At 64.6% G+C, this 114277-nt stretch carries 106 protein-coding genes, 1 tRNA gene and 3 rRNA genes (2 of these 110 cut by a window edge); 68 read left to right on the top strand and 42 right to left on the bottom strand.

The window, feature by feature from the left end:
- From fadD1 to MKK62_RS00945, 16 genes are all read left to right on the top strand, one after another.
- Nucleotides 1-531 carry the 3' end of a fatty-acid--CoA ligase FadD1 gene (gene fadD1, locus MKK62_RS01020; RefSeq protein ID WP_240262817.1) on the top strand. 1077 nt of this gene lie to the left of the window's left edge, so only the last 531 of its 1608 coding nucleotides appear in the window; its start codon lies off the left edge, out of view; it ends in the stop codon at nt 529-531.
- A 154-nt stretch (nt 532-685) separates the two neighbouring features.
- Entirely contained in the window at nt 686-928 is a 243-nt protein-coding gene (rpmE, locus tag MKK62_RS01015; protein WP_240262818.1) for a 50S ribosomal protein L31, read from the top strand.
- An 84-nt stretch (nt 929-1012) separates the two neighbouring features.
- Complete coding sequence (gene prfA, locus MKK62_RS01010) at nt 1013-2086, top strand: peptide chain release factor 1 (protein ID WP_240262819.1); 1074 nt, start codon at nt 1013-1015, stop codon at nt 2084-2086.
- Nucleotides 2083-2934 carry a peptide chain release factor N(5)-glutamine methyltransferase gene (prmC, locus tag MKK62_RS01005; RefSeq protein ID WP_240262820.1) on the top strand — a complete coding sequence of 284 codons (852 nt, stop codon included), beginning with the start codon at nt 2083-2085 and terminating at the stop codon, nt 2932-2934. Before prfA ends, prmC begins: the two co-directional genes overlap by 4 nt.
- The gene (locus MKK62_RS01000) at nt 2931-3584 is read left to right on the top strand and encodes an L-threonylcarbamoyladenylate synthase (protein WP_240262821.1); all 654 of its coding nucleotides are present in this window, start codon (nt 2931-2933) and stop codon (nt 3582-3584) included. The genes prmC and MKK62_RS01000 overlap by 4 nt, the downstream gene beginning before the upstream one ends.
- 51 nt (nt 3585-3635) lie before the next feature.
- A complete protein-coding gene (locus tag MKK62_RS00995) occupies nt 3636-4826 on the top strand; it encodes a glycosyltransferase family 4 protein (RefSeq protein ID WP_240262822.1) in 1191 nt (396 codons plus the stop codon).
- Between the two features lie 223 nt (nt 4827-5049).
- On the top strand, nt 5050-5499 hold the full coding sequence (locus tag MKK62_RS00990; protein WP_240262823.1) for an ATP synthase subunit I: 450 nt from the start codon (nt 5050-5052) through the stop codon (nt 5497-5499).
- Nucleotides 5492-6277, top strand: a complete 786-nt coding sequence (gene atpB, locus MKK62_RS00985) for a F0F1 ATP synthase subunit A (protein ID WP_240262824.1) — start codon at nt 5492-5494, stop codon at nt 6275-6277. Before MKK62_RS00990 ends, atpB begins: the two co-directional genes overlap by 8 nt.
- A gap of 66 nt (nt 6278-6343) precedes the next feature.
- Nucleotides 6344-6589: a F0F1 ATP synthase subunit C gene (locus tag MKK62_RS00980; RefSeq protein WP_067329468.1), complete on the top strand. Its 246-nt coding sequence runs from the start codon at nt 6344-6346 to the stop codon at nt 6587-6589.
- A gap of 12 nt (nt 6590-6601) precedes the next feature.
- Nucleotides 6602-7120, top strand: a complete 519-nt coding sequence (locus MKK62_RS00975; protein WP_240262825.1) for a F0F1 ATP synthase subunit B — start codon at nt 6602-6604, stop codon at nt 7118-7120.
- A 7-nt stretch (nt 7121-7127) separates the two neighbouring features.
- Complete coding sequence (locus tag MKK62_RS00970) at nt 7128-8468, top strand: F0F1 ATP synthase subunit B/delta (protein ID WP_240262826.1); 1341 nt, start codon at nt 7128-7130, stop codon at nt 8466-8468.
- A gap of 39 nt (nt 8469-8507) precedes the next feature.
- Nucleotides 8508-10160, top strand: coding sequence for a F0F1 ATP synthase subunit alpha (gene atpA / locus MKK62_RS00965; RefSeq protein ID WP_240262827.1), 1653 nt, complete (start codon nt 8508-8510; stop codon nt 10158-10160).
- A 6-nt stretch (nt 10161-10166) separates the two neighbouring features.
- Nucleotides 10167-11078, top strand: coding sequence for a F0F1 ATP synthase subunit gamma (locus MKK62_RS00960; RefSeq protein ID WP_240262828.1), 912 nt, complete (start codon nt 10167-10169; stop codon nt 11076-11078).
- A 24-nt stretch (nt 11079-11102) separates the two neighbouring features.
- A complete protein-coding gene (atpD, locus tag MKK62_RS00955) occupies nt 11103-12563 on the top strand; it encodes a F0F1 ATP synthase subunit beta (RefSeq protein ID WP_240262829.1) in 1461 nt (486 codons plus the stop codon).
- Between the two features lie 48 nt (nt 12564-12611).
- Nucleotides 12612-12977: a F0F1 ATP synthase subunit epsilon gene (locus tag MKK62_RS00950; protein WP_240262830.1), complete on the top strand. Its 366-nt coding sequence runs from the start codon at nt 12612-12614 to the stop codon at nt 12975-12977.
- Between the two features lie 12 nt (nt 12978-12989).
- Nucleotides 12990-13433, top strand: coding sequence for a DUF2550 domain-containing protein (locus MKK62_RS00945; RefSeq protein ID WP_240262831.1), 444 nt, complete (start codon nt 12990-12992; stop codon nt 13431-13433).
- A 6-nt stretch (nt 13434-13439) separates the two neighbouring features.
- Here MKK62_RS00945 and MKK62_RS00940 read toward each other — a convergent pair whose 3' ends face one another.
- Nucleotides 13440-14018, bottom strand: a complete 579-nt coding sequence (locus tag MKK62_RS00940; RefSeq protein ID WP_240262832.1) for a cob(I)yrinic acid a,c-diamide adenosyltransferase — start codon at nt 14016-14018, stop codon at nt 13440-13442.
- Between the two features lie 58 nt (nt 14019-14076).
- Here MKK62_RS00940 and murA point away from each other — a divergent pair, with 58 nt between their 5' ends.
- From murA to MKK62_RS00915, 5 genes are all read left to right on the top strand, one after another.
- Complete coding sequence (gene murA, locus MKK62_RS00935; RefSeq protein ID WP_240262833.1) at nt 14077-15330, top strand: UDP-N-acetylglucosamine 1-carboxyvinyltransferase; 1254 nt, start codon at nt 14077-14079, stop codon at nt 15328-15330.
- Nucleotides 15331-15616: 286 nt separating this feature from the next.
- Nucleotides 15617-17149, top strand: a 16S ribosomal RNA gene (locus tag MKK62_RS00930).
- 310 nt (nt 17150-17459) lie between these two features.
- Nucleotides 17460-20574: ribosomal RNA gene (locus MKK62_RS00925) — 23S ribosomal RNA — on the top strand.
- A gap of 88 nt (nt 20575-20662) precedes the next feature.
- Nucleotides 20663-20775: ribosomal RNA gene (gene rrf, locus MKK62_RS00920) — 5S ribosomal RNA — on the top strand.
- The 16S, 23S and 5S rRNA genes sit together here, the layout of an rRNA operon.
- Nucleotides 20776-21241: 466 nt before the next feature.
- Nucleotides 21242-21784, top strand: a complete 543-nt coding sequence (locus MKK62_RS00915) for a hypothetical protein (protein ID WP_240262834.1) — start codon at nt 21242-21244, stop codon at nt 21782-21784.
- Between the two features lie 2 nt (nt 21785-21786).
- Here MKK62_RS00915 and MKK62_RS00910 read toward each other — a convergent pair whose 3' ends face one another.
- From MKK62_RS00910 to MKK62_RS00895, 4 genes are all read right to left on the bottom strand, one after another.
- Nucleotides 21787-22284: a methylated-DNA--[protein]-cysteine S-methyltransferase gene (locus MKK62_RS00910; RefSeq protein WP_240262835.1), complete on the bottom strand. Its 498-nt coding sequence runs from the start codon at nt 22282-22284 to the stop codon at nt 21787-21789.
- On the bottom strand, nt 22281-23777 hold the full coding sequence (locus tag MKK62_RS00905) for a DNA-3-methyladenine glycosylase 2 family protein (protein WP_240262836.1): 1497 nt from the start codon (nt 23775-23777) through the stop codon (nt 22281-22283). The genes MKK62_RS00910 and MKK62_RS00905 overlap by 4 nt, the downstream gene beginning before the upstream one ends.
- A gap of 104 nt (nt 23778-23881) precedes the next feature.
- Nucleotides 23882-24658, bottom strand: coding sequence for an SDR family NAD(P)-dependent oxidoreductase (locus MKK62_RS00900; RefSeq protein ID WP_240262837.1), 777 nt, complete (start codon nt 24656-24658; stop codon nt 23882-23884).
- 135 nt (nt 24659-24793) lie between these two features.
- Nucleotides 24794-25246: a PAS domain S-box protein gene (locus MKK62_RS00895; protein ID WP_240262838.1), complete on the bottom strand. Its 453-nt coding sequence runs from the start codon at nt 25244-25246 to the stop codon at nt 24794-24796.
- 90 nt (nt 25247-25336) lie between these two features.
- Between MKK62_RS00895 and MKK62_RS00890 the strand changes: the two genes are divergently transcribed.
- Nucleotides 25337-25957, top strand: a complete 621-nt coding sequence (locus MKK62_RS00890) for a TetR/AcrR family transcriptional regulator (RefSeq protein WP_240262839.1) — start codon at nt 25337-25339, stop codon at nt 25955-25957.
- Here the strand turns inward: MKK62_RS00890 and MKK62_RS00885 are convergent.
- A complete protein-coding gene (locus MKK62_RS00885; protein WP_240262840.1) occupies nt 25954-27561 on the bottom strand; it encodes an adenylate/guanylate cyclase domain-containing protein in 1608 nt (535 codons plus the stop codon). The genes MKK62_RS00890 and MKK62_RS00885 overlap by 4 nt on opposite strands.
- A 49-nt stretch (nt 27562-27610) precedes the next feature.
- On the opposite strand from MKK62_RS00885, the gene nucS reads away from it, so the two are divergent.
- Both nucS and MKK62_RS00875 read left to right on the top strand, forming a co-directional pair.
- Nucleotides 27611-28291: an endonuclease NucS gene (gene nucS / locus MKK62_RS00880; protein WP_240262841.1), complete on the top strand. Its 681-nt coding sequence runs from the start codon at nt 27611-27613 to the stop codon at nt 28289-28291.
- A 22-nt stretch (nt 28292-28313) separates the two neighbouring features.
- On the top strand, nt 28314-28610 hold the full coding sequence (locus MKK62_RS00875; RefSeq protein ID WP_240262842.1) for an Rv1322 family protein: 297 nt from the start codon (nt 28314-28316) through the stop codon (nt 28608-28610).
- A gap of 3 nt (nt 28611-28613) precedes the next feature.
- Here the strand turns inward: MKK62_RS00875 and mce are convergent, their stop codons facing one another.
- A complete protein-coding gene (gene mce / locus MKK62_RS00870; RefSeq protein WP_240262843.1) occupies nt 28614-29090 on the bottom strand; it encodes a methylmalonyl-CoA epimerase in 477 nt (158 codons plus the stop codon).
- Nucleotides 29091-29169: 79 nt separating this feature from the next.
- On the opposite strand from mce, the gene MKK62_RS00865 reads away from it, so the two are divergent.
- The gene (locus tag MKK62_RS00865) at nt 29170-30351 is read left to right on the top strand and encodes an acetyl-CoA C-acetyltransferase (protein WP_240262844.1); all 1182 of its coding nucleotides are present in this window, start codon (nt 29170-29172) and stop codon (nt 30349-30351) included.
- Nucleotides 30352-30513: 162 nt separating this feature from the next.
- On the top strand, nt 30514-31422 hold the full coding sequence (locus MKK62_RS00860) for a thioredoxin family protein (RefSeq protein ID WP_240262845.1): 909 nt from the start codon (nt 30514-30516) through the stop codon (nt 31420-31422).
- A 4-nt stretch (nt 31423-31426) separates the two neighbouring features.
- Here the strand turns inward: MKK62_RS00860 and glgB are convergent, their stop codons facing one another.
- On the bottom strand, nt 31427-33622 hold the full coding sequence (gene glgB / locus MKK62_RS00855; RefSeq protein WP_240262846.1) for a 1,4-alpha-glucan branching protein GlgB: 2196 nt from the start codon (nt 33620-33622) through the stop codon (nt 31427-31429).
- A 4-nt stretch (nt 33623-33626) separates the two neighbouring features.
- Nucleotides 33627-35720, bottom strand: coding sequence for an alpha-1,4-glucan--maltose-1-phosphate maltosyltransferase (locus tag MKK62_RS00850; protein ID WP_286670880.1), 2094 nt, complete (start codon nt 35718-35720; stop codon nt 33627-33629).
- A 187-nt stretch (nt 35721-35907) separates the two neighbouring features.
- On the opposite strand from MKK62_RS00850, the gene MKK62_RS00845 reads away from it, so the two are divergent.
- The gene (locus tag MKK62_RS00845; protein ID WP_240262848.1) at nt 35908-38520 is read left to right on the top strand and encodes a glycosyltransferase family 1 protein; all 2613 of its coding nucleotides are present in this window, start codon (nt 35908-35910) and stop codon (nt 38518-38520) included.
- Nucleotides 38521-38571: 51 nt separating this feature from the next.
- On the opposite strand, the gene MKK62_RS00840 is transcribed toward MKK62_RS00845, so the two are convergent.
- Nucleotides 38572-40533: an ATP-dependent DNA helicase gene (locus MKK62_RS00840; protein WP_240262849.1), complete on the bottom strand. Its 1962-nt coding sequence runs from the start codon at nt 40531-40533 to the stop codon at nt 38572-38574.
- 20 nt (nt 40534-40553) lie between these two features.
- The gene (locus MKK62_RS00835) at nt 40554-41828 is read right to left on the bottom strand and encodes a nicotinate phosphoribosyltransferase (protein ID WP_240263887.1); all 1275 of its coding nucleotides are present in this window, start codon (nt 41826-41828) and stop codon (nt 40554-40556) included.
- 99 nt (nt 41829-41927) lie between these two features.
- Between MKK62_RS00835 and clpS the strand changes: the two genes are divergently transcribed.
- The 8 genes from clpS (at nt 41928) to rdgB (ending at nt 47768) form a co-directional block, all read left to right on the top strand.
- Nucleotides 41928-42230: an ATP-dependent Clp protease adapter ClpS gene (gene clpS, locus MKK62_RS00830; protein WP_240262850.1), complete on the top strand. Its 303-nt coding sequence runs from the start codon at nt 41928-41930 to the stop codon at nt 42228-42230.
- Nucleotides 42231-42236: 6 nt separating this feature from the next.
- The gene (gene aosR / locus MKK62_RS00825) at nt 42237-42809 is read left to right on the top strand and encodes an oxidative stress transcriptional regulator AosR (protein WP_240262851.1); all 573 of its coding nucleotides are present in this window, start codon (nt 42237-42239) and stop codon (nt 42807-42809) included.
- The gene (locus MKK62_RS00820) at nt 42806-43834 is read left to right on the top strand and encodes a P1 family peptidase (RefSeq protein WP_240262852.1); all 1029 of its coding nucleotides are present in this window, start codon (nt 42806-42808) and stop codon (nt 43832-43834) included. Before aosR ends, MKK62_RS00820 begins: the two co-directional genes overlap by 4 nt.
- Before the next feature lie 89 nt (nt 43835-43923).
- Nucleotides 43924-44577 carry a rhomboid family intramembrane serine protease gene (locus MKK62_RS00815; protein ID WP_240262853.1) on the top strand — a complete coding sequence of 218 codons (654 nt, stop codon included), beginning with the start codon at nt 43924-43926 and terminating at the stop codon, nt 44575-44577.
- Between the two features lie 10 nt (nt 44578-44587).
- Nucleotides 44588-45421 carry a glutamate racemase gene (gene murI / locus MKK62_RS00810; RefSeq protein WP_240262854.1) on the top strand — a complete coding sequence of 278 codons (834 nt, stop codon included), beginning with the start codon at nt 44588-44590 and terminating at the stop codon, nt 45419-45421.
- Nucleotides 45422-45480: 59 nt separating this feature from the next.
- Entirely contained in the window at nt 45481-46254 is a 774-nt protein-coding gene (locus MKK62_RS00805; RefSeq protein WP_240262855.1) for a cyclic nucleotide-degrading phosphodiesterase, read from the top strand.
- A gap of 78 nt (nt 46255-46332) precedes the next feature.
- Nucleotides 46333-47112, top strand: a complete 780-nt coding sequence (gene rph / locus MKK62_RS00800; RefSeq protein WP_240262856.1) for a ribonuclease PH — start codon at nt 46333-46335, stop codon at nt 47110-47112.
- Nucleotides 47113-47162: 50 nt separating this feature from the next.
- Nucleotides 47163-47768, top strand: coding sequence for an RdgB/HAM1 family non-canonical purine NTP pyrophosphatase (rdgB, locus tag MKK62_RS00795; protein ID WP_240262857.1), 606 nt, complete (start codon nt 47163-47165; stop codon nt 47766-47768).
- A gap of 5 nt (nt 47769-47773) precedes the next feature.
- On the opposite strand, the gene MKK62_RS00790 is transcribed toward rdgB, so the two are convergent.
- Nucleotides 47774-48100 (bottom strand): DUF3817 domain-containing protein, encoded by a 327-nt coding sequence (locus MKK62_RS00790; protein WP_240262858.1) that lies wholly within the window; start codon nt 48098-48100, stop codon nt 47774-47776.
- Entirely contained in the window at nt 48097-48480 is a 384-nt protein-coding gene (locus MKK62_RS00785) for a hypothetical protein (RefSeq protein WP_240262859.1), read from the bottom strand. The genes MKK62_RS00790 and MKK62_RS00785 overlap by 4 nt, the downstream gene beginning before the upstream one ends.
- 83 nt (nt 48481-48563) lie before the next feature.
- Between MKK62_RS00785 and MKK62_RS00780 the strand changes: the two genes are divergently transcribed.
- Nucleotides 48564-48646, top strand: a tRNA-Leu gene (locus MKK62_RS00780).
- 47 nt (nt 48647-48693) lie between these two features.
- On the opposite strand, the gene MKK62_RS00775 is transcribed toward MKK62_RS00780, so the two are convergent.
- Complete coding sequence (locus tag MKK62_RS00775; RefSeq protein ID WP_240258629.1) at nt 48694-49872, bottom strand: IS481 family transposase; 1179 nt, start codon at nt 49870-49872, stop codon at nt 48694-48696.
- Between the two features lie 194 nt (nt 49873-50066).
- Here MKK62_RS00775 and MKK62_RS00770 point away from each other — a divergent pair, with 194 nt between their 5' ends.
- Nucleotides 50067-50819 (top strand): thioesterase family protein, encoded by a 753-nt coding sequence (locus MKK62_RS00770; RefSeq protein WP_240263888.1) that lies wholly within the window; start codon nt 50067-50069, stop codon nt 50817-50819.
- A 48-nt stretch (nt 50820-50867) separates the two neighbouring features.
- On the opposite strand, the gene MKK62_RS00765 is transcribed toward MKK62_RS00770, so the two are convergent.
- On the bottom strand, nt 50868-51455 hold the full coding sequence (locus MKK62_RS00765) for an MPT63 family protein (RefSeq protein WP_350355770.1): 588 nt from the start codon (nt 51453-51455) through the stop codon (nt 50868-50870).
- A 282-nt stretch (nt 51456-51737) separates the two neighbouring features.
- On the opposite strand from MKK62_RS00765, the gene MKK62_RS00760 reads away from it, so the two are divergent.
- Entirely contained in the window at nt 51738-51881 is a 144-nt protein-coding gene (locus MKK62_RS00760; RefSeq protein ID WP_240262860.1) for a hypothetical protein, read from the top strand.
- Between the two features lie 6 nt (nt 51882-51887).
- On the opposite strand, the gene MKK62_RS00755 is transcribed toward MKK62_RS00760, so the two are convergent.
- The 5 genes from MKK62_RS00755 to MKK62_RS00735 all read right to left on the bottom strand — a co-directional run bounded on the left by MKK62_RS00755 (nt 51888) and on the right by MKK62_RS00735 (nt 57204).
- Complete coding sequence (locus MKK62_RS00755) at nt 51888-52310, bottom strand: lipoprotein LpqH (protein ID WP_240262861.1); 423 nt, start codon at nt 52308-52310, stop codon at nt 51888-51890.
- Between the two features lie 84 nt (nt 52311-52394).
- On the bottom strand, nt 52395-53237 hold the full coding sequence (locus MKK62_RS00750; protein ID WP_240262862.1) for an SDR family oxidoreductase: 843 nt from the start codon (nt 53235-53237) through the stop codon (nt 52395-52397).
- A gap of 177 nt (nt 53238-53414) precedes the next feature.
- Nucleotides 53415-54737 (bottom strand): TetR/AcrR family transcriptional regulator, encoded by a 1323-nt coding sequence (locus tag MKK62_RS00745; protein WP_434085007.1) that lies wholly within the window; start codon nt 54735-54737, stop codon nt 53415-53417.
- A gap of 224 nt (nt 54738-54961) precedes the next feature.
- Complete coding sequence (locus MKK62_RS00740) at nt 54962-56050, bottom strand: acyl-CoA dehydrogenase family protein (protein WP_240262863.1); 1089 nt, start codon at nt 56048-56050, stop codon at nt 54962-54964.
- Nucleotides 56047-57204: an acyl-CoA dehydrogenase family protein gene (locus tag MKK62_RS00735; RefSeq protein ID WP_240262864.1), complete on the bottom strand. Its 1158-nt coding sequence runs from the start codon at nt 57202-57204 to the stop codon at nt 56047-56049. Before MKK62_RS00735 ends, MKK62_RS00740 begins: the two co-directional genes overlap by 4 nt.
- A gap of 194 nt (nt 57205-57398) precedes the next feature.
- Here MKK62_RS00735 and MKK62_RS00730 point away from each other — a divergent pair, with 194 nt between their 5' ends.
- The 3 genes from MKK62_RS00730 to MKK62_RS00720 all read left to right on the top strand — a co-directional run bounded on the left by MKK62_RS00730 (nt 57399) and on the right by MKK62_RS00720 (nt 61141).
- A complete protein-coding gene (locus tag MKK62_RS00730) occupies nt 57399-58883 on the top strand; it encodes an aldehyde dehydrogenase family protein (RefSeq protein WP_240262865.1) in 1485 nt (494 codons plus the stop codon).
- A 142-nt stretch (nt 58884-59025) separates the two neighbouring features.
- Nucleotides 59026-60501, top strand: coding sequence for an adenylate/guanylate cyclase domain-containing protein (locus MKK62_RS00725; protein WP_240263891.1), 1476 nt, complete (start codon nt 59026-59028; stop codon nt 60499-60501).
- The gene (locus MKK62_RS00720; RefSeq protein WP_240262866.1) at nt 60494-61141 is read left to right on the top strand and encodes a maleylpyruvate isomerase family mycothiol-dependent enzyme; all 648 of its coding nucleotides are present in this window, start codon (nt 60494-60496) and stop codon (nt 61139-61141) included. The genes MKK62_RS00725 and MKK62_RS00720 overlap by 8 nt, the downstream gene beginning before the upstream one ends.
- Here MKK62_RS00720 and MKK62_RS00715 read toward each other — a convergent pair.
- A complete protein-coding gene (locus tag MKK62_RS00715; RefSeq protein ID WP_240263892.1) occupies nt 61135-62247 on the bottom strand; it encodes an NDMA-dependent alcohol dehydrogenase in 1113 nt (370 codons plus the stop codon). The genes MKK62_RS00720 and MKK62_RS00715 overlap by 7 nt on opposite strands.
- A 134-nt stretch (nt 62248-62381) precedes the next feature.
- Between MKK62_RS00715 and MKK62_RS00710 the strand changes: the two genes are divergently transcribed.
- Nucleotides 62382-63458: a phosphotransferase family protein gene (locus tag MKK62_RS00710; RefSeq protein ID WP_240262867.1), complete on the top strand. Its 1077-nt coding sequence runs from the start codon at nt 62382-62384 to the stop codon at nt 63456-63458.
- Nucleotides 63459-63464: 6 nt separating this feature from the next.
- Here the strand turns inward: MKK62_RS00710 and MKK62_RS00705 are convergent, their stop codons facing one another.
- The gene (locus MKK62_RS00705; RefSeq protein WP_240262868.1) at nt 63465-64286 is read right to left on the bottom strand and encodes a mycofactocin-coupled SDR family oxidoreductase; all 822 of its coding nucleotides are present in this window, start codon (nt 64284-64286) and stop codon (nt 63465-63467) included.
- Nucleotides 64287-64480: 194 nt separating this feature from the next.
- Between MKK62_RS00705 and MKK62_RS00700 the strand changes: the two genes are divergently transcribed.
- Nucleotides 64481-65329, top strand: a complete 849-nt coding sequence (locus tag MKK62_RS00700) for a DUF4436 domain-containing protein (protein WP_240262869.1) — start codon at nt 64481-64483, stop codon at nt 65327-65329.
- Here the strand turns inward: MKK62_RS00700 and MKK62_RS00695 are convergent, their stop codons facing one another.
- Nucleotides 65330-66496, bottom strand: a complete 1167-nt coding sequence (locus tag MKK62_RS00695; protein WP_240262870.1) for an acyl-CoA dehydrogenase family protein — start codon at nt 66494-66496, stop codon at nt 65330-65332.
- A gap of 148 nt (nt 66497-66644) precedes the next feature.
- On the opposite strand from MKK62_RS00695, the gene fabG reads away from it, so the two are divergent.
- The 5 genes from fabG (at nt 66645) to MKK62_RS00670 (ending at nt 71676) form a co-directional block, all read left to right on the top strand.
- On the top strand, nt 66645-67385 hold the full coding sequence (gene fabG / locus MKK62_RS00690; protein WP_240262871.1) for a 3-oxoacyl-ACP reductase FabG: 741 nt from the start codon (nt 66645-66647) through the stop codon (nt 67383-67385).
- A gap of 56 nt (nt 67386-67441) precedes the next feature.
- A complete protein-coding gene (locus MKK62_RS00685; protein ID WP_240263893.1) occupies nt 67442-68596 on the top strand; it encodes an acetyl-CoA C-acetyltransferase in 1155 nt (384 codons plus the stop codon).
- A gap of 68 nt (nt 68597-68664) precedes the next feature.
- On the top strand, nt 68665-69789 hold the full coding sequence (locus MKK62_RS00680) for a CoA transferase (protein ID WP_240263894.1): 1125 nt from the start codon (nt 68665-68667) through the stop codon (nt 69787-69789).
- A gap of 17 nt (nt 69790-69806) precedes the next feature.
- Nucleotides 69807-71000 carry an acyl-CoA dehydrogenase family protein gene (locus MKK62_RS00675; RefSeq protein ID WP_240262872.1) on the top strand — a complete coding sequence of 398 codons (1194 nt, stop codon included), beginning with the start codon at nt 69807-69809 and terminating at the stop codon, nt 70998-71000.
- 1 nt (nt 71001) lies between these two features.
- On the top strand, nt 71002-71676 hold the full coding sequence (locus MKK62_RS00670) for a GntR family transcriptional regulator (RefSeq protein ID WP_240262873.1): 675 nt from the start codon (nt 71002-71004) through the stop codon (nt 71674-71676).
- Here MKK62_RS00670 and MKK62_RS00665 read toward each other — a convergent pair.
- The 6 genes from MKK62_RS00665 to MKK62_RS00640 are packed head-to-tail and all read right to left on the bottom strand — an operon-like array spanning nt 71673 to nt 78664.
- A complete protein-coding gene (locus MKK62_RS00665) occupies nt 71673-73220 on the bottom strand; it encodes a class I adenylate-forming enzyme family protein (protein WP_240262874.1) in 1548 nt (515 codons plus the stop codon). The genes MKK62_RS00670 and MKK62_RS00665 overlap by 4 nt on opposite strands.
- The gene (locus MKK62_RS00660; RefSeq protein WP_240262875.1) at nt 73213-74781 is read right to left on the bottom strand and encodes a class I adenylate-forming enzyme family protein; all 1569 of its coding nucleotides are present in this window, start codon (nt 74779-74781) and stop codon (nt 73213-73215) included. Before MKK62_RS00660 ends, MKK62_RS00665 begins: the two co-directional genes overlap by 8 nt.
- Nucleotides 74771-76240 (bottom strand): class I adenylate-forming enzyme family protein, encoded by a 1470-nt coding sequence (locus MKK62_RS00655; protein ID WP_240262876.1) that lies wholly within the window; start codon nt 76238-76240, stop codon nt 74771-74773. The genes MKK62_RS00660 and MKK62_RS00655 overlap by 11 nt, the downstream gene beginning before the upstream one ends.
- Nucleotides 76237-77019: an enoyl-CoA hydratase/isomerase family protein gene (locus tag MKK62_RS00650; protein ID WP_240262877.1), complete on the bottom strand. Its 783-nt coding sequence runs from the start codon at nt 77017-77019 to the stop codon at nt 76237-76239. The genes MKK62_RS00655 and MKK62_RS00650 overlap by 4 nt, the downstream gene beginning before the upstream one ends.
- The gene (locus MKK62_RS00645) at nt 77016-77828 is read right to left on the bottom strand and encodes an enoyl-CoA hydratase/isomerase family protein (RefSeq protein WP_240262878.1); all 813 of its coding nucleotides are present in this window, start codon (nt 77826-77828) and stop codon (nt 77016-77018) included. The genes MKK62_RS00650 and MKK62_RS00645 overlap by 4 nt, the downstream gene beginning before the upstream one ends.
- A 14-nt stretch (nt 77829-77842) precedes the next feature.
- Nucleotides 77843-78664 carry an enoyl-CoA hydratase/isomerase family protein gene (locus MKK62_RS00640; RefSeq protein WP_240262879.1) on the bottom strand — a complete coding sequence of 274 codons (822 nt, stop codon included), beginning with the start codon at nt 78662-78664 and terminating at the stop codon, nt 77843-77845.
- A 119-nt stretch (nt 78665-78783) separates the two neighbouring features.
- On the opposite strand from MKK62_RS00640, the gene MKK62_RS00635 reads away from it, so the two are divergent.
- The 3 genes from MKK62_RS00635 to MKK62_RS00625 are packed head-to-tail and all read left to right on the top strand — an operon-like array spanning nt 78784 to nt 81162.
- Nucleotides 78784-79470 carry a hotdog family protein gene (locus tag MKK62_RS00635; protein ID WP_240262880.1) on the top strand — a complete coding sequence of 229 codons (687 nt, stop codon included), beginning with the start codon at nt 78784-78786 and terminating at the stop codon, nt 79468-79470.
- 1 nt (nt 79471) lies between these two features.
- Entirely contained in the window at nt 79472-80275 is an 804-nt protein-coding gene (locus MKK62_RS00630) for a FadR/GntR family transcriptional regulator (protein WP_240263895.1), read from the top strand.
- A complete protein-coding gene (locus MKK62_RS00625) occupies nt 80272-81162 on the top strand; it encodes an enoyl-CoA hydratase/isomerase family protein (protein WP_240262881.1) in 891 nt (296 codons plus the stop codon). The genes MKK62_RS00630 and MKK62_RS00625 overlap by 4 nt, the downstream gene beginning before the upstream one ends.
- A 4-nt stretch (nt 81163-81166) precedes the next feature.
- On the opposite strand, the gene MKK62_RS00620 is transcribed toward MKK62_RS00625, so the two are convergent.
- Nucleotides 81167-81964, bottom strand: a complete 798-nt coding sequence (locus MKK62_RS00620; protein ID WP_240262882.1) for a TetR/AcrR family transcriptional regulator — start codon at nt 81962-81964, stop codon at nt 81167-81169.
- Between the two features lie 355 nt (nt 81965-82319).
- Here MKK62_RS00620 and MKK62_RS00615 point away from each other — a divergent pair, with 355 nt between their 5' ends.
- Genes MKK62_RS00615 through MKK62_RS00590 form a run of 6 tightly spaced genes read left to right on the top strand, consistent with a single transcriptional unit; the run spans nt 82320 to nt 89117 of the window.
- Complete coding sequence (locus MKK62_RS00615; RefSeq protein ID WP_240262883.1) at nt 82320-83189, top strand: enoyl-CoA hydratase; 870 nt, start codon at nt 82320-82322, stop codon at nt 83187-83189.
- 2 nt (nt 83190-83191) lie between these two features.
- Nucleotides 83192-84394: an amidohydrolase family protein gene (locus tag MKK62_RS00610; RefSeq protein WP_240262884.1), complete on the top strand. Its 1203-nt coding sequence runs from the start codon at nt 83192-83194 to the stop codon at nt 84392-84394.
- A 22-nt stretch (nt 84395-84416) separates the two neighbouring features.
- Nucleotides 84417-86036 carry an acyl-CoA synthetase gene (locus MKK62_RS00605; protein ID WP_240263896.1) on the top strand — a complete coding sequence of 540 codons (1620 nt, stop codon included), beginning with the start codon at nt 84417-84419 and terminating at the stop codon, nt 86034-86036.
- Entirely contained in the window at nt 86033-86872 is an 840-nt protein-coding gene (locus MKK62_RS00600; RefSeq protein ID WP_240262885.1) for an amidohydrolase family protein, read from the top strand. Before MKK62_RS00605 ends, MKK62_RS00600 begins: the two co-directional genes overlap by 4 nt.
- Nucleotides 86873-86874: 2 nt before the next feature.
- Nucleotides 86875-87912 carry an acyl-CoA dehydrogenase family protein gene (locus MKK62_RS00595; protein WP_240262886.1) on the top strand — a complete coding sequence of 346 codons (1038 nt, stop codon included), beginning with the start codon at nt 86875-86877 and terminating at the stop codon, nt 87910-87912.
- 14 nt (nt 87913-87926) lie between these two features.
- Nucleotides 87927-89117, top strand: a complete 1191-nt coding sequence (locus tag MKK62_RS00590) for an acyl-CoA dehydrogenase family protein (protein WP_240262887.1) — start codon at nt 87927-87929, stop codon at nt 89115-89117.
- Between the two features lie 62 nt (nt 89118-89179).
- Here MKK62_RS00590 and MKK62_RS00585 read toward each other — a convergent pair whose 3' ends face one another.
- Together MKK62_RS00585 and MKK62_RS00580 are read right to left on the bottom strand one after the other, a co-directional pair.
- Complete coding sequence (locus tag MKK62_RS00585; RefSeq protein ID WP_240262888.1) at nt 89180-90394, bottom strand: cytochrome P450; 1215 nt, start codon at nt 90392-90394, stop codon at nt 89180-89182.
- A 95-nt stretch (nt 90395-90489) separates the two neighbouring features.
- Nucleotides 90490-90975, bottom strand: coding sequence for a winged helix-turn-helix transcriptional regulator (locus MKK62_RS00580; RefSeq protein ID WP_240262889.1), 486 nt, complete (start codon nt 90973-90975; stop codon nt 90490-90492).
- 91 nt (nt 90976-91066) lie between these two features.
- Between MKK62_RS00580 and MKK62_RS00575 the strand changes: the two genes are divergently transcribed.
- On the top strand, nt 91067-92251 hold the full coding sequence (locus MKK62_RS00575; protein ID WP_240262890.1) for a thiolase family protein: 1185 nt from the start codon (nt 91067-91069) through the stop codon (nt 92249-92251).
- Nucleotides 92252-92549: 298 nt separating this feature from the next.
- Nucleotides 92550-92915, top strand: coding sequence for an STAS domain-containing protein (locus MKK62_RS00570; RefSeq protein WP_240262891.1), 366 nt, complete (start codon nt 92550-92552; stop codon nt 92913-92915).
- Nucleotides 92916-92940: 25 nt separating this feature from the next.
- On the opposite strand, the gene MKK62_RS00565 is transcribed toward MKK62_RS00570, so the two are convergent.
- The 4 genes from MKK62_RS00565 to MKK62_RS00550 form a co-directional block, all read right to left on the bottom strand.
- The gene (locus tag MKK62_RS00565) at nt 92941-93477 is read right to left on the bottom strand and encodes a hypothetical protein (protein WP_240262892.1); all 537 of its coding nucleotides are present in this window, start codon (nt 93475-93477) and stop codon (nt 92941-92943) included.
- Nucleotides 93478-93544: 67 nt separating this feature from the next.
- Nucleotides 93545-95269 (bottom strand): GMC oxidoreductase, encoded by a 1725-nt coding sequence (locus tag MKK62_RS00560; RefSeq protein WP_240262893.1) that lies wholly within the window; start codon nt 95267-95269, stop codon nt 93545-93547.
- Nucleotides 95266-96762, bottom strand: coding sequence for a flavin-containing monooxygenase (locus tag MKK62_RS00555; protein ID WP_240262894.1), 1497 nt, complete (start codon nt 96760-96762; stop codon nt 95266-95268). Before MKK62_RS00555 ends, MKK62_RS00560 begins: the two co-directional genes overlap by 4 nt.
- 87 nt (nt 96763-96849) lie before the next feature.
- On the bottom strand, nt 96850-97920 hold the full coding sequence (locus MKK62_RS00550) for an AraC family transcriptional regulator (protein WP_240262895.1): 1071 nt from the start codon (nt 97918-97920) through the stop codon (nt 96850-96852).
- A gap of 53 nt (nt 97921-97973) precedes the next feature.
- Here MKK62_RS00550 and MKK62_RS00545 point away from each other — a divergent pair, with 53 nt between their 5' ends.
- The gene (locus tag MKK62_RS00545) at nt 97974-99299 is read left to right on the top strand and encodes a cytochrome P450 (RefSeq protein ID WP_240262896.1); all 1326 of its coding nucleotides are present in this window, start codon (nt 97974-97976) and stop codon (nt 99297-99299) included.
- Here MKK62_RS00545 and MKK62_RS00540 read toward each other — a convergent pair.
- Nucleotides 99296-100960 (bottom strand): acyl-CoA synthetase, encoded by a 1665-nt coding sequence (locus tag MKK62_RS00540; protein ID WP_240262897.1) that lies wholly within the window; start codon nt 100958-100960, stop codon nt 99296-99298. The genes MKK62_RS00545 and MKK62_RS00540 overlap by 4 nt on opposite strands.
- Nucleotides 100961-100967: 7 nt before the next feature.
- Complete coding sequence (locus tag MKK62_RS00535; RefSeq protein ID WP_240262898.1) at nt 100968-101588, bottom strand: PaaI family thioesterase; 621 nt, start codon at nt 101586-101588, stop codon at nt 100968-100970.
- Nucleotides 101589-101697: 109 nt separating this feature from the next.
- Between MKK62_RS00535 and MKK62_RS00530 the strand changes: the two genes are divergently transcribed.
- From MKK62_RS00530 to MKK62_RS00515, 4 genes are read left to right on the top strand one after another with little or no spacing between them, the layout of a single operon-like run.
- Nucleotides 101698-102141, top strand: a complete 444-nt coding sequence (locus MKK62_RS00530) for a nuclear transport factor 2 family protein (protein ID WP_240262899.1) — start codon at nt 101698-101700, stop codon at nt 102139-102141.
- A gap of 9 nt (nt 102142-102150) precedes the next feature.
- Entirely contained in the window at nt 102151-103257 is a 1107-nt protein-coding gene (locus tag MKK62_RS00525) for a PHB depolymerase family esterase (RefSeq protein WP_240262900.1), read from the top strand.
- Nucleotides 103254-104291, top strand: coding sequence for a TIGR03857 family LLM class F420-dependent oxidoreductase (locus MKK62_RS00520; RefSeq protein WP_434085006.1), 1038 nt, complete (start codon nt 103254-103256; stop codon nt 104289-104291). The genes MKK62_RS00525 and MKK62_RS00520 overlap by 4 nt, the downstream gene beginning before the upstream one ends.
- A 9-nt stretch (nt 104292-104300) precedes the next feature.
- Entirely contained in the window at nt 104301-105137 is an 837-nt protein-coding gene (locus MKK62_RS00515; protein ID WP_240262901.1) for an SDR family oxidoreductase, read from the top strand.
- Between the two features lie 7 nt (nt 105138-105144).
- Here the strand turns inward: MKK62_RS00515 and MKK62_RS00510 are convergent, their stop codons facing one another.
- Nucleotides 105145-106641 carry an acyl-CoA carboxylase subunit beta gene (locus MKK62_RS00510; protein ID WP_240262902.1) on the bottom strand — a complete coding sequence of 499 codons (1497 nt, stop codon included), beginning with the start codon at nt 106639-106641 and terminating at the stop codon, nt 105145-105147.
- Between the two features lie 186 nt (nt 106642-106827).
- On the opposite strand from MKK62_RS00510, the gene MKK62_RS00505 reads away from it, so the two are divergent.
- Nucleotides 106828-107859, top strand: a complete 1032-nt coding sequence (locus MKK62_RS00505; protein ID WP_240262903.1) for an LLM class F420-dependent oxidoreductase — start codon at nt 106828-106830, stop codon at nt 107857-107859.
- 25 nt (nt 107860-107884) lie between these two features.
- Complete coding sequence (locus MKK62_RS00500; protein WP_240263898.1) at nt 107885-109105, top strand: cytochrome P450; 1221 nt, start codon at nt 107885-107887, stop codon at nt 109103-109105.
- Here the strand turns inward: MKK62_RS00500 and MKK62_RS00495 are convergent.
- The 3 genes from MKK62_RS00495 to MKK62_RS00485 form a co-directional block, all read right to left on the bottom strand.
- Complete coding sequence (locus tag MKK62_RS00495) at nt 109102-110460, bottom strand: HNH endonuclease signature motif containing protein (protein WP_240262904.1); 1359 nt, start codon at nt 110458-110460, stop codon at nt 109102-109104. The two genes, MKK62_RS00500 and MKK62_RS00495, sit on opposite strands and share 4 nt — an antisense overlap.
- A gap of 332 nt (nt 110461-110792) precedes the next feature.
- Complete coding sequence (locus MKK62_RS00490) at nt 110793-111950, bottom strand: Zn-dependent alcohol dehydrogenase (RefSeq protein WP_240262905.1); 1158 nt, start codon at nt 111948-111950, stop codon at nt 110793-110795.
- Nucleotides 111947-113170, bottom strand: a complete 1224-nt coding sequence (locus MKK62_RS00485; protein ID WP_240262906.1) for a cytochrome P450 — start codon at nt 113168-113170, stop codon at nt 111947-111949. The genes MKK62_RS00490 and MKK62_RS00485 overlap by 4 nt, the downstream gene beginning before the upstream one ends.
- A 98-nt stretch (nt 113171-113268) precedes the next feature.
- Between MKK62_RS00485 and MKK62_RS00480 the strand changes: the two genes are divergently transcribed.
- Together MKK62_RS00480 and MKK62_RS00475 are read left to right on the top strand one after the other, a co-directional pair.
- On the top strand, nt 113269-113628 hold the full coding sequence (locus tag MKK62_RS00480; protein WP_240262907.1) for a Rieske (2Fe-2S) protein: 360 nt from the start codon (nt 113269-113271) through the stop codon (nt 113626-113628).
- Nucleotides 113625-114277: the 5' portion of an amidohydrolase family protein gene (locus MKK62_RS00475; protein WP_240262908.1), read on the top strand. It continues 400 nt past the right edge of the window; only the first 653 of its 1053 coding nucleotides appear in the window; the start codon lies at nt 113625-113627; its stop codon lies beyond the right edge, outside the window. The genes MKK62_RS00480 and MKK62_RS00475 overlap by 4 nt, the downstream gene beginning before the upstream one ends.

Below are 114277 nucleotides of genomic sequence, written 5' to 3'. Positions count from 1 at the left end.
GGGTTGTTCGCCGGCTACTACAACGACCAAGCCGCCACCGACGCCCGGCTGCGCAATGGGATGTTCTGGTCCGGCGACCTGGCCTACCGCGACGCCGACGGCTGGATCTACTTCGCCGGGCGCAGCGGCGACTGGCTGCGGGTGGACGGCGAGAACATGACCACCGCGCCCATCGAACGGATCCTGCAGAGGCTGCCGGCGATCAGCCAGGTCGCGGTCTACGCGGTACCCGACCAGCAGGTCGGCGACCAAGTAATGGCCGCCCTGGTCCTGGTCGACGGCGCAACGCTGGCGCCGGGAGAGTTCGCCGAGTTTCTGGCTTCCCAGCCGGACCTGTCGCCGAAAGCCTGGCCCCGGCACGTCTGGATCACCGACACGCTGCCCACCACCGCCACCAACAAGGTGCTCAAACGACAGCTCACCGCGCTTGGCAGCGCCCCGCCCGGGGGCTTGCTGTGGACTCGGCCCGGCCGCGAGACCAGCTACACGGTCATCGACCGCTCCGTTAAAGCCCAGGTCAGCGCCGGTTAGTTCGGTTGTCGGCGGGGGAATGTCCGGGCCTGCTCGCGCGTTTAGTCCCGTAGCGGCTGAACTGGCATAATGGTCAGCCGACGTTCGGGTTCCGGTTCACGTCAGATCTTCAGCGGGTCTGGCGACCCGGCGGCCCATTAATGAAAAGGACACCATGAAGGCTGATATCCACCCCGCGTACGGCGAGACCACCGTGGTCTGCGGTTGCGGCAATACTTTCCAGACGCGTAGCACCAAGGAGAGCGGCCACATCGTGGTCGAGGTCTGCTCGCAGTGCCACCCGTTCTACACCGGTAAGCAGAAGATTTTGGACAGCGGCGGCCGTGTTGCCCGCTTCGAGAAGCGGTACGGCAAGCGCAAGGCAGGCGCCGACCAGGAAGCTTCGGCCGACAAGTAGCTCGATCGACGCCCGGACTGTCGCGACTATCGCGCAGGCCGGGCGTCGCTTTATGTGTGGAAGAGCTTTAGCAAGGAGGTGAGCATGACCCAAGGCGGACAAGCGATTGATGCGCTGGTTGCCGAACATGCCGACCTCGAGAAGAAGCTGTCGGACCCCGAACTGCACAGCGATGCGGCCAACGCCCGCAAGGTCGGTCGGCGGTTCGCGCAGCTGGCCCCGATCGTGACGACTTACCGCCAACTCACCTCGGCGCGCGACGATCTCGAGACCGCGCGCGAACTCGCGCTCGATGATGCATCGTTCGCCGACGAGGTCACCGAACTCGAAAAGCGGGTCGACGAGTTGGAGACCAAGCTCAGTGACATGCTCGCGCCACGCGACCCGCACGACGCCGACGATGTGGTGCTCGAGGTCAAATCCGGTGAAGGCGGCGAAGAATCGGCACTATTCGCCGCGGACCTGGCCCGGATGTACATCCGCTACGCCGAACGGCACGGCTGGACCGTGACGGTGCTGGACGAGACCCACTCCGACCTAGGCGGTTACAAGGACGCGACGCTCACGATCGCGAGCAAGGGCGATTCGATGGATGGCGTCTGGTCGAAGCTGAAATTCGAGGGCGGCGTACACCGCGTGCAGCGCGTGCCGGTCACCGAATCTCAAGGACGCGTGCACACGTCGGCCGCCGGGGTGCTGGTGTACCCCGAGCCCGAAGAGGTGGGCGAAGTGCAGATCGACGACTCGGATCTGCGGATCGACGTCTACCGGTCGTCCGGTAAGGGCGGCCAGGGCGTCAACACGACCGACTCGGCGGTGCGAATTACCCACCTGCCCACCGGGATTGTGGTGACCTGCCAAAACGAGCGGTCGCAGCTGCAGAACAAGGCCCGCGCCATGTTGGTGCTCGCGGCCCGCCTGCAGGCACTGGCCGAGGAGCAGGCGCAGGCCGACGCGTCGGCCGACCGGGCGAGTCAGATCCGCACCGTGGACCGTAGCGAGCGGATCCGCACCTACAACTTCCCGGAGAACCGGATCGCCGATCACCGCATCAATTTCAAGGCGCACAATCTCGACCAGGTGCTGGACGGCGACCTGGACGCTCTGTTCGACGCCCTCGGGGCGGCCGACAAGCAAGCGCGGCTGCAGCAGGCATGATTACCCGGCTGCGTGGCGCGATCGACTCGGCGACAGCGTTGCTCACGCAAGCCGGCATCGACTCCGCCCGCTACGACGCCGAGGAGCTGGCGGCGCATCTGGCCGGCACTCAGCGTGGCCGGCTGTCGATGCTCGCCCCGCCCGATGACGCATTCTTCGACCGCTACCGCGCGACCATCGCCGAACGGTCCCGGCGAATTCCGCTGCAGCACCTCACCGGAACGGCCGCCTTCGGCCCCGTGACATTGGCGGTCGGGCCCGGTGTGTTCATTCCCCGACCGGAAACCGAGGCGATGCTGGAATGGGCCATGGCGCAACGTATTCCGAAGCCGTCGACGATCGTAGACCTGTGCACGGGTTCGGGCGCGCTGGCGCTCGGGCTGGCGCGACATTGGCCCGCGGCGCGGGTGGTCGGCGTCGACGACTCCGAGGTCGCCCTCGAGTATGCGCGGAAAAACGCCGTGGGTACCACGGTCGAATTGCTGCACGCCGATGTCACCGGATCGGGCGTGCTGAGCGACCTCGACGGTCAGGTCGACCTGCTGGTCTCCAACCCGCCCTACGTTCCGGAGGGTGCCGACCTCGAACCCGAAGTGCTCGACCATGATCCGGCACATGCCGTGTTCGGCGGCCCGGACGGAATGGCGGTGATCACAGCCATCGTCGCGCTGGCCGCACGGCTGCTTCGCCCCGGCGGTCTTTTCGCCGTCGAACATGACGACACCACGTCGTCGTCCACCGTCGAATTGCTGCGCGCGACAGCACGTTACGAAGACATCGTCGCACGCAAGGATCTGACCGGACGGCCGCGGTTCGTCACGGCGCGCCGAAGCGGTGGCAGCTCATGAGCCAGACATTCGACTGCACCGACCACGAACAGCGTTCGCGTGCAATCATTTCCGCGGCAGCCGCGGTGAAGAACGGTGGCTTGGTCGTTCTGCCTACTGACACGGTATACGGGTTGGGCGCCGATGCGTTCAATAGCACGGCGGTGGCCGCACTGCTGGCCGCCAAAGGACGCGGTCGCGACATGCCGGTGCCAGTGCTGGTCGGTTCCTGGTACACCATCGACGGCCTGGCGATGACGGTGACGACCTCCATGCGCAACCTCGTCCGCGCTTTCTGGCCCGGCGCACTGAGCCTGGTGGTCCGTCAAGCGCCCTCGGTGCAATGGGACCTGGGTGACGCCCGCGGCACCGTCATGCTGCGGATGCCCCTGCACCCGGTCGCGATCGAACTGCTGCGCGAGGTCGGGCCGATGGCCGTCTCCAGCGCGAATATCTCCGGACGTCCGCCCGCGGTCGACGTCGGGCAAGCGCGCCAGCAGCTAGGCGACCTCGTCGACGTCTATCTCGATGGCGGGCCCGCGGCCGAGCAGTCCGCCTCGACCATCCTGGATCTGACCAGTCCTGAACCCCGCATCCTGCGAGCGGGTCCGGTCAGCGCCGAACGCATCGCCGAAGTACTCGGCGTCGACGCCGAAAGCCTTGCCGGCTGACCGGTCGGGTAGCTCATTTCGATCTCAGGGCCGTGCACTACGGTTTTTCGGATGGTCAGCGGTGCCGACAACCTCGCCGGCGGTTTGCTCGCTCTGGCTGATCGCGGCGCCGGCGTCCCGTTGCGCGAACTCGCACTCGTCGGACTGACCGCCGCGATCATCACCTACTTCGCCACTGGGCCCGTGCGCAAGCTGGCAACCCGGTTCGGCGCCGTCGCCTATCCACGCGAACGCGACGTCCACGTCACGCCGACACCGCGAATGGGCGGGCTGGCGATGTACATCGGCGTGGTCGCGGCGGTGTTCCTGGCATCGCAGCTTCCCGCGCTCACCCGCGGGTTCGTCTACTCGACCGGGATGCCCGCGGTGGTGCTGGCGGGCGGGCTGATCATGGGTATCGGCTTGATCGACGACCGGTGGGGTCTGGACGCACTCACCAAATTCGCCGGCCAGATCACCGCGGCCAGCGTGCTGGTGACGATGGGCGTCGCATGGAGCGTCCTCTATATCCCGCTGGGCGGGGTGGGCACGATCGTGCTCGACCAGGTGTCCTCGATCCTGCTGACACTGGCGCTGACCGTGTCGATCGTCAACGCGATGAACTTCGTCGACGGACTCGACGGGCTGGCCGCCGGGCTCGGGCTCATCACCGCGTTGGCGATCTGCATGTTTTCGGTCGGGCTGCTTCGCGACCACGGTGGAGACGTGCTCTTTTACCCGCCCGCGGTGATCTCGGTGGTGCTGGCCGGTGCCTGCCTCGGTTTCCTGCCGCACAACTTCCATCCAGCCAAGATCTTCATGGGCGACTCCGGCTCGATGCTGATCGGCCTGATGCTGGCCGCGGCGTCGACAACGGCCGCGGGGCCTATTTCGCAGAACGCCTACGGGGCCCGCGATGTGTTTGCTCTGCTCTCGCCGTTCCTGTTGGTCGTCGCGGTGATGTTCGTGCCCATGCTCGACTTGTTGCTGGCCATCGTGCGCCGCACCCGGGCCGGGCGAAGCGCGTTCAGCCCCGACAAGATGCACTTGCACCACCGACTGCTGCAGATCGGCCATTCCCATCGACGGGTCGTGCTGATCATTTATCTATGGGTCGGCATCGTCGCGTTCGGCACGGCAAGCACCATTTTCTTCAACCCCCGGGACACCGCCGCGGTCATGCTAGGCGCGATCGCGATCGCGGTATTCGCGACGTTGATTCCCCTGCTCCGACGTCGTGACGATGTCTACGACGAGGAGTAGTAGAGTGCTTGCCGATGTGGTACGGTGCAGGTAGAACCCGAATTAACCTCGCGGGTTGCCGGCCATCGGCAGTCGGAGCCAGCTCTGATCCTGTCGACCAACGACCGACAATGGGGAGTAGTCCCTTGGGTGATGCGAGTGCGGCAAAAGCGCTCCGATACGCTCAACGGGCCACGTAATGAGCAACACACAACTCCCCCCGAACGAGGACTGAGGTGCTGCAGTGACTACACCAGCGCAGGACGCGCCGTTGGTGTTCCCCTCCGTCGCGTTCCGGCCCCTTCGCCTGTTGGCCATCGCGGTCGTGCTGACGGCCGTCGCGGTCGCCATCGCGGCGTCGCTGGGCAGTCCGATGGTCGGTGTTTTCTTCGGCGTGGGGCTGTTGCTGGGTTTGCTCAACGCGCTCGGCGTACAGCGCTCGGTAGCGGCTATCACCGCTGAGGAGCACCCGCTGAAGAAGAAAATGGCGGCGAACTCGGCGACGCGACTGCTGATGATCACCACGATCGGATTGGCGATCGCGTTCGTGTTCCGGCCCGCCGGCCTTGGCGTGGTATTTGGTCTGGCGCTCTTCCAGGTGCTATTGGTGCTCACGACTGCGTTGCCGGTATGGAAGAAGCTGCGTAGCGGGGCGGCCGACGGTAGTGAAGGGATTGGATACAGCAATGACTGAGATGCTGCTGGCTGAGGGCGCCATCGAGGTCGGCCATCACGAGACGGCCGAGCTTTTTGGCCTCACGATCAACCTCGACACCGTGGCCTCTGCGGGGCTCGCCGCCATCATCGTCATCGCGCTGGCGTTCTTCCTGCGTGCCAAGGTCACCTCGAGCGGGGTGCCCGGCGGCGTGCAGTTGTTCTTCGAGGCGATCACCATCCAGATGCGCAACCAGATCGAGAGCGCGATCGGCATGCGCATCGCGCCGTTTGTATTGCCGCTGGCCGTAACGCTTTTCGTCTACATCCTGATCTCGAACTGGCTGTCGGTGTTGCCGGTGCAGTACACCAGTGGGGAGGGCGGTTCACCCAAGGAGCTGTTCGCCCCACCGGCCTCGGACATCAACTACGTCCTGGCGCTCGCGCTGTTCGTGTTCATCTGCTACCACCTCGCAGGTATCTGGCGCGCCGGCCCGGTGGGGTACCCCGCCAAGGTGCTCAAGGGACACGTCTGGGACTCGCTGCCCAAGGTGGTCGGGGTGATCTTCATGCCGATCAACGTGGTCGAGGAGCTCGCCAAGCCGATCTCGTTGTCGCTCCGACTCTTTGGCAACATCTTCGCCGGCGGCATCCTGGTCGCGCTGATCGCGCTGTTCCCGCCGTACGTGCTGTGGGCGCCGAATGCGATCTGGAAGGCTTTCGACCTGTTCGTCGGCGCAATCCAGGCGTTCATCTTCGCGCTGCTGACGATCTTGTACTTCAGCCAGTCGATGGAGCTGGAGGAAGACCACCACTAAGACGTTCTGGCTCGACGACCACCACACACTTGGTAGACCGCTACCAAATATCAAGGAGGATAAGCAATGAACCCCACAATCGCTGCCGGCGCTCTCATCGGCGGTGGACTGATCATGGCCGGTGGCGCCATCGGCGCCGGTATCGGTGACGGTGTCGCCGGTAACGCCCTGATTGCCGGCATCGCCCGCCAGCCCGAGGCGCAGGGACGGCTGTTCGTGCCGTTCTTCATCACGGTCGGTCTGGTTGAGGCCGCCTACTTCATCAACCTGGCCTTCATGGCGCTGTTCGTCTTCGCCACCCCGGTCAAGTAAAAAACAGTCGAGATGGGTGACATGAGCGCTAGCGCTGTGGTTTTGGCGGATGCCAGCCAGGCTGAGGGCAACTTCCTCATCCCTAACGGCACCTTCTTCGTCGTGCTGATCATCTTCTTGATCGTGCTCGGCGTGATCGGCACCTTCGTGGTTCCGCCGATTGCGAAGGTGCTCAAAGAGCGCGAAAACATGGTCACCAAAACGGCTGCAGACAACAAGAAATCGGCCGAGCAATTCGCCGCTGCGCAAGAGGACTACGAGAAGGCGCTATCCGCCGCTCGACTCAACGCATCGGCGGCTCGCGACGAAGCTCGGGCAGAGGGCCGCAAGGTCGTCGATCAGAAGCGCGGGGAGGCCGAGGAGCAGGTTTCCTCGACGCTGCAAGACGCTGCCGAGCAACTGAAGCGGGAGGGTGACGCCGTGGCTGCGGATCTTCGCACACGCGTGGAAAGCATTTCCACCACGCTGGCGAGCCGCATCCTCGGCGTCGAGATCAGCACCTCGGTCTCGGCCACAGGTTCGGAGCGGTAAGCACGAAATGTCAACATTCATCGGGCAGCTCTTCGGGTTTGCCGTCATCATCCTGCTGGTCTGGCGCTATGTCGTCCCGCCGGTGAAAAAGATGATGGCAGATCAGCAAAACACTGTGCGCCAGCAGTTGGCGGACTCCTCGGCCGCCGCCGACCGGTTGGCCGAGGCCAGCCGTGCTCACGCCAAGGCCAAAGAAGACGCCAACGCCGAGGCGCAGCGGATGGTCGAAGAGGCTCAAGACGACGCGAAACGCATTGGCGAGCAGCTTCGCGCGCAAGCCGACAGCGACGCCGAGCGGATCAAGCAGCAGGGCGCCAAGCAGGTCGAGCTGATGCGTGCGCAGTTGATCCGCCAGCTGCGTCAGGACATCGGCGCCGAGTCAGTGCATCGGGCAAGTGAATTGGTGCGCGGATACGTCGCCGACCCGGCCCAGCAGGCGGCGACCGTGGACCGTTTCCTCGACGACCTCGACGAGATGGCGTCCTCAACGGCTGACATCCAGTCTCCGGTCGCCAGCAAGATGCGCTCGGCCAGCCGCCTCGCGCTGACCAGCTTGCTGGACAAGTTCGATGAACTTGCCGACGGGCTCGACGACGACGGGTTGTCAACTCTCGCCGATGATCTGACATCGATCGCGGTACTGCTGAACCGGGAGACCGTTGTCACCCGCTATCTCACGCAGCCCAGCGAGGATGCCACGCCGCGCGTCCGGCTGATCGAACGCCTGGTGTCGGACAAGGTGAGCCAACCGGCGCTGGATGTGACCAAAACGGCGGTCTCGCAACGGTGGTCGGCCGAGGGCGATCTCGTCGACGCCATCGAGATGGCCGGACGGCAAGCACTGCTGATCCGTGCGGACAAGGCCGGCCAGCTCGACGAGGTGGAAGAGCAGCTGTTCCGGTTCTCGCGCATCCTCGACACCCAGCCACGCCTGGCGATCTTGCTGGGTGACTACGAGACACCGGCGGATGCCCGGGTTCAGTTGCTGCGCAACGTCCTTGGCACCGCGGGCGCCGGAGTCAACGAGATCACGACCGACCTGCTGGCCAAGACAGTCCAGTTGCTCCGGGGACGGCCGGCCGAAGAGGCCGTGCAAGAACTGGCCAAGGTCGCGGTGGCCCGACGTGGCGAAATCGTCGCGCAGGTGAGCGCAGCCGCCGAGCTCAGCGACGCACAGCACACCCGCCTCACCGAGGTGCTCAGCCGGATCTACGGCCACCCAGTCACAGCGCAGATCTCCACCGACCCAGAGCTGCTCGGCGGGCTCGCAATTTCCGTTGGCGACGAGATCATCGACGGCACGCTGTCGTCGCGTCTCGCCGCGGCCCAGACCCAGTTGCCCGACTGACCCAGTAACACCATCGACAAGCAGGAAGAACGAAAAGCCATGGCAGAGTTGACTATCTCGGCTGACGACATTCAGGGTGCGATCGAGGAATACGTAAGCTCCTTCACCTCCGACACCACCAAAGAAGAGGTGGGCACCGTCGTGGACGCCGGTGACGGCATCGCGCACGTCGAGGGCCTGCCGTCGGTGATGACCCAGGAGCTCCTCGAGTTCCCAGGCGGCGTTCTCGGGGTGGCGCTCAACCTCGACGAGCACAGCGTCGGCGCGGTGATCTTGGGTGACTTCGAGAAGCTCGAAGAAGGCCAGCAGGTCAAGCGGACCGGAGAGGTTCTCTCGGTTCCGGTCGGCGACGAATTCCTGGGTCGCGTGATCAACCCCCTCGGCGAGCCGATCGACGGCCAGGGCGACATCAAGGCGGAAACCCGCCGCGCCTTGGAGATCCAGGCCCCGTCGGTGGTGCAGCGCCAGAGCGTTTCCGAGCCGCTGCAGACCGGCATCAAGGCCATCGACGCCATGACGCCGATCGGGCGCGGCCAGCGTCAGTTGATCATCGGCGACCGCAAGACTGGCAAGACCGCGGTGTGCGTCGACACCATCCTGAACCAGCGGCAAAACTGGGAGACCGGCGACGAGAAGAAGCAGGTTCGCTGCGTTTACGTCGCCATCGGCCAGAAGGGCACCACGATCGCTTCGGTGCGGCGCGCGCTCGACGAGGGCGGTGCGATGGAGTACACCACGATCGTCGCGGCGCCGGCATCCGACGCGGCCGGGTTCAAATGGCTTGCGCCCTACACCGGTTCGGCGATCGCTCAGCACTGGATGTACAACGGCAAGCACGTGCTGATCGTCTTCGACGACCTGAGCAAGCAGGCCGAGGCCTACCGTGCGATTTCGCTGCTGCTACGTCGCCCACCGGGTCGTGAGGCCTACCCCGGTGACGTGTTTTACCTGCACTCGCGGCTGCTGGAGCGCTGCGCCAAATTGTCCGACGAGCTCGGCGGCGGATCGATGACCGGGTTGCCGGTGATCGAGACCAAGGCCAACGACATTTCGGCCTACATCCCGACCAACGTCATCTCGATCACCGACGGCCAGGTCTTCCTGGAGTCCGACTTGTTCAACCAGGGTGTGCGACCGGCGATCAACGTGGGTGTGTCGGTGTCGCGTGTCGGTGGTGCGGCACAGATCAAGGCCATGAAAGAGGTGGCCGGCTCGCTGCGACTGGACCTGTCGCAGTTCCGCGAGCTGGAGTCGTTTGCCGCCTTCGCCTCGGACCTGGACGCCACCTCGAAGGCGCAGCTGGATCGCGGTGAACGGCTGGTCGAGCTGCTCAAGCAGCCGCAGTACCACCCGGCGCCGGTCGAGGAGCAGGTGGTGTCGATCTACCTCGGCACCGGTGGCCACCTCGACTCGGTTCCCACCGAGGACGTGCACCGCTTCGAGGGCGAGTTCCTCGACCACCTCCGCGGCGGCAAAGACGGCATCCTGTCCGACATCAAGGAGTCGCAGAAGCTCAGCGAAGAGACCGAGAAGAAGCTGGAAGACGCGATCAAGGACTTCAAGAAGGGCTTCGCGGCGACCGGCGGCGGCTCGGTGGTGCCGGACGAGCACGTCGAGCCGCTCGACGAAGAGCAGGTGGAGAAAGAAGCGGTGCAGGTTCACAAGCCTGCGCCGCCGGAGCAGAAGAAGTAATCGAGGATGGCTGCCACACTTCGCGAACTGCGGGGTCGCATTCGTTCCGCTGGGGCGATCAAAAAGATCACCAAGGCCCAGGAGATGATCGCGACCTCGCGCATCGGTAAGGCACAGGCCCGTCTGAACGAGGCCCGGCCCTACACCGAGGAAATCACTCGCGTGCTCACCACGCTTGCATCGGAGGCGGCTCTCGACCACCCGCTGCTGGTCGAAAAGCCATCGCCGAAGCGGGTGGCCGTGCTCGTTGTCTCGTCAGATCGAGGCCTGTGCGGTGCGTACAACTCGAGCGCCTTCCGCAAAGCTGAGGAGCTGTTTTCACGGCTGCGGCAGGATGGCAAGACGCCGGTGATCTACACCGTGGGACGTAAGGCGTTGGGCTACTTCAAGTTCCGCAATTGGGATATCCGCGAGTCGTGGACCGGCTTCTCGGAGCGGCCTAGTTACGAGGACGCGTTGAACATCGCCGAGACGCTGGTGAGCGCATTCATGGCTGGTGCCGGCGACAACGAAGAGTCCGACGACCAAACCGCGGTCGACGAATTGCACATCGTCTACACGGAATTCAAGTCGATGATGTCGCAACAGGTCGGGGCGCACCGGATGGCTCCCATGGTCGTCGAGTACGTCGAGGACAACGACGAGCCGAAGACGTTGTACTCGTTCGAGCCGGACGCGACCACACTGTTCGACGCCCTGCTGCCGCGCTACGTGGCAACCCGCGTGTTCTCGGCGCTGCTCGAATCGGCCGCGTCGGAACTGGCCTCGCGTCAGCGGGCGATGAAGTCGGCCAGCGACAACGCCGACGACCTGATCAAGTCGCTCACGCTCGAGGCGAACCGCGAGCGGCAGGCTCAGATCACCCAGGAAATCAGCGAAATCGTCGGTGGCGCCAACGCGCTCGCCGACGCGAAATAAGCCCGATCAGGAAGCGAAGAGGATATGGCTGCTACCACTCAACAGGCTGAAAAGTCGACGAATTCGAATGGCGGCGACACCAACGGCCGCGTGGTGCGGATCACCGGGCCCGTCGTCGACGTCGAGTTCCCGCGCGGCTCGGTACCCGACTTGTTCAACGCGCTGCACGCCGAAATCACCTACAAAGAGCTGAAGAAGACGCTGACGTTGGAGGTCGCACAGCACCTCGGCGACAACCTGGTTCGCGCGATCTCGATGCAGCCGACGGACGGCCTGGTCCGCGGTGTCGAGGTAACCGACACCGGAAACGCGATCTCAGTTCCCGTCGGTGACGGCGTCAAGGGCCACGTGTTCAACGCCCTGGGCGACTGCCTGGACGAGCCGGGCTACGGAAAAGACTTCGACCACTGGGAGATTCACCGCAAGCCCCCGCCCTTCGACGAGCTCGAGCCGCGCACCGAGATGCTCGAGACCGGCCTGAAGGTCGTCGACCTGCTGACGCCCTACGTGCGTGGTGGAAAGATCGCGCTGTTCGGCGGTGCTGGTGTGGGTAAGACGGTGCTGATCCAGGAGATGATCAACCGTATCGCCCGAAACTTCGGTGGTACGTCAGTTTTCGCCGGCGTCGGGGAGCGCACCCGTGAGGGTAACGACCTGTGGGTCGAGCTCGCGGATGCCGACGTGCTGAAGGACACCGCGCTGGTGTTCGGTCAGATGGATGAGCCGCCCGGCACCCGTATGCGAGTCGCGTTGTCGGCGTTGACAATGGCCGAGTTCTTCCGCGACGAGCAGGGCCAGGACGTGCTGTTGTTCATCGACAACATCTTCCGGTTCACCCAGGCCGGCTCCGAGGTGTCGACGCTGCTCGGCCGCATGCCGTCAGCCGTGGGTTACCAGCCCACGCTGGCCGACGAGATGGGTGAGCTGCAGGAGCGGATCACCTCGACCCGAGGCAAATCCATCACCTCGATGCAGGCCGTGTATGTGCCCGCCGACGACTACACCGACCCGGCGCCGGCGACGACATTCGCCCACCTGGACGCCACCACCGAGTTGTCGCGAAACGTGTTCTCCAAGGGCATTTTCCCGGCGGTGGACCCGCTGGCGTCCAGCTCGACCATCCTGGACCCGGCGATCGTCGGCGACGAGCACTACCGGGTAGCCCAGGAAGTCATTCGAATCCTGCAGCGCTACAAGGACCTTCAGGACATCATCGCGATTCTCGGTATCGACGAGCTGTCCGAGGAAGACAAGCAGCAGGTCAACCGGGCACGTCGCATCGAGCGGTTCTTGTCGCAGAACATGATGGCGGCCGAGCAGTTCACCGGCCAGCCGGGTTCGACCGTACCGCTGAAGGAGACCATCGAAGCATTCGACAAGCTGGCCAAGGGCGACTTCGACCACATCCCGGAGCAGGCGTTCTTCCTCATCGGTGGCCTGGACGACTTGGCCAAGAAGGCCGAAAGCTTCGGCGCCAAGCTGTGATCGGTGCGTGTCGTCGGTCAGCGCTGAGCGTGGAAGGGCAGGTGTGAAATGGCCGTGCTGAACGTAGAGGTCGTTGCCGTCGACCGGAAGATCTGGTCGGGCGAGGCGACGTTCCTCTTCACGCGCACCACGGTGGGGGAGATCGGGATCATGCCCAATCACATCCCGCTGGTTGCGCAACTCGTCGACGACGCCATGGTTCGTGTCGAACGCGAGGGTGAGGACGACCTCCGGGTCGCGATCGAAGGCGGCTTCTTGTCGGTCACCGAGGAGAGCGTCAGCATCCTTGCGGAGTCCGCGCAATTCGAGTCGGAGATCGACGAGTCTGCGGCCAGAGAAGATTCGGAGTCAGACGACCCTCGCATTGCTGCGCGGGGACGCGGCAGACTGCGTGCCGTCGGCGCACTCGACTGACGGATCGCGGCGATGAGCACGCTCATGATCCTCATGATCGTTCTCGTCGCCGTGCTGGGACTGGCGGTCGTCGCGCTGAGCTACCGGCTGTGGAAGCTACGCCAAGGCGGGACCGCGGCGATCATGCGGGATATCCCTGCGGTCGGTGGTCACGGTTGGCGCCATGGCGTAATCCGTTATCGCGGAGCGGATGCCGCGTTCTATCGACTCTCCAGTGTGCGATTGTGGCCGGATCGTCAGCTCAACCGGCGTGGGGTTGAGGTGGTATCGCGCCGTCCACCGCGCGGCGACGAGTTCGACATCATGACCGAAGAGATCATCGTGCTGGAGTTGCGCGATACCTCGCAGGACCGGAAAGCGGACTACGAAATCGCTTTGGACCGAGGCGCTTTGACCGCTTTCCAGTCGTGGCTGGAGTCGCGGCCCTCGCCACGGGCACGTCGGCGCAGCATTTGACAGCTATTAGCCGACACGTCCTCCGCCGGGCCGCCACAGCACATCGCCGTCCGCGTTGACCACCCGGCACAAGATAAACAGCAAGTCGGACAGCCGATTCAGGTACTTCGCCGGCAGCGTGCTGACATCGGACGGGTGCTCTTCGATGGCGCTCCAGGCCGAACGCTCGGCACGTCGTGCCACCGTCCGGGCGACATGCAGCAGGGCTGAAAGTGCCGAACCGCCGGGTAGCACAAAGGAAGTGAGCGGTGGCAGGTCTGCGTTGAAGTCATCGCACCAGCGCTCGAGTCGGTCGATGTATTCCTGCGTGATCCGCAACGGTGGATGCTCGGGATTCTCGACGACCGGTGTCGAGAGGTCCGCGCCGGCGTCGAACAGGTCGTTCTGGATCTGTCGCAGCACGTCCGCGATCCGCTCCTCCGGTGCGCCCAGAGCTATGGCTGTGCCGATCGCCGCATTGGCCTCGTCGCAGTCGGCGTATGCCACCAAGCGCGTGTCGTTCTTCGATACGCGCGAGAAATCGCTCAACCCTGTTGTCCCGTCGTCGCCGGTGCGGGTGTAGATGCGAGTCAGATGCACAGCCATGACCACGAACGTACCTAGCTGACTGACAGGGCGATACCGCTTCACTAAACTAGCGCCCGTGACCGAGCGATTCGTGGTGACCGGTGGGAGTCGGTTGTCGGGCGAAGTCGCTGTTGGGGGAGCCAAAAATAGCGTTCTGAAGCTGATGGCGGCGGCGCTGCTGGCCGAAGGAACCAGCACAATCACCAATTGCCCGGACATCCTCGATGTGCCCTTGATGGCGGAGGTCTTGCGCGGGCTCGGCGCCAACGTCGAGCTCGACGGCGCGACGGTACGCATCACCTCGCCCGACGAACCCAAATACGACGCCGACTTCGCTGCGGTGCGCCAGTTCCGGGCCTCGGTCTGCGTGCTCGGTCCGCTGGTGGGTCGATGCAAGCGGGCCAAAGTCGCCCTTCCCGGCGGTGACGCCATCGGGTCGCGCCCGCTCGACATGCATCAAGCCGGCCTCCGACAGCTCGGTGCCGTATGCAACATCGAGCACGGGTGCGTGGTCGCGCACGCAGATGCGTTGCACGGGGCAGAGATTCAGCTTGAATTCCCGTCGGTAGGAGCGACCGAGAACATCTTGATGGCGGCGGTTCTGGCCGACGGCGTCACCACGATCCACAATGCGGCTCGTGAGCCGGATGTCGTCGACCTGTGCACGATGCTGAACCAGATGGGTGCGAACGTCGAAGGCGCCGGCTCGCCGACGATGACGATCACCGGGGTCCCGCGGTTGTACCCGACCGAGCATCGCGTGATCGGCGACAGAATCGTGGCAGCCACCTGGGGGATCGCCGCGGCCATGACGCGCGGCGACGTCACGGTGACGGGGATCGATCCAGCGCATCTGCAGGTCGTGCTGCACAAGCTGCACGACGCCGGCGCGACCGTGACTCAGACCGACGACAGTTTCCGAATCACCCAGTACGAGCGGCCGAAGGCCATCAACGTGGCGACGTTGCCATTCCCCGGTTTCCCGACGGATCTGCAGCCCATGGCCATTGCGCTGGCATCCATCGCCGACGGCACGTCGATGATCACCGAAAACGTCTTCGAGGCGCGCTTCCGTTTCGTCGAGGAGATGATCCGGTTGGGGGCCGACGCCCGCACCGATGGACACCACGCCGTGGTTCGAGGTCTGCCGCAGCTGTCGAGCGCTCCGGTGTGGTCGTCCGACATTCGGGCCGGTGCCGGACTGGTCCTTGCGGGCCTGGTCGCCGACGGTGACACCGAGGTTCACGACGTTTTCCACATCGATCGCGGCTACCCGCTGTTCGTCGAGAACCTGGCGAGTCTCGGCGCCGAAATCGAACGGGTACAGTAGAGGCTTAAGTACGACGCACAGCCTGCCTCAGGCTCTCTGGGGCGGCACATCGTGCAGTTTGACGGCGCTTTTGCGATGGAGTACAGTAGCAGGGTTGCCCGAAAACGGGTGTTGTTTGAGAACTCAATAGTGTGTTTGGTGGTTTTGTTTTGTTGTTGTTTTTGTCATGCCTCCGTGTTTTCCCGTTTGTGGGGGTGTGATGTTTTTTGATGCCGGTTTTGGTGTCTTTTTTGTTGGGATTGGATTGTTCTGATTCGAAATTCTGCCGGGTTGTTCCCGGGGTTTTTGTTTGGAGAGTTTGATCCTGGCTCAGGACGAACGCTGGCGGCGTGCTTAACACATGCAAGTCGAACGGAAAGGCCCTTTCGGGGGTACTCGAGTGGCGAACGGGTGAGTAACACGTGGGTGATCTGCCCTGCACTTTGGGATAAGCCTGGGAAACTGGGTCTAATACCGGATAGGACTACGGCCTGCATGGGTTGTGGTGGAAAGCTTTTGCGGTGTGGGATGGGCCCGCGGCCTATCAGCTTGTTGGTGGGGTGATGGCCTACCAAGGCGACGACGGGTAGCCGGCCTGAGAGGGTGTCCGGCCACACTGGGACTGAGATACGGCCCAGACTCCTACGGGAGGCAGCAGTGGGGAATATTGCACAATGGGCGCAAGCCTGATGCAGCGACGCCGCGTGGGGGATGACGGCCTTCGGGTTGTAAACCTCTTTCACCATCGGCGAAGCCGGTAGCTTTTGTTGCCGGTGACGGTAGGTGGAGAAGAAGCACCGGCCAACTACGTGCCAGCAGCCGCGGTAATACGTAGGGTGCGAGCGTTGTCCGGAATTACTGGGCGTAAAGAGCTCGTAGGTGGTTTGTCGCGTTGTCCGTGAAATTCCCTGGCTTAACTGGGGGCGTGCGGGCGATACGGGCAGACTGGAGTACTGCAGGGGAGACTGGAATTCCTGGTGTAGCGGTGGAATGCGCAGATATCAGGAGGAACACCGGTGGCGAAGGCGGGTCTCTGGGCAGTAACTGACGCTGAGGAGCGAAAGCGTGGGGAGCGAACAGGATTAGATACCCTGGTAGTCCACGCCGTAAACGGTGGGTACTAGGTGTGGGTTTCCTTCCTTGGGATCCGTGCCGTAGCTAACGCATTAAGTACCCCGCCTGGGGAGTACGGCCGCAAGGCTAAAACTCAAAGGAATTGACGGGGGCCCGCACAAGCGGCGGAGCATGTGGATTAATTCGATGCAACGCGAAGAACCTTACCTGGGTTTGACATGCACAGGACGCCGGTAGAGATATCGGTTCCCTTGTGGTCTGTGTGCAGGTGGTGCATGGCTGTCGTCAGCTCGTGTCGTGAGATGTTGGGTTAAGTCCCGCAACGAGCGCAACCCTTGTCTCATGTTGCCAGCGCGTTATGGCGGGGACTCGTGAGAGACTGCCGGGGTCAACTCGGAGGAAGGTGGGGATGACGTCAAGTCATCATGCCCCTTATGTCCAGGGCTTCACACATGCTACAATGGCCGGTACAAAGGGCTGCGATGCCGTGAGGCTTAGCGAATCCTTGAAAGCCGGTCTCAGTTCGGATCGGGGTCTGCAACTCGACCCCGTGAAGTCGGAGTCGCTAGTAATCGCAGATCAGCAACGCTGCGGTGAATACGTTCCCGGGCCTTGTACACACCGCCCGTCACGTCATGAAAGTCGGTAACACCCGAAGCCAGTGGCCTAACCCTTGTGGGGGGAGCTGTCGAAGGTGGGATCGGCGATTGGGACGAAGTCGTAACAAGGTAGCCGTACCGGAAGGTGCGGCTGGATCACCTCCTTTCTAAGGAGCACCACGAAAAGAGTGCTGGCAGTGGGCTGGCCTCGAGCCGTGAGGAATTCGTGCGCTGTAGTGGCGCCGGGTTTGGTGCACAACAACATTCGCGTTCTTTTCGGAGGCGGCTTTACTGCCAGACACACTGTTGGGTCCTGAGGCAACACCTGCTGTTGTCCTGTGGTCGTTGGATCGCAGGGGTGGGGTTGTCGCCCTGACTTGGTGGTGGGGTGTGGTGTTTGATTTGTGGATAGTGGTTGCGAGCATCTTTAGCAATTGACTGTTTTTTTCAGTTTTTTGTCGAGAGTGTTTTTTGTGTTTGTAAGTGTTTAAGGGCACATGGTGGATGCCTTGGCATCAGGAGCCGATGAAGGACGTGGGAGGCTGCGATATGCCTCGGGGAGCTGTCAACCGAGCGTGGATCCGAGGATGTCCGAATGGGGAAACCCGGCACGAGTGATGTCGTGTCACCTGTATCTGAATACATAGGGTGCAGGGGGGAACGCGGGGAAGTGAAACATCTCAGTACCCGTAGGAAAAGAAAACAATAGTGATTCCGTGAGTAGTGGCGAGCGAAAGCGGAGGATGGCTAAACCGTGCGCATGTGATACCCGGCGGGGGTTGTGTGTGTGGTGTTGTGGGGTTTGTGTTCTGTGGTCCGCCGATCGCAGCATCAGTAGTGGCGTGTTAGTCGAAGTGGCCTGGGATGGTCTGCCGTAGACGGTGAGAGCCCGGTAGGTGAAAACATGTTGCCTGGTGTCGCAAATACCCGAGTAGCAGCGGGCCCGTGGAATCTGCTGTGAATCTGCCGAGACCACTCGGTAAGCCTGAATACTTCCTGATGACCGATAGCGGATGAGTACCGTGAGGGAATGGTGAAAAGTACCCCGGGAGGGGAGTGAAAGAGTACCTGAAACCGTGTGCCTACAAGCCGTCAGAGCCTTCCCTTTTGGGTGGGGTGATGGCGTGCCTTTTGAAGAATGAGCCTGCGAGTCAGGGACATGTCGCGAGGTTAACCCGGGTGGGGTAGCCGCAGCGAAAGCGAGTCTGAATAGGGCGTATCCACCGTTGTGGTGGTGTAGTGGTGTGTTCTGGACCCGAAGCGGAGTGATCTACCCATGGCCAGGGTGAAGCGCGAGTAAGACCGCGTGGAGGCCCGAACCCACTTAGGTTGAAGACTGAGGGGATGAGTTGTGGGTAGGGGTGAAAGGCCAATCAAACTCCGTGATAGCTGGTTCTCCCCGAAATGCATTTAGGTGCAGCGTTGCGTGTTTCTTGCCGGAGGTAGAGCTACTGGATGGCCGATGGGCCCTACTAGGTTACTGACGTCAGCCAAACTCCGAATGCCGGTAAGTCAAAGCGTGGCAGTGAGACGGCGGGGGATAAGCTCCGTGCGTCGAGAGGGAAACAGCCCAGATCGCCGGCTAAGGCCCCTAAGCGTGTGCTAAGTGGAAAAGGATGTGCAGTCGCATAGACAACCAGGAGGTTGGCTTAGAAGCAGCCACCCTTGAAAGAGTGCGTAATAGCTCACTGGTCAAGTGATTGTGCGCCGATAATGTAGCGGGGCTCAAGCACACCGCCGAAGCCGCGGCAACGTATTTATACGTTGGGTAGGGGAGCGTCCTGCATCCAGTGAAGCCACCGAGTGATCGAGTGGTGGAGGGTGTGGGAGTGAGAATGCAGGCATGAGTAGCGATAAGGCAAGTGAGAACCTTGCCCGCCGAAAGACCAAGGGTTCCTGGGCCAGGCCAGTCCGCCCAGGGTGAGTCGGGACCTAAGGCGAGGCCGACAGGCGTAGTCGATGGACAACGGGTTGATATTCCCGTACCCGTGTGTGCGCGCCCATGACGAATCAGCGGTACTAACCACCCAAATCCCGGATCATCGGCGACCTTCGGGTCAACGAGTTCTGGGGGCTGCGTGGGATCTTCGCTGGTAGTAGTCAAGCGATGGGGTGACGCAGGAAGGTAGCCGTACCAGTCAGTGGTAATACTGGGGCAAGCCGGTAGGAAGACATTCAGGTAAATCCGGGTGTCACATATTCCGAGAGGTGATGCATAACCGGATGAGGTGAATTCGGTGATCCTATGCTGCCGAGAAAAGCCTCTAGCGAGCTCACACACGGCCCGTACCCCAAACCAACACAGGTGGTCAGGTAGAGAATACCAAGGCGTACGAGAGAACTATGGTTAAGGAACTCGGCAAAATACCCCCGTAACTTCGGGAGAAGGGGGGCCCACACACCGTCATGGCCCGTGCGGCCGGCAGCGGGAGTGGGTCGCAGAAACCAGTGAGAAGCGACTGTTTACTAAAAACACAGGTCCGTGCGAAGTCGCAAGACGATGTATACGGACTGACGCCTGCCCGGTGCTGGAAGGTTAAGAGGACCCGTTAACCCCTTTGGAGGTGAAGCGGAGAATTTAAGCCCCAGTAAACGGCGGTGGTAACTATAACCATCCTAAGGTAGCGAAATTCCTTGTCGGGTAAGTTCCGACCTGCACGAATGGCGTAACGACTTCTCAACTGTCTCAACCATAGACTCGGCGAAATTGCACTACGAGTAAAGATGCTCGTTACGCGCGGCAGGACGAAAAGACCCCGGGACCTTCACTATAGCTTGGTATTGATGTTCGGTACGGTTTGTGTAGGATAGGTGGGAGACTGAGAAACAATTACGCCAGTAATTGCGGAGTCGTTGTTGAAATACCACTCTGATCGTATTGGACCTCTAACCTCGAACCGTATATCCGGTTCAGGAACAGTGCCTGGTGGGTAGTTTAACTGGGGCGGTTGCCTCCCAAAATGTAACGGAGGCGCCCAAAGGTTCCCTCAACCTGGACGGCAATCAGGTGTTGAGTGCAAGTGCACAAGGGAGCTTGACTGCAAGACCTACACGTCAAGCAGGGACGAAAGTCGGGACTAGTGATCCGGCACCCCCGAGTGGAAGGGGTGTCGCTCAACGGATAAAAGGTACCCCGGGGATAACAGGCTGATCTTCCCCAAGAGTCCATATCGACGGGATGGTTTGGCACCTCGATGTCGGCTCGTCGCATCCTGGGGCTGGAGCAGGTCCCAAGGGTTGGGCTGTTCGCCCATTAAAGCGGCACGCGAGCTGGGTTTAGAACGTCGTGAGACAGTTCGGTCTCTATCCGCCGCGCGCGTCAGAAGCTTGAGGAAACCTGTCCCTAGTACGAGAGGACCGGGACGGACGAACCTCTGGTCCACCAGTTGTCCCACCAGGGGCACCGCTGGATAGCCACGTTCGGACAGGATAACCGCTGAAAGCATCTAAGCGGGAAACCCCCTCCAAGACCAGGCTTCTCACCCATTAAGTGGGATAAGGCCCCCCGCAGACCACGGGATCAATAGACCAGACCTACAAGCCCAGCAATGAGCTCAGGGAACTGGCACTAACCGGCCGAAAACTTACACACACGCAACCACTAACCCACAACAAACCAAACTGCTGCACCCCACCACCAAAAACACCAAGAACCACACCCAAAAACGGGTGAATAAAGTTACGGCGGTCATAGCGACAGGGAAACGCCCGGACCCATCCCGAACCCGGAAGCTAAGCCTGCCAGCGCCGATGATACTACCCACCCGGGTGGAAAAGTAGGACACCGCCGAACACAACCTAACGAAATGCCCCCCGACCACAATCGGGGGGCATTTCCATTACCAACGTAAATCGATTACAGCGCATTTCGCGTTTCGCTAATTCGGCCGCGTCAACTGCCAGGTAATTGTTCCATCAGGCTGGTTTGTCGTCATATTTAAGCGATTTTGTATCAATCGTTTCTTTCACTGCTCCATGCAAGCCGACCCACGTAGCGCCGGCCGGCGAGACCAATTGCCGCGTCCGCCGAATTCCGTCCTGAACGGGAAGTGCTCCGGCTTGACCGGACGGTCAGGTGGTCGACACCCTCGAAGAGGGTCAAAGAGTGTTTCATTCGGATCTCGGAGGTCGCGGTAGCGCAACGCCGAGGTCGCAAAGAGTTATCCAACCGTGTTGTAAATGTGACAAAACTACCCTACCGTTATCAAAGTGAAACCTGTGCTCCATGTGCATGGAGCGATGACGGAGGGGAGTTCCACATGACCGCGAACAAATCGGCCACGGGCCTGCGCGGATCGCACACGGGGCGGACCAGGTGGGACACCGCGGAACTCGTCGTGACGTCGATCGTGCGGCCCGTCATCGTCACTGCCGCGGTTTTCGGCGCTGTCTTGGGAGCTATTCCGGCTGCCCACGCCGACCCTGCCGGCGGCGCGCCGGGGCCGGTCCTCAATGGCGTCGGCATCGGTAACAATGGCTCGGTGAGTGGGGCCATTTCGCAGATGGGGCAATCGATCTGTCCCATGCTGGTCAAGCCTGGTGGCAGTCTGGCGAGTGGCGCGGCTCAGATGAGTGGTCACGGCGGTCTGGAAGCACCCATGGCGGGCTTCCTGGCCCAGATGGCAATCCAGTCGCAGTGTCCAGGGTGGATAAATTCGATGGCCAACGGCAACATGCCATTCCCGCTTCCCGGTGCCGGCGGACCTGGACTGCCGCTTGGTCTTGGGGCTCCCGCTGCGCAGCCGCTGCTGCCGGGTGTCAATCCCATTGGCCCGCAACCGCGGCCGTTCCCCGGATTCTAGGCTCAGTCGAACAGCGGCAACGTCGGCGAACTACGCCTGGTTTCCAGGGCAAGCAGTGACCGTTTCCTGTCCAGGCCGCCACCGTAGCCGGTGAGGCCGCCGCTGGCGCCGATCACCCGGTGGCACGGGACGATGATGGCAATTGGATTGTGGCCGTTGGCAAGTCCGACGGCACGAGCCGCGCCGGGTGCGCCGATCTGGTTCGCGATGTGACCATACGACCTGGTTTCGCCGAATGGGATGGTCAGCAGTGCTTGCCACACCCGTCGCTGAAATTCCGTGCCTCGCAGATCTAGCTCGAGCTCGAATTCGGTGAGGTCGCCGGCGAAGTATGCGTTGAGCTGTTCGACTGCATCCCCAAATGCGCTGGGTCTTTCCGACCAGCCGACCCGGCTCGGTTCATAGGTCTGGTCGACCATCCGCAAATTGGTCAGCACGTTGTCATGCCCGGCCAGCGTCAGTAACCCGACAGGGCTGTCGATTGTGCGGTAGTCAGTCATGCGCTCTCCTTGACCGGCCAGTGGTTGACCGAGTGGTCCAACGTCGTCCACAAATGCTGTGTCGCGTATGACCGCCACGGGCGCCACGATGTGCTCCGCGCCGTCAACTGGCGATGGTCGGTGGGCAGGCCCAAATGCCCTGCAGCCATACGCAACCCGAGGTCACTGGCGGGGAAAGCGTCGGGGTCGCCGAGCCCGCGCATCGCGATGACTTCGGCCGTCCACGGCCCAATTCCCGGCAGCGCCAACAGTTGGCTGCGCGCCGCGTCCCAGTCGCATCCGGGGTTTAGCACCACTCGTCCGTCGGCGATCGCGGCAATGAGACCGGTGAGGGTCCGTCGTCGGCTACCCGGCACCGCGAGGTGAGCCGGAGCAATGTCGGTGAGCTGCTCGATTGATGGAAACGTATGCGTCAGTGCACCGTTCGCGTCCTCAATCCGTTGGCCGTAGGCCGTGACCAGTCTGCTCGCATGGGTTCGTGCGGCCTTCATCGACACCTGCTGGCCCAGCACCGTCCGAACGGCAAGCTCCGCCTCGTCGACTGTGCGCGGAATGCGCTGCCCGGGTGCCTTGGCAATCACCGGCGCGAGCAGCGGGTCGGAACTCAACGCGTCGATCACGGCGTCCGGGTCGGCGTCGAGGTCGAGCAGTCGTCGACAGCGAGAGATCGCTGACGTCAGGTCGCGGAAGTCGTCGAGGACCAACACGCATCGGACATGGTCGGGCGCCGGTGTCAGGCTGGCGATTCCGTTGCCGAACGGCAGCCGAAGGGTACGGCGGTATGCCCCGTCGCGAATTTCTTCGCATCCGGGTACCACGCTGGCGGCGAGATGGCCGAACACTCCCTCGTAGGCGAAGGGCTTCCGCACCGGTAAACGGAGCGTCACCGTGCCCGGCGAAGGCGCACCGCTGACGTCGCGTCCGCGGAGCCCGGCAGCGCGGCTGCGCAACTGAGTGGGCGTCCCATCGAAGACCGACCGCACGGTGTCGTTGAACTGGCGAATACTGGAAAAGCCTGCGGCAAAAGCAATGTCGCCGAAGGAGAGATCGGTGGTCTCGATGAGTATGCGTGCGGTCTGGGTGCGCTGCGCGCGGGCCAACGCGAGCGGGCCGGCGCCGGTCTCTTCCTGCAGCAGTCGCTGGAGCTGCCGAGTGGTGTAGCCGAGCCGCGCGGCCAGACCGGTGACTCCCTCGCGGTCGACCGTACCGTCGGCGATCAGACGCATCGCGCGGGCAACCAGGTCGTCGCGCATGTTCCATTCCGGCGAACCAGGGGAGGCGTCAGGTCGACACCGTTTACACGCGCGGAACCCGGCACGTTGCGCCGCCGCCGCGGTCGGATAGAAGGAGACGTTGCGGGCGAACGGCGGATGGACCGGGCAGCTCGGGCGGCAGTAGATCCCGGTGGTCCGCACGGCGGTGACAAACCAGCCGTCGAACCGAGCGTCCTTGGATTTGACGGCCCGGTAGCAGCGGTCGAAGTCTTCGTGCACGACTCGACTTTTACACCCGGGCACCGACATTTCTAGCGGAAATGCGACATGGTCGTCGCCCGCAGAAGGGCCCCGATGTTGCGGGACCCTTCTGGGTTGCGGGTCTACTTCGGTGGCATCCGAATGCCGCCGTCCACGCGGACGACCTCGGCGTTCATGTACGAGTTGGTGAGCAACTCGACCACCATCGACGCCAACTCGTCCGGCTTGCCCAAGCGGTGCGGAAACAGCACGGACTCGCCGAGCTTGGCCTTGAACGCTTCGGAGGCTTCGCCCTCACCGTAGATCGGGGTGTCGATCAACCCGGGAGCCACGGTGTTGACGCGGACACCGACGGCTGACAGGTCGCGGGCGACCGGCAGCGTCAGGCCCACGACACCGCCCTTGGACGACGAGTAGGCCGCCTGGCCGATCTGGCCGTCGAATGCGGCGACGCTGGTCATGTTCACGATCGCGCCGCGCTCGCCGGTGTCGGTGAACTCGTTCTTGCTCATCTGAGTAGCCGCGATGCGAATGCAGTCGAAGGTGCCGACGAGGTTGATCTCGAGGACCTTCTTGTAAGCGCCGAGGTCATGGGCCGACGAGAACTCACCGTCCTTGCCAATGGTGCGCTGGGCCCAGCCGATGCCGGCCGAGTTGACCAGTGCCCGCAGCGGACCGAGATCAGCAGCGGTCTTGACCGCGTCGATGATCTGGTCGGTCTTGGTGACGTCGACGGTGACGAAGACGCCGCCGATCTCGTTGGCGAGTGCTTCGCCTTTGTCGGCCTGAAGGTCGGCGACAACGACCCGGGCACCCTTAGCCGCCAACTGACGGGCGGTCGCCGCACCGATTCCTGACGCGCCGCCGGTGACGACCGCGCTAGCTCCATTGATATCCACGTCGACATCCTAAGCAGTGGGCGTATCGGCGCGACCAGGTGCTCGGGTTAGTCGATCGTCACGGTCCAGATTCATTGCGGCTCAACAGCTCTGAAGACGCCTGTGGGCAATCTGTGAGGTCCCCCGGGGTGGAAGCTAGCCGGGCAGCAGTCCGTCGTCCGGCGATGTGTGCCAAGCAATCTCGGTCAAGTCGGTCATCACGACGACCGCCAGGTTCTCGTTGACGCGGATCAGCACCGAATCACTGAGCAATGCCGGCATTGTCCATCCGTCTGCATGCCGGAGTCGGATGACCGTATTCGCGTGCTCACGCAACATCGCGACAATGCCGTAATCGAGCGGCTCGAAACAGTCGATCAGAGACTGCGCGGTCATCGTGAGTAGGTCCTGACGGCGATACCCGACCATCGCGGCAAACGCCTCGTTGACGAACTCGATGGCGCCTCCATCGTCGACGGCCAGGATCGGCACCGGCAGACGACTCAGGGCCAGCAGGGCGGGGAAGTCTCGAAGGAACTCGATCGCGGACTCGCCACGAGGGCGACGTTGCCGCTGGTCGATCAGCACAGACGCGGCGCGCGGGCTCATGGTCGAGTTCCTTCCAACTACCCCCATGACCCCTTGCGGTGAGAGAGTACTTACTTACAGCTCGGGTCGCAATCGAGTAGCGTCAGATTCGTGCATTCGGCGGACGCCTCCAGTCGGGACCGGCTACTCGACGTGGCGCTGGGGCTGTTCGCCACTCGCGGCTACGCAGCGACGTCGACCGCGGAGATCCAGAAAGCCTCCGGCATGTCCCCCGGTTCCGGTGCGTTGTACCGGCACTTCCGAAGCAAAAACGACGTCCTGCGGGCAGCGCTTCGGCGCGGTTTGGACCGGATGCGAGATTCCCAGTCGTGGCGGGAGGCCAACACCCCCGCCGACCGCGTGGACGCCCTGAGCCGGGTCGCCGACGCTGCACATCGCACGATCACCGAGAACGCCGACCTGGTGCGGCTGATGTTGCACGAGCCCGATGCCGCGCGCGACCTGGTCGATGAGTTGTGGATCCGCAACCTGGCCTTCGCCACCGAGACGATGGGGAATGCGTTGCACGTCAACGCAATCGAGACAGGCTCGGACATAGAGGACCCCGAGGCCATCGCTGCGGTGTTACTCGCCGCATTGAGCTATCCGCCGGTGATGCAGGTGATGCTCGGCCGGCCACCCGGCGACGTAGATCCCGAGCGTTTCCGAGATGCCTGGCTTCGGCTCAGCCGCGCCGTCTTCACCCATGGGGTGCCGACCGAGCAACGCTAGGCGAGCGTCGCCAACTGGGTGGGGTGATCGTGACCGCGCAGCGTGACGGTGTCTCCCAGCGTCCAGCAGTTCCGTTCCTCGTCGCCGGCGGCTTCGACGGTGTCCGAGGAGGCCAACAGTCGGCGAGGCGCGTTCTTGGCCAGCTCGCATAGCCGCGCGGCCTCGTTGACCGGCTCGCCGATCACCGTGTATTCGAATCTCTCCTTTGCGCCGACGTTCCCGGCGACTGCGGTGCCCGCCGTGACGCCGATGCCGGCTTTGATCTCAGGGACCTCGTTCTCGAGGCGACGGGCGATCGCCCGGGCGGCAGCCAACGCCTGGTCTTCAGGCCGCTCGAGGTGGTTCGGTGCACCGAACACCGCAAGCACCGCATCGCCCTCGAACTTGTTGACCAGCCCGCAGTGCCGGTCGACCTCTTCGACGATCACTGCGAAGAACCGGTTGAGCAGTTGGACGACTTCGGCGGCCGGCCGGCTCGTCACCAGCTGTGTGGAGCCGACGATGTCGACGAAAACCACCCCGACGTAGCGTTCCTCGCCGCCGAGCTCTGGCTTGTCCCGCTCGGCGGCCGCGGCGACCTCGCGACCGACGTGCCGACCGAACAGGTCGCGCACCCGCTCACGTTCGCGCAGCCCGTCCACCATGGCGTTGAACCCGCGCTGCAACTCGCCGAGCTCGGTGCCGTCGAACACCACCAGATCGCCGCGCAGATCGCCGTCTTCGACACGCTTGAGCGCCGCCCGCACGACCCGGACCGGCGTCGCCGTCAGCCAGGCCAGGATCCACATCAGCACGAAGCCGAAAATCAAAGCGGCGGTGGAGATCACAAGTATGGCCACCGCCAGCTGGTCCTTGCTGAGGTTATCGAGCAGCAGACCGCCCAACAACGCGGTGAGGGCGATGCCGAACACCGGGACGCCCGAACCCAACAACCAGACGGTCAGCGTGCGACCCATGATTCCCGGGGCCAATCGTCGTGGCGCCCGCCCCGCCTCGAGGGCCTGAGCGGCCACCGGTCGCAGCGCGAACTCGGTGAACAGATAACACGCAGTCGACACCAGGATGCCGGGGAAGGTGACGCAAAACCCGATGACCGGAATGAAGGTACTGTCCGCCAGCCCGTAGAGCGTGGTCAGCAGCCCGGCGCCGATGACCCAGAGCATCAATACACCGAAGGCCAGCCAGAACGGCGCGATGAAGGTCGCCCGCTCGTCGGCCGGAGTCGGTTCGTTCTCTTCGATCGCCCAGCGAAGTCTGGAGATGGTGCGATGGGTGATCGAGAAGGTACCCACCCCCAGCGCGACGACGCAGTAAGCCGGCGCGACGCCGAAGGTGATCCACAGCGGGGCGTCACCGAACACGCTCGGCTTGGGGAATGCGACGGTCAACAGCAGCGTCGATACCGCGATCCCGATGACGTTGGCGGCCACGATGAAGGTGGTGAGGATGATTTGGATGCGGACCCGGCGACGGGCCTGGCTCTCCGATACGCGCCCCAGCAACCAGGAACCGTAGGCCGGGGTTTCGGGCAACCGACCGCTCTGCCGGGTCAGCCGCTCGAGCACACGTCCCAGCCGCTGCGCGGTCGTTCGCTTGGCCATCATGGTGGCGTCAGCCTAATTGCTGCGGGGCCCCGCGCTTAAGGTGTGTTGCGTGCGCCTCGTCATCGCCCGTTGCACCGTGGACTACGTCGGACGCCTCACCGCTCACCTGCCTTCGGCGCGTCGGCTGCTGCTGTTCAAAGCCGACGGCTCGGTGAGTGTGCACGCCGACGACCGTGCCTATAAGCCGCTGAACTGGATGAGCCCGCCGTGCTGGTTGTCCGAAGAGCCCGCGGCCGCAGAAGGTGGTGCGCCCGTGTGGGTGGTGCAGAACAAGGCCGGCGAACAGCTGCGCATCACGGTCGAGGATGTCGAACATGACTCCACTCATGAGCTGGGAGTCGATCCGGGTCTGGTCAAGGACGGTGTCGAGGCTCACCTACAGGTGCTGCTGGCCGAACATGTCGAGCTGCTCGGCGCGGGTTACACATTGGTGCGCCGGGAATATATGACGCCGATCGGCCCGGTGGACCTGCTGTGCCGCGACGATCAGGGCCGCTCGGTCGCAGTCGAGATCAAGCGGCGCGGCGAGATCGACGGGGTAGAGCAACTGACTCGCTACCTGGAATTGCTCAACCGGGACAGTCTGCTGGCGCCGGTGACGGGCGTCTTTGCGGCGCAGCAGATCAAGCCGCAGGCGAAGACCTTGGCGACCGATCGTGGAATCCGTTGCCTGACATTGGATTACGACAAGATGCGGGGTATGGACTCCGACGAGTTCCGGCTGTTCTGAGCCGTCTCACTACACTGCGAACATGGCTCGACGCCGCAGCTCACCGCGCCGGCGACAGCCGTTAGCGCCGCTGCCCGGGCCACGCCGAGTGGAGGCCGGGCCGGACGGGCACGACTATGAGGTGCGACCGGTGGCCGCGACACGAGCGCTCAAGACCTATCGCTGCCCGGGCTGCGATCATGAGATACGCGTTCGCACGGCGCATGTCGTGGTGTGGCCGGCAGACCACGGCGAAGCGGCCGTCGACGACCGACGGCATTGGCACACACCGTGTTGGGCCAACCGCGCAACCCGCGGGCCGACGCGGAAGTGGTCGTGAAAGTCAGTGGGCGTCGTCGGCGGGTTCGACCAACTCGATCAGCACGCCGCCGGCGTCCTTGGGGTGGATGAAATTGATCCGGGAATTTGCCGTCCCACGCCGTGGTACGTCGTACAGCAGCCGGACGTCTTGGTCGAGCAGGCGTTCGGTCAGAGCGTCGAGGTCACTGACCCGGTACGCGATCTGCTGGATGCCCGGGCCGCGCTTGTCGAGGAATTTTGCGATCGCCGACGAGTCGTCGATCGGAGCCATCAGCTGAACCTGGGCGCTGCCGACGGCTGCGCCGCGCACGGACAGCATCGCCTCGCGAATGCCTTGATCGTTGTTGACCTCTTCATGCAGGACGATCATGCCGAGGTGGTCGTGGTACCACGCGATCGCGTCGTCGAGGTCGGGAACCGCGATGCCGACGTGATCGACCGCCGTCACCAGAGCGGTGCCGAGTACTCGACGGGTGTCAACTTGATCGGTGGTCATCACGTAACGGTAACCTGGCTGCTGAGAATCCGCTTCTCCCGATCGCTTCGATCGGCCCCTGAATCGCGCTGTGGAGGTAGTCATGACGACATCGGTGATCGTTGCTGGAGCACGGACGCCGGTCGGCAAACTGATGGGCTCGCTGAAGGACTTCAGCGCGAGCGATCTGGGTGCCATCGCGATCAAAGCGGCGCTGGAGAAGGCCAATGTGCCCGCGTCGCTGGTCGAGTACGTGATCATGGGCCAGGTGCTCACCGCGGGCGCCGGGCAGATGCCGGCGCGGCAGTCGGCCGTCGGTGCCGGTATCGGCTGGGACGTGCCGGCCTTGACGATCAACAAGATGTGCCTGTCCGGAATCGACGCCATTGCCCTGGCTGACCAGCTCATTCGTGCCGGCGAGTTCGACGTGGTGGTTGCCGGCGGACAGGAGTCGATGACCAAGGCCCCGCACCTTCTGATCGACAGCCGCTCGGGCTACAAGTACGGCGACGTCACGGTGCGCGACCACATGGCCTACGACGGCCTGCACGACGTATTCACCGACCAGCCGATGGGTGCGCTCACCGAGCAGCGCAACGACGTCGACAAGTTCACCCGCGCCCAGCAGGACGAGTTCGCGGCCCGGTCGCACCAGAAGGCCGCCGCGGCCTGGAAAGACGGCGTCTTCACCGACGAAGTGGTGCCGGTGAGCATCCCGCAGCGCAAGGGTGATCCACTGCAGTTCACCGAGGACGAGGGCATTCGTGCGAACACCACCGCCGAGTCGTTGGCCGGGCTCAAGCCCGCATTCCGCAAGGACGGCACCATCACCGCCGGGTCGGCCTCCCAGATCTCCGATGGTGCTGCCGCGGTCGTGGTGATGAACAAGGACAAAGCCATCGAATTGGGTCTGACCTGGCTGGTCGAGATCGGCGCCCACGGCGTCGTGGCCGGCCCGGACTCGACTCTGCAGTCACAACCGGCGAACGCCATCAAGAAGGCGATCGCGCGCGAAGGCATCACCGTCGAGCAGCTCGACGTCATCGAGATCAACGAAGCGTTCTCCGCCGTGGCGCTGGCGTCGATGCAGGAGCTGGGAGTGGACCCCGAGATCGTCAACGTCAACGGCGGCGCCATCGCGATCGGCCACCCGATCGGCATGTCCGGCGCCCGGATTGCGCTGCACGTGGCGCTCGAACTGGCCCGCCGCGGCTCCGGCTATGGCGTTGCTGCGCTGTGTGGTGCGGGCGGTCAGGGTGACGCTTTGATCTTCCGCGCCGGGTAGTTACCGGCCAGTACCGTTTGTGGCCCATGTGGCTGGACAGGCGTCCAGAAGTTTGCTGTGACGCCCGCTCGGCGGACATCTACACGCCTGATGTGATGTTGCTCATACGGGTGCCCGAACCGGGTGGAACGCGGTTGTCGTCGCCGTGCCAGACTTGATCATGTGAGCCGTCCACGCCCCCCGATCGGGCCCGCGTTGTCCGGCGCGGTCGATCTCTCCGCCCTCAAGCAACCTCCTCCCACGAGCGGCGACAGCCGCGGAGAGGGGTCGGCCCCGACGTCGGCCGGCATCGAGGTCAACGAGACCAACTTCGAACGCGAAATACTGCTGCGCTCCAACCAGGTGCCGGTGGTCGTGCTGCTGTGGTCGCCGCGCAGCGAGGTCTGCCTGCAACTGGCCGACATTCTGTCGGGGCTGGCCGCCGCGGATAACGGCAAGTGGGCGCTGGCCAGCGTCAACGTCGACGTGTCGCCGCGGGTGGCGCAGATCTTCGGCGTCGAAGTGGTTCCGACCGTGGTGGCATTGGCGGCCGGGCAGCCGCTGTCCAGCTTCCAGGGCGCCCAGCCGCCGGAACAGCTACGCCGCTGGATCGACTCGCTGTTGTCGGCGACCGCCGGCAAGCTCAGCGGCGCACCCGATTCCGACGACGAGGCCGACGAAGTGGATCCCGCGCTGGCCCAGGCCCGCCAACAGCTCGAGGACAACGACCTCGGCGCAGCGCTCGACTCCTACCAGGCGATTCTCGACGAGGATCCCAACCACGCCGAGGCCAAAGGGGCAGTGCGTCAGATCGGATTCCTGATGCGCGCGACCGCGCACGGGCCGGAGGCGATCGCCGCTGCCGACGCCAATCCCGACGACATCGAGGCAGCCTTCGCCGCAGCCGACGTACAGCTCCTCCGCCAGGACGCCAGCGGCGCCTTCGACCGGCTGGTCGCGCTGGTGCGGCGGACGTCCGGCGACCAGCGGACCTCAGTCCGGACCCGGCTGATCGAGCTGTTCGAGCTGTTCGATCCGGCCGACCCGGACGTCATCGCCGGGCGGCGCAACCTCGCCAACGCCCTGTACTGAACGGCTACTCCGGCGCCAGCCACAACGCCGACATCGGCGGCAACGCCAACACCGCCGAGGCCGGGCGTCCGTGCCACGGCTCCTCGGTCGCATCGACGCCGCCCAGGTTGCCGATCCCGGTGCCGTTGTAGACGGTGGCATCGGTGTTGAGAACCTCGCGCCACCGGCCGGCGCTCGGCAGCCCGAGGCGGTAATTGCTGTGCTCGGCGCCGGCGAAATTGAACACGCACGCCATCACCGACCCGTCGCTGCCGTACCGCAGGAAACTCAACACGTTGTTGGCGGCATCGTTGGCGTCGATCCAGGAATAGCCCTCGGGCTTGATGTCCTGGCTCCACAGTGCCGACGATTGGCGGTAGATCTCGTTGAGATCGCGCACCAGCCGGGCGATCCCCTCGGAGAAGCTGTGCTCGTCGAGCTGGAACCAATCCAGGCCGCGCTCCTCGGACCACTCCGCGCGCTGACCGAATTCCTGTCCCATGAACAGCAATTGCTTGCCGGGGTGGGCCCACTGGTAGGCCAGCAGACTGCGCAGTCCGGCCGCCTTCGTGTGGTCGTCGCCCGGCATCCGTCCCCACAGCGTGCCCTTACCGTGCACCACCTCGTCGTGGCTGATCGGCAGCACGAAGTTCTCGCTATAGGCATAGATCATCGAGAACGTGATCGCGTGGTGGTGATAGGTCCGGTAGATCGGGTCACGACCGAAGTAGTCGAGCGTGTCGTGCATCCAGCCCATGTTCCACTTCATCGAAAAGCCAAGGCCACCAACGCTTGTCGGCCGGGTCACGCCGGGCCACGACGTCGATTCCTCGGCAATCGTGACGATGCCGGGCGCCGCCTTGTGGGCAGTGGCGTTCATCTCCTGCAGGAACTGCACGGCTTCGAGGTTTTCCCGGCCGCCGTAGATGTTGGGTGTCCAACCGCCTTCGGGTCGCGAGTAGTCCAGGTAGAGCATCGATGCGACGGCGTCCACCCGCAACCCGTCGACGTGATACTGCTCGAGCCAGTACAGCGCGTTGGCGACCAGGAAGTTGCGCACCTCGGCACGACCGAAATCGAAGACGTAGGTGCCCCAGTCGAGTTGCTCACCGCGGCGCGGGTCGGAGTGCTCGTAGAGCGGTGTGCCGTCGAATCGACCCAACGCCCACGCGTCCTTAGGGAAGTGCGCGGGCACCCAGTCCACGATCACGCCGATGCCGGCCTGGTGCAGCGCGTCGACCAGTTCGCGAAACTCGTCGGGCGAGCCGAACCGGGACGAGGGCGCGTAGTACGAGGTGACTTGGTACCCCCAGGAGCCACCGAACGGATGCTCGGCCACCGGTAACAGTTCGACGTGGGTGAATCCCTGCGCCACAACGTATTCGGTGAGTTCGCGGGCGAGGTCGCGATAGGACAGTCCTGGCCGCCATGAGCCCAGATGGACCTCGTAGGTGCTCATCGGCTCGAACACGGCGTTGCGCTTGGCGCGGGCCGTCATCCACTCCTCGTCGGCCCAGCGGTGGTTGCTGACGTTCACCCGTGAGGCGGTGTGCGGCGGCACTTCGGTCGCGAACGCCATCGGGTCGGCGCGGTCGGTGACCGAGCCGTCGGTACCGTGCACGCGGAACTTGTACAACCCGTCGTGGGGAAAGCCGGGCCAGAACAATTCCCACACGCCCGAGGACCCGAGCATCCGCATCGGCGCCTCGTTGCCGTTCCACGCGTTGAAGTCAGCGATCAGGCTTACGCCCTTGGCGTTGGGAGCCCACACCGCGAACGACACCCCGTCGACGACGCCGTCCGCGGTCTTGAACGAACGGGGATGGGCGCCAAGCACTTCCCAGAGTCGTTCGTGGCGACCCTCGTTGAACAAATGCAGGTCGACCTCGCCCAGCGTCGGCAGAAAGCGGTAGGCATCGGCAACGACGTTCGGCTCACCGCCGTCGTAGCGCACCTCCAGCCGGTAGTCGATCAGGTTGACGAATGGCAGCGCAACCGCGAACAGGCCGGAGTCGATGTGTTGCAACGGGACTCGATCGTCGCCGACCAGAGCGACCACCTCGGCGGCGTGCGGGCGGAAGGCGCGAATGACGGTGTGGTCGCCGTATTCGTGGGCGCCCAGGATGCCATGCGGGTTATGGTGCTCGCCGGCGACCAGCCGGGCCAGGTCACTTGGCTCAGGCGCCAATCGGGCCTTCGAGAGTTGGTTGCTGGACTTCAAAGCGTCACCTCCGGCTCAACAGTTTGAATCGTGATTCGGACGGTATGAGCGGCATGTTGATGACGTGAGCGACGGCGTGACCGGGGTCGATGCGGATGTAATTCGCTGCCCCCCATTGGTATTCCTCGCCGGTGATCTCGTCACGCACCCAGAACCGCTCGTGGTGCTCCATGCCCAGCGCGTCCATGTCCAACCAGAGCGTGGCTTCCTCGGGACCAAACGCGTTGAGCGTCACGACCACCAGCACGCAGTCCCCGGTGAGAGGATCGAACTTGCTGTAGGCCAGCAGCGCATCGTTGTCGATGGCATGGAATGTGATATTGCGCAGTTGATGAAGCGCCGGATGAAGCCGGCGAATGTTGTTCAGCCGTGCGATGAACGGCTCAAGCGACCGCCCGGCCGCCAGCGCGCCCTCGAAATCGCGGGGCCGTAGCTCGTATTTCTCGGAGTCGAGATACTCCTCGCTGCCTTCGGCGACGGCGCGCCCCTCGAACAGCTCGTATCCGGAGTAGACCCCCCAGGTGGGACTCATCGTCGACGCGAGCACCGCTCGGATCGCGAACATCCCTGGCCCGTTGTGTTGCAGGCTTGCGTGCAGGATGTCTGGGGTGTTGACGAACAGGTTGGGCCGGCGGAAGTCGGCGATGGCCGGTATCTGCTGGGCGAATTCAGTCAGCTCCCACTTCGAAGTACGCCAGGTGAAGTAGGTGTAGGACTGGGTGAAACCCAGCTTCGCCAAACCGAATTGGCGGGCCGGGGGAGTGAACGCCTCGGCCAGGAACAGCACGTCCGGGTCGGCCGCCTTGGCCTGAGCGATCAGCCACGCCCAGAAGTTGGGTGGCTTGGTGTGTGGGTTGTCGACGCGAAACACCTTGACGCCGTGATCCATCCAAAACCGCACCACACGCAGCACCTCGTCGTAGATACCGGCGGGGTCGTTGTCGAAGTTGATGGGATAGATGTCTTGGTATTTCTTCGGCGGATTCTCGGCGTAGGCGATGGTGCCGTCGGGCAGCTCGGTGAACCATTCGCGGTGGTCTTTGGCCCACGGATGATCCGGCGCGCACTGCAGCGCTAGGTCCAGTGCCACCTCCATGCCGAGGTCCTGCGCCGCGGCCACGAATCGATCGAAGTCGGCGATCGTGCCAAGCCGCGGATGCACAGCGTCGTGACCACCCTCGTCGCTGCCGATCGCCCACGGTGACCCGACGTCGCCGGGCGCGGCCGTCGCGGTGTTGTTGCGGCCCTTACGGTGCACCTTGCCGATCGGGTGAATCGGTGGCAGGTAGACGACGTCGAAACCCATCTGCGCGATCCGGGGCAGGGCTGCGGCGGCGGTTTCGAAAGTGCCGTGCACCGGGTTGCCATCAGCGTCCCATCCGCCGGTGGAGCGCGGGAACATCTCATACCAGGACCCGAAGCGGGCCAGGGGACGGTCCACCCAGACGCCGTACTGCTCGCCGCGGGTAACCAGTTCGCGCAGCGGAAATTCGGCGAGCAGCTGTTCGATCTCGTCGCTGAGCGCGAGCGCGGCCCGGGTCACAGGGTCGCCGGGAGTGCGCAGGGCTTCGGCCGCTTTGATCAGCGGTTCGCGCTGGGCGCGGGGGACTCCGGCGGCGGCGCGTTCCATCAGTTGCGCACCTACCAGCAGGTCGTTGGACATCTCGCTTTCGCCCTGGCCGGCGTCCAGTTTGGCCTCCACGCCGTGCCGCCAGGTGTGGATCGGGTCACCCCAGCCGTCGACCCGGTAAGTCCACAGGCCCACCCGGTCGGGTGTGAACGCGCCGTGAAAGATGTACGGCTCGAGGCCGTCGGGGCTCATCGGCAGGTGCAGCGGCTTGACCCGGATCGCGGGCTCTGCTTCGGCTTCTGCGACCGCCGGAGCGGGCGTCGCCTTCAATCGGCGCGTCTCGCCGACCTGCGGGTAACGCGGACCGAGGTAACGCACCACCAGCGTGGCCGCCACGGCGTCATGACCTTCCCGCCACACCGCCGCGCGCACCGGAATCACCTCGTCCACCACGGCTTTAGCCGGATAGGCGCCGCATGACACGACGGGTGCGACGTCATCGATCTCGACACGACCGGGCACCGCCACTCCTTCTGAACTAGTCGGTTCTCGTCCTGGGCGTGTGCGAATCGCGACCTGCGCGTCTTCGGCCCAAGATGTTTTGGCAGGCACTCTGCGCCCCATACCCACCGTAGTGTCGGACCACACCTGAGGTCGGGTCGAGCGTCGCGTTCGGTAGACGAAACCGGCATCGGCGTCACTAAGGTAGTGATGCGTGAAAGCCCTTCGTCGTTTCACGGTCCGAGCCCACCTTCCAGAGCGCCTGGCGGCGTTGGAACAGCTGTCGATCAACCTGCGATGGTCGTGGGACATGCCCACACAAAGCCTGTTCGAGACGATCGACCCGGCGCTGTGGACGCAGTGCGGTCGAGATCCCGTCGCGCTGCTGGGCGCCGTCAGCTCGGCTCGGCTCGACGAACTGGCACTCGACAGCGGCTTCCTGGACAGGCTCGACCAGTTGGCTGCCGAACTCGACGACTATCTCGGCCGTCCGCTCTGGTATCAGCAGCAACAGAGCCACGGTGTTCCGATGCCCAACGGCATCGCGTATTTCTCGATGGAATTCGGGGTCGCCGAAGTCCTGCCTAACTACTCCGGCGGCCTGGGCATCCTGGCCGGCGACCATCTGAAGGCGGCATCGGATCTCGGACTGCCGCTGATCGCGGTCGGCCTGTACTACCGCTCCGGCTATTTCCGGCAGTCGCTGACCGCCGATGGCTGGCAGCACGAGGAATACCCCTCGCTCGATCCGGCCGGACTGCCGTTGCGGCTGCTCACCGACGACTCGGGCGCGCCGGCGCTGGTCGAACTGGCGCTCCCGGAGTCCGGCTCGCTGCGAGCGCGGATCTGGGTCGCCCAAGTCGGACGCGTCCCGCTGCTGCTGCTGGACTCCGACATCCCCGAAAACGAACACGACATGCGCGGGGTCACCGACCGTCTCTACGGCGGCGATCAAGAGCATCGCATGCAGCAGGAGATCCTGGCCGGCATCGGCGGAGTTCGGGCCATCCGCGCGTTCACCGCGATCGAAGGATTGCCCGCGCCCGAAGTCTTCCACATGAACGAGGGCCACGCCGGCTTCCTCGGCGCCGAGCGGATCCGCGAACTTGTCGACGCCGGACTGGATTTCGACACCGCGCTGACTGTGGTGCGCTCCAGCACCGTGTTCACCACCCACACCCCGGTGCCCGCTGGAATCGACCGATTCCCGGTCGACATGGTGCAGCGATATTTCGCCGGCAGCCCGAGCGACGCCGCAGGCGTCGCGGCCGGGTCGGTGCTGCTGCCGGGGGTACCGGTCGGCAGGATCCTCGCGCTGGGCGCCGAAGACGACCCGGGCAAGTTCAACATGGCCCACATGGGTCTGCGACTTGCCCAGCGCGCCAACGGTGTTTCGCTGCTGCACGGCGAGGTCAGCCGGGAGATGTTCAACGAACTGTGGTCCGGCTTCGATGCCGACGAGGTGCCGATCGGGTCGATCACCAATGGCGTACACGCACGTACCTGGGCGGCTCCGCAATGGCTGCAACTGGGCCAGGAGTTGGCCGGGTCGGATTCGTTCAGCGACCCCGGTGTCTGGCTGCGGGTGAATGAAGTTGACGGCGGCCACCTTTGGTGGATCCGGTCGCAACTGCGCGCGCTGCTCGTCGAAGATGTCCGCGCGCGGCTGCATCGGTCGTGGCTGGTTCGCGGCGCGCCGGAAGCCGAGTTGGGTTGGATCGCAAGCGCATTCGACCCTGAGGTGCTGACCATCGGGTTCGCCCGCCGCGTGCCGACCTACAAGCGGCTGACGCTGATGCTGCGCGATCCGGAGCGGCTGCGACGGTTGCTGCTCAACGAGGACCGGCCCGTCCAATTGATCGTCGCCGGCAAGTCACACCCCGCCGACGACGGTGGCAAGGCTTTGATCCAGCAGGTGGTCCAATTCGCCGACCGGCACGACGTGCGGCACCGAATCGCGTTCCTGCCCGACTACGACATGTCGATGGCCCGCCTGCTGTACTGGGGCTGCGACGTCTGGTTGAACAACCCGCTGCGACCGCTGGAGGCATGCGGCACGTCGGGGATGAAGAGTGCCCTCAACGGTGGGCTCAACCTGTCGATCCTCGACGGGTGGTGGGACGAGTGGTACGACGGTGAAAACGGTTGGGCCATTCCGTCGGCATCTGGTGTCGCCAACGAGGACCGCCGCGACGACCTCGAGGCGGCCGCCCTGTACGACCTGCTCGAGAAGTCCGTCGCGCCGAAGTTCTACGAGCGCGACGAGCACGGCGTGCCGCGCCGGTGGATCGAGATGGTTCGCCATACGCTGCAGACGCTGGGGCCAAAAGTGCTGGCATCGAGAATGGTTCGCGATTACACCGAGGGCTACTATCTGCCGGCGGCGGAGTCGCTGCGTAAAACGGTTTCGGTTGACGGCGACGGGCAGGTTGCATTCGACCCGGCCCGCGAGCTGGCCGCCTACCGGCGACGCGCCTTCGACGCGTGGCCCAATATCCGGATCACCGACGTCGACAGCACCGGTCTGCCGGACACCCCGATTCTCGGGTCGAAGCTCACCCTGACCGCGACCGTCCAACTGGGTGACCTACGGCCGGAAGACGTCACCGTTCAGGCGGTGGTCGGCCGGGTGGAGGTCGGCGACGTGCTGGTAGATCCCGTGACGGTGGAAATGCCCTACACCGGAACGGCTTCCGGCGGGGACCACGTCTTCGCGACGACGACCCCGCTGCCGGTCGCTGGCTCGGTCGGCTACACCGTCCGGGTGTTGCCGCACCACCCGATGCTGGCCTCGGCCGCGGAGCTGGGGCTGGTCACGCTGGCCTAGAGCGCCGACGATGCGGGCCGGGACGGCCCGCTGAGGAGGTGGTAATCCGGCCTAGCTGGCCTTGGTCAACCGCTGCAACGCCGCTCGCACGGCCGCCGCGTCGGTGGTGGCCCAAAACGGCGGCAGCGACGCCCGCAGGTAACCGCCGTAGCGGGCGGTGGCCATCCGGGAGTCGAGCACCGCGACCACCCCGCGGTCGTCGGTGCCGCGCAGCAGCCGGCCCGCGCCTTGAGCCAACAACAGCGCGGCGTGGCTGGCCGCGACCGCCATGAAGCCGTTGCCGCCGGCCGCGGCCACCGCGCGCTGGCGGGCCGACAGCAGCGGGTCATCGGGCCGAGGAAACGGAATGCGGTCGATGATCACCAGCGACAGCGACGGGCCGGGCACGTCGACCCCCTGCCACAGCGACAGCGTGCCGAACAGTGACGTCTCCGGTTCGGCGGCGAACCGCTCCACCAGCGTGGTAGTGGTGTCGTCGCCCTGACACAGCACCGGTGTGGACAGTCGCTCGGACATCGCCTCGGCGGCCGAGCGCGCCGCCCGCATCGACGAGAACAGCCCGAGCGTTCGCCCGCCCGCCGCGGTGATCAGCTCGGCGATCTCGGTCAGCTGTTCGGCCGTTCCGGTGCCGTCTCGGCCGGGCGGCGGCAGCTGGGCCGCGACGTAGAGGATCCCTGACTTGGCGTGCTGGAACGGTGAGCCGACATCGATGCCGCGCCACGGTGTTTCGCTGTCGGCCAATCCCCACGCGGCGGCCATCGCGTCGAAGGAGCCGCCGACAGTCAGCGTCGCCGAGGTCAGCACCGCGGTCACGTCGGCGAACAACCGGGTGCGCAGTAGCCCGGCCACCGACAGCGGCGCGACCCGCAGGAAGGTCCGCGTCGAGCCGCGGTTCTCCTCGTGGTCGAGCCACACCACGTCGGTGCGGTCGGCGATTGCGGGCCCGAAGGCCGACAGGATTCGCGTTGCCGTGTCGGCGATGTCGAGAAGACTGGCCACTGCTTCGTTGCGGGCCGCCGCGGCTTTGGGGTCGGTCGGCGAGGTGTCGATGGTCGAGCGTGCCGCGTCGGCCGTGTCACGTAGCGCGGTGAGCTGGATTGCCAACTCGTCGTCGAGGTGGTCCATCCGACCGGCCGGCGCGTTCTGGATGAACGTGATGAACGCGCCCGACATGCGTTCCCAGCGCTGCAGCATCTCGGGTTCGACCAGTTGCGCGATCCGTCGTGACGCGATGCCCAGCGATGTCGCGGTGAGCTCGCCGGTGGCCACCGCGGTGACCCGGTCCACTAGGTCGTGCGCCTCGTCGACCACCAGCAGCCGGTGCTCGGGGAGCACGGCGCTATCGGCGACGGCGTCGATGGCCAGCAGCGCGTGATTGGTGACGACGATGTCGGCAATGCCGGCTTTGGCGCGCGCTTTCTCCGAGAAGCAGTCGGTGCCGAACGGGCAGCGGGCCATCCCGAGGCATTCCCTGGCCGACACGCTGACCTGACCCCAGGACCGGTCGGCCACACCGGGTTTCAGGTCGTCTCGGTCGCCGGTATCGGTCTCGGACGCCCACTCGGTGAGCCGGAGCACCTCACGGCCCAGGGCCGACGCGGCCTGCGGCCGGAACAACTCCTGCGGCTCCTCGGCAGCGTCGCCGGCCGAGCCGTTGTGAATCTTGTTCAGACATAAGTAGTTCTGGCGGCCCTTGAGCAACGCGAAGCTGGGTCTGCGGGGCAGCGTCTCGGCGAGCGCGTCGGCAAGTTGGGGTAGGTCGCGGTTGACCAGCTGGCGCTGCAGGGCAATGGTCGCGGTCGACACCACCACCGGCGTGTTGTCGGTGATCGCACGGTCGATCGCCGGAACTAGGTATGCCAGTGACTTCCCGGTACCAGTGCCGGCTTGTACGGCCAGGTGCTCGCCGGAGGAGAAGGCGTGCGCGACCGCCTCGGCCATCTCCAGCTGACCGGTTCGTTCCTTGCCGCCCAGCGCGGCCACCGCAGTGGCGAGCAGCTGCGTCACCGGCATCGGCGCGTCGTCGGGCGTGGCTACTCCTGGTGGTCGGTCGGCGGCCGCCGGGCCGGGATCTGCGTGGTCGGGATCGCCGGGTCACCGTGCGACAACATCAGACCTTCCCACGGCAAGCTTCGCAAGCCCGATGCCACCAGGTTGCGCGCCGCGGCCAGATCGGTGTTGGCAACGATGTCGCCGTCGCGCACCAGCGGGACGGTCAGCATCCGCGACGGCCCCGACGTGGTCGGCGGCTGGCCCGCCGGAAACACGATCTCCTCGGTGATCGTGCCGCTGGCGCGGGCCAACCGAATCGCCTCCTTACGACCACCGTGCGACTCCTTGCGCGAGCTGCGCTTCTCGACCGGGACCCCGTCGACCTCGACCAGCTTGTAGACCATGTTCGCGGTGGGCGCCCCCGACCCGGTGACCAGCGAGGTGCCGATTCCGTAGCTGTCGACGGGCTCGGCGCGCAGCGCCGCGACGGCGAACTCGTCGAGATCACCGGAGACCACGATGCGGGTCCGCTCCGCCCCAAGCCGGTCCAGTTGTTCGCGGACCTGCCGGGCCAGCACACCCAACTCGCCGGAATCGATGCGGACGGCGCCGAGGTCGGTGCCGGCCACCGCGACGGCGTTGGCCACGCCGGCCGTCACGTCATAGGTGTCCACCAGCAGCGTGGTGCCGGTGCCCAGCGCGGCGACCTGAGCGGCGAACGCGGCGCGCTCGTCGGGCCCATGCGCACCGTCGTAAAGCAGCGTGAAGGCGTGCGCGCTGGTGCCTTCGGCGGGCACGCCGTAGCGGCGGTGGGCTTCCAGGTTGGACGTCGCGGCGAACCCCGTGAGATAGGCCGCGCGGGCCGCGGCGACGGCGGCGCGCTCATGGGTGCGCCGGCTGCCCATGTCCATCAACGGCCGCTCCTGGGCGGCGCTGACCATCCGGGCTGCGGCCGAGGCGATGGCGGTGTCGTGGTTGAAGATCGACAGCGCCAGCGTCTCGAGAACGACACATTCGGCGAAGCTGCCGCGGACCGAAAGCACCGGCGAGTGAGGAAAATACAGCTCGCCTTCGGCGTAGCCGTCGATGTCACCGGCGAACCTGAAGTCGCGCAGGTACGCCAGCGCGTCCGGTTCGAGGAATTCGGCCAGCGAATCGCAGGCCGCGTCGTCGAACGTGAAATCGGACAGGGCTTCCAGGAAGCGGCCGGTCCCGGCGACCACGCCGTAGCGGCGGCCAGCGGGCAGCTTGCGAGCGAACAACTCGAAGACCGACCGGCGATGTGCGCTGCCGTCGCGTAGCGCCGCCGCCAGCATCGTCAGCTCGTACTTGTCAGTCAGCAGCCCGGTGTAGGCCGGCTCGTTCACCCCGCAACCGTATCGGTTGGGCGGGCTCGGCTCGCTATCCTGTTGACCATGGTTGCGTCAGCCCCGACCAAACCCGGAACCACCGGGCAGCGGGAGGCAGACACCGTCGAGTCCACCGCCGCGCCCTGGGTGACCATCGTCTGGGACGATCCGGTCAACCTGATGAACTACGTGACTTATGTGTTCCAGAAGCTGTTCGGCTACAGCGAGCCGCATGCCACCAAGTTGATGCTGCAGGTGCACAACGAAGGCAAGGCAGTGGTGTCCTCTGGCAGCCGTGAATCCATGGAGATCGACGTCACCAAGCTGCACGCGGCCGGGCTCTGGGCCACCATGCAGCAGGACAACTGAGACCGGGTGCGTAAGTGGAAGCGGGTCGACACCGCTGAGGGTGCCCGTTACCGGTCCGCGCTGGATGCCCATGAGGCCGCGCTGCTGAGAAATTTGGTCACGTCGATGATCGGCCTGCTCGACGAGCGCGAATCATCGACGCCGCAGGACGAACTAGAGCAGATCACCGGCATCAAGACCGGTAGTTCCGAGCCGCCGGACAACGCGACACTGCAGCGATTGCTGCCCGATTTCTCCAAGCCCGATGACGCCGATCCCGAGGCGACCGCCAGCCTCAATGCGGCCCTGCGCAACCTTCACGAGCCGGACATCATCGATGCGAAGCGAGTCGCGGCGCAACACCTCTTGGAGACGCTGCCGGATCGTGGTGGCAAATTCGAGTTGACCGAAGACGCCGCCCACGCATGGACCGCATCCGTCAACGATCTGCGTCTGGCCCTGGGCACCATGCTCGACATCAAGCCCGACGGCCCCGATCGGTTGCCCGACGATCACCCGTTGGCCGCGCATCTCGACGTCTATCAGTGGCTCACCGTCCTGCAGGAGTACCTGGTCTTGGCGTTGATGGGCCCGCGATGAACGCGATCACCGACGTCGCAGGCATTCTCGTCGGTCAGCACCACCGGTTGGACTCCGACGCGACCATGGGTGCCGGTTGGGCGAGCGGAGTCACCGTTGTGCTGACGCCGCCCGGCACGGTCGGCGCTGTCGACGTGCGTGGCGGCGCGCCCGGTACCCGGGAAACCGACCTCTTAGACCCGGCCAACAGCGTGCGCTACGTCGACGCGGTATTGCTCGCGGGCGGTAGCGCGTTCGGGCTGGCGGCCGCCGACGGCGTCATGCGGTGGTTGGAAGAACGCGAGCGCGGCGTGGCGATGACAGGCGGTGTCGTGCCGATCGTCCCGGCCGCGGTGATCTTCGATCTCGAGGTCGGCGGGTGGACCAACCGCCCGACCGCCGACTTCGGTTACAACGCCTGCGAGTCGGCCGGTGCCGACGTTGCCGTCGGCACGGTCGGCGCCGGGGTGGGGGCGTGCTCGGGCGTGCTCAAGGGCGGCGTCGGGACCGCGTCGACGACCCTGCCCTCTGGGGTCACCGTGGGCGCGTTGGTGGTGGTCAACTCCGCGGGCAACGTGGTCGACCAGACCACCGGCCTGCCGTGGCTGAGCTATCTGGCCGACGAGTTCGGGCTGGCCATCGCGCCCGACGAGCAACTTGCCGAGCTGGCCACGCTCGAGTCGCCGCTGAGCGCATTGAACACCACGATCGCCGTCGTCGCGACGGACGCGGCGCTCAGTCCCGCAGCGTGCCGACAGGTGGCGAACGCCGCTCACGACGGGCTTGCCCGGAGTATCCGGCCCGCGCACACGCCCGTCGACGGCGACACGGTGTTCGCGCTGGCCACCGGCGCCATCGAGGTGCCACCACCCGCCGATGTACCCGCGGCGTTCTCACCGGAGACACCGCTGGCGACCGAAGTGGGCAGTGCGGCCGCGGACTGTCTGGCCCATGCCGTCGTGGCCGCCGTGATCGCCGCCGACCCAGTCGCCGGCATCCCCACTTATCGCGGTTTGTTGCCGGGCGCTTTTGCCGCGCGCCGGTAGCGTGAACCCAGCGGGGGTTGCGGTGGAAAGGCAGCGATGACCCACGCCGGCGATGATGCAGAGCGCAGCGATGAGAAGGAGCGGCGCCGATGACCTCAGCGAGCCGGGCGCGGCAGCCGAAGAAAAAGCGGTCCGGATTCGTCGTCGGTGGCATCACGATCCTCGGCTTCGTGGCGTTGCTCTACGTCGTCGAGGCGTTCGATCAAGTCAGCGGACACCGGCTCGACGAGAACGGGATCCGCCCGCTGGAGACCGACGGCTTGTGGGGCATTCTGTTCGCTCCGCTGCTGCATGCGAATTGGGGTCACCTCGCAGCCAATACCGGGCCCGCGCTGGTGCTGGGTTTCCTCGTCGCACTGACGGGGCTGTCCCGATTTCTGTGGGCGACGGCGATCATCTGGATTGTGGGCGGACTCGGCACGTGGGTGATCGGCAACTGGGGGTCGTCGTGCGGCCTGGAAAGCGATCACATCGGCGCCTCGGGCCTGATCTTCGGCTGGCTGACCTTCCTCTTGGTGTTCGGCTTCTTCATCCGTTCCGGCTGGCAGATCGTAATCGGGCTGGTGGTGCTGGTGCTGTACGGCGGGGTGCTGTGGGGTGCCGTGCCGGTGCTCAACGTGTGCGGCGGGGTGTCGTGGCAGGGGCACCTCTGCGGCGGCATCGCCGGCGTGCTCGCCGCCTATTTGCTGTCGAACCCGGAACGCGAGGAGCGCGAGCGGCGGCGTCGAGCCCCGCAGCGATAATCGAGTCGACATGATTAACGCACTTGCACCCATCGGGGTGTTCGACTCCGGCGTCGGCGGGTTGACGGTGGCCCGCGCGATCATCGACCAACTGCCTGACGAGGACATCGTCTACGTCGGGGACACCGGCAACGGCCCCTACGGGCCGCTCACCATCCCCGAGATTCGCGCCCACGCACTAGCCATCGGCGACGACCTCGTCCACCGCGGCGTCAAGGCGCTGGTCATCGCGTGCAACTCGGCGTCATCAGCCTGCCTGCACGACGCGCGGGAGCGCTACGACGTGCCCGTCGTCGAGGTGATCCTGCCCGCGGTGCGGCGTGCGGTCGCCACCACCCGCAACGGCCGCATCGGCGTGATCGGAACCCAGGCCACGGTGGCTTCCGGCGCCTATCAGGACGCGTTCGCCGCCGCGCGCGACACCGAGGTCACTGCGGTGGCGTGCCCGCGGTTCGTCGATTTCGTCGAACGCGGGATCACCAGCGGTCGCCAGGTGCTTGGGCTGGCTGAGGGGTACCTGGAACCGCTGCAACGCGCCGGCGTCGACACTCTCGTGCTGGGCTGCACTCACTATCCGCTGCTGTCCGGCCTGATCCAGCTGGCGATGGGCGACGCGGTGACGCTGGTTTCCAGCGCGGAGGAGACGGCCAAGGAACTCCTTCGGGTGCTGACCGAACGCGACCTGTTGCATCCCCATCCCGACCGTCCCAACGCCCCTGCTCCGCTGCGCGCGTTCGAAGCCACCGGTGATCCGGACGCCTTTCTCGCCCTCGCGGCGCGGTTCCTGGGACCGGCGATCACCGGCGTCGAGCCGGTCCACCGACACATCGCGGCATCCGGCTGACTTACTCGCCAGTAAACAGGGGATGTTTTCAACAAGTTGAGCCTGGGCATGGCACAGTAGTGACCGTGCGAATCACCGTGCTCGGCTGCTCTGGGAGCGTCGTTGGCCCGGATTCGCCGGCATCGGGTTATCTGCTTCGAGCACCAGACACTCCGCCGCTGGTCATCGACTTCGGGGGAGGCGTGCTGGGCGCACTGCAGCGCCACGCCGATCCCGGTTCGGTGCACGTGCTGCTGTCGCATCTGCACGCCGATCACTGCCTCGATGTGCCGGGGCTGTTCGTCTGGCGCCGCTACCACCCGTCTCCGCCAGAGGGCAAAGCGTTGCTCTACGGTCCGAGCGACACCTGGTCACGGCTTGGCGCGGCATCCTCGCCGTACGGCGGCGAGATCGACGATTGCTCCGACATCTTCGACGTACACCACTGGGTCGACGGCGAGTCCGTCGCGATCGGTGCCGTCGAGGTCACCCCGCGGCTGGTGTGTCACCCGACCGAGTCCTATGGCATGCGCTTCACCAACGGCGCCGGTGCCACGTTCGTCTACAGCGGCGACACCGGATACTGCGACGCGGCTATCGAACTCGCTCGCGGCGCTGATGTCTTCCTGTGCGAAGCGTCGTGGACCGATGCGCCGGACCGTCCGCCCAACTTGCACCTGTCGGGCACCGAGGCCGGGCGGATCGCCGCGGCGGCCGGAGTGGGGGAGTTGTTGCTGACGCACATCCCGCCGTGGACGTCGCGCGAGGACGTGATCAGCGAGGCCAAGGCCGAGTTCGACGGCCCGGTGCACGCCGTGGTGTGCGGCGAGACGTTCAACGTCGGCCGCGCCTGACGCCGCGCCGGGTGGAATTGCGCGGCTCTGCCTCATCGCGCTCCGCGCTCTGCATCGTCGCCGCGCTAGGGTGACGGCGTGTCCAAACGTGAAGACGGCCGCCTCGACGACGAGCTTCGACCGGTAACCATCACTCGCGGGTTCACCGCGCATCCCGCGGGGTCGGTCGTGATCGAGTTCGGTCAGACGAAAGTCCTGTGCACTGCGAGCGTCACCGAGGGCGTGCCACGGTGGCGGAAGGGCACTGGGCTGGGTTGGCTGACCGCCGAGTACGCGATGCTGCCGTCGGCCACCCATACGCGGAGCGATCGTGAGTCGGTCAAGGGCCGGCTGTCGGGACGCACCCAGGAGATCAGTCGACTGGTGGGCCGATCGCTGCGGGCCTGTATCGACCTGGCGGCGTTGGGGGAGAACACCATTGCCATCGACTGCGACGTGCTGCAGGCCGACGGTGGAACTCGTACCGCCGCGATCACCGGCGCCTACGTCGCCCTGGCTGACGCGGTGACCTACCTGTCGGCGGCTGGCAAGCTGTCCGATCCGCGGCCTCTGTCGTGTGCGATCGCCGCGATCAGCGTCGGGGTGGTGGACGGCCGGGTCCGTGTCGATCTGCCCTACGAGGAAGACTCCCGTGCCGAGGTGGACATGAACGTGGTGGCCACCGACACCGGGACGCTGGTCGAGGTCCAGGGCACCGGTGAGGGCGCCACCTTCCCGCGCTCGACGCTGAACAAGCTGCTCGATGCCGCCGAAGGGGCGTGCGAAAAATTGTTCGTCGCACAGAACGAGGCGCTCGCTCTGCCGTATCCGGGTGTGCTGCCTGAAGGTGCAGCACCGCATAAGGCGTTCGGCAGCTAGACCCCCGGGACGATGCAGAGCGCGCAGCGCGCTGAGGAGGGGCGTGCGCAGTGACCCGATTGCTGGTCGCGAGCCGCAACGCGAAAAAGCTCGCGGAACTTCGTCGGGTGTTGGACGCCGCCGCGGTATCCGGCCTCACCCTGGTGTCGCTCAACGACGTCCCGCCCTTCGACGAGGCGCCGGAAACCGCTGCGACGTTTGAAGATAACGCGTTAGCGAAGGCCCGCGACGGGTTCGCCGCGACGGGACTGCCCACCGTCGCCGACGATTCGGGGCTGACGGTGGACGCGCTGAACGGCATGCCCGGTGTGCTGTCGGCGCGGTGGTCGGGAAACCATGGCGATGACGCCGCCAATACCGCGCTGCTACTCGCGCAGATGCGTGACGTTCCCGACGACCGTCGGGGCGCGGCGTTCGTCTCGGCGTGCGCACTGGTCTCCGGTTCCGACGAGGTCGTGGTGCGCGGCGAGTGGCCCGGTGCCATCGCCCGTGAGCCGCGGGGCGACGCCGGCTTCGGCTACGACCCGGTGTTCGTCCCGGACGGCGGGAACCGCACTGCGGCGCAACTCACTTCTGCCGAGAAAGATGCCGCCTCGCATCGTGGTCGGGCGCTGGCGTTGCTGCTGCCGGCCCTACGCGCGCTAGCGGCCCATTGAGCTGCCTACGTTAAGTTGAATTGTGCCTTGACGTTTCGAGTCTGGAAGTGTTCGACGATCACCCCGACCAGCGGGATGGTTCCGGCAAGGAGCACGCCCACTGTTTTCGCGATCGGCCAGCGAACCTTGACGGCGAGGTTGAACGCCGCCAACACGTAAGCGAAATACACCCAGCCGTGCACGATGCCGATCCACGTCGGCGGGTTCGGCACCTTGATCACGTAGTGGACCACGATCTCGTAACACAGCGCGATCAGCCAGATACCGGTCGTCCACGCCATCACCCGGTAGGCCAACAGCGGGGTACGGATGTTCTGGCCGGCTGTCGTCATGCGGTCGTCCTGTTCTGCTTGTTGTCGTTGTCCGCCTTGGCGAGTTCGGCCAGATAGGCGTTGTACTCGCGGAGTTCGGGGTCCTCGGCGTCGGGCCGCGCCGCTCTGGGCCGTTCCGGTAGCAGCCCCTCCGGTATCTCCTTGACCGCGTTGGTGTTCGGAAGCTCGGGCGGCGCTTCTTCGTAACGCACGAATTTGCGGTAGGCGTAGACGCAGAATGCGGCGAACGCCGGCCACTGCAAGGCGTATCCGAGGTTTTGGAATGTGCCCGACGTCGACTCGAATCTGGTCCATTGCCACCAGCCCAGCGCCAGGCACCCAGACGCCGCGACGATTACCAGCGCGATCAGCGCAGGTCTCCGACGACGCGTAGTGGACATTCCTAGACGGTACCTCGGGGGCTGATTCGGTAGCCATGGGCGAGCTTCGTCGACAAGCCAAAGCGGTACGATCGCGGGGCATCGCGGGCGTGATGGAACGGCAGACATGCCGGCTTTAGGTGCCGGTGCTCGAGAGAGCGTGAGGGTTCGAATCCCTCCGCCCGCACAATGTGATGAGTCGAGTCATAGGTGACAGATGAGTCGCGTCATGGGTTACAGATTCCCCGGCCATCGGCCGGGGTTTTTGTTTTGGTTGCGCCAGTAGTTTGTGTCGGCGTTGATGTGGTGGCTGCTTAGGACGTGGTGGCTGGTTTTGCTGATGACGGTGACGGTGGTGGTGGTCACCAGGATCAGGACTGAGGTGCCGGCGTGGATGCGGCCGACGCCGAGGTGGTGCAGGCGGCTGCCGTGGCGCAGGGTGAGTTTGCCGAATTGGTCGACGGTGTCGCGGCGGATGCGGAAGTGTCGGCCGCTGGTGTGGGTGGGGCCGGCTTTGGGGCGGGCGGTGTAGGCCTGGGCTGGGGTGGTGGCTGGTGGTAGGGCTCGGTGGGTGCGTTCGGTGTTGTAGATCGTGGTGAAGTCGTTGAGCAGGATTTGGGCGGCGGCGATGGTGGCGGGTCGGGGCCGGGCGGACAGCCAGCGTTTGAGGGTTTGGTGGAAGCGTTCGATTTTGCCTTGGGTTTGGGGGTGTCCGGGGTGACCGTTTTTCTGGGTGATGCCCAGGCTGTTGAGAAGGCGCTCGAAGTCGTTGTGGCCGTGGGTGAATCGGGAGGTGTAGACCGAGCCGTTGTCGGTCAGTGTGGAGGCCGGTAGTCCGTGGGTGGCGGCGGTGGCGGTGAAGCTGGCGACGATATCGGGACCGGCGACGCGGCGATAGGCGGTGCAGTACAGCAGGTATCGGGAGTGGTCGTCGAGCCAGTTGAGGATCTCGATGTCGCTGCCGTCGGCCAACCTCCAGTGGGTGAAATCGGATTGCCAGCATTCGTTGGGTTGCTCGGCGGCGAAACGGCGATAGGAGCTTTTCGGGCGTTTACGGGGTGCCGGGACGATCAAGCCGTGATGGCCCAAGATGCGCCGGATCGTGGAGACCGCCGGCACCGGCAACCCTTGCTGGGCCAGATGGTGCTGCAACGTGACCGGACCGGCGTCGAGGCCCTCGGCGACGAGCTTTTCCCGTAGCAGCACGATCGCGGCGATGACCTCATCCGAGACCGCCCGGGGGTTGCTGGCAGGGCGTCGCGACCGCGGCTCAACCGCTTCCAAACCGCCGAGCTGATAACGCTTGAGCAGCCGATAGATATGTTGCCGCGACAGCCCGTAAGCCGAAGCAGCCGCGGTGACGGTGAGGTTTCCGCTGACGACTTCCAACACGACCACACGCGCTTTCGACATGAGCCATGACTGTCACCTATGACGCGACTCATCACCGGACATCGCAGGTGTAACCCATGACGCGACTCATCTGTCACCTATGTCGTGAACTCACACACCTCCGCCCGCACAAAAGAGCGGACCTGCCCGCTCCCTAACATGAGCGGGTGGACGCATTTTTCACCGCCGACGGTGACTTCTATGTACCCGGGGAGATGACCCGCGGGCCCTGGGGCTTGACGATGGGTGGCCAAATCGTCGGCGGTCTTCTGGGGTGGGCACTGGATCCCCACGGTGATGACGAACTCCAACCAGCGCGGCTGACCGTCGACCTGTTGCGCCCGGTGCCCATCGAGCCCGTGACAATCGAAACGTCGATACAACGCGAGGGCCGGCGCCTCAAACTCGTCGACGCAGCAATGTTGCAGCAGGGCCGTGTCGTAGCGAGGACCAGCGCGCTGTTCCTTCGTCGCAGCGCAGCGCCGGACGGCGAAGTGTGGACGGGACCGGTGACGATCCCGCCGCGGCCTGACGATGCCGGTCCACCTGACACAGACATGCCGTTCGAGATCTGGACCTACAACTCCGATTCCGACAGCGGCTCGTCAGGCATGCCGCCGCCCGAGTGGGAGAAGCCCGGCGTGCAGAAGTTCGCTTGGGCCCGCTTGTTTCGGCCGATGGTGACGGGCCATCCGCTCACACCGTTCACACGTGCGGCGTTCGCTGGTGACATCGTCAGCTCGCTGACCCATTGGAGCACAGCGGGTTTGCGTTACATCAACGCCGATTACACCGTGGCAATCAGCCGTCTACCCGACGGCGAATACGTTGGGTTGGCCGCTCAGAGCTACTACGGCTCCGATGGCGTTGGCTCCGGTTCGGCGACCATCTTCGACGCCGCGGGCCCGATCGGCACCGGAACGGCGTTGGCGCTCGGCCAGCCTCCCGGATCGTTTCAACCAAGCTGACGACAAGTCTCCCTCAGCCGAAGGCCGAGGGAGACTTGTCAATTCGACTTAGGTGCCTGTGGCCGGCGCGGGAAGCGCGCCCGGCGCGGGTCCGGCGTTACCCGGCTCGTTGGGTCCGGCCATTCCCGGCTGGCCCGGCGTCATTGCTGCCGGCCCATTAGGCGTCGAACTTCCCGGCACGTTCGACGTCCACATCAGGATGTCCTGCAGGCCGTCGTTGTAGACCACGCCGTTCGGCGGCGCACCTGTCGCGTCGAAGTACAGCGTGCCCTTCGACTCGCTGCCCTGCGGAATCGGCGCCGGGTTGAGGCCGTTCGGCACTTCGACGTTGTCGACCAACTTGTAGGTCTGGCCGTTCGGACCGCGCGCGCTGAAGTCTCGTACCTGCGGGGTCACCAGCCCGCCGTCCGAGCGGACGACGACGTCAGCCTGGTACAGCGTTCCCTTCGGCGTGAAACCAGGGATCGTGACGTTGCTTGGGTGCAGGTTGCTGACCGTGTAGTTGGTGATCATCGGCCCATCGATCAACGGTTCGCTGGTTCCGAATCCCTGAATGTTCGGGGCGGCAGACGCGCTTCCCGCGGTGGTCACGCTGATCGCGGCGATGCCCGCCGCGCCAATAGCTGTCTTGATCATTGTCGCTGACTTCACGATGGGCTCCTTTTCAGCTCCCTGTCGTTTGAACGCACCATTGCGGTGCAAATGGCGATTGTCGAATAGCCCTGACCCTTGGAATTCAAACGCTGTCATATTGCGCTGAGGCGAATTCATGGCTTCTGAGCTGCGTAAATAACGATTCATCGAATTGCTGTGAAAGGCAAATCAGGTAACTTCAACAACACGAGTAACACTTCGAATGGGCGTCGCCCGCCTCAATTCTTAATCGCCGTCAGCCCTCGGACTGGCACCATTGCGGGTATGAACGCCGCGATTGTGGTGCTGTTGATCTTGATAGCCACGGGTATCGTCGCAGCCCCGCTGATACGACTGCGAGCCTATTTGAAGAATTCGACGCCCGCGCAGGAGTTCCAGACCCCGCCGCCGGACGACGACCCGCAATAGCCAGGATCAGCAGCCCACCTCGACGGAGAACGGCTTCGTCACCGACACGTGTGTATCATTGAGCTGCGACCCGGCGGCCGTTCCGGTGATGGTGTAGACGTCCTTGACCACGCGGATCGTCGCCTCGCCGGCGCCCGAATTGGCGACACCGGAGAACCCCGCGAAATTGTCGATATTCACCGATTCGACCTTCGGTTTGTCCGGGTCCAACCGCAGCAGCACTTTGACGTTCGCCGGTGCCACGCTGATGTTCGCCGTCAGTAACCAGTTGACCTGGTTGCAGGTGATCGCATGCGACGTGCGGCTGGTGTTGTCGACCGTGATGTGGGCTGTTCTCTGCGTCGACTTGTCGTCCGGCGTGAAGCATCCCGCGCATGGCACCGCGACCAGTGCCACGGTCGCCGCTGCGGCGACAAGCCGGTGATCCACCGGGCACCTCCCCACGCGAGCAGATCTAGTTGGCACTGTTCTATCAGCCTGCGTGCGTCCGGGGGAGTAAACGTGCACCGAGGACTAACCGAGTGAGACTCGGCCCATGAGCAGGTCGATGATCGGCTTACCGGCGGCGAACGTTCCGGTGTTCGACGAGCTCACGTGTCCGTAATCGACCAGCAGGGTCACGCCATTGATGCCGGCGGCCGCGTCGCTGTTGAGGAACGCCATCACATTGCCCATCTGCTCAGGCGTGTGTGTCGCGGTGCCGGTGGCCTCCCGATAGTCCTGCGCGAACGACAGCCATAGGTCGGCGTTGGCTCTGGCCAACGGGGTGTCGGTCGGACCCGGGCAGATGGCGTTGATTCGAATTCCCTTGGCCAAGAACGGGAATGCGTGCGTCGCGACGTAGGCGTTGATTGCTTGTTTGCTGGTGCCGTAGTGACCGAAGTTGTCCGCTTCGTGGGCCTTGACCCAGGCGTCGGCGGACGCGAAGTCCGGGGTGGCCAGGAATTCCTGTAGCCGGGGCAGGTCGGTTTCCCATCCGATGCCCGCGACCGACGAGATGAAGCAGATGGCCCCGCCGCGGCCCAGCTGACCGTTGGCGACCAGTTTGTCGATCAAGTGCCGATGTCCGATGAAGTTGATCTTCATCAGGTCCGGACCGTCGGCGATGCCGGCTGCGGAGAACACCGCATCGACGGGCCCGCCGATCTGTTCGAGCGCGTTGTCGATCGATGCCGGGTCGCGAAGGTCGACCTGAATGCCGCGTCCGAGCCCGGCGTCGACCGGTGCGTAGTCCAGGTTGATCACCTCGGCGCCGAGATCACCGACGATCTTGGCGGCAGCGGCGCCCATCCCGGTAGCTCCTCCGACTACGAGCGCCGTCTTGCCGTCATAGCGGAACTGATCGATACCACTCATCTCATTCCTTTCGCAGGGCGCCGGCCGCGAGCCCGATCGGCCGACGAAGTCTGGATGTCAACAGGCGGTGAGCCTCGGATGCGACGGTGAAGTCGATGGCACAGATTCCGACCCGACGCACTCCGCAAGTATGCGGGGGTGATCGCGTCTACCGGTGAGTATCGGAAATTTTGGTTGTCAGATTTGGGTGGAAGTGTCACGTTCCGCGGCACCGCGGACGAGAGTGTCACGCGCGTTGACCAGTGCCGCGTCTTTGCCCTGGGTCCGCACGATGTTCTCCGGCATCCACAGGGCGTCCATCACGTAGCGCGCCAGCATCGACAGCGACGGCGGGTCCTCGATACGGATGTCACCCGACTCGATGCCTTCGGACAGCAGGGCCCGCAGTTGTCGCAGCCGCATGGTGAACGCCAGTCCAGGGTTAGGGGTGTTTGGCGGCGACTGTCGCATCCACGCCAGCTGGATCTTCCACTCATCGGGAAACTGGTCCAGCGCATTGATATTGACCCAGCTCAACGCATCCAGCTTCTCCACCGGCGTGGCATCCGTGCGCAGGACGCTGGCGAAGCCGCCCCCGGCCTTCTTGCCGAAGGACTCCATGATCGAGGCGAGGAGTTCGTCCTTGGACCCGATCAACCGGTATACCGTGCCGGTGCCCAAGCCTGCCGCGGCAGCGATGTCGCGGATCGTGGTGACTTCGTAGCCCTTTTTCCCGAATTCGGCACGCGCCACCGAACGCACATGCGCAGCCTTATCGTTGCTGTCCGACTCGCCCTCGTCGGCCCACGTCTTGATGGCGGCCTCGGCGGCGGCAAAGGCGCTCGAGTCGTTCAATTCTCGATTACTGTAATTGCGACTGGCCAAGCCGTGCAGCATGATTCGGCACATCACCACCGCGGTTTGATCGGCCGGGCCGGTGTGCCTGATGATGTCCAGTCCGACGTGCATCATGGTCTGGCAAATGCGGTCGGCAAGCGTCGGTAGGTCGATTTCGGATCGGATGAAGCCGCTCCACCTGCCCGCACGCAGTGTCTGCAGCATTGCTTGCTGGACGGCGGTGGGTGGATTCTGTAGCAGTTCGACGAGTTCGGGATTCGCGCTCGGCGCTTCATAGAACGACATCTGCAGTGCCGCCCGGTGTTGCACGGCGCAGCGTGCTATTGCCGATCCCAGTTCGACAATTTTGTCCGCCACCGAACGGGGGTCGGCTTGGTCCAGTCGCTCGTGGGCGATTTCCCCGATGCGGTCCAAGTCGGCGTAATACCGCCGGACGAGTTCGACGAGGATCGCTTCCTTCGATTCGAAGTGGTGGTAAAGGCTCCCCGGCAGGATGCCGGCCGCCTCGGCGATCTCCTGCAGCGACGTGCGCAGGCCTGACGAGGCAATCAACGATGCAGCGGTGTGCAGGATTTCGGTACGACGAGTGCCGTCGTCGTATGCGCTTCCGCGCTCTGCTTTCTCGGTGGTCTGCCGGGCGTTGCCCCGTGCCCGTGGCGTCACGCGCGACCGCCGGGCGTTGTCGGACGGGACAGGCGAATCGGCATCGGCCAAGTCTAGGCGTGCGGGGGGTGGTGTCTTCGCAGCCTCGGCTGCTTGCTGAAGCCCCACAACACCTCCACAGCCCCAACCGGTACCCGCATGACTGCTGAACGAATATTTGGTTTCACGCTACCAGGCGGTTATGCAGGGTGAATGGTATTCGCAGGCCCAGGTCGGGTCGGTGGTCAACCCAGAACGGCGGCAGCGAACTCCGCACCCAGCTGCACCAGGTAGCGGTCGGACCCGTCCAGAAACGCGTTCCAGCTCAGCAGGCGCTTGAGATAGAGGTGCGCATCGTGCTCCCAGGTGTACCCGATGCCGCCGAACAGCTGAATGGCCGTGTCGCCGACGGCGGCCAGTCGGCCCGCGAACGCCTTGGTGCGCATGGCGGCCGCATGTCGCTCGGGCCGGTCACCGGTGTCGGCGGCCCACAGCGCGTGGATGACACCGCTGCGGGCCAGTTCGACCGTTTCGTACATGCCGACGCACAGGTGCTGGACCGCCTGGAAGGCGCCGATCGGCTGGCTGAATTGCCTTCGCACTTTGGCGTATTCGATGACGAGATTCAGTAGTGCCCTAGCCGCACCGAGCGCGTCGGCGGCCCACGCGATCGTCACGTCGTCGACCAGAGCCTCAAGGTTCTCGTGGCTCACGCTGCCCAGCCGTTGTGCCGTGACATCGTCGAGAGTGACGTCAAATCGCTTGCGCGTTTGGTCGATCCCCGCCTGCAGTGTGCTGGTGATTCCATCCGCCGTGGGTTGGATCGCGAAAAGTCCTGTGCCATTGCGATCGTCGGCCACGACCAGCAATACGTCGGCCGAGGCAACATCCCACACGCCTTTGATCGCGCCGCGCAGCCCGTCGTTGACGACGGCCGGGCGAGGTCCGTGCAGCGGGCCGACGGTGGCAATGGTCGAGCCGTCGGCGATCCCGGTGAGCAGTGGTGCCGCCACGTCGAGCGGCACCTCGAAGCGGGTCAGGGCGCGGGCCGCGGCGACGGCGCTGGACAGCCAGGGCCCTGGATACAGTCCGGCGCCGAGTTCTTCGGCTACGACACCGGCCTCGACCATCGTCATCCCGGCGCCATCGTGTTCCAGCGGTACCAGCAGTCCGGTGACGCCGAGATCGGCGAGGCCACGCCACACCACGTCGGTGGTGCCGGTGTCGTCGTCCAGCATCGGGCGGACAAACGTTGATACGGAAGCTCTTTCGCTGACAAAAGCCCGCACAGTATCTCGCAGCGCGATCAGTTCTTCGGACAGTTCGAGATTCATGAGCGAGGCAAGCCCAAAATTCGTTGGGCGGTGATGTTCTTGTTGATCTGCGTCGTGCCGCCGGCGATGGTCAGCGAACGCGAGGTCAAGCGATAGTCGGCCCAGCGGCGTCCGGCGGGGTCCATCCCGATCAGGTCGAAGGCGAGTGCCGCGATGTCTTGGCCTACCTCTCCCCAGATCGTCTTGGCAATGCTTGCCGTGCCATACGCATCGCCACCGTGCAGGATCGCCGAGATCGACCGCTGGCACAGCACCTCGAGATACTTGATCCGTACCGCGATTTCGCCGAGACGCCTAAGCGTCGCCGGGTCCTCGAGGACCGGCCGATTGTCGATCTTGACGTCGGCCAGATCGGTGACCAACTCTTGCAGCCGATTTTGCATCTCGGTGTAAAGCCTTGCGGCTCCCGCTCGTTCGTGACTCAGCGTGGTGGTGGCGATTGCCCAGCCGCCGTTCTCGGGGCCGAGCAAAGCGTTCGTGGGAACCCGGACGTCGTTGAAAAACACCTCCGCGAAGTCTGCCTCGCCGCTCATCGTGACAAGCGGCCTAACCTCGATGCCAGGCAACGACATGTCGAGGATCAGACACGAGATGCCCTTGTGCTTCGGCGCCTCCGGGTCGGTGCGCACGTACAGCTGACACCACTGGGCCCTGTGACCCAGCGAAGTCCAAATCTTCTGACCGTTGACGACGAAATGGTCACCGTCGCGGACGGCGCGAGTGCGAAGCGAGGCGAGGTCGGAGCCGGCTTCCGGTTCCGACATCCCTTGGCACCAAATGTCGTCGGCGCGCATCATCCGCGGCAGCAGCGTGCGCTTCTGTACTTCGGTCCCGTACTGCATGATCGCCGGCGCGATGTTGTTCATCCCGATCACGTTTAGGTGGACCGGGACCCTGGCGCGGGTGGTCTCCTCCGCGCAGACCAGCTGTTCGAGCACCCCCGCCCCGCGACCGCCGTACTCCTGCGGCCAAGAGACCGCGGCCCAGCCCGCGTCGGCCATGGTCGCGTTCCATGCTCGGAGCGTCTGGAACGCGGCTTCGTCTTTACCCCGGCCGCGGTTGGCGGCGATGACCTCGTCGGTCAGGTTCTCGGCCAGCCACGCGCGGAGTTCCTTGCGGACCTGTTCCACCTCTGGTGGGTATGAGAAATCCACTTTTCCTGCTGGCCTCTGGCGATTGACGACGGGCAATGGCGAACTCTACGGTGGAACAGATATTTGGTCAACAACCCGAAGAGGCTCGGCAGCGGTTCGAGGGTTGCCAACCGGCTAGCTTCCGGTAAGGCTTCCCATAGTATTCTGCGATCCAGTGCCCCGCCCAGCGTTCCATCGACGAAAGTGCGACAGATATGACTGAGACTGTAAAGGTCCGCTTCGAGCCGAAGATGATGATCGACGGCAAGTTGGTGGACGGCCGGGCGGGAACCTTCACCAACATCAACCCGGCCACCGAAGAGCCGCTCGGCGAGGTGGCCGACGCGTCGAAAGAGGACATGCACCGCGCCATCGACGCCGCCCGCCGTGCCTTCGACGAGACCGACTGGTCGACCAATAAAGAACTCCGCAAGCGCTGCCTACTGCAATTGCACGAAGCGATCGAGTCCGAGATCGACGAACTGCGTGAGGAGCTCATCCTCGAAGTTGGCTCACCCAGGGCCATCACCTTCGGGCCGCAACTCGACGCGCCGTTGCAGGACGGACTGAAGTACCCGGCTCGGCTGATCGACGAATACGCGTGGGAGACCGACCTTGGCGACCGAGTGATCAGCTTGACTGGCGCCAACACGTCGATCAAGCAGTGGCGCGAGCCGGTCGGCGTGGTCGGGGCGATCGTGCCGTGGAACTTTCCGTTCGAGGTCACCCTCAACAAGCTCGGTCAGGCGCTTGGCACCGGCAATACGGTCGTGCTCAAGCCGGCGCCCAACACTCCGTTCAACGCGACTCGGTTGGGCCGGTTGATCGCCGAGAAGACCGACATCCCGGCCGGCGTCGTCAATGTTGTCACGGCGTCGGATCACTTCGTCGGAGAGGAACTCACGCTCTCACCCAAAGTCGACCTGATCTCGTTCACCGGGTCGACTGTGGTCGGCAAGCGGATCATGGAAAAGGGAGCGGCCACCATGAAGCGGCTGTTCCTCGAATTGGGCGGAAAGTCGGCAACCATTGTCTTGGAGGACGCCGACTTCGGACTCGCCTGTGCGATCGGCATCGCCCCCTGCATGCATGCCGGTCAGGGCTGCGCCAACCCGACCCGGATGCTGCTGCCGCGGTCGCGCTACGAAGAGGGTGTCGCGATCCTCAAGAGCATCTACGAGAACGTCACCTGTGGCGACCCGCAGGACCCCGGAACGCTGTGTGGACCGGTGATCTCGCAGCGCCAGTTCGAGCGCGTCACGGGTTACATCAAGAAGGGCGTCGAGGAAGGCGCCACCGCGCTGGTCGGTGGACCCGGCGCCGAAACCGGTTTCGACAAGGGATACTTCATCCGCCCAACGCTTTTCACCGATGTCGACAACAAAATGACAATCGCGCAGGAAGAGATCTTCGGCCCGGTGCTATCGGTCATTCCCTTCGACGACGAGGAAGACGCGATCCGGATCGCCAACGACAGCCCCTACGGTCTGGCGGGCAACGTGATGTCGGGGTCGCTGGAACACTCCCTGGCGGTCGCCCGGCGAATCAAGGCCGGGTTCATCGGTGTCAACGGTGGCGCGCCCTACGGTGCCGATGTCCCGTTCGGCGGCTACAAGGACAGCGGTGTCGGTCGCCAAAACGGCATCGCCGGGTTCGACCAGTACACCGAGGTGAAGTCGGTGGGATACCCCGTCGGCTGACTTACCGGCGGGTAATTGGCCGGTCGGCGGGTTGAACGGCTTTGCCTTTCTCCTCAGCGTGCCGTACCGGTGCGCATCGTCGGCGGGCTAGCCTAGGCCCGTGATCGATGCCGGGCAGGCGCAGCGCGCGACCGGCCGCAAGATGGCGATCCGCTACGCGGCCGGACTGGCATGCGGCCACTTGATCGGCTCTGCGGACGCCGCGGCGATCGTCATTCCTTTGCACGGTCAATACTCCGGGATCGCGCAGGCGTACTTCTCGCCGACCAGCCTGATCACCGCGGCGATCATCGTTGTGTTGGGGGCCGCAGCCGTGGCCGGTGGTGGTGTGGCGAATCTTGTTCCCGTCCTGCGCTGGTTTGTCGGTGGCCGGCAGCCGAGTGCCGATCAGCGACGGGCGGCGACGCGACTGCTCACTCGGCAGTCGATTCTGCTAACGGCGGTCTGGGCGACCAGCGGACTGAGCTTTCTCATTCTGAATCCTGCTGGCTTTAGCGAACTTTGGCTTCCCACGTTGTTGGCGGTGGTATTCGGGGGGAGTGCCGCGGCAAGTCTCAGTTTGTTGCTCACTCAGCGATCGCTTCGCCCTATCATGGTCGCCGCGACGCAGGGGACCGAGGGACTGGTAGTCGCGCCGAGTGTGTTGACCCGATTGGTGGGCATGTGGTTGTTGGGAAGCGGACTGCCATGTCTGGCGATCGCGGGTCTGGTGCTGACTCGTTCGAACGGCTGGATTATTCAGAAAACCGGATCGGTCGAAATGCCGATCCTGGTCGTGACGCTGGTCGCGATTCTGATCGGTCTGCCGGTGATGATCATGACGTCCCGGTCGATCTCGGATCCGGTGCGTGAGGTCGTCGACGCCATGGCGCACGTCGAGCGCGGCGACATCGACACCTTCGTCGGCGTCTACGAGAAGTCTGAAATCGGCCGTCTGCAAAGCGGATTCAATCGGATGGTAGCGAAAATCGGCGAACGCGACCGGCTGCGCGACCTGTTCGGTCGTCATGTCGGAGCCGACGTGGCCCGTCGCGCGATCGAAGCGGGCACGTCGTTGTCCGGCGATGTCCGAGAGGCGGCAATCCTGTTCATCGATTTGCTCGGTTCGACGACGCTGGCGGCGAACCGGCCACCCCAGGAAGTGGCGCAAGTCCTCAACGACTTCTTTCGCATCGTCGTCGGCGCTGTCGACGACCACCGCGGGCTGATCAACAAGTTCCAGGGCGACGCGGCGCTGGCAGTCTTCGGAGCGCCGCTGACACTGGACAATCCGGCGTCTCACGCTTTGGCCACGGCTCGCCGCATTCGTCACGAACTGCATCGGCTCCCGCAGGTCGACTTCGGCATCGGTGTGTCGGCGGGACCCGTATTCGCGGGCAACATCGGCGCCGAAAAGCGTTACGAGTACACCGTTGTCGGCGACGCTGTCAACGAGGCGGCACGGTTGGCCGACTTCGCCAAGACCCTCGACCAACGCATCGCCTGCTCGGCGGCGGTGGTAGAGCGCGCGAACGCTGCCGAGTGTCGCCACTGGGGTTCGAACAGCGAGGTGGTGCTGCGTGGTCGTACGGACCCGACACAGATCTGGACTCCGGCGGAAGAGACCGACTTTGGCTGACTCCGACGATGCGTTCGTTCTCGCGGCGACCGCCGAGCAGCGGCGTCAATTCGCAGCGCTGATCAGCGACCTCGACGATGCTCAGTTGGCCACACCGAGCCTCTGCACGGGCTGGGACGTCAAGACGGTCGCCGCCCACGTGGTCAGCACCGTGCTCGACGGGACACCGGGTTTCCTTCGGATGGCGGTTCGATGCGGCAGCCTCAGTCGCGGAATCGACGTGCTTGCCCGGCGTCGCGCACAGGCACCGATCGCCGACATCCTGTCCGAACTCCGTGAACATGCCACGAGACCGATCTCCTCACCGGTCTTCGGGCCACGGGGCCCGCTGACCGACGTCCTGATCCATACTGGCGACGTCAGAATTCCACTCGGCCTGACCTTCGAGCCAGATGCCCGGCACGCGGCGTCGGCGATGGATTTCGTCACCACCGGCTGGCCGATCGGCTTCGTGCCGCTGGGCCGCCTCCGGGGAATCCGATTGTCAGCCAACGACGTATCCCGCTCCTGGCGGGACGGCGTCGAGGTCAGCGGTCCGGTGGCCGCGTTGTTGATGAGTGTCTGCGGGCGCACGGCCGCGCTGCCCGAGCTGGACGGGCCGGGAGTCGATGTCCTGCGTCGTCGACTGTCGGCTCAGTGATCGTGGATGATCACACCGCGAATATTGCGCCCCGCCAACATGTCGTCGTACGCCTCGTTGATGTCGTTGAGTTTGTATTCCGTTGTCACTGCCTCGTCGAGCAAAAGCTTGCCCTCCCGGTAGAGGTTCAGCAGTCGAGGGATATCGGCGCGCGGGTTGGCCTCGCCGTACAGGCTGCCCAGCAAGCGTTTTTGAAACAGCGTGAACATCGTCATCGGCAGTGTCGGCGTCACGTCGGTGACCGATGCCAGCGCCGTCAACACCACGGCGCCGCCTTTGCGGATGATGTCCAGCGCCTCGCCGACCATGTGGCCCTCGGCCAGCCCGACCGTCAGCAAAGCCGAGTCGGCCATCACCCCGTGGGTCAAGTCGCCGACCAGCGCGGTGGCCTCGGTCATGGACGTGACGAAATGAGTCGCTCCGAACTCAAAGGCCTTGTCTCGTTTGCCTTCTGCGGTATCGATGACGACAATTTTCTCCGCGCCGGACAGTCGCGCGCCCTGAATGGCGCCACTGCCGATGCCGCCGCAGCCGATCACTACGACAGTGTCGCCCGGGCGCACCTTGGCTGTGTTGACCGCTGATCCCCACCCGGTGGTGACCCCGCAGCCAAGCAGGCACGCGCGCGATAAGGGAAGGTCGTCGTCGACCTTGACGACGGAGCTGTCGGGCACCGTGCCGTATTGGGCGAATGTGCCCAAGAAGCATGCGGCGCCAACGTCGCGGTCCCCGGACCGGCGCCGGAACGTCCCGTCGAGTTGAGCGCCGCTCAGAAGCATTGCGCCTTGGTCGCACAGATTCTGATGGCCACTGGCACACCATCGGCAGCGCCCGCATGCCGGAAGAAACGACGCCACTACATGGTCGCCCACCTTGAGGTCCCGTACGCCCGAACCGACCTCGCGCACGACGCCGGCCCCTTCGTGGCCACCGACGATGGGCAGCGGAACGGGAAGATCGCCGGTGCGGACATGATGATCTGAGTGGCAGAGCCCGGCGGCCTCGAACGACACCAGGACCTCGCCGTCCTGCGGACCGTCAAGGTCGATCTCCTCGATGCTCCATTCCGCGTTGAACTCCCGCAGAACCGCGGCATTCGTCTTCATCATGGTCACCTCTGCATCGAGATAGCTGGGGCGATCTTAAGACGGTCGTAGCTCGCGACGAGTGATAATCGGCCATTTGCGGGCGCTGCGAAGGATCGCGGAGGGGTATGTCTCGAATGACTTACAGTAGGCCCATGGCTATTCCTCGATACCCGGACGACGTCACCGCCGAATGGCTGTCGGCAGTATTGGGCGCCGGCACGCCGGTGGAGTTGTCGGCCGTAGACGTGATCCCCATCGGGACGGGTCAGACCGGCGCGGCCTATCGGGTCTCGGTGAGATACGCCGAACCGGGCAGTTTGCCCGACACGTTCGTGATCAAATTGCCGGCGCAAGACGACACCGTCCGCGACCGGGTTGCCATCGGCTACCGCAGCGAGTGTGCCTTCTACACCGGCGTCGTCAGTCACGTGAAAGTGCCTACGCCGCAGTGCTTTTACTGCGAGATTAGTGACGACGCACTGGACTATGCGTTGCTTCTGGCCGACCAGGCGCCGGCGGTGCAAGGTGACCAGATCGCTGGGTGCGGCGATCGGGAAGCCCGGCTGGCTGTGACGGCGCTGGCCGGTCTGCACGGACCGAGCTGGTGTGATCCGGTGTGGCTCGACTTCCCCGGTATCGCCTTCGCCCGACCCGACGAAGCGTCGGCGGGTGGTCTGGGGGAAGTCGCGCGAATGAGCGCCGACATCACACTGGATAAACTCGGTGATCGCATGAGCACGGCCGATCGCGAGACATTCGCCAACTCAATGATTTTGGTGACGCCTTGGCTGCTCGCCGAGCGGGACCGCTTCGCGCTGCTGCACGGCGACTACCGACTCGACAACCTCTTGTTCTTCCCCGATGGAGCCGCCGTGACGATAGTGGACTGGCAGACGCTCGGGGTCGGCCTGCCGGCGCGCGACCTCAGTTACTTCACCGCGACCAGCCTCAAGCCCGAGCTGCGCGCTTCGATCGAGCGCGACCTTGTCGACGACTACCATCGCGCGCTGACCAGCTATGGGGTCACTGGCTACGACGCGGAAACCTGTTGGCGCGACTACCGACTCGGCGTGATCCAGGCGCTGCTGATATCCGCGCTGGGATTCGCTTTCTCCACCGCCACCGACCGCGGCGACGACATGGTGCTCACCATGCTGGCGCGCGGCTGCCAGGCGATCCGTGACCTCGGGACGTTGGAACTGGTCGGCGAGTACGCGTCAGCGTCCTGAAGCGAATCAGTATTGGGTGGAGCCTTGGTCGACGGGGATCGCCGCCGCGGTGATGTTTCGCGATTCGTCGCTGGCCAGCCAGCACACGGTGTCGGCGATATCCTCTGGCTCGGCAACCCAGATGGGCAGAAACGGCGTGAGCGTGTTCGCCAGGTGCGGGCTGGTCTCGGTGAAGTTCGCCAGGGCGCCGGCCATGTCGGCGCTGCCCATTGCCGTGTTGACCGGACCAGGGTGCACACTGTTGACCCGGATCGAATGGACACCCAGTTCGGCGGCGAACGCGCGCGCCATCCCGGTGATGGCGTGCTTGCTCGCGGTGTAGTGCACCATGAACGGCTGAAACTTCATACCTGCGGCGGAGCTGATCAAGATGACCGATCCGCCGCGTCCGCCGTCGATGATCTTCTGTGCGCCGGCCATCACCGTGTTCCACGTTCCCGTCGCGTTGATGTCCATCACGTCGCGGAACGATTCGGGCGTGATCTCGTTCCAGGCCTGCGGCGCCGTGATCCCGGCGTTGGCGACGATGATGTCCAGTCGCCCCAGTTTCGCCACGCCGTCGCCCACCACGTCACGTAGACCGTCGAAATCGCGAACGTCAGTGACCGCGGAAATGATTCGACGACCGGTGGCTTCGACGAGCCGCACGGTTTCGGCGAGGTCCTCCGGCGTCGCCGAGTCGTATCGCACGCACGACGGCAGCTTGCCGGCAATGTCGACGGCGATGATGTCCGCGCCTTCGCGAGCCATCCGCACGGCGTGCGCGCGACCCTGGCCGCGGGCCGCGCCGGTAATGAATGCCACCCTGTCCGCGAGCCGCCCGGTCATCTGCGCTCCATATCGTAAAGATCACTGTAACGGGCCCGATAGTAACGGCTCGGTGCCGTCGCGTTTCGCCCAGCCTCACGGTTTCCGTTGTGCGAGAATTCCGCAGGCGGGCAGGGGAGTTGCGCGGATCGTTTCCACATAAGGGGGCGGGGCATGACGGCATCGAAGTTCGACCGGGCGCTGGGCGGTCGAGCGTGAAGCTTCGCACCGCCGGCATTGCGGGCGTCACGATCTTCGTCGCGGCCTACATCGCCACGATCGTCCTCTACGGTCATACCGGCATGGGTCGGCCGCATGAGATTTCGAGCGGTCAGCCGACGCGCGACGGCACCACGGTGATCTGCGATGTCGAAGAACTTGCCTCGGTCAAGGGCGTGCTGACCGCCAACGTCACCGTCGTACCTGGGCCCGGCCTGCTCGACCCGGTGACCCACGGCCTCAAGCAGGATCTCGGCGTCGCCGTCACCTCCGCGGTGCTGCCGACCAAACGCATCTGGACGAAAGGCACTGTGCCAGGCGTCTTCCCGGTGTCGCTGACCGTCACCGGTGATCCTTCCAGCTGGCCCTTCGATCGCTACGAGACGGGCCCGATCACCGTCGAGCTTTTCATGGGTAACGCTGCGCCACAACGTTCGTCGGTCACGGTCTTTGACCGGATTCCCGGCTGGAAGGTCAGCCTCTCGGACGCCGGTGCGAACGTGACGCCGTCGCCGTACCACGTGGTGTTGCACCGATCGCCGAGTACGGCCGCATTTGCCGCGGTCATCCTCGCTGTGCTGATCACGCTGGCCGGGCTGGCTTTCTTCGTCGCCGTACAGACCGTCGCCTTCAAGCGGGAATTCTTTCCTCCGATGACGACGTGGTATGCAGCGCTGCTGTTTTCGGTGGTTCCGCTGCGCACAGCGCTGCCCGACGCGCCGCCGATCGGGTTCTGGGTCGACGTCACCGTGGTGCTCTGGGTGATCGTCGTGCTGGTGATCTCGATGGCGCTGTACGTTTACTGCTGGTTTAGGCACGTGAAGGCGAAACCGCCGGCGGCCTAGTCACTGCTTGCGCTGAGCGGCCTTGACCAAGTTGCCGCCGATGATCAGTCGCTGGATCTCGCTGGTGCCCTCGTAGAGCCGCAGCAGTCGCACGTCTCGGTAGATGCGCTCCACCGGTACGTCGCGCATGTAGCCGCTGCCGCCGTGAATCTGCACGGCCAGATCGGCGACGTTGCCGGCCATCTCGGTGCAGAACACTTTGGCCGCCGACGGAGCGATCCGACGGTCCTCGTCGTTGAGCCACAGCCTGGCCGCGTCCCGCACCAGGGCGCGGCCGGCCATTACGCCGGTCTGCTGGTCGGCGAGCATCGCCTGCACAAGCTGGAAGGTACCGATCGGGTTGCCTCCCTGCGTCGCGGTAGCCGCGTAGGCAACGGATTCGTCCAGGGCTCGCTGGGCGGCGCCCACCGCCAGCGCCGCGATGTGGATCCGGCCGCGGGCCAGCGATGTCATCGCCGCTCGATAGCCGATATCCTCACTGCCGCCGACCAGCGCGCCGTTCGGCACCCGGACGTCGCTGAAGCCGACGTCGGCGGTCCATGCGCCTTCCTGGCCCATCTTGGCGTCCTTCGGCCCGACCTCGACTCCGGCCGCGTCCGCCGGCACCAGGAACACCGCAATGCCTGGCCCGGCGTCGTCGGCCGGGCGGGTCCGCGCGAACACGACAAACAGATCGGCCACCGGCGCGTTCGTGATGTACTGCTTCTCGCCGTTGATCACCCAGTCGTCGCCGTCGCGAATTGCTTTGGTGCGCAGGCCGGCTGGATTGGACCCGGCCCCCGGCTCGGTCAGCGCGAACGAGGCGACCTTTCCGGTGGCGAGCGCCTCGAGCCAAGTGGCCTTCTGCTCGTCGGTGCCGAATCCGACCAGTACCTGGCCGGCGATGCCGTTATTGGTGCCGAACATCGACCGGAGCGCCAGCGAGGTGTAGCCGAGTTCCATCGCCAGCTCGATGTCCTGGGTGATGTCGAGCCCAAGGCCGCCCCACTCCTGCGGAATGGCGTACCCGAACAAGCCCATGTCCTTGGCCTGGGTGCGAAGGTCGTCTGGCACCCGGTCGGTCGCGAGTATTTCCTGCTCGCGGGGCACGACGGCGGAACGGACGAATTGGCGGGTCTGCGCGAGGATCTGCTGGAAATCGTCGTCGTCGACGGCAGCAGTGGGCATGGGTCAGCGCTCCTTGTTCGGCGGGTGGTGCAGTTGCGGCCCGCGGCGTCAGTGCACCCCGCTGGCCGCGATGGTCCGGCGATCATATATGAAATATGATGTTCGAATTGTCCCGCGTTCGGGACGCAGACAGAAAGACGGTGATCGTGTGGCGTTGTTGAGCGGTAAGACCGCAGTCATCACGGGGGGAGCCCAAGGACTGGGCTTCGCTATCGCGCAGCGGTTCGTTGACGAAGGCGCCCGGGTGGTGCTCGGCGATCTGAACCTCGAGGCGACGCAGAAGGCGGCCGCCACTCTGGGCGGTGACGAGGTTGCCCTCGCGGTACGTTGCGACGTCACGTCCGGTGAGGACGTCGACGCTCTGGTCGGCACCGCCGTGGACGGTTTCGGGAGGCTGGACATCATGGTCAACAACGCCGGCATCACCCGCGACGCGACCATGCGCAAGATGACCGAAGAGCAGTTCGACCAGGTGATCGCGGTCCACCTGAAAGGCACGTGGAACGGTTTACGCAAAGCCGCGGCGATCATGCGGGAGAACAAAAGCGGCGCGATCGTGAATATGTCCTCGATCTCCGGGAAGGTCGGCATGATCGGCCAGACGAACTACTCGGCGGCCAAGGCCGGCATCGTGGGAATGACCAAGGCGGCATCCAAGGAGCTTGCGCACCTGGGTGTGCGGGTCAACGCCATCCAGCCCGGTCTGATCAGGTCCGCGATGACAGAGGCCATGCCGCAACGCATTTGGGACGAGAAGCTGGCCGAAATCCCGATGGGACGGGCCGGCGAGCCCGAGGAGGTTGCCAAAGTCGCCCTGTTCCTGGCCAGCGACCTGTCGTCGTACATGACCGGAACCGTTCTCGAGGTGACCGGCGGTCGGCACCTGTGAGCCGGGAAGCGGTGATCTGCGAGCCGGTGCGCACGCCGATCGGACGCTACGGCGGAATGTTCAAGTCGCAAACCGCCGTCAACCTCGGTGTCGCCGCGCTCACGGGCCTGCTCGACCGGACCGGCGTCCCGCGCGACGCCATACAGGACGTCATTCTCGGGCACTGCTACCCGAACAGCGAGGCTCCCGCGATCGGTCGCGTGGTTGGACTCGACTCCGGACTGCCGGTCACGGTGCCGGGCATGCAGGTCGACCGTCGCTGCGGATCCGGACTGCAGGCGGTCATCCAGGCGTGCCTGCAAATCCAGTCGGGGGATAACGATCTCGTGGTGGCCGGCGGTGCGGAGAGCATGAGCAACGTCGCGTTCTACTCCACCGATGTGCGCTGGGGGCCCCCTCGCGAAGTCCGTCTTCACGACGGTTTGGCACGCGGGCGGACCACCGCCGGCGGCCGGCACTATCCGGTGCCCGGCGGAATGCTCGAGACCGCGGAAAACCTTCGCCGCCAATACGGCATCTCGCGCCAGGAGCAGGACGAGCTCGCGGTGACGTCGCACCAGCGCGCGGTGGCTGCGCAGAAGGACGGCGTCCTCGCCGAGGAAATCATCCCGGTCACCGTGCGGACCCGCGGTGGTGACGAGGTCATCGACACCGACGAACATCCGCGCGCCGACACTACTGTCGAGGCGCTCGGCAAGCTGAAACCCGTTCTGCTGAAGGATGATCCCGAAGCGACGGTGACGGCGGGCAACGCCAGCGGACAGAATGACGCGGCGTCGATGTGTTTAGTGACTACGCCGGAACGGGCCGCCGAACTCGGTCTCACCCCGCTCGTACGTCTCGTGTCGTGGGCCAGCGCGGGGGTGGCACCCAATGTGATGGGAATCGGCCCGGTGCCGGCCACCGAGGCAGCGCTGGCCAAAGCGGGACTGCAGCTCAGCGATGTCGATCTGATCGAACTCAACGAGGCTTTCGCCGCGCAGGCACTTGCGGTCATGCGCGAGTGGGGTTTTGGCGCCGCCGACCTGGAGCGCACCAACGTGCGCGGGTCAGGCATTTCGCTGGGTCATCCGGTCGGTGCGACCGGTGGACGGATGCTGGCTACCCTGGCCCGCGAACTGACCCGGCGCGGTGCACGCTACGGGCTCGAAACCATGTGCATCGGCGGCGGGCAGGGTCTGGCAGCGATTTTCGAGCGAGTCGGCTCATAGTGACCGCGCCGTTGGCGGATCTCACCGTCGTCGAGGTGTCCAGCTTCGTCGCGGCACCCCTGTGTGGCATGACGTTGAGCCAACTCGGCGCCACAGTGATTCGCGTCGACCCGATCGGCGGCGCCTCGGACACCAACCGCTGGCCGCTCACCGCTGACGGCACGTCCATCTACTGGACCGGTCTGAACAAGGGAAAACGTTCGGCCACCGTGGATTTGCGTTCCCCTGAGGGGCAAGACCTAGTGCAGCGGCTGATCGTCGAAGGTGACGGCATAGTGGTGACCAACGTCGCGGGTCCGTCGTGGCTGTCGTACGAGACGCTCGTGGCCAACCGGCCGGACCTCATCCACCTGCAGGTGCTCGGCCGCCACGACGGGTCGACAGGCGTCGACTACACGGTCAACGCGGCGATCGGATACCCCTTGGTCACCGGACCGGCGGACTACTCCGGACCCATCAACCATGTGCTGCCGGCGTGGGATGTCTGCTGCGGCCTCTACTCCGCGCTCGCGATCATCGCCGCGGTGCGCCGTCGCGACCAGTCCGGCGCCGGTGCGCAGATCAGCGTCCCCTTGGAAGACGTCGCCCTGGCCACGGCGGGCAACCTCGGGCTGCTGACCGAGCCTCAGGTCAACGGCACCCAACGGGCACGTCTTGGCAACGCGATCTACGGGCAGTACGGACAGGACTTCACCAGCGGTGACGGTGTCGCCTTCATGGTCGTCACGTTGACCAAGCGACATTTCCAGGATCTGGTCGCGGTAACCGGTTGCGGCGCAGCAGTTTCCGCGCTGGCCGAATCGCTGAAAGCGGATTTCGGCGACGAGGGCGTGCGCTACCGGTACCGCGACGTGCTGAGCGCCCTGTTCACCACCTGGTTCGCCGAGCACTCCGCCGACGAGATCATGCGAGCTTTGTCCGCCACCAGCGTGCTATTCGAGCGCTACCGCTCTTTTGCCGAGACCGCTGCCGACGAGCGAGTGACCGCTAATCCGTTGTTCTCTCGGCTCCATCAAGACGGCCTGGGGGAGTACCTGGCACCCGGTTTGCCTACCGTCTTCGACGGTCGGCACTTCGCCAGTGAGCCCGCGCCGCGGCTCGGTGCCGATACCGCCGAGGTGCTGACTGCACGTTTGGGGTTGAGCGCGGACGACGTCGCCCGCCTGACCGACGCGAACACGATCGCCCGCTGAAACCAGAAAGGCATCCCATGACCAAGCTCGCCCAGACGATTGGCCTGACGGACATTCAGGCTGAGATCGTCTCCACGGTCAGGCAATTCGTCGACAAGGAAGTCATCCCGAACGCGGCAGAGTTAGAGCGCACCGACACCTATCCGCAAGCGATCGTCGACCAGATGCGCGAGATGGGCCTGTTCGGCTTGATGATCCCGCAGGAGTACGGCGGTCTCGGCGAGTCGCTGCTTACCTACGCGCTGTGCATCGAAGAACTCGGCCGCGGCTGGATGAGCGTGTCGGGTGTGCTCAACACGCACTTCATCGTCGCCTACATGCTTCGCCAGCACGGTACCGACGAACAGAAGCAACGCTTCTTGCCGCGCATGGCAACCGGCGACATTCGCGGAGCGTTCTCGATGTCTGAGCCGGAGTTGGGCTCTGACGTCGCCGCGATCCGCACCCGCGCCACCCGCGGTAGCGACGGTGACTACACCATCAATGGCCAGAAGATGTGGCTTACCAACGGTGCCAGCTCGAGTTTGGTTGCAGCGCTTGTCCGTACCGACGAGGGTGCCGAGGCGCCACACCGCAACCTGACGACCTTCTTGATCGAAAAGCCCACGGGTTTCGGCGAAGTGAAGCCAGGGCTGCTGATACCGGGCAAGATCGACAAGCTCGGATACAAGGGCATCGACACCACCGAGATGATCTTCGACGGCTACGCCGCCAGCGCCGATGACATCTTGGGCGGCCGGCCCGGCCAGGGCTTCTACCACATGATGGACGGCATCGAAGTCGGCCGGGTCAATGTATCGGCCCGTGCCGTCGGCGTGGCCATCCGCGCCTTCGAGTTGGCCGCCCGGTACTCTCAGCAGCGGCACACCTTCGGCAAGCCGATCGCCGAGCATCAGGCCATCGCCTTCCAGATTGCCGAGATGGCAACCAAAGTGGAGGCCGCACACCTGATGATGGTCAACGCCGCCCGGCTCAAGGACTCCGGTGAACGCAATGACGTCGCGGCGGGGATGGCGAAATACCTCGCCAGCGAGTTCTGTGCCGAGGTGACCCAGCAGAGCTTCCGGATCCACGGTGGGTACGGGTACTCCAAGGAGTACGAGGTCGAACGACTGATGCGCGATGCCCCGTTCCTTCTCATCGGTGAGGGAACCAGCGAGATCCAAAAGTCGATCATCAGCAAGCGACTGCTCGCCGAGTATCGGATCTGAAATGAGCGTGCCGGATTTCGCCGCGCGACCCCAGCTCTCCGAAGACGTTGCGCGCTACGTTCGTAACCGAATTTTCGACGGCACGTATTCGGCAGGCGAATATGTCCGATTGGATCAATTGGCCGCCGAGCTGGGGATCAGCGTCACGCCGGTCCGGGAGGCGCTATTCGAGTTGCGGTCCGAAGGACTGCTGGCACAGCAGCCCCGCCGCGGATTCGTCGTGCTGCCGGTGACCAAGCGTGACCTGGCCGACGTGGCGCACCTCCAAGCCCATGTCGGCGGCGAACTAGCCGCACGGGCCGCGGCCAACATCGACGATGCGCAACTGCAGGAGCTCGAGCATATCCAGTCGCAGTTAGAAGAGGCCTACGCCGGCAATGACATCGAGCGGACGGTGCGCCTCAACCACGAGTTCCACCGCGCCATCAACGTCGCGGCCGAGTCGCCGAAGCTCGCGCAGATGATGTCTCAAATCACCCGATATGCACCGGAATCGGTATTTCCCGTCATCGCCGGCTGGCCGGACCAGTCGATCAAGGACCATCGCCGCGTGCTGGCAGCACTGGCCAAGCACGACGGAGAGTCCGCCCGCAGGGCGATGTCGGATCACCTAGCCGCCGGCGCCGCCCCGCTGATCGACCACCTGACCGAACACGGTGTCGTCGAACCGGGTTAATGCGCCGCCGCTTCAGCCAGCATCTCACGTAGCCGGCGTACGTCGAGCTTTCCGGTCGGGCCGCGTGGAATGGTCTCCTCATCGGCCAGCAGCCATACCGTCGGGACTTTGAACGGGCTGAGAAGCCGCCGGGCTTGCTCGCGCAATTGTTCGACGGTGACGCTTGCGGTGTCGCACACCACCGCAGCACCCACTCGGACTCCTTGTGCCCCGGCCACATTGGTGACGAAGGCCTTGCCGACACCGTCGATCTGGCGCAGTGCTTGCTCGACCTCAACGGGGTAGACCGTCGCCCCGCTGACCTTGAACATGTCGTCGGATCGACCGTGGTAGAACAGAAAGCCGTCGTCGTCGAGGTGGCCGAGATCGCCGGTGGGATAGAAACCGTCGGCGGTGAAAATCTCTTCACGTCGGCGCCGGCAGATGCCCCGCAACGTGTGTGGGCCGCGAAGTTGAATCATCCCGACAGCCCCCGGGGCGAGGGTTCGGCCGTCGCCGGTATCGGTGATGCGGATCTCCATGCCGGGGAAGGGCTTGCCGCAGCTGTCCCAGGCCGAGCGCGGCATGTCGGTGTCGGCTGGGTAGCCACAGTACGGCCCGAAAGCCTCTGTCATTCCGAACAACATTGCCCGCGAACCGGGTTGGGGGCGCTGGTCGGGCGGCAGCAGCGCTTCCAGGCTGCCTGGGCGCAGTGCGGACAGGTCCACTCGGGCGCGATACGGGTGGCGGGCCAGTGTCTCAGCTTGGTCCGGCCAGCCGCGGAACAGCGTCACCCGCTCGCGTTCCAACAACTGCAGCGTCGTCTCCGACTGCGGGATTTCCTCGGTGATCAGCGTGGCGCCCGCGACCAATGCGGAGAGCACTCCGCTGGCGAATCCGCCCACCCAGAAAAACGGCATCGGCAGATACAGTCGGGTGTCGGCGTCGATGCAGCGGCTCGCCAGTCCCGCTCGAACGGCACCCAGTGCACCGCCATGTGAGTGCAGCACCCCCTTCGGCGGGCCGCTGCTGCCGGAAGTGAAGATGACCGCCATCGTGTCGCTCGGTGTCACCGTCGCCGCAACGGCGTCGACGAAGGAGCCGCCGGACCCTTCCGGCAATCTGTCGGCGTTCCACACTCGCCGTAACGCAGGGAGTTCCGTGCAATGCAGCGTCCCGTCGAGATCACTCACTGCCAACGCGGTCGCTAGATGGTCGAGGTAGCGGTGTCCGCGAAACTCCTCGACGCTGATCAGATATTGCACCGACGCGCTGTGCAGCTGTGCGACCAGTTCCCGCGCGGCGAGCAGGGTGCTCAGCGGAACCAGCACCGCACCGATCCGAGTGAGCGCGATCGCGATCTGTACCCAACGTGCACAGTTGGGCATTATGAGCCCGACCCGGGACCCTTTGCCAACCCCGGCATCGATAAATGCCGCGGCCAGATCCGCCGTGCTGCAGTCAAGTTCGCGATAAGTCAGCCGGTGGCGGGTGTCGATCACCATCGGCTTGGTCGGATGGTCGACCGCGCGCTTTCGCACCAGGGCATCGATGGTGTCAAGCATCGAACAGTTCTTTCAATCGCGCCAGGTCGGGCTTACCACTGGCCAGTAGCGGCAACTCTGAAGGTGCCAGCATCACAAATCGCCTAGGGATCTTATAGGCGGACAATTGAATTGCGAGTGCGCGACGGAGATCTGACTCATCGACGCCGGCCCCGTTGTCCACGACGACTACCGCGGCGACCGCTTGGCCGCGGTCGGGGTCCGGGACGCCGAGCACGAACGCGGCGCATCCGGTGATGCCGGTGATTGCCTGCTCGACTTCGCTGGGCGAGACATTGGCACCGGCGGTCTTGATCATCGAGCCGCGTCGGCCGAGGTAATAGAAAAACCCGTCGTTGTCGGTAGTAACCAGGTCGCCGGTGTGTAACCAGCCGTCGGCGTCGAAGCAGTCTTCCCGGCTGCGCTTGTAGTAACGCTGCATCAAACTTGGTCCGCGAATGCAGAATTCGCCGGGTGCTCCCGGCTCGACGATCAGCCGAGTCTCCGGGTCCACGATCTTGACATCTATGCCCGGTGCCGGTTTTCCGAACGACCTGCGGCGATGCTCGGGCTGGTCGGTGTCGTCGTCGCTGAGCAATACGACGCTGCCCGCCTCGGTCATGCCGAGCATGTTGTGCCGCAACTCCGGGTCGAGCGGCCGCACCTCGCGGGACATGATCGGATATAGGTTGCCGCGTCGCATCGACGATACGTCGCGGTCGGGAAAGCTGGGGTGCTGCGCCAAGTGCCGGATCCCGGCGACGAAACCATTGGTGACGGTGGGCTTTTCGGCCTCGAGCAGGTCCAGCGTGCGACCTGGATCGTCGGCGTTCGAGCAGACCAGTGTCGCTCCGGCAATCATGCTGGCCAGCAGTGCGAAACCGAGCCCGCCGATCCAGAAGAACGGCGAGTTGCAGAATAGCCGGTCCACCGCGGTCAGGCGCCGCACCGCGTTGAGATTGCGCTGATGGTCGATCAGCGAGGCATGGGTGTGCAGTACGCCCTTGGGCGCGCTGGTGGTGCCGGAGGTGTAGACGATCGTCGCGGGGTCACAGCCCTCGACGTCGTCTTCCATCGCCGTCAAGAATTCCTCGTCGACGGGCTCCGCCTGTTGCTCAAGCAGAGCGGTGTCGACAATCACGTGCCGTAATTGCGGTGCGGCCATGCTGAACAGCCGATCCGCGGAGTCGACCGTTAAGCCCGGCACTGCCTCGGTCAGGCGTCGCACGTAATCGTGCGACCGGAACGACGGAGCAGACAACAGGATCTGGGTGTCGCTGTCGGCGAGTTGCTCGCGTAATTCCCGGCTAGTGGCGAACGTCGAAAACGGTACGACGACAGCGCCGATCCGGGCGGCGGCCAGCATCGCGACGACGAAAGCAACACCATTGGGATACAGCAGGCCGACATGGGTACCCTTCCCGGCGCCAAGGCCGACGAGCCCACGCGCCGTCAGCGCAGAGCGACGTTCGGCTTCGAAATAGGAGATGCGTTCGGCGTCGCAGATCAACAAGGGATGCTCGGCCCGGTCGAGCGCTTGGTCGCGTAAAACCTGTCCGATCGTGACCGCCTCACCCGGCATGGTGTGCACCGGTCAGCTGAGCCCGTACGGCGGCTAAGTCGGGCTTGCCGGACGGTGTTCGCGGAAGCTCGGACACGATCAGGATCTTGGTTGGAATTTCATAGCGGGCCAAGCGCTTTCGGAGATACGAGGTCAGCTCGACGGCATCCACCGAGCCGGCCGCCCGCAGCTCCACCACGGCGGCCGGGGTCTCACCAAGCCGTTCGTCGCGGCGCCCGACGACCGCAGCGCCGGCCACGGCGGGATGGCCTTCCAAAGCACACCTCACATCGTCTGGCATGATCTTGAAGCCGCCTCGGATGATTGCTTGGTCGGCCCGGCCGACGATCCATAAAAACCCGTCGGCGTCGATCCGGCCCAGATCAGTAGTTCGCATCCAGTCCGCCGAAGGCCCCAGTTGCGCGGGCTTCACCTCAAGCAGACCGATTTCATCAAACGCCAGCGGAGCGCCGTCGTCGTCGACGACCCGCAGTTGGGCACCGGGGTTCGCCCGCCCCACGCTGCCGCGTTTGTCGCGCCAGAACCTCCGATAGTCGGCGAGCGTCCAGCTTGCGACTCCGCCACCGAATTCCGTCGCTGCGTAGGAGGTCAGTACCGGGATTCCGTACTTCGCAGTGAACGCGTCGGCGTCGTCTGCCGATAACGGTGCGGTGCCCGACGTCACCGCCTGAATGCTTGCCAAATCCTCGCGGGGGATGTCGGAGTGCAACACCATCCGCAGCGCTGCTGGAACCAGCGAGACCGCGCGAGGGCGATGTTCGCGTACCGCCTCGGCCCACCGGTCGAGGTCGAACCGCTCCAGCAAGACGAAGGGACGGCCCTCAGCGACGCACTGCAGGATCCGGAAGACACCACCGATGTGCACCAGCGGTGAGTTCACGATCGCCACCCCGCGGCGCAATTCCGTCGGCGCACCGTGATCGTCGGACTCGGGACCCATGACACTGTGCGCCAGCATGTCGTAGGTGAGGTCGATCCGTTTGGGCGGACCGGTCGTCCCGCTGGTCAGCATGCGCACGGCGACACCGGGCCGACCACGGGTCGCCCACAACCGCCCGATCGGTGCGACATCGGGGTGGGCGGCCAGTTCGGTCACCGAAACCGTTGCAGTAGGGTGTGTTTCATTTACCATCGTCAGGTCGTCGGGCTCGCCGATGATCAGGGGTAGCTGGAGCTGTTCGACGTCCGCTTTGATCCGCTCCTCGCCGCGGGCCGGGTTGATCACGACGACGGTCGCACCGCAGCGTAAAGCACCGAGTAGCGCGGCAACCTGCGCCGGTCGGTTACGGAGCAGTATGCCAACTTGCGGTCGCTCTTCACCGAGTAGCGCGGCGATCCGGGCGGTCAGGATGCTGAGTCGACTCCACGACAACCACTTGCGCTCGAATTCCACTGCGGGAGCGTCGGGTTGCAGACGCAGCACGTGATCGATGCGGCGACTGAGCCGGTGGGTCGTCATCGAGTCGTCGGATCGGGCGTCCGACGGTCGCCGCGCTGGGCGATCTCGGCCGCGCCGATCGGATTACCGAGCCGGGTGTAGATCAGCCCCTGATCGAGGGCTGTCCGGTAGGGCTTGTCCAGCGATTCCCAGATCGCCTTGACGGTGCCCTGGGTGGCCGACGGCGGATGGGAGGCGATGGTCGCGGCGATCTCGTGGGCGCGGGCCCACAGGTCGTCCGGCGCCACTATTTCAGAGACCAGCCCGATGCGCAGGGCCGTCTCGGCGCTGACTCGTTCGTCGTTGCCCATCAGCGCGATTCGCAACGTCTCACCTAACCCGATCCGGCGCATCAGTCCGATCGGCTCCAGTGCGCACACTAGTCCGGCCGACACATGAGAGTCGAAGAACGTCGCATCGCTCGAGCAGATCACGACGTCGGACTCGTTGACGAAGTAGAACGCGCCCGCCGTGCACATGCCTTGCACCGCGCACACCACCGGCTTCCACATCTTCTGCCACTTCGGGCTGAGCGCCTCGCCGGGATCCTCGTGATGCCAGATATTTTCGGGTTGGCCGTAAGGCGTTTTGACATCGAGGCCCGCGCTGAACGCTCGCTGACCGGCCGCCCGCAGCACGACGGCATTGACCGAGTCATCCATCTTCACCGTCTGCCACGCCGCGGCCATCTCGTCACACATTGCGCGGTTGAAGGCGTTGAGTTGATCCGGCCGATTCAACGTGAGTGTGGCGACGCCGTCCGCGCCGCTTACGTCGAGTTCGATCGTCGTGAAGCTCATCGGCACTTCCATTCCGGCAGCCGCTTCTCCACGAATGCCTTGGGTCCTTCGAGCGAGTCCTCGGTGCGCAGATTGCGTTCGCGAAACGATTCGGCGAGCATCTCGGCTTCGTGCAGCGGCAGATCGAGTCCCTTGAGGATGGCCAATCGGGTGCCGCGGACGGCCAGCGGCGCATTCGAGTTGACGATATCGGCGATTTCGTGAGCCCGCGCCAGCAGGTGCTCGTGGTCGACGATCTCGCTGATCATCCCGAACTCGTAGGCGCGTTGTGCGGTCATGCGTTCGTGTTTGCCCATCAACGCCATTCGCAGCGCGATCGACCGAGGCAGGATGCGGGCCACCCGGACCACTTCGCGGGCCGCCACTAGGCCGATGCTGACGTGGGGGTCGAAGAATGTGGCTTTGTCCGAAGCGATCACGATGTCACCGGTGGTGACCCAGTCGAGCCCGGCGCCGCAGCACAATCCGTTGATCGCGGCGATCACCGGCTTGGCCATGGTGCGAAACGGTGGTGTGCCTTCCTGTGGGGCCTCCCACTGTTCGTACGTGGCCAGGTACGGCCGCTCGTTGATGACTTTGCCGTCGCCGGGAATGGCCTTGACGTCGGCTCCGGTGCAGAAAGCCCGTCCCGTGCCGGTGACGATGAGAACCCAGACATTGTCGTCGTTTTCGGCCGCGTGGTAGGCGTCGCGTAGCTCTGTGATCATGTGCGGGCTGAGCGCATTGAGCGCGTCGGGCCGATTCAGGGTTATCGTGGCGGTGTGCCCGCCGACCTCGTAGGTGATGGTGTCGTACGACCGGGACGACATGTCAGCTCCTTCGCTCATCGTCCGTGAAACCGTGGCGTGCGCCGTTCCCGGAACGCCGCCAGGCCCTCTTTGAAATCTGCGGTGCGGCTGGATAATTCGACGTCGAATAACTCCTGCTGCATCGACTGGGCGAGGGTCGCGTGCTGTCCGTAATGGATGGCGTGCTTTGCCAGCCCCAGCGCGACGGTGGGGCCGTCGGCCAATCGTGTCAGTAGTTCGTCGGTCGCGTGGTTCAGGTCGTCCGCGGCGACCGCCCGGTAGATCAGTCCCCAGTCCGCGGCCTCGGCCGCACCAATCTTGTCGCCGAGCAATAGCATTCGTTTGGCTTGGGTCAGCCCCATGAGTCGTGGAAGCAACCAGGTTGAGCCCGAATCGGGACTGAATCCTCGCGCCGCAAACGGCTCCCAGAAAACCGCATCGTCAGCCGCGACTGTGAAGTCCGCGGCGAGCGCGAGGTTGCAACCGAGTCCAGCGGCGATTCCCCGCACACTGGCGACCACCGGCAGGTGGATCGTGTGCATCAACTCGATGATGCGGTTCGCCGCATGCGGGACGCGACGGACCAGGTCGCCGGTGCGTGGTCGTTGGCCGGTCCGGTTGTTGGTGGCGACCCAGTCGACCCCGGAACAAAAGTCGTCGCCGGCGCCGTGGATGTGAATTGCGCGCAGCGAGTCATCGATGGCGGCCGATGTGAGTGCCTCGATGAACAACGCGATCATGCTCGGACTCAGCGAGTTACGACGCGCGGGCCGATTCAGGACGAGCCGCAGAATGGAGCCGTCCCGGCTCGCCGTGAGCGTGCCGTCTTTTGCCGCGGAATCCGCGTCCTGGCTCATCAGCGAAACTGCCCTTCCGCGCAGATATAGATACCTCTACAGTAGGCAATACAATTACTTCACTGTATAACTTAGCAAGGAAAGCCGCGACAAGGAACAGCAGCGTGGGGAGAGGTCGCATGAGCGAGCAACAGCAACCGGGTGTCGCGACGTGGCCGGCCGCTGCTCGGTTCGGCGAATCACCGCTCGGGCAAACTGTCGCCGCGGCGGGCGCGATCCGCCGGCTCGGGGACGTGCTGCTCTCGCTCGAACATCCACACCCGATCGTCGACGCGATGATCGCGCAGATGGGTGAATGGGAGCGCGAGCTGGCCGCCGTGGTGCCGCCGGACAGCGCACCACGGGTGGGCGCCGACGAGGCCGGCGCCCATCGCGTCTACCTGGATCATGCGACGGACATCGGAGCATTCAACCCGTGTTTCCCGGAGTATCGCTTTGACCACCTCGACGGCGAAACTGCTTCGGGTCAAGTCACTTTCCCCCTTGTCTACGAAGGGCCACCCGGCCTTGTCCACGGCGGATTCCTTGCGGTGTTCTTCGACAGCGTCATCCAGCATCAGAACTGCGTGAGTGGACTTTCCGGCAAGACCCGCTCACTGCAGGTCGCCTTCCGGCGACCGACGCCGGTGCAAACCGAACTCCGGTTCGAGATCGCGCGTTCGCACGTTTCGCAGGGCATCACGTCCACCGCCCGCCTGCTGCTCGGCGACGAGGTGCTGTGCATCGGCGAAGTCAGCACCCTGGCGGTGTCGCCGGAGAAGTTGACTGGCCACCGGCTCGGCAAGCGACGAGCCTGGAACCCGTGAGATCGTGAGGCACCGAATCCGCCAACCGCGCGTCGCCGAACTCGTCGCCTCGAAACTTCGAGACGACATCCTGTCGGGTCGCTTGAAAGAGGGCGATGTGTTGCCGTCGCAGGAAGCCCTCTTCGCCGAATTCGGGGTCAGTCCGCCGGCATTGCGTGAGGCAATTCATCTGCTGGAGACCGACGGGCTGATTTCGGTGCGCCGCGGAAACGTCGGTGGTGCGCTGGTTCACCATCCGACCGCCGAGCGGACCGCCCACATGATCAGCATGGTGCTGCAGTCTCGCGCCGCGACGCCGGTGGATGTCAGCGAGGCGCTGGTGCACCTGGAGCCGGTGTGCGCGGGAATGTGTGCCGCCCGCGAAGACCGGATTACCGAAGTGGTGCCCTATCTACAACGCGAAATCGACTTGCAGACTGCGCAATTCGATGACGCGTCGAGGTATGTACCGAATGCGCGCCGGTTTCACGAGACGCTGGTCTCGCGATGCGGGAACGAGTCGATGATATTGCTGATCGGATCGCTCGAGCTGATCTGGTCCGCTCACGAGTCCGCGGTGTGGAACGACCACGGCGAGCCTGCGACGATGGCGGACACGACCCGGCGGGCGGCGTTACGCGACCACCAGCGATTGCTTGACGCCATCTCTGATGGCAACGCGGCTAGAGCGGTCCGGCTTGCACAAGACCACCTTGCGGCGGCACGCCGCAACACGCTCGCCTTCGGTACCGATCAGACCATCGAGGCGAAGCTGGTGTCGAATCTCGGCGTGCGCTCGGATGGCAGGAAGGGGCTTGGCGGATGACGGCCACGGATCATCGCGTGCTTTTCGAGGTGGATCACGAAAAGCGAATCGCGACAATCACGTTGAACAATCCGGAGCAACGTAACTCCTATGACGCGGCCATGCGTGAGGAGGTCGCACGATGCCTGGACCGGGTTGCTGAGGATGACGACCTGACGGTGGTTCTCCTGCGCGGGGCAGGCGGGGTGTTCAGCACCGGCGCGGACATGAACAACGCCTACGGATGGTACGGCGAAGACGGCGAAGCGGGGCGCGAGCGTCCGTCCAAGAGTCGGCCGAGTCAGCGCCGCCGGCTCACCGTAGATCGAAAATCGTTCGGCTTCTATCACAATCTGTTGGGTTTCCCGAAGGTCACTGTGGGGGAGATCAGCGGCTATGCGCTCGGCGGCGGCTTCGAGATTGCGCTGATGACCGACATTTCCGTCATCGCCCGCAATACCAAGGTCGGCATGCCCGCCACCCGTTTTCTGGGCCCGGCGTTGGGCAGCCTCCACATGTTCTTCCACCGCTTGGGCCCTGTCCTTGCTCGCCGTCTACTCCTCACCGGCGACATCGTCGAGGCCGGGTCGATCGAGCATCTCGGAATCTTCACCGAGACATGCGATTCCACTCAGGTTGGAGCCCGGGCGCGGTATTGGGCGGAGAAGGCCGCCAAAATGCCGGCTGACGGTGTGGTAATCGCCAAGGAAGCTTTTCGGCTCGTCGAGCAGAGCCAGGCGTACCAGGGCGAAGAGGTGGCCAGCTACCTTTTTCATGCGTTCGGAACCAACTTGCAGTTCGCGCCGGGCGAGTTCAACTTCGTCAAGACGCGCGCACAATACGGGACGAAAGAGGCGTTCCGGCTCCGCGACGAGCACTTCGACGTCCCAGAGCCGCCGTCGAGCTGACGTGTCAGCGGCGCGAATTCTTGGCCCGGGCCGTCGACTTGCGCGGCCGAGTCGTGATCGACTTCTGTTGCCGACCAGCCGAATTCGAGCGTTGCTCGATCAGGCGCGCCGCATTGTCGAGGATACAGTCGAGGCCGTACTCGAAGTTGTTGTCGTCCGCAGCGCCGATGTGATGCCCTTTGGCGGTCATTTGGGCGAGCAACGGGGTTGCCTCGGGATCGACGACCATCGCATCGTCGATGGTGCGGCCCCCGGTCTCGGTCGCCTGGTTCTTTTCCTGGAGGCGGTGCAGCACCACTGAGCCTCGGACGTGAACGGAAACCGCGGAGTAGGTGTCGAAGGCTTCTTGTGGAGACAGGCCCGCCTCGACCAGGCCAGCGATCGTCTTCTCGATCTCCTGCCCCCCGACCCGAGCCGCTCGCGGGCTCAGCGCGGACCTGATGAGAATCAGGTCGCACAAAATGGGATTGCCCATGAATGTTTCACGCATCGAGCGGGCGTGATTACGCAGTGTGATCCGCCAGTCGGCGGCCTCGACGTACGGCGTGGCGAACACGTACTTGCTTAATGCGCGATCGGTCATCGCGTTCAGTAGGTCGTCCTTCTTGCGGAAGTACCAGTAGATACTGGTCACTCCGACACCGAGGTGCTTGCCGAGCAGCGGCATGCTCAGGTTGTCGATCGACACCTGCTCCGCAAGCTCGAACGCACCGCTGATGATGTCGTCGGGGTTGATGGATCCGCGTTCGCGCCGCTGCCGTTTCTCGGCGGCTGCTTGCTTGGCCACTGCGGACACCTCCATCACGTTCTACGCTGACACGGGTTGATCCGCGTCAGTGCGCCATCCCGAATAGCTACTGTAATACCTATCGTAGGCTTTTTGGTACGTAGCTTGCGGCGCTAACGCTGTCCGAACGCTACGCCGGCGGACGTAAGTGTAACGAAAACTCGACGGCCACAGCATTTTTCGACCTAGCGGATATCACACACCGAGCGCGCCGGTCCCGCCGCTCAAGCCTTCGCATCTCGGATATCGAGTGTCCGGTTCACCTGGTCAGGCCGGCCCGACGACTGTTGCAGAATGCGCTACCGATAGGTATACAGTATGCGTACGAGCTGCATCGGAGCTGCCGCCTGAGCTCGTGGGAGGACGGTCGATGAGCGCCACCGAAGACCGCGTCGCCGGAGCCGGCCAGGACGAGGCCGTGATCTACGACGTCACCTCGACCGGAGTCGCGGTCCTGACGCTGAATCGACCCGATCGGCTCAACACCTGGGGTGGTGACATCGCGACCGCGTTCTACGCCGGTCTCGAGCGCGCCGAAGACGATCCGGACGTGCGGGTGATCGTGCTGACCGGCCGGGGCAAGGCCTTCTGCGCCGGTGCGCGGCTGGGGTCGATGGGCAGCGTCACGCAGTCGATCGGGGACACCGACGGGGGCAGGTTGGCCAGCCTGATCGGGGACCGGCAGCCCTATCATCTGACCACGCTATGCAAGCCGGTCGTCGCGGCCATCAACGGTTCGTGTGTCGGTATCGGTCTCACACAAGCTCTGATGTGCGACATCCGATTCGCCGCTGCCGGTGCGAAATTCGCGGCGTCGTTCGCCCGGCGCGGTCTGATCGCGGAGTATGGCGTCTCGTGGATTCTGCCGCGGCTGACCGGCTGGGGTGTTGCGCTCGATCTCCTCTTGAGCGGGCGCACCTTTCTCGCCGAGGAGGCGGCAGAGCTCGGTCTGGTCAAAGAGGTGGTGCCGCCAGAACAGCTGATGGCGCGCGTGATGGCCTACGCCGAGGACATCGCCCAAAATTGTTCTCCCGCATCGATGGCGATCATCAAGCGGCAGGCCTACGGCGACGCGACGCGCGAGGTTGCCGACTCCAACGCGCGGTCGGAGGTCCTGCTGCAGGAGTCACTGAAGCGTCCCGACGTGATCGAAGGGATCACCAGCTTCCTCGACAAGCGGCCGCCTAGCTTCACCGGCCTGCGCGCGACCGACGAATCTTGTGGTACCGGAAAGGGATGAGCATGGGCACGCTGAACTACAAGGCGATCGACGTCGACAATCATTACTACGAACCGCTGGACGCGTTCACCCGGCATCTCGACAAGAAATTTCGTAGACGCGGCGTCCAGATCTTCCAAGACGGCAAGCACTCTCAAGCGGTCATCGGCGACCGCGTGAACCGCTTCATACCCAACCCGACCTTCGACCCCATCATTGTGCCGGGATGTCTGGACCTGCTGTTCCGCGGTGAGATCCCGGAGGGCGTCGATCCCGCATCGCTGATGAAGGTCGAGCGGCTCGAGCAGCATCCCGAATACCAGAACCGCGATGCGCGGATCGCCGTCCTTGACGCGCAAGGCATCGAAACCGCCTTCATGTTGCCGACATTCGCGTGCGGCGTCGAGGAGGCTCTGAAAAACGACGTGGAAGCGACGATGGCTTCCGTGCACGCCTTCAACCTTTGGCTCGACGAAGATTGGGGCTTCGACAGGTCCGACCACCGAATCATCTCCGCGCCGATCATTTCGCTGGCTGATCCAAAGGCTGCCCTCGACGAAGTCGAGTTCGTCCTCGCGCGCGGGGCGAAGCTGATTCTGGTGCGGCCGGCGCCGGTGCCCGGTGTCGTCAAGCCGCGGTCACTGGGCGACCCACTGCACGATCCGGTATGGGCCGCACTGGCCGAGGCCGGAGTGCCGGTGGGCTTCCACCTCAGCGACTCCGGCTACCTTCAGGTCGCCGGAATGTGGGGCGGGAAATCGACTTTCGAGGCGTTCGGGGGGTCGGACCCGCTGGATCAGATCCTTGTCGACGACCGCGCCATCCACGACACGATGGCGTCGATGATCGCCCACGGCGTGTTCACCCGCCACCCGCACCTCAAAGCCGTAAGCATCGAGAACGGCTCGTATTTCGTGCACCGGCTGATCAAGCGGCTGAGGAAGGTCGCCAACAACCATCCTCGGCTCTTCCCGAAGGATCCGGTCGAGCAACTGCGCACCAACGTCTGGATCGCCCCCTACTACGAGGACGACCTCACGGAGCTCGCGTCGGTGATCGGTGTCGAGAAGATCCTGTTCGGTTCGGACTGGCCACACGGCGAAGGCCTGGCCGACCCTGTGTCGTTCACCGAAGAACTGTCCGGTTTCAGCGACGTGGACATCCGAAAGATCATGCGCGACAACGCGTTGGATCTGCTGGGTGTCAAGGTTGGCGCGTCGGCGTGAGCGGCCGGAGTTCGTCGACGCCATGAGCGAGTGGACCATCGGTGCGGTCCTGGATGTGATCGCCGAGGTGATTCCCAACCGGGAGATCACCGTATGTGGTGATCGCCGCAGGACCTTCGCCGAGACCGCGGAGCGCAGCCGCCGACTTGCGAACTACCTGGCGGCAAACGGATTCGGCGCTCGTCAGGAACGCGCGGCGCTGCAAAACTGGGAATGCGGTCAGGACCGGATCGCGCTGATCATGCACAACGATCTTTACGTCGACATGGTCGTTGGCTGTCTCAAGGCGCGCACCGTCCCGGTGAATGTGAACTACCACTACACCGCGCGGGAAGTTCGCGACTTACTGGGTTACGTGCGGCCCCGCGCGGTGATCTATCACAGGTCGCTCGGCGTGACGTTTGCCGATGCCCTACCGCCCGACAGCGTCGAGTTGCTGATCTCCGTGGACGACGGAAGTGACACAACGGAATTGGCCGGCGCGGTGACCCTGGACGATGCCGTGTCGCGCGGCGACGTCGACCAGAACATCGAGGCGTGTCCCGACGACCTGTTGATGATCTGCACCGGCGGCACCACCGGCCGCCCCAAAGGCGTCCTGTGGCGGCAGTCCGACATCTACGTGTCGTCGATGGTGGGTGCCGATCATGCCGGGCCCGAGGAGATCCGCGACAAAGTGACCCGCAACACCGGCTCTACGTGGTTTGCGGTCTCGCCGCTCATGCACGCCGCCGGCATGTGGACGGCGTTCTCGGCGATCATGGCCGGCCTGACCGTCGTGCTCTACGACACCAGCAAGCGGCTCGACCCCCGATCGGTGTGGCAGACGGCCGAGCGCGAGAAAGTGGCGATGATGACCATGGTCGGCGACGCGTACGCTGCGCCTCTGGTCGCGGAGTTGCGCCGAGGCGATTACGACCTGTCGTCGCTCGCGATGATCGGTACCGGCGGTGCAGCAACCAATCCCAAGCATCAAGCGGCGCTGATGGAGCTGCTTCCGCAACTCACGCTGATCAACGGCTACGGCTCGTCCGAAACCGGAAACATGGGATTCGGACATAATCGCTGCGACACTCGGAGCGACACCTTCACGTTGCGCGAGGGTGGTCTGGTGTTGTCCGAGGACTACACGCATTTCGCAACACCAGGCGACGGCGAGGTGGGCTGGGCGGCCCGCGAAGGCCGAATCCCGCTCGGGTACTTCGACGATCCCGATGCCACCCAGAAGACCTTTCCGGTGGTCGAAGGCAAGCGGGTGGTGATCTCGGGCGATCGCGCCGCGCTCGAGGCGGACGGGACACTCCGGCTGTACGGGCGCGACTCGCTGGTGGTCAACACCGGCGGCGAGAAGGTGTTCGTCGAGGAAGTCGAGCAGGTGCTTCGCGCGCACCCGGATGTCACCGATGCATTGGTGGTCGGCCGACCGAGCGAACGGTGGGGCGAGGAGGTAGTTGCTCTGGTCCAGCTGCGTTCGGACGCGGCGCCGGAGTCACTGCCGGACCACTGCGGCACCCACTTGGCCGGGTTCAAGGTGCCCAAGGAGTTCATCGTCGTCGACCACGTTCGCCGTCTGGGCAACGGCAAGGCCGACTACCGCTGGGCGAAAAGGAAAGCGACAGAGAAGGCGCCGATGTCGACATGAGCACACCCCGAGTGATCGACTGCCTGGTCAACGTCCACTTCGGCGAAACCGAAAAGCAGCCGACCTGGATGGTCAAAGTACGCGACGACTACTTCAAGGGACCGGACTCGATGTTCGCGCCGGTCGACCTGTCGGCGCTGATCGACGAAATGGACGAGCACGGTGTGCAAAAGGCTGTGCTGATGGACAATCTCGCGAAGCCGTCGGTGACCGCCCGCAAGTTCGTCGAGGCGAAACCGGATCGATTCGCGCTGGCGATCGGCGGCGTCAACCTGCTTCGGCCGATGCCGGCGCTGCGCGAACTCAACGCGGTGGTCAACGACCTTCCGGTCGCGTACGCCGTTGTGGGCCCGAGCTTTTGGGGCGACGGCATGTACCCGCCAAGCGACGCGGTCTACTATCCGCTGTACACCAAGTGCGCCGACATCGGCCTGCCCCTGTGCGTCAATACCGGCCTCCCGGGCCCACCGATCCCCGGCGAAGTGCAGAATCCGATTCACCTCGACCGGGTCTGCGTAAGGTTCCCGGAGTTGAAGTTGTGCATGATTCACGGTGCAGATCCTTGGTGGGACGTCGCCATCCGGCTGCTCATCAAATACTCGAACCTGCGATTGATGACGTCGGCGTGGTCACCCAAGCGGCTGCCCGACAGTCTGCTGCACTACATGCGAACCCGTGGCCCCGACAAGGTGATCTACGCCTCGGACTGGCCGGTGCTCAAGATGCGCCGCGTGATCCCCGAAGCGCAGGCGCTGGATTTGCCGGCCGACGTTCTGGAGAAATACCTCTACACCAACGCGCACACCTTCTTTTTCGAGGGCGACGAGGAGCACTGATCATGGACCGCTACGAACTTCGCAGACTCGACTACAGCCTGAGTGAGGACCATCAGGCGTTACAGTCGGCCTACAAGGACTTCTTCAAGACGCACTGCTCCATCGAAACCGTCCGCGCGGCAGAGGAATCAGGCTTCGACAAGAGCCTCTGGGAGCGACTCTGCGGGATGGGCGCGACGACGATGGCGCTGCCCGACGACGTCGGGGGAGACGGTGCGACGCTGGTCGACCTGACATTGGTCGCCGAAGAAATCGGTCGCTCGCTTGCGCCGGTCCCATGGATCGACCACGTCTGCGCGGCGCGGCTCCTCGCCCGGCTTGGCGCCGCGGAACCCGAGGTGGTCAGCGGCAAGCACATCGTCGGCCTCGACCCTCAGCACGATAACGCTCAGGGCGTCCGGCTCATCCCCAGCGGGTCTGTCGCCGATCAGATCATCGTTCGCGACGGCGAAGACGTGGTGCGGCTGACGTTCGATACTCGACCGACCAAGGTCGACAACATCGGTCGGCTCCCGATGGCCTGGGTTGACCCTTCTGCGGCCGATTCCCGCGTTGTGCTGGCAAGTGGACCCGACGCACTCGCCGAATATCAACGCGCACTGGATGAATGGCGCGTGTTGACCGCCGCAGCACTCGTCGGCCTGGTGGAAGAAACGATGACGATCGCCGCGGAGTTCGCCAAGACTCGCTACACGCTGGGTGTTCCCATCTCGACGCTGCAGGGCATCTCGCACCCGCTGGCCAACATCGCGATCACCGTGCAAGGCGGCCGCAACCTCGCGAGGCGGGCTGCGTGGTTCCTCGACAACGAACCCGACGAGCGTCCCGAACTGGCGCCTGCGGCACTCGTTTTCATGGCCGAGGAAGCCTCGAGGGCCGCGACGATGGCGGTGCACGTGCAAGGGGGATTGGGCGTTTCGGCCGAGGCCGCCGCGACCGCATACCTGGTACGAGCCCGCGGTTGGGCGCTGGCCGGCGGGGATCCGGGCGCCAGCGCAAAATATATCGGCGAGCTCGTCTCCGCTCGCGAAAGCCGCTGAGGAAGGACATATCCGTGGATTTCTCACGAGTTGTCCTCGCCGACGACGATCAGAGGTTCCTCGACGAGGCTCGCGACTTTCTCAAGACGCACGTGACCGACGAGGTCAGGCGGCGCGACCGGGAAACCGGCGACAACTTCGACGAGGATGTGCATCTGGCCCTCGGTGCCGCGGGTTACCTCGAACGCGAGTGGAAAGCAGCCAGCGATGGCGGCTTTTCCCGCGTGCAGCGGCGTATCTGGGAACTGGAGAAGCGCCGGGCGCATGTGCCGTGGGTGACCTGGGGAACCACCGCGATGGTGGCGCATTCGGTGGCGAAGTTCGGTTCATCCGAACTGCAGGCCGAGGTGATGCCCAGGGTCTTCAGCGGCGAGGTCCGGTTGTGCCTTGGATATACCGAACCCGAAGGCGGCTCCGATATCGCTACGTGCAAGACCCGTGCGGTGCGTGACGGCGACAGTTGGGTGATCAACGGCTCCAAGATGTTCACCACCGGCGCGCACAACTGTCAGTACGTCTTCCTGATCACCAATACCGATCCCGAGGCGCCAAAGCACAAGAGCCTGACGATGTTCCTGGTGCCACTGGATTCCCCTGGAATTGAGATCCAGGGCATCCGCACCGTCGACGGCGACCGGACGAACATCGTCTATTACAGCGATGTTCGCGTCGACGACAAATACCGGCTCGGTGACGTGAACGCGGGCTGGACCGTACTGCGCGAGCCGCTCAACACCGAGCACGGCGCCGTCGCCGCCGCGCCGGATGGGCTGCAGGACGTCTCGATCATGATGCATCAGGCCGGCTTCATGACCCATGCCCTGGACAAGGCCGCCGCGAAGGCGGCCGTGCGAGACCGCAACGGGCACCGGCTGATTGACGACGAGTCGGTGGCATACCGGTTGGGTCGCAGTGCCGCACGGATCGAGGCGGCGCTCAGCGCACCGAGCATCTTCGGCCGGGTGGCGATCGCGCAGACCATGCGCGATGTGTCACCGGATCTGATGGATCTGCTCGGCACCGCGTCCACACTGCCGCTGGGCACAGATGGCGCGGCCGACGACGGCGCCTCGGAGTACGTGTATCGCTTCGCGCCGCTGGTCGGCATCTACGGAGGCACCCTGGAGGTGTTCCGCAACATGATCGCGCAGTATGCCCTCGGCCTGGGCAAGCCGAATTATTCGGCGCCCAAGAAGGTCTCGTAGCTCGCAGGGTGTGCCGGTCGATCCGACCATGCCGACGGCGGTGACGTCGCTTTGACTTACATCTAGCTCAGCGGTGTGAAGGTCACCGGAAGTGCGGTCGGCGAGCGGAACGGCTGGCCATAGATGTGCGGGTCGTCGTCGGTGAGCAATTCGATGTCGGTGAGGCGGTTCAGCAGGCACTCCAACGCGACCCGCGTCTCCATGCGCGCGAGGTGCAAACCTAGACAGGTATGTTCGCCGGCGGCGAAGGAGATGTGCGGTAACGGCTTTCGGAAGATGTCGAATTCCTCGGCGCGATCCCACCGATTCTGGTCACGATTCGCTGAGCCGATGCATAGGTCGACCGCCGCCCCCTTGGGTATCGTAACGCCCTGCAATACAGTGTCTTCTGTCGTGAATCGCTGAACGGTTGTCAGCGGTGTCTCGAAGCGCAGCCCCTCTTCGATTGCCGGTGCGATCAATGTCCGGTCCGCGCGGACCGCGGCGAACTGCTCGGTATGGGTGAGCAACAGGAACAACAGGTTGCCCGAGGAGCGGTAGGTGGTTTCCAGGCCGGCAGGAAGCAGCAGCCGCAGAAACGAGTAGATGGCTTCATCGCTGAGCTTTTCGCCGTCGATCTCGGCGCTCACCAGGTCGCCGATGATGTCTTCGGTGGGTTTCGTCCGCCGACGGTCGATCTGCTCGAGGAAGTAATCCTTGAGTGCGGCAGAGGCTTCGAATGCACGCTCGTATTTGACCGTGTAGTTGATCAATTGCACCGCGCGCCTGCGAAATTCCGGCAGGTCTTCGGCGGGCAGGCCGAGAAGCGTGGCAATTACCCGCGTCGGGAACTCGAAGGTGAAATCGCGGACCAAATCAGCGTTTCCGGCGTCGACGAACTCGTCGATCAGTGCGTCGCAGATCGGACGCACGATATCGGGTTCCCAGTGTGCGAGCGCCTTGGACCTGAACGCCGCGGAGACCAGGTTCCGGTGCTTGCGGTGGGTTGTGCCCGCCATCGCCAGAATGGACGGACCGATGAACAAGCCGATGGTGTTGTCGTAGTAGCCCGAACTGAATACCTCGGCGGCGCGAAAGGCGGTGTTGACGGCCTCGAAGGACATCGCCGCGAACGGATCTTTTGGACGCAGTGACTCCGGCGTCTTGGAGTAGTCGACGACCGTGCCGTGAAACACTCCGGCGCCGCTTCGTTTCTCGGCGAAGAAAGGATAGGGGTCGCGGATGTATCCGGCCGGTTTGTCATCGCTGACGGCGGCGTCTCGAAGTTGACCTTCCACAACTGCGCTCCAGCTTCATCGAGCCACTTGGCAGGTTCCCGAGGCATCCTACTGTAAAGATTACAGTAGCGTACATAGGACAGCCGCTCGATAACTCAGTTGTCGCGGCGACTCCGCTTCGTCAGTTCGACGCCGAGTTCGTCAGGCGGAATTGGATGCCCTTCGGTGCAGCGCATCTCGACGACCGCGTCGGCGCCGCAATCCAGATGGGTGAGCCGCAGTCGGTGACGGCCCGGCAAGTGCCGCTGGCCCCACTGGAACATCGCCCAGACCACCGGCATGAAATCGATGCCCGACTCGGTGAGGATGTATTCGTCGCGGGTCCGCTGACCCGGCTCGCGGTATGGCCGCCGTGTCATCAGCCCGAGATCGACCAGTTCGGACAGTCGCGCCGCCGCGGCGGCCTTCGTGATTCCGACGCGGTGGGCGAAGTCGTCGAACCGGGTGGTGCCGTAATACGCCTCGCGCATGATCAGCATCGCGGATTTGGTGCCGAGCGCGGACATGGTCTTTTCGATCGCGCATTCGCCGACCGCGGACCACGCATCGCGGTCGGCCAACACACCTTGTAGGAGTGGCACAGATCACCTCCGTTCTGGGTTGCTCCCAGTATACCTAGGTGTTAGATCTGAGTATAGCTAGGTAAACCCAGCAGGGACTCAAGGAGGAGTCATGACATATCAGGATCGCGACGCCGTCATCGTGGGTGCGGTACGTACGCCCGTCGGCAAAGGCAAGGCGAGCGGCGCCCTGCACGGCGTCCTGCCGGCAGACCTGTTGGCGCACAGTCTGCGGGAATTGGTGACGCGTACGGGCGTCGACCCGGCCGAGATCGACGACGTCATCGCAGGCGCGGTGACCCAGGTGGGTGACCAGGCCGTCAACATCGCGCGCAACGCTCTGCTGGGCGCGGGCTTCCCCGAGTCGGTCCCGGGTACGACCATTGACCGCCAGTGCGGCAGCAGCCAGCAGGCGATCAGCTTTGCCGCCCAGGGTGTGTTGGCCGGCGCGTACGACATCGTCGTGGCGGCCGGGGTGGAATCCATGAGCCGCGTGCCGATGGGGACGTCGGTTCTCCCGGGCAGCAACCCCTTCGGTGAGGGCATGAACGACCGTTACCCCGAAGGACTTGTGCCGCAGGGCATCAGCGCCGAACTCATCGCATCGCGGTGGGGTTTCTCGCGAGCCGACCTGGACGAGTTCTCCGCAGGTAGCCATGAAAAGGCTGCCCGCGCGACGAAAGAGGGACTGTTCGACACCGAGCTGGCGCCGATCGCGGGTCTCAGCACCGACGAGATCATCCGTCCCGGCACCACGGTCGAGACGCTGGCCGGCCTCAAGCCTGCTTTCTACGACCCGGCGGTGGAACAGCGGTTCCCCCAGATTAATTGGGAAATCACCCCGGGAAACTCGTCGCCGCTGTCGGACGGTAGCGCCGCGGTGTTGATCACCAGCGGTGCGGCCGCCAAGAAGCTCGGCTTGCGACCGCTGGCCCGTATCCACACCACGACCGTGGTGGGGTCCGACCCGCTGTACATGCTGACCGGCGTCATCCCGGCTACCGAGAAGGTGCTACACCGCGCCGGCCTGAAGCTGTCCGACATCGATCTGTTCGAGGTCAACGAGGCGTTTGCTCCGGTGGTGCTGGCGTGGGCCAAGGACACCGGCGCCGACCTGGCCAAGACCAACGTCAACGGCGGTGCGATTGCCATCGGACATCCATTGGGCGCCAGCGGTGCTCGCATCATGACCACACTCGTCAACGCGCTTGAACAGCGCGGCGGACGGTACGGATTGCAGACGATGTGTGAGGGCGGCGGGATGGCCAACGCCACCATCATCGAGCGACTCGACTAACCAGCATCCAGACACGACCCCCGCGCCTATCGTTTTGGGCGCGGGGGTCGCGAGTCGTGATGCCTGGCGCGGCTACTTGATGTAGCGGGTGCGCTCCCAGTCGACGGCACGAGGCGCCGTCGGCGCCAATGCCCTCGTCGTAGGCGGGCGCGAATGGGAAATCCACGTAACGCCTGAGGCCAGCGGTTGTGATCCCGCACAGGCCGAGCGATACTCAGCGTGGGACGGGCGTAAGCAGGGCGGCCTGTTGGTTTTCTTCCGTCCCGGGTGGGCCGGATGACCGTAACGGAGCCGGGCCATGCTTCTCACCTCATATGTCGTAATCCGTGAATACGCCGTTGTCGTCAGCTTTAGCGGCGAGATCGACATGGCCGTCTCCGAAGCGTTCCGATCCGACCTGATGAAGGCGCTAGACGCGGCGTCGGCGATTCAGCCCACACCGCTGCTCATAGTCAACCTGCACGCCGTTTCGTTCTTGAGTAGCTCGGGTTTCAGCGAGCTTCTGCGAGTCCAGCGCGAAGCGGTCAGCCGAGGACTCGTCCTCGGCCTCATCACGAGTCACACGGTGCAACGTCTGATGAAGCGAATTCGGTTGGACGAGGTGTTGAGACCATTCTCGACGTTGGAGGATGCCGTGAGCGTTTTAACAGGTCTCGCAAGCTGATTCGCCGGACTTTTGCCGGACGTGACTAGAGCCAGCCGGTGCGGGCGGCCGCGACCGGTTCGGGCGGCGCCGGGGCCAATTCGCCGTCGCGCACCCCATCCAGCATCCGTTTGACCGCGGCGACGATGTCCGGCGCGGCGGCGGCAAGCCCGGCCTTGTCGGCCTCGCTGACCTCGTTCGGGTCGATGCCGGCGCGGGCCAGTACCGCCTCCGGGTCGGCCAGTTCACCGGTCAGCCAGGCGACGGGGTCGGCGGACAACTCGGGGACGAAGTTGCGTCGGCCCGGCTCCCACTCGGTGAAACGGGGATGGTGGTGTGCCCGGTCCAACGTTCCGGGCGGGCTCTCGGTGGATCCGAACAGGTCCACGCGCCACACCGGGCGGGCCAGCGTGATTGGCACACCGGCGTAGATCGAACCCTGCGGCTCGCCTTTGTCGACCAGCCGCAGCTCCAGCCTGACCCCGCGTTCCGGGGTTTCCTGCCCCTCGTTCGGGTCGGGGTCGACGAAGAACATGTCGCCGACGACCACCCCGAGCGTTTCGAATCCGAAAGCTGCAAACATGCTTCCGAGGGTAGACCAGCCGGGCGGCGACGCCTGCCGCCAAGCGGCGGGCTGACCAGAGGGGCAATCACGACCAACCGGGGGTTCCGATCTGACCCGTGAGTTGCAAAGCGCCCGGGGCGCTGGCCGGAACCGCGGGCCGCGTCGGCGCGACCGGAGCAACGCGCACGTACGGCGATCCTAGCGGTGGACGCGGATCGGGCTCGCCCTTGTTCGGCCAGAGCGACGTGGCGCGCTCAGCCAGCGCTGTGATGGTCAACGACGGGTTGACGCCGAGATTCGCCGTGATCGTCGAGCCGTCGATGACGTGCAACCCCGCATGGCCGTGCATGCGGTGGTAGGGATCCACGACGCCGTCGGCCGGAGTCTCCCCGATGACGCAGCCACCGATGAAGTGTCCGGTCATCGGAATGTCAGCCAGATCCGCCCACGCGCCGCCGGCGATGCCGTCAAGATGTTCGGCTGCGCGACGGGCGATTTCATGACCAACCGGGATCCATGTCGGGTTCGGGTCGCCGATCCCTTGACGAGTCTTCATGCGCCGCCCGAACAATCCGCGCCGGGTGTAGGTCGTTAGCGAGTTGTCGTGGGTCTGCATCACCAGCAGCGGAATGGTCTGCTGAGACCATCGTTTCGGATTGAGTAGCCGTCCCAGGTCTCGGCGTTGCCGCACAAGCTCTTTGAGCCCCGTCCGCCAGCGACGGCCACCATCCAAACCGTCGACCAGGACGGTCCCCAGTAGGCCCATGAGGTTGGAATCGTGGCCGTAGCGGCAGGGCTCGACGTGCGTGTGGTCGTCCGGATGGATCGAGGACGTGATCGCCACGCCTTCGGAATAGTCCACGTCGTCGCGACGCGCCCGTACCGCCAAGATTGCCTCGGAGTTGGTCCGCGACAGCTCGCCCAATCGAGGAGAGACGTGCGGCAGACTGCCGCGGTCACGCAGCCGGTGGAGCAGGCGTTGGCTACCGAGGGCGGCGGCCGAGAACACCACCTGTTCGGCGGTGATGGTGCGCTGCCGTCGGCGGATCTTCGCACCGGTGCGCACGGTCACCACGTCGTATCCACCGCGGGAACGCGGCACGACGTCGACGACGGTGGTCAAGGGCTGTACTTGTGCGCCGAGTTTCTCAGCGAGGTACAGGTAGTTCTTGACCAACGTGTTCTTGGCGTTGTGCCGGCAGCCGGTCATGCACTCACCACAGTGTCTACATGCGTTGCGGTCGGGTCCGGCTCCGCCGAAATAGGGGTCGCCGACTGAAGTACCAGGTGCGGCCAGCTTTCCGTCGGCGCCGCTGAAGCAGACGCCGACGCGAGTGGCGTGGAAGGAGTGCGCGACCCCAAGGTCGGTGGCAATCTGCAGCATGACCTTGTCCGACGGTGTCGTCCGTGGATAGGTCTCGACACCGAGCATCCGCTTCGCCTGGTCGTAACAGGGGCCGAGCTCCTCCTTCCAGTCGGTGATCGCGCTCCAGCGGGGGTCGGCATAAAAGGAGTCGCCGGGTTCGTAGAGTGTGTTGGCGTAGACCAGCGATCCGCCGCCGACACCGGCGCCACTGAGCACGACGGCATCGGACAACAGATCGATCCGCTGAATGCCGTAACAACCAATGGAGGGCCTGAACAGGTAGTCGCGCACGTGCCAGCTGTTCTTCGCGAAGTCTCGGTCGCGGAATCGTCGGCCCGCCTCGAGAACCCCGACGCGATAACCCTTTTCGCTCAGTCGAAGTGCGGTGACGCTGCCACCGAAACCAGATCCGATCACTAGGACGTCGTAGTCGAACCGCGTCATGCGTGAATGTCCTCTCGTGTGACGGCTGCGCGCTCGATTTCGATGAAGTCAGAGAAGGTGACTCGCTCTGTCCGGCGCTGATATTCGTGAACCAGCCCGGGCCAGTTGGTGGTCACGCGCCCGGAATCGGTGCGGTACCAGGAATCACAGGTGGTCCACACCCCCTTGTCGAGGCGCGATTGCACGTCGGCGTCGTACGCCTGCTCGACGGCCTGCCGCACCTCAAACGCGTGCGTCCCGCCGACGCGGATCAACTCGTCCATCACCTGGCGGATGTAGCGGGCCTGCTGTTCCATCATCAGGATGATCGAACTGCTGCCGAGGTTGGTGTTCGGTCCGTAGATCAGGAACATGTTCGGGAACCCGGGAACGGTCATCCCGAGATGAGCCCGGGCTCCGTCGGCCCACTGCTTGTGCAGGTCTCGTCCACCGCGGCCGAAAACCTCTATGGGCGTGAGGAACTCGGTGGCCTTGAATCCGGTGCCGTAAATAATGACGTCTACATCGTGGAGCCGGCCGTCTGCGGTCTGGACGCCGGTGGGCGTCACCGCGCTGATCGCGTCGGTCTCGACCTCGACGTTGTCGCAGGCCAGTGCCGGGTACCAGTCACTGCTGAACAGGACGCGCTTGCAGCCGATCGCGTAATCGGGCGTGAGTTTGGCCCGCAACGCCGGATCCTTGATGTGCCACTTCAGGTTCGCCGATGCGAGCAGGCCGACCAGCCGGGCCAGCATCGGAGCCTTGGTCAGCGCCAGGCTGAAGAACTCGGTGATCTGCCAGATCAGCCCGCGCATAGCCGCGGCAAAACCGGGCATCTTGCGAAACGCTTCGTGGTGTATCCGCGTGTAGCCGCGGTCCGGCTTCGGGACGACGTATGGCGCGGAGCGCTGAAAGACTGTGACGTGTTTGGCAAGCCGGCGGATGCGCGGGACGAACTGAATCGCCGACGCGCCGGTGCCTAGTACCGCGACACGCTTGCCGGTCAGGTCGAGATCATGCCGCCACTGGGCCGAATGGAAGGAGGGGCCCGCGAAGCTGTCGAGACCGGGGATCGACGGCAGTGACGGCCGCGACAGCTGACCCGTCGCGGGCACCAGGACGTCGGCCTCGAATACCTCACCGTGCGACGTGGTCACCCGCCAGCTTCCGCTGGTGTCGTCGAAGCGGGCCGAGGTGACCTCGACGCCCGTCCGCACCAACTTGCGCAGGCCGAGGCGCTCGGCGGTGTCGTGAATGTAGCCCAGAATGTCGGTTTGCTCGGCATATCGCCGTCCCCAATCGGTCTTCGGCGCGAAGGAGTACGAGTACAGGTTTGACGGGACGTCGCAGGCCGCGCCGGGATAGGTGTTCTCCCGCCAGACGCCGCCGATGTCGCCGGCCTTCTCCAGCACCAAGACGTCGGCGCGGCCGTCCTTAGACAGCTCGTGGGCGGCAGCCAGACCCCCGAAACCGGCTCCGATGACGAGGACGCGGGGGCGATAGGTCGAGGTCATGCTGTCGACGTTAGGAGCGGCGCCGGAGTCTGAGGAGCCGATTGCGGTCGGTAAATCCATAATTCCGGCCACGGTTGACAGCGGTTGTTACACGGCGAGTCGCCCCGGCGGTGCCGTCGAACGCTGATAGCGGGCCGGGGTAGTGCCCGTCCATCGTTTGAATGCGGCGATGAAACTGGTCGACTCCGCATAACCGAGTCGCAGCGCCACGTCTTCGACCGACAGCGCTCCTGTTGCCAACATCTCTTCGGCCAGCACCCGGTGCACCTCCTCGACGAGGTCGCGAAACGTCGTATTCTCCTCGGCCAGACGCCGCCGCAGCGTTCGCTCGCTCATTGCCAGGTGTCGGGCAACGTCGGCGATCAGGTGGGGTTCACCATCGATCGAGGCCAGCAGGTCGCGCACCTGACGGGCGACGCCCGTGCGCGCCCGACGACGTTCCAGCAACTCCTGGCACTGCTGCTTGCATGTCGCAACCGTCATCTCGCTGGCCTGAGGCAGCCGGATGTCTAGCATCTCGGCCGGAAAGCTCGCCGCGTTGATCGGCGCGTTATAACGCGGCGCCGCACCAAACATTTCCCGGGCCGCTGAGTCGCCCGATGAGGGTGCGGCACCGGCGAATTCGATCGACAACACTGGGACTGGAGCGCCCAACAACCCCGCCATGACAGTGGCGATGGCGGCTAGATCCCGGCGCACCAGGAAGTCGGCGACGGGACCGGACAGGTCAGGCAGCTCGAGCCGCAACGCGGCGATTTCCGCGTCGACGACCACGCTCGGCAGGCAGAACCCGTAACTGAGCTCGTAAAAACGGGCGGCGAACCGCACCGCGTCGCCCAGCGTGGAGCTGGTCAGGCACGCGAAGCCGAAGATCCCGAGTGACCCGACGTGGTAGCGGCTGCCAAGCTCGATGCCCAGGTCGGCCGCGCCGGTGTCGCCGCCCATTAGCTCGACCAGATTGGTCGCGACCGCCAGTTCCTGGCGGCCCACGATCGTCAGATTGGGGTTGCGTAAGTCGGGCTCAGCCAGTCCTGAGTCACACAGAATGTCTGCGACCGCAAGCCCGCGCTCGCAACCGAATTCGGCCATCAACGCGACGCTGACCGTGCTGCGCGGGAAATCCCAATGGGACACGTGCTGTCCCGCGAACACCTTCATGTATTTAAGTATGGGCGACGAGCGCGAAGCATCGGCGGCGTCCCATTAGGCTCATGCCCAGTCGAACGACGGGGAGTGTGGGACGCATGGGCCTGGCGGTCCGGGACTGGACGCATTGGGCGACAGGCTATGGGCTGCCGCGGGTAATGCTCAAACTGCTGGCAAGGCAGGGTGATCCGCTGGCAAGGTTACTGACGATCGACAGCAAGCCGGTCGACGATATTTATCCGCTGATCGAGCAGATTCGCGCGCGGGGACGGATGTCGCGCATACCGGGAGCCGGCTGGGTGAGTGTCGACGCGCAGATTCTGCGCGAGCTGCTGCGCGACAGCCGGATCAGGACCGCAAAACCCAACGATCGGTCGCCGTTTCGGCTCGGCGAATGGATCCTTGCCAAAAGCGACCCGGACGTGATGAATCCGATCGAACCACCGTCGATGCTGGTCACCGATCCGCCCGAGCATGCCCGGCTACGCAAACCCGTCACGCGGGCATTCACGCCGCGGGCGCTGGATCGACTTCGCACGCGCATTCACGATCTTGCTCACGGGCTGCTCGACGAGCTGGACGGCAGGGAACAGTGCGATCTGGTCGCCGAGTACGCCTCCCAGATCCCGATGGCAGTGATCGCCGAGTTGATGGGGATGCCACGCGACGACACGCCCTATCTTCTACACGTAGCCGAGACCGCCACGAATTTGCTTGGCATCGTCGGCCCATCGTGGCGCGATTTCCGGTCCGGCATCACTATCTTGCGCGAATTCGAAGGGTATGTGGGAAAGCACGTCGAGCGGCTACGGGGCAGCGACGGCGATAGCATCCTGTCCGACGTCATCCGCCACGGCGATCTGACCGACGACGAACTGACCATGCTTGTGGCGTTGCTGTTCGGCGCCGGGTTCATCACCACGACCCACATCTTGGGCAAGGCCGTCATTGCTCTGGTTCGTCATCCGGATCAGCTTGCCGCGCTGTGCGCGAATCCCAACGGATGGCCCAACGCGGTCGAGGAAATCCTGCGTTATGACACGCCGGTTCAAGTCGTACCCCGGGTTGCGGCGGAAGACGTTGAGATCGGGGGTTATTCGATCCGGGCGGGCGAGGCGGTATTCATCATGTACGGCGGCGCCAACCGAGACCCAGCTGTCTTCGACGAACCGGGCGCCTTCGACACCACCCGCGCGAACGCCCGCGACCACCTCACCTTCGGAACCGGTGTGCATACCTGCCTGGGCGCCGCCCTCGGCCGGATGGAGGTTCAGATCGGCCTGCAGGCGCTGTTCGAGCGCTTCCCGCAGTTGAGCCTCGCCGGCGAGCCGACCTACAACAACATCATCGGACTGCACGGGCTCAAGCATTTGCCGGTGTCGCTGGGTTAAGCCTCGCTCACCGCTTGCTCGCGCGCCCACCGGTAGTCGGCCTTGCCTGCCGGGCTGCGCTCGATCGTGGTCCGGAAAACGATCGCCTTCGGCAGCTTGTAGCGGGCCAAAGTCTGGGCGGCGTGGTCGATAAGCTCGCTAGCCTCGGCGTGCGCGCCGTCGGCCAGTGCGACGACGGCGACGACTTCCTGACCCCACCGTTCGCTCGGACGTCCGGTGACCACCACGTCGGTCACGGCGGGATGGGATGCGATCGCCGTCTCGACCTCTTCGACGAAGATCTTCTCGCCGCCGGAGTTGATCGTGACCGAATCGCGGCCCAGCAGTTCGACCCGGCCGTCGGCCAGAACTCGTGCCCGGTCGCCCGGAACCGCGTACCGCACGCCATCGATCACCGGGAAGGTCGCGGCCGTCTTGGCCGCGTCACCCTTGTAGCCCAGTGGCACGTAACCTTTTTGGGCTAGCCAGCCCATGCCGTCGTGACCCGGCTGCAGCAACGAGCCCAGGTCGTCCGCGGCGACGAAGGTGTCCGGGCCGGCATTGAACACGCCCGTGGACACCGTTCCCGACGTCGACATGTGATGCATCTGCGCGCCGGTCTCCGACGAGCCGACACCGTCGACGACGAGGGCATTGGGCAGCACTTCGATCAGCCGCTGCTTGACGTAGGGCGTCAGAAGCGCACCTCCGTTGGCCACCACTGCCAGCGACGACACGTCGGCTGCCCCGTCTTGGCGCGCCTTCTCGATGGCGGCGACCAACGGCCGCGCCATTGCGTCGCCCACAACGGTGACGGTCATGACCTTCTCGCGTTCGATGGTTCGCACCACGTCGTCTGCGTCCAAATGATCTACGACAGAAGGGAACACGACGGTCTGGCCGGTCGTGATCGCCGTCATGACACTCCACTGCGCGGCGCCGTGAATCAGCGGCGGCAAGATCATCAATTTAGTGGGAGTGCTTGCATCCAGCCGCGCCACGATCTCTTCGAGTGAATGCGTTGGCTCGCCGGTCATGAGATTGCGGCCGCCGAATGACGTCATGAAGATGTCGTGTTGGCGCCACAGCACGCCTTTGGGCATCCCGGTGGTGCCGCCGGTGTACAGGACGTAGAGGTCGTCGGGGGAGTGCTCGACGGCAGGCGCCGGGCATTGCGAGTTGATCGCGATCTCGTAGTCCACGGCGCCGTCGAGCAGATCGTTGCCGGAGTCGTCGGCGATCTGGATCAGCACTCGCAGCTGTGGAAGATCCGGCAATACCTCGGCAACCCGGGGAGCGAACGCGCTGTGATAGATCAACGCCGTCGCGCCGGAATCGGCGAGCAGATACTGCAACTCGCTCTTGACGTAGCGGAAGTTCACGTTGAAGGGCGCCACCCGCGCGGCGAACGCGCCGAGCAGCGACTCGACGAACTCGTTGCCGTTATAGGCGTACAGGCCGACGAGATCCTGGCCCACCTGGTGGCCGTCGAGCGCCGACCGCTCGGTGTGAAAGCCGAGCCCACGCGAGTGCAGGTAGGCGGCGAGCCGCCGCGACCGGTCCACCACCTCGGCGTAGGTGAAGCGGTGGTCCCCCTGGACGATCAGCTCGCGGTCCGGAATTGTCGCCGCGACGGCGGCCGTGACGGCGGGGACGGTGAATTCGACTGCAGTGTCGGGCATTTCGACCTCACGGCTGGTGCGGAAGCAAGCGGACCATCAGGCCGCTGGCTTCGCTGAGTACCGCGCCGTCGGCCGAGGTCATAGTAGCCTCTATGAAAACCTTGCGGCCGTCGATGTCGCGGATCTCGCCCCGAGCCACTAGTGGCTCGTCGATCGGGGTGATCTTGCGATAGTCGACGTGGAGGTATGCCGTCCTGGTGAGGAAGATTCCCGCAGCGGTCACCGTCATGCCGAGTAGCCAGTCGTAAAGCAGCGGGATGATGCCGCCGTGTACCGCACGATTGCCACCGACATGCGCCTCGGTGAAGTGGCCGGCCATGGTCACGCCGTCGGCGCCGGCCTCGTCCACCGTCCACGGCGGCATCAGCGGATGAGCCAGCCCGGGAATCGTCAGCACACGGCCGGCGACGGCTTTGGTCTCGGGGACCTGATGCCCATCCAGGAGTGCGCAGGCACTCTCGAGATGGGACGCCGCTTCGGCCCACAGAGCGCCCCCGGGATCGGTGGAGACCGTCAGGTCATGCAGTCGGCGCAGCGCTGTCACGAATCGGCCGAGCTCCTCGGGCGCGTCCTCGACCGGCCTGACTTCTGGGAATCCACCGCGGGCGGTGGGCGCGGTGTCGGTCACGACGGCTCCTCAAGCCTGAGCGGGAGTGTCACGATGGTGCCTCGTGGCGTCATCGCGGAGATACTAAGTACGTTACAGTAATGTCTTCAGGTCCAGGAGGTATCTGCACGTGGCGGACGAGCTCGAAGCAATCCGACAGTTGAAAGCCCGCTACTGCCGCTTTCTCGACGCGAAGGACGAAGCCGGATGGCGCAGTGTTTTCAGCGACGACGTGGTCGTTCTGTTGGACATGGCGGTGTCCACCGGTGGGGCCGATCCGATGACCGGGCCACCCGTCGAGGGCGCCGACACATTCGTCCCGATGGTGCTCGGCAGCCTCGAGGGCGCCGCGACGATGCACCACTGCCACACGCCGGAGATCACCCTGACCTCGCACGAGACGGCCACCGGCATCTGGGCCATGGAAGATTGGATCGTCTTCGCCAACGGCAACGAGCTGCACGGCGCGGGCCATTATCACGAGACTTACGAGAAGCGCGACGGCGCTTGGCGGATCAAGACGCTGCACCTGACCCGGACCATTCAGCAGATCACCGGTGACGCCACGGTATAGGTGGGCGACATGTCATTGGCGACGCTCGGCTTGACCGCGACGCGCGAACTGGGCCTGCTGATCCCGCGCACGGTGGCTGGGCTGAACGCGTCGACCGGATGGAATCCGGCTACGCCACGCGGTGTGCGTCAATTCGGTGAGGTCATGTTGGACGAGCTTGTGCTGGCCGGCTTTTCGTTGCTCGGCGGGACGCCGGCAGGCATCCGGTCGGCAGACGAGTGTCGGGAGGCGGCCGAGGAATTGTCGGCCATGGGCATCGACGGGGCGCACGCCGATCCGGCTCCGCTTCAGCCGAAGACGATCGAACGCAAGCGGATTGCCGGATTGTCATTCGAGCGGCTGACTTTCGAACACGACCCGGCGTTGCCGCGGGCGTTGGCCGCCGAGGGGCTGGGCCGCCCGGTCAACGCCGTCGTACACCTGTGCCGGCACACCGAGGGGCCGCGACCGTGGCTGATCTGGGTGCATGGCGCGGGTCAGGGTGGCGTCGAGGATCTGCTGTTGACCCGGATCGGGCGCATCCATCGCCAGCTGGGGTTCAACGTCGCGATGCCGGTGCAGCCCGGCCATGGTTGCCGGCGGCAGGAGTGGCCGGCCTACCCGGACATGGATCCGCTCGGCAATGTGGCCGGCATGATGCGCTCGGTGTCGGAGATCAGGGCGGTCACGAAGTGGGTGTCTGCACAGGCCAGTGCGGTTGTGGTGTGCGGGATTTCGATGGGAACCCCGGTCGCGGCCCTGGTATCGCATCTCGAACGCGACGTCGATGCGGTGGGTCTGTACACGCCGATCCTCGGTCTCAACGCCATGATCGCGCAGCACCTCGGTCGCTGGGGCTCGTCGCGGACCGAATTTCGGGAACTGCTGGAGTCGCCGGTGGTGGGGAAGCTGACCTCGGTGATCGACCCGCTTGCGGTCGACCCCGCGCCACCGCCGGAACGACGGCTGATCGTCGGCGCGTGGCATGACCGTATGGCGATGCGCGCACCCACCGACGCGCTACACAAGCGCTGGGGTGGCCAGCTCTACTGGTACGACGGCAGCCATGTCGGTCATGTTTTCTCCCGCAAGGTCTTTGGGGTCACCGAGCGATTTCTCTGCGGAGTTGTCGCGTGACGTCCCTCGACGAATTGGGCTACTACTTGCTGGCCGGCGCGGGTGGCGAGGGTCCGGCGACGTTGATGGACGAGGCCCGTCGCGGCGAGGAGCTGGGTTTCGGCACCGCGTTCATCTCCGAACGGTGGAACGTCAAGGAGGCCTCGTCGCTGGTGGGCGCGGCGTGTGCGGTGACCAGCCGGATGCGGATCGCCACCGCCGCCACTAATCACAACACCCGCCATCCGCTCATCACCGGGTCCTGGGCGACGACCATGCACCGCTTGTCCGGCGGACGCTTCACCCTCGGCGTCGGCCGCGGCATCGCCGCCATCTACGGGGCGTTCGGTATCCCGGCCGTGACTACCGCGCAGATAGAGGACTGGGCTCAGGTGATGCGCCGGCTGTGGCACGGCGAGGTGATCTTCAACCACGACGGGCCGATGGGCAAGTACAACATCTTGTTCCTCGACCCCGACTTCGACGAGGACATCCGGCTGGCGCTGGTCGCGTTCGGGCCTAAAACGCTGGCACTGGGCGGCCGGGTGTTCGACGACGTCATCCTGCACACCTACTTCACCCCGGAGACGTTGCAGCGGTGCGTGAAAACGGTCAAAGATGCCGCGGAGCGGGCCGGCCGCGATCCCGACAGCGTGCGGGTGTGGTCGTGCTTTGCAACGGTCGGCGACCATCTGCCCGAGGAGTTGCGCCTGAAGAAGACGGTCGCGCGACTGGCCACCTACCTGCAGGGCTATGGCGACTTGCTGGTGCGGACCAATAACTGGGATCCCGCTGTGCTGGAACGATTTCGGTCCGACCCGGTGGTGACCTCCATCGCCGGCGGCATCGACCACAAGGCGACTGCCGATCAGATCGAGCACATCGTGACGTTGATCCCCGACGAATGGCTGGAGCCGTCGGCCACCGGGTCGCCCGGGCAGTGTGTCGAGCGCATCGGCAAGGAATTCGATTACGGCGCCGACGCGGTGATCATGCACGGCGCGACCCCCGATGAACTCGAGCCGATTGTCACGGCCTACCGGGCGACCAGGTAGGAATGACCCATGTCGACGTATCTGCAAGGCAAGGTCATCATCGTCACGGGCGCCGCCAGCGGCTTCGGCAAGCTGATCTCGGAGAAATGCGCCGCAGGCGGCTCGAAGGTGGTCGGCGTGGACGTGAGCGTCGACGCCCTCGAGGAGGTGTTTGCGGGGATCCGCGCCGCCGGCCACGACGGCATCGCGCAGGTGGCCGACGTCACCGACATGGATCAAATGCGTTCAGCGGCAAAGTATGCCGTCGACGCCTACGGTCGCATCGACGTGATCGTCAACAACGCCGGTGTGATGCCGCTGGCCTACTTCTCCGATCACGAGGTCGCGTGGGAGAAATGGCATAAGGCAATCGACATCAACATCAAGGGCGTCGTCAACGGAATCGCTGCGGTCTACGACACGATGATCGAGCAGGGCCGGGGCCAGGTGGTCAACATCTCGTCGATCTACGGTAACGCCGGGACCGAAGGCTCCGGTGTCTACAGCGCGACGAAGGCCGCCGTCGACGCGCTGTCCGAGTCGTTGCGGGTGGAGGCGCAGGGCAAGATCAAGGTGACCAACCTCAAGCCGACCGGCGTCCTCGGGACGCATCTGGCTGCCGGTGTGGTGAACCCGCTCGCTGTAACCGGCATCCTCGGGCACAAGGCGCCATTGTTCTTCGAAGGCGTGGCCAACGCGGAGAACGGCACGCTGCGGCCCGAGCAACTCGACGTCGACTCGATCGGCTACTGGCTGATCAACCCTGACGATCTGACCGACGCCGTCGTTCATGTCATCGACCAACCCTGGGGCATCAACATCAGCGACGTGACCGTGCGGGCCAGCGGCGAAAACTACATTTTCTGAGCAGCTTTCAGGGCATGATGGCGATCCGCGCCACCGGCTCGGGTGCGACCTGGCGACTCGACAGACCGCGCTTGAGGGCGGCCAGCAACGCGTCCCGCGTCTCACGCGGATCGATCAGCTCGTCGAAGCCCATGTGCTCGGCGGAGCGATAGGACGCCTGCAACTCGGCGTCGCGCAGCCGCGTGGTCAGGTCTTCACCCGCATGCGACGCCCTGCTCAACGCCGCCGCGCTCATCGCGCCCATCGTGGCGCCGGGGTAGGCGAACGTCGCACCTTGCCCGTCGAAACTCAACAACGACATGACCATCGAGCCGAAGCCGTAGGCCTTGCGCAGCGTGACATGCAATTTGACCGTGCTCGCCACTGTTTGAGCGACGAACATCCGGCCGCCGGCCCGCAGTACACCGCTGCGCTCCGAGCGACTCCCTGGCAACATGCCTGGATTGTCGGCCAGAAACACGATCGGCAGATGGAACGAGTCGGCCACGGTGATGAAATGCGCCGCCTTGTCGGCAGCGTCGGCGTCGATGGAGCCGGCCAGCACCTGCGGCTGGTTGGCCACCACCGCGACCGGGTGTCCTCCAAGATGGGCCAGCGCGCAGATGATCGCCTTGCCGAATCGCGGCTGGACCTCGAACCAGTCCGGCCGGTCGAAGATCACGTCGAGCACCGACCGCATGTCGTAGATCCGGCGGTTGTCGCGCGAGACGATGTCGACCAGTTCCGGGGTTTGCCGCGGTCTGGTTTCCTCGTCCTCCGGCAGCTGCGACGCGTACGACCATGCGCTGCAAGGGAAGTAGGCCAGATAGCGGCGGATGTCGTCGAGGACGGCTTCGTCGCTGTCGCCGACGTTGTGGATCACGCCACTCGGCAACGCGACACTGGGGCCGCCGAGGTCTTCCTTTGAAATATCCTCGCCAGTCGACTCTTTGACGACGGGCGGACCGGCGGTGAAGATCGCGCCCTGATCGCTCATGATGCGGAAGTCACACACCGGCGCTACCAGCGCGCCGTGCCCGGCCGAAGGGCCCAGCACGGCGGCCACGGTCGGGACCCGGCCCGAGCATTGCGCCTGAGCGAGCAGATCGGTCGGGGAGCGGCCGTAGTGCCCACCGGTCGGCCGAAACCCCGCTCCCTCCAGCAGCATCACTAGCGGAATCTTGTCTCGCACGGCCAACTCGGCAATCCGATAGCGCTTGGAGTTGCCACCCGGTCCGATGCTGCCCGCCAGCGTGGTGAAGTCCTCGGCTCCGAGCATCACCGGCGAGCCGTTGATCAACCCGGAGCCGACGACGATGCCGTCGGCGGCGGTCTCGCCACCGACCATCGTTCCAATTTCACGAAAAGAACCGGGGTCGAGCAGGTATTCGATGCGTCCCCGGGCATCGAGTTTGCCCTTGCCGTGGTGTTTGGCGAGTCGCTCCGGACCGCCCATCGCCCGCGCGCGCTCTCGGCGCTGGGACAGGTCGTCGAGCGTTTCCTCCCAGTCGGGGAGTTTGGTCATGGGCCTGCCCTCATCGTCGACGCCTGCTACTGAAGTGCTTACTGTAGCCTCTGCGAGAGATGGACGGCCAGCGGCGGGTGGCGTCTTTGCCCGGCGCGACCGATGACATTGACCCTACCGAATTGCTTACTGTAGCTTCACGAGTATGACGTCGGCGCACTCCGAACAGCGGTGGAGTGCGCACAGGTGAGCGCTGTGCGATCGGCTCGCCTGAAGGTCGACGGCGGCATCTTCACCGACCTGGCGCGGGTCCCGGACCTGGCCCGCGAGCTCGAGCACCAGGGTTTCGACGCAGCCTGGACCGGAGAGATCAACCACGATCCCTTCTTTCCGTTGCTGCTTGCCGCCGAACACACCTCACGACTCGACATCGGCACCAGCATTGCGGTTGCCTTCGCGCGCAACCCGATGACCGTCGCCAACGTTGGTTGGGACTTGCAGACGTACTCGCAGGGCCGCTTCATCCTGGGCCTCGGTACCCAAGTCAAGCCGCACATCGAGAAGCGGTTCAGCATGCCCTGGGGTAGGCCGGTGGACCGCATGCGTGAGTTTGTGCTTGCGTTGCATGCGATCTGGTCGACGTGGAAGGACGGCACCCGACTGAGTTTCGAGGGTGAATTCTACACACACAAGCTGATGACGCCGATGTTCACGCCTGAGCCGCAAGCATTCTCGACGCCCAAGATCTTCATCGCCGCCGTTGGCGAGGCCATGACCGAGATGTGTGGTGAGGTCGCCGACGGCGTTCTGGCCCATGCCTTTACGACGCGGCAATATCTACACGACGTCACGATACCGGCCGTGCAGCGCGGGCTGCAGCGCTCTGCACGCGATCGCGACGCGTTCGAGGTGTCGTGTCCGGTGTTTGTGGTGACTGGCCGCGACGAGGACGAGATGGACGCAAGTTCGGCCGGCGTCCGCAAGCAAATTGCGTTCTACGGCTCGACACCGGCCTACCGCAAGGTGCTCGAGCTGCACGGGTGGGGCGACGTCGCCGACGAACTGCATCGGCTGTCGGTGCTGGGCGAGTGGGACGTGATGGCGACGTTGATCGACGACGAGATCCTCGGCGCGTTCGCCGTGGTTGCGACGATCGACAAGCTCGCCACCGCTCTGAAGGACCGCTGCGACGGTGTGATCGACCGCGTGATGCCGTCGTTTCCCCGCACCCTGTCCACCGATACCGTCATAGCGGTGTTGAACGAGTTGCGCGACTGAGGAGTTACCGATGAGCACGCCGACAATGGATGACGCTGCCAAGGTTCTTGCCGACCCGCAGGCCTATACCGATGAGCCGAAACTGCATGCGGCACTAAAGCACCTGCGGACGAATGCCCCAGTGTCCCGCGTCGAGGTGCCGAACTACGCCCCGTTCTGGGCGATCACCAAACATGCCGACATCGTGGATGTCGAGCGCAACAACGTGTTGTTCACCAACTGGCCGCGGCCGGTGTTGACCACGACCGAGGGTGACGAGTTGCAGGCCGCCGCGGGGGTTCGCACGCTGATTCACCTCGACGATCCGCAGCATCGTGTGGTGCGGGCGATCGGCGCGGACTGGTTTCGGCCAAAAGCAATGCGCGCCTTGAAGGTCCGGGTCGACGAGCTGGCCAGAACCTACGTCGACAAGATGTTGGCGGTGGGGCCCGAATGCGACTTCGTGCAGGAGGTCGCGGTGAATTACCCGCTGTACGTGATCATGTCGCTGTTGGGCATACCCGAGTCCGACTTCTCCAGGATGCTCACGCTGACCCAGGAATTGTTCGGCAGCGACGACAGCGAGTTCAGACGCGGCAGCAGCAACGAAGACCAGCTGCCCGCGCTGATGGACATGTTCGGGTACTTCAACGGTGTCACCGCAGCTCGTCGCGAGCATCCGACATCAGACTTGGCGTCGGCGATCGCCAACGCCCGTATCGACGGCGAGCCGCTGTCGGACATCGAAACCGTCTCCTACTACCTGATTGTCGCGACGGCCGGGCACGACACCACCAGTGCGACCATCTCCGGTGGGCTACACGCCCTGGTCGACAATCCGGATCAGTTGCATCGGCTGCGCGACAATCCCGGCCTGATGCCGCTGGCCACCGAGGAAATGATCCGATGGACCACGCCGGTCAAGGAATTCATGCGAACCGCCGCCGCGGACACCGAACTACGTGGGGTGCCGATCGCCGCGGGGGAGTCGCTGCTGCTGTCCTACGTCTCGGGCAACCGGGACGAGGACGTCTTCGCCCACCCGTTCCGGTTCGATGTCGGGCGCGAGCCGAACAAGCATCTAGCCTTCGGTTACGGCGTGCACTTCTGCCTGGGAGCCGCGCTGGCCCGGATGGAAGTCAGCAGCTTCTTCGCGGAGCTGGTTCCTCGACTGAAATCCATTGAGCTGAACGGCGATCCGGAATTCGTCGCGACGACGTTCGTCGGCGGCCTCAAGCACCTGCCCGTCCGGTATTCGCTGCACTAGGGGCCATCGTCCTCGTCGGGGGACAGTAGCTTTTCGGGGTGGTGGTAGGTGTTGATTCTCGGTTGGCCGCGGTCGAGGTGGGGTGGTGGGATCCATTCGGTTTCGCCGCGGTGGTTTTTTCGGGTGGTCCAGCCTTGTTCGGTGAAGGCGTGGTTGGGCGGACAGGTCAGGGTCATGTGGTTGACGTCGCTGATGGGGTGGGTGCGGTAGGGGTCGTCGTGGTGGACCTGGCAGTGGTAGCCCGAGACGTCGCAGCTGGGGAAGGTGCAGCCGCGATCTCTGGCGATCAGGACGAGCCGTTGGGCGGGTGTGGCCAGGCGTTTGGTGTGATACAGCGCCAACGCTTTGCCGCGCTCGAAGATGGCCAGGTAGTGATGCGCGTGTTGGGCCAGCCGGATGACATCGGACATCGGCAGCAGGGTGCCCCCGGCGGTCAAACCCCGCCCGGCGCCGGCTTCTAGCTCCTCGAGTGTGGTGGTGACGATGATGCTGGTGGGTAGCCCGTTGTGCTGGCCCAGGTCACCGGAGGCCAGCAGGGCGCGCCCGGCAGTGAGCAGGGCGTCGTGGGTGCGTTGGTGGGCGCCGCGGGTGTCGCCCTGGATCGCGTCCTGCGACGGGGTACCCGACACACACGGGGTGTCATCGTTGGGGTTGCACATGCCGGGTGCGGCCAGTTTGGCGAACACCGCATCCCAGGTGGCCCGCGCCTCCGGGGTGAGCCAGCCTGACAGCCGGCTCATGCCGTCGATGTCCTGGCGGCCGAACACGACCCCGCGGCGCTTAGCCCGATCCACGTCGGTGAAGTCGCCGTCGGGGTTGAGGCAGTCCATCAGCCGGTCGGCCAGTTTCGACAATTCGTCGGGGCGGTGTTCGGTGGCGCGCTGGGCGAGTTCTTGTTCGGCGCGTGCGCGGGTGCCGACATCGACAAAGTCGGGGATCCGTTGCCAAAACGAGCGGATCACCGCGACATGGCCGGCGCCCAGCTCCCCGGCGCGTTGGGCGGCGGCGGTCGCGGGCAGCACCGGCTGCAACGGTTCCCCGTTCAAGGCCCGGCGCTGGCCCAAATCAGCGGCTTCGTGGATACGGCGGGAGGCCTCTGAACGGCTGATCCGGAGCCGGTCGGCCAGCACCGCGGGCAGTTTCCCACCCAGCACCGCCTGGTCTTCGTGGCCCAGCTCGTTGATCAACTCGTGCTCGACCGCGGGCAGCTGCCGGCGGAACACCTCGAAGCTTTCCAGGACGTTGAGCCGCTCGGGGGTGGTCAACGCGTCGAACCCGAGGTCCAGGGTGCGTTTCATCGCAGCGCGCAGCGCGTCGAGACCCTCGACGACATCCTCACGACTACTCGCACGCATGTTCGAATTCTAACGACACCCACCGACATCCGAAGAAACTCATCCACAGCTGAAACCACAGTGACGCAAGTGGTTTGCGGTCCTGGTGCGCCCATCGAGACCGAGTCAAGTCCGCCGGTCTTGATCTCGTGCGCCAGCAAGGGGACGCGCCGCGCCAGGCATCGGTTCCGCGCGTTGCGCCAGGCATCGGTTCCACGCGTTGCCGTTGTCGGTCCATGCCGCGCTGCCGCCGTCGGCGGTGGTCAACTTGCCGTTAGTGGGCGCAGGTGCGTAGTAGGTCTGTTCCCACAGCGCCGCCGCGCCCGGCATCGCGGAACGGGGACGGTGTGCAGCTACGCGACCCCGAAATCGATGATGCCGCGCACGATTTCACCGTTCAGCAGATCGGCATAGGCATCGTTGATCTCGTCGAGCCGGTAATGCCGGGTGATCATCTCGTCGAGCATCAATTGGCCACTCTGGTAGAGCTTGGCCAGTTGGGCGATGTCGGACTTCATGTTGCACGAGCCGAATATGGTGCCCGCCAGCGTCTTATTCATCAGGATGAAGTCCTGCAGATTGATCTTGACCGACTGGGTCAGTTGTGACGTCATGCCGGTGAGCACGCATGTCCCACCCTTGCGGGTAAGTGCCACCCCGTCGCGAACATCCTCGCGACTCATCAATGACGGCGAGACCACGACGGCGTCGGCCATCACGCCGAAGGTCAGGCCGCGCACCAGATCCATCGCCTCTTCGGCCGATGCCGCGGTGTGTGTCGCCCCGAAGCGCAGCGCCGACTTCTGTTTGAACTCAACCGGATCGACGGCAACGATCTGCGCGGCTCCGTTGATCCGAGCACTCTGGATGGCGGCAGTCCCGATGCCGCCGACGCCGATCACCACGACGGTGTCGCCGGCGCGCATATTGGAACGGTTGGCCACCGAGCCGTAACCGGTGGGAATGGCGCACGACAGCAGGGCGATCGGCACCAGCGGCAGGTGCGGCTCCACTTTCACCAGCGAGTTTACCGATGCCACAGTGTGTTCGGCGAACGTCCCGACCTTGGCGAGATGACCAAGGTCTCGTCCGTCCGAGGTGTGGTGGCGGAAGGTCCCGTCGGTGGGCATGCCCGGAACCATGGTGCCGATGCCGGCATCACAGATGTACTCGGCTCCGCTTGCGCACCAACGGCATTGACCGCACGCCGCGACGAACGACATCACCACGTGGTCGCCCGGGGCGTAATCGGTGACACCCGGACCTACTTCTTCCACGATGCCCGAGCCCTCGTGGCCGCCGATCATCGGGAACATCGAGGGCAGCCCCATCGCCTTCATGACGTCGTTGGGTGCGGACATGTCACCCTTGAGGATGTGGTCGTCGGAATGGCACAGGCCCGCGGCGGCCATCTTGACCAGAACCTCCCCGGCCTTCGGGGGATCCAATTCGAATTCCTCGACAGACCAAGGCCCGCCGACGTCGTGCAGGATTGCGGCGCGGCTTTTCACGGCACCGGCGTAAAGGTCACTGGCAAGCTATTCGGCGAGCGAAACGTGACGCCGACGATCCGGGTCTCGTCGTCGGGTTCCAGCCTGATGTTCTCGACGCGGTCCAGCAGACTCTCCAGCATGACGCGAGTTTCCAAGCGCGCCAGGTGCATTCCCAGACACATGTGTATTCCGCCGGCAAACGCGATATGCGCTTGGCGCGGTCGCTGGATGTCGAAGGTGTTCGAATCCGGCCAGCGACTTTCGTCGCGGTTGGCCGAACCCATGCACAAGTCGACCTGTGCGCCGGCCGGAATCGTCGTACCGCTGATCTCGACGTCCCGGGTGGTCGTACGCATGACCATGGTCAGGGGAGTTTCGACCCGCAACCCCTCTTCCATGGCGGGCGGTATCAGCGACCGGTCCCGCTGGACCATCGTCAACTGCTCAGGATGAGTCAGCAACAGATAAAGCAGGTTGCCGGACGACCGGTACGTCGTCTCCAATCCGGCGGGCAGCAACAGGCGAAGGAACGCGATGATCGCTTCGTCGTCAAGTTTTTCGCCGTCGATCTCCGCGGTGCACAGGTCGCCGATGATGTCGTTGGTGGGTTTCCTGCGGCGCTGCTCGACCTGGTCGGAGAAATAGGTGTGCAGTTCGTTGGCCGCGATCAAGCCCGCTTCGATGTCGGTCTGGATCGAAATGAGCCCGAGCGACAGTCGCCGGAACATGTCGAGATCTTCGCGGGGCAGGCCGAGGAGCTCAGAAATGATTCGGGTGGGGAACTCGAAGGTCAGCGCTTTGACCAGGTCGGCATGTCCGTCGGCTTTGATCTCGTCGACGAGCTGATTGCACACCGGCCCGATGACCGAAGGTTCCCACCGTTCCAGCGCCGTTGCCCGGAAAGCCTTCGCCACCAGGCTGCGATGGTCGTGGTGCTCTTTGCCCTCCATCGCCAGGATGGTGTGGCCCATCACCAAGCCGATTGTCTTGTCGTACGCGGCTGAGGTGAAGGCCTTTTCGTCGCGGAAAGCCTGGAAGACGCCGTCGTATCCGAACAGCACCCATTCGTCGTCGGGTGCGAGTTCCGGCGGTAGCAGCTCGTTTTCCATGAACTTGCCGTGGAACACCGGATCGGTGCGGCGCATGTACTCGAAGAACGGGTAGGGGCTGGTCTCGCCGGTTACGTCGAGGACGACCGGTTGGCCCCCAACGTCTGGAACTTCGGTGCGCAGCGTCATTGCCGCTCCTTCGTGACCGGGAATTTCGCTATCATAATATAAATAGCAACGAAGCCCAACGGCTTGTAGTGGTTACCGCATCGAGGACAGTATTAACCGTGGCTGAACGTCGACTCGTCTGCTCGCTCGACGACTTGCCGCCGGGCGCGATGAAACTGGTCGACGTCGGCAAGTTCGGCGTGGGTGTGTACAACGTCGCCGGGTCGTTGCACGCGATCGTCAACTACTGCTCGCACGAGGGCGCCCCGTTGTGCGAGGGACTGCTCGGCGGCACCAACGAGTCGGCGCCCGACGAGCCCGGTGGGATACGCCGGATAAAAGACGGTCAGATCGTCCGATGCCCTTGGCACAACTGGGAATTCGACATCACCACGGGGCAGAACCTTGCCGACCCCAAACGACGTGTCCGCACCTACGACGTGGATGTCGCCGACGGGAAGGTGTTCCTGACCGCATGATCATCGATACCAATGTGCAGCCGCACTTTCGCTACAACGCCGAGATCCGGCGTTACCTCCCGGCCGCCCACAAACTGCGGTCGATACCCGACGTCGAGCAGCAGTGGTATCAGGCGCCGCGCGGCAACTACCGTGAGGACCTGTACGGCGAGCACTATCCGGGATCTGATCCCGCGACCGTCGCCCGCCATCTGTTCGACGACGCCGGCGCCGACTATGCCGTGCTCAATCCTCTGACACGCGGCAACATTGCCGACTATCTGCTCAACAGCCGTATCTGCGCGGCGGTCAACGACTGGCTACTGGATCGCTGGCTCGAACCGGACGCCACGAATCGCTTTCGCGGCACCATTCGCGTCAACCCGGAAGATCCCAAGGGCGCGGTCGCGGAGATAGAACGTCTTGCCGCGCACCCCAAGCTGGTGCAGGTGGGAGTCCCGTTGCAGTCCCGCGAGCCGTACGGCAAGCCGCAGTTCGAGCCGATCTGGGAGGCCGCGGCGGCGCACGGACTTCCGGTCGCTGTGCACATCAACGGCGGCAACGGCGTCGACTATGCGCCCACCTTCGCCGGTCATGCGGGCACGTATCCCGGTTATGCGGCCTTCATGCCGTTGAACTACTTCGTCCACCTCGCCACGCTCATCGTCGA

Origin of the sequence: Mycobacterium paraterrae (genome assembly GCF_022430545.2) — a bacterium.
GTDB classification, from domain to species: Bacteria; Actinomycetota; Actinomycetes; order Mycobacteriales; family Mycobacteriaceae; genus Mycobacterium; species Mycobacterium paraterrae.
Note: the sequence above shows the minus strand (reverse complement) of the source record. Positions and strands in the feature narration are given on the sequence as shown.

What these genes read in the sequence shown, in the direction of transcription:
- MKK62_RS00715 (WP_240263892.1), bottom strand. Translation starts at nt 62,247, where the DNA reads ATGAAGACGAATGCCGCGGTTCTGCGGGAGTTCAACGCGGAATGGAGC.
- atpA (WP_240262827.1), top strand. Translation starts at nt 8,508, where the DNA reads ATGGCAGAGTTGACTATCTCGGCTGACGACATTCAGGGTGCGATCGAG.
- MKK62_RS00500 (WP_240263898.1), top strand. Translation starts at nt 107,885, where the DNA reads ATGGATGACGCTGCCAAGGTTCTTGCCGACCCGCAGGCCTATACCGAT.
- MKK62_RS00950 (WP_240262830.1), top strand. Translation starts at nt 12,612, where the DNA reads ATGGCCGTGCTGAACGTAGAGGTCGTTGCCGTCGACCGGAAGATCTGG.
- MKK62_RS00915 (WP_240262834.1), top strand. Translation starts at nt 21,242, where the DNA reads ATGACCGCGAACAAATCGGCCACGGGCCTGCGCGGATCGCACACGGGG.
- MKK62_RS00620 (WP_240262882.1), bottom strand. Translation starts at nt 81,964, where the DNA reads ATGGAGGTGTCCGCAGTGGCCAAGCAAGCAGCCGCCGAGAAACGGCAG.
- MKK62_RS01000 (WP_240262821.1), top strand. Translation starts at nt 2,931, where the DNA reads ATGAGCCAGACATTCGACTGCACCGACCACGAACAGCGTTCGCGTGCA.
- MKK62_RS00615 (WP_240262883.1), top strand. Translation starts at nt 82,320, where the DNA reads ATGAGCGCCACCGAAGACCGCGTCGCCGGAGCCGGCCAGGACGAGGCC.
- MKK62_RS00515 (WP_240262901.1), top strand. Translation starts at nt 104,301, where the DNA reads ATGTCGACGTATCTGCAAGGCAAGGTCATCATCGTCACGGGCGCCGCC.
- MKK62_RS00730 (WP_240262865.1), top strand. Translation starts at nt 57,399, where the DNA reads ATGACTGAGACTGTAAAGGTCCGCTTCGAGCCGAAGATGATGATCGAC.
- rpmE (WP_240262818.1), top strand. Translation starts at nt 686, where the DNA reads ATGAAGGCTGATATCCACCCCGCGTACGGCGAGACCACCGTGGTCTGC.
- MKK62_RS00980 (WP_067329468.1), top strand. Translation starts at nt 6,344, where the DNA reads ATGAACCCCACAATCGCTGCCGGCGCTCTCATCGGCGGTGGACTGATC.
- MKK62_RS00665 (WP_240262874.1), bottom strand. Translation starts at nt 73,220, where the DNA reads ATGCTTGACACCATCGATGCCCTGGTGCGAAAGCGCGCGGTCGACCAT.
- MKK62_RS00560 (WP_240262893.1), bottom strand. Translation starts at nt 95,269, where the DNA reads ATGACGCGGTTCGACTACGACGTCCTAGTGATCGGATCTGGTTTCGGT.
- MKK62_RS00725 (WP_240263891.1), top strand. Translation starts at nt 59,026, where the DNA reads ATGGCGATCCGCTACGCGGCCGGACTGGCATGCGGCCACTTGATCGGC.
- MKK62_RS00610 (WP_240262884.1), top strand. Translation starts at nt 83,192, where the DNA reads ATGGGCACGCTGAACTACAAGGCGATCGACGTCGACAATCATTACTAC.
- MKK62_RS00940 (WP_240262832.1), bottom strand. Translation starts at nt 14,018, where the DNA reads ATGGCTGTGCATCTGACTCGCATCTACACCCGCACCGGCGACGACGGG.
- atpD (WP_240262829.1), top strand. Translation starts at nt 11,103, where the DNA reads ATGGCTGCTACCACTCAACAGGCTGAAAAGTCGACGAATTCGAATGGC.
- MKK62_RS00600 (WP_240262885.1), top strand. Translation starts at nt 86,033, where the DNA reads ATGAGCACACCCCGAGTGATCGACTGCCTGGTCAACGTCCACTTCGGC.
- clpS (WP_240262850.1), top strand. Translation starts at nt 41,928, where the DNA reads ATGGTTGCGTCAGCCCCGACCAAACCCGGAACCACCGGGCAGCGGGAG.
- MKK62_RS00695 (WP_240262870.1), bottom strand. Translation starts at nt 66,496, where the DNA reads ATGCCCACTGCTGCCGTCGACGACGACGATTTCCAGCAGATCCTCGCG.
- MKK62_RS00660 (WP_240262875.1), bottom strand. Translation starts at nt 74,781, where the DNA reads ATGCCGGGTGAGGCGGTCACGATCGGACAGGTTTTACGCGACCAAGCG.
- MKK62_RS00945 (WP_240262831.1), top strand. Translation starts at nt 12,990, where the DNA reads ATGAGCACGCTCATGATCCTCATGATCGTTCTCGTCGCCGTGCTGGGA.
- MKK62_RS00565 (WP_240262892.1), bottom strand. Translation starts at nt 93,477, where the DNA reads ATGTTTGCAGCTTTCGGATTCGAAACGCTCGGGGTGGTCGTCGGCGAC.
- MKK62_RS00675 (WP_240262872.1), top strand. Translation starts at nt 69,807, where the DNA reads ATGACCAAGCTCGCCCAGACGATTGGCCTGACGGACATTCAGGCTGAG.
- MKK62_RS00785 (WP_240262859.1), bottom strand. Translation starts at nt 48,480, where the DNA reads ATGTCCACTACGCGTCGTCGGAGACCTGCGCTGATCGCGCTGGTAATC.
- MKK62_RS00650 (WP_240262877.1), bottom strand. Translation starts at nt 77,019, where the DNA reads ATGAGCTTCACGACGATCGAACTCGACGTAAGCGGCGCGGACGGCGTC.
- MKK62_RS00775 (WP_240258629.1), bottom strand. Translation starts at nt 49,872, where the DNA reads ATGTCGAAAGCGCGTGTGGTCGTGTTGGAAGTCGTCAGCGGAAACCTC.
- MKK62_RS00970 (WP_240262826.1), top strand. Translation starts at nt 7,128, where the DNA reads ATGTCAACATTCATCGGGCAGCTCTTCGGGTTTGCCGTCATCATCCTG.
- MKK62_RS00540 (WP_240262897.1), bottom strand. Translation starts at nt 100,960, where the DNA reads ATGCCCGACACTGCAGTCGAATTCACCGTCCCCGCCGTCACGGCCGCC.
- MKK62_RS00670 (WP_240262873.1), top strand. Translation starts at nt 71,002, where the DNA reads ATGAGCGTGCCGGATTTCGCCGCGCGACCCCAGCTCTCCGAAGACGTT.
- MKK62_RS00510 (WP_240262902.1), bottom strand. Translation starts at nt 106,641, where the DNA reads ATGACCAAACTCCCCGACTGGGAGGAAACGCTCGACGACCTGTCCCAG.
- murI (WP_240262854.1), top strand. Translation starts at nt 44,588, where the DNA reads ATGATTAACGCACTTGCACCCATCGGGGTGTTCGACTCCGGCGTCGGC.
- MKK62_RS00790 (WP_240262858.1), bottom strand. Translation starts at nt 48,100, where the DNA reads ATGACGACAGCCGGCCAGAACATCCGTACCCCGCTGTTGGCCTACCGG.
- MKK62_RS00865 (WP_240262844.1), top strand. Translation starts at nt 29,170, where the DNA reads ATGACGACATCGGTGATCGTTGCTGGAGCACGGACGCCGGTCGGCAAA.
- MKK62_RS00740 (WP_240262863.1), bottom strand. Translation starts at nt 56,050, where the DNA reads ATGAATCTCGAACTGTCCGAAGAACTGATCGCGCTGCGAGATACTGTG.
- MKK62_RS00910 (WP_240262835.1), bottom strand. Translation starts at nt 22,284, where the DNA reads ATGACTGACTACCGCACAATCGACAGCCCTGTCGGGTTACTGACGCTG.
- MKK62_RS00710 (WP_240262867.1), top strand. Translation starts at nt 62,382, where the DNA reads ATGGCTATTCCTCGATACCCGGACGACGTCACCGCCGAATGGCTGTCG.
- MKK62_RS00485 (WP_240262906.1), bottom strand. Translation starts at nt 113,170, where the DNA reads ATGACGCTGCGCACCGAAGTTCCAGACGTTGGGGGCCAACCGGTCGTC.
- MKK62_RS00525 (WP_240262900.1), top strand. Translation starts at nt 102,151, where the DNA reads ATGTCATTGGCGACGCTCGGCTTGACCGCGACGCGCGAACTGGGCCTG.
- MKK62_RS00495 (WP_240262904.1), bottom strand. Translation starts at nt 110,460, where the DNA reads ATGCGTGCGAGTAGTCGTGAGGATGTCGTCGAGGGTCTCGACGCGCTG.
- MKK62_RS00765 (WP_350355770.1), bottom strand. Translation starts at nt 51,455, where the DNA reads ATGATCAAGACAGCTATTGGCGCGGCGGGCATCGCCGCGATCAGCGTG.
- MKK62_RS00770 (WP_240263888.1), top strand. Translation starts at nt 50,067, where the DNA reads ATGACCCGCGGGCCCTGGGGCTTGACGATGGGTGGCCAAATCGTCGGC.
- MKK62_RS00625 (WP_240262881.1), top strand. Translation starts at nt 80,272, where the DNA reads ATGACGGCCACGGATCATCGCGTGCTTTTCGAGGTGGATCACGAAAAG.
- MKK62_RS00750 (WP_240262862.1), bottom strand. Translation starts at nt 53,237, where the DNA reads ATGAGTGGTATCGATCAGTTCCGCTATGACGGCAAGACGGCGCTCGTA.
- MKK62_RS00680 (WP_240263894.1), top strand. Translation starts at nt 68,665, where the DNA reads ATGACGTTGAGCCAACTCGGCGCCACAGTGATTCGCGTCGACCCGATC.
- MKK62_RS00555 (WP_240262894.1), bottom strand. Translation starts at nt 96,762, where the DNA reads ATGACCTCGACCTATCGCCCCCGCGTCCTCGTCATCGGAGCCGGTTTC.
- MKK62_RS00605 (WP_240263896.1), top strand. Translation starts at nt 84,417, where the DNA reads ATGAGCGAGTGGACCATCGGTGCGGTCCTGGATGTGATCGCCGAGGTG.
- MKK62_RS00975 (WP_240262825.1), top strand. Translation starts at nt 6,602, where the DNA reads ATGGGTGACATGAGCGCTAGCGCTGTGGTTTTGGCGGATGCCAGCCAG.
- prmC (WP_240262820.1), top strand. Translation starts at nt 2,083, where the DNA reads ATGATTACCCGGCTGCGTGGCGCGATCGACTCGGCGACAGCGTTGCTC.
- MKK62_RS00705 (WP_240262868.1), bottom strand. Translation starts at nt 64,286, where the DNA reads ATGACCGGGCGGCTCGCGGACAGGGTGGCATTCATTACCGGCGCGGCC.
- MKK62_RS00575 (WP_240262890.1), top strand. Translation starts at nt 91,067, where the DNA reads ATGACATATCAGGATCGCGACGCCGTCATCGTGGGTGCGGTACGTACG.
- MKK62_RS00875 (WP_240262842.1), top strand. Translation starts at nt 28,314, where the DNA reads ATGGCTCGACGCCGCAGCTCACCGCGCCGGCGACAGCCGTTAGCGCCG.
- MKK62_RS00550 (WP_240262895.1), bottom strand. Translation starts at nt 97,920, where the DNA reads ATGAAGGTGTTCGCGGGACAGCACGTGTCCCATTGGGATTTCCCGCGC.
- MKK62_RS00820 (WP_240262852.1), top strand. Translation starts at nt 42,806, where the DNA reads ATGAACGCGATCACCGACGTCGCAGGCATTCTCGTCGGTCAGCACCAC.
- MKK62_RS00655 (WP_240262876.1), bottom strand. Translation starts at nt 76,240, where the DNA reads ATGACGACCCACCGGCTCAGTCGCCGCATCGATCACGTGCTGCGTCTG.
- MKK62_RS00895 (WP_240262838.1), bottom strand. Translation starts at nt 25,246, where the DNA reads ATGAGCCCGCGCGCCGCGTCTGTGCTGATCGACCAGCGGCAACGTCGC.
- MKK62_RS00885 (WP_240262840.1), bottom strand. Translation starts at nt 27,561, where the DNA reads ATGATGGCCAAGCGAACGACCGCGCAGCGGCTGGGACGTGTGCTCGAG.
- prfA (WP_240262819.1), top strand. Translation starts at nt 1,013, where the DNA reads ATGACCCAAGGCGGACAAGCGATTGATGCGCTGGTTGCCGAACATGCC.
- MKK62_RS00635 (WP_240262880.1), top strand. Translation starts at nt 78,784, where the DNA reads ATGAGCGAGCAACAGCAACCGGGTGTCGCGACGTGGCCGGCCGCTGCT.
- atpB (WP_240262824.1), top strand. Translation starts at nt 5,492, where the DNA reads ATGACTGAGATGCTGCTGGCTGAGGGCGCCATCGAGGTCGGCCATCAC.
- MKK62_RS00595 (WP_240262886.1), top strand. Translation starts at nt 86,875, where the DNA reads ATGGACCGCTACGAACTTCGCAGACTCGACTACAGCCTGAGTGAGGAC.
- MKK62_RS00835 (WP_240263887.1), bottom strand. Translation starts at nt 41,828, where the DNA reads ATGCTGGCGGCGGCGCTACGCGACGGCAGCGCACATCGCCGGTCGGTC.
- MKK62_RS00545 (WP_240262896.1), top strand. Translation starts at nt 97,974, where the DNA reads ATGCCCAGTCGAACGACGGGGAGTGTGGGACGCATGGGCCTGGCGGTC.
- MKK62_RS00685 (WP_240263893.1), top strand. Translation starts at nt 67,442, where the DNA reads ATGTTCAAGTCGCAAACCGCCGTCAACCTCGGTGTCGCCGCGCTCACG.
- MKK62_RS00645 (WP_240262878.1), bottom strand. Translation starts at nt 77,828, where the DNA reads ATGTCGTCCCGGTCGTACGACACCATCACCTACGAGGTCGGCGGGCAC.
- MKK62_RS00995 (WP_240262822.1), top strand. Translation starts at nt 3,636, where the DNA reads ATGGTCAGCGGTGCCGACAACCTCGCCGGCGGTTTGCTCGCTCTGGCT.
- MKK62_RS00840 (WP_240262849.1), bottom strand. Translation starts at nt 40,533, where the DNA reads ATGCCGGTGACGCAGCTGCTCGCCACTGCGGTGGCCGCGCTGGGCGGC.
- MKK62_RS00960 (WP_240262828.1), top strand. Translation starts at nt 10,167, where the DNA reads ATGGCTGCCACACTTCGCGAACTGCGGGGTCGCATTCGTTCCGCTGGG.
- MKK62_RS00760 (WP_240262860.1), top strand. Translation starts at nt 51,738, where the DNA reads ATGAACGCCGCGATTGTGGTGCTGTTGATCTTGATAGCCACGGGTATC.
- MKK62_RS00570 (WP_240262891.1), top strand. Translation starts at nt 92,550, where the DNA reads ATGCTTCTCACCTCATATGTCGTAATCCGTGAATACGCCGTTGTCGTC.
- MKK62_RS00815 (WP_240262853.1), top strand. Translation starts at nt 43,924, where the DNA reads ATGACCTCAGCGAGCCGGGCGCGGCAGCCGAAGAAAAAGCGGTCCGGA.
- MKK62_RS00640 (WP_240262879.1), bottom strand. Translation starts at nt 78,664, where the DNA reads ATGAGCCAGGACGCGGATTCCGCGGCAAAAGACGGCACGCTCACGGCG.